Origin of the sequence: Streptococcus sp. 27098_8_22, assembly GCF_041432415.1 — a bacterium.
In the GTDB taxonomy this organism is placed as follows: domain Bacteria; phylum Bacillota; class Bacilli; order Lactobacillales; family Streptococcaceae; genus Streptococcus; species Streptococcus pseudopneumoniae_M.
On sequence record NZ_JAPVZP010000001.1, the window covers coordinates 230,685 to 346,027 of the forward strand.

The following is a 115,343-nucleotide window of genomic DNA, read 5'->3' on the forward strand; positions in this document are numbered from 1 at the left end:
ATCCTATATAAAAAGAAAAGAATTTCTAAAGAAAAAGCCCAGTGTTAGGAGCTTTAATATCTCATAACACTAGACTTCTTTTCAATCTTAATAATACTCACCCTGACGGTAGTCCCATGAGTTAAAGGTATCTGACAAATGCATCATGATTTTATCAATGTCAAGTCCTTTGCGGATTACAACTGGAGCTGGTGAAGTTGAACGTGCTCCTCCTTGTTCTGGGATGAGTTTGCCGTCTTTATCGACCATAGACACCATCACACCTTGCTCGTAGCGCGTTTCAATCGTTTTGTCAGGTTGGATGGATGCCACATAGTCGTCTGCTTCGATGACAAGGTCTACTGCTCCTTCGATACGTGCTCCGATCCCTTCTACCTTACCACGGTTTCCTTTTCCAGATGGGTTAGCTGATGAGGCATAGACCATTTTACCTTCTTCCCAAAGTTTAGCAGCCAACTGTTCACCAGCTTTACCAAACTTGATGACAAAACAGCTAGTACCACGAACGTCTGTCATGAGTTCTTCACGACCATCACCGTATGCTTTCAATTTCTCAAAGGCTTCTGGTTTCCATGGAAGGATACAACCTAGAAGAATGTCTTCGTCCCAATGTTTTTGATAGAAGGCTTCAATTTCTGGATTGAGTTGTGCTAAAGCACGAAGCTCATCCATGCTACCACAAAGTACAACACCTGGTTTGTTACGGTTACGCTCTTTTGCTTCAAACTTGCGTTCAAGTCCTGCCTTATCGCTAGTCATGATGATATAACCGACTTTTGTAGGGCAAACGATACATCCGCCCTCTCCTTTTAAAATGTCATAGCCTTCTTGTGAAAGTGTTCCGTTCCATTGAATGTGTTTTGTCATAATTCTATAGTTCCTTTTCTAATTTTTTCTATTCCTGCCAGTAGGCTGGGCGTTGTTTTTCATAAGCAGCAATCAAATCTTCATACTGCAAAGTAATACCGATATCATCCAAACCATTTAAAAGCTTGTGTTTCCATTCACTATCGATTTCAAAAGTGAATTCTCCAATTGGTGAGATGATTTTTTGTTGTTCCAAGTCAACCGTCACTTGGTCAGTGGGTTGGAGCTGGGCGAGTTTTTCTCTAACTTCCCTAGGTTGAACGATTGGTAACATGCCATTATTGAGTTCATTATTGTAATGAATATCTCCAAAAGATCCTGCAATCACAACCTTAAAGCCATAGTCTGCTAGTGCCCAAGCTGCGTGCTCTCTAGAAGAGCCAGCCCCAAAGTTATCTCCTGTGATGAGAATACTCGCCTTGCGATATTCAGGTCGGTTAAAGACAAAGTCTGGATCCTCAGTGTACTTATCGTCCAGATAACGCCAAGCATACATGAGATATTTACCAAAACCTTTCTTGTCAATCAATTTCAGAAACTGCTTGGGTAGAATTTGGTCGGTATCAATATTATCATTCATAAGAGGAACGGTCGTTCCCGTATAAACTGTAAATTTCTCCATATCCTCTCCTTACTGGGCTTCTGGCATTTGTCGAACATCTACGAAGCGCCCTGCAATAGCTGCTGCTGCTGCCATGGCTGGACTACAGAGATGGGTCTTAGCGCCAAATCCTTGTCTATCTTCAAAGTTGCGGTTACTGGTTGAGGCACAGTGCACGCCATCAGGGACCTTGTCAGGATTCATTCCTAGGCACATGGAGCAACCTGGGTCTCTCCACTCAAAACCAGCATCTTGGAAAACCTTATCCAAGCCCAACTTTTCAGCAGCTCGCTTGACTGGTCGAGAACCAGGTACCACAATAGCTGTTAAGTTAGGGGCAATCTTCTTCCCTTCGACAAATCGAGCAGCCAGTTGCAAGTCACTGAGCCGAGCATTGGTACATGAACCTATAAAGATATAGCCTAATTCAATATCTGCTGGCTTTTGACCAGGCTCCAAATCCATGTAATTGTAGGCTCGTTCATCATTCATATCCTTAATTTCTGGGAAACTACTGTCAAAACCAACCCCCATAGCAGGATTGGTTCCCCAAGTCACCATAGGAGCCAATTCAGAGACATCTATTCGGATAACCTTGTCATAAACGGCATCGTCGTCGCTAACAAGCCTTTTCCAATCAGCTACTGCTGCATCAAAATCCTTGGGAACACACTCTCGACCCTTTAAATAGTCATAAGTGGTCTGATCTGGATTCATGATTCCCATCTTGGAGCCAAACTCGATGGACATATTGCAGATAGTCATTCTCTCTTCCATGGTCAGTGCATCAATCGCTTGCCCACGATATTCAACCACATAGCCAACACCACAAGCAACGCCATACTTGGCAATCAAGGCGAGAATGTAATCCTTAGAATAAACTCCTTTTTGAGGAACACCAGTAAATTCTACCAACATTTTCTTGGGTTTAACTTGCCAAATGGTTTGAGTAGCAAAGACATGTTCGACCTCACTGGTTCCAATACCGAAGGCAATCGCTCCAAAAGCTCCGTGAGTTGCAGTATGGCTATCACCACAGACGATAAATTTTCCTGGTTGTGTTCTTCCTGTTTCTGGACCAACCATATGAACGATACCTTGCTTTTCTGAACCGTGGGCTGCATGTTCGATTTCAAACTCTTCAACATTTTTAGCTAACTTATCAATCTGTGCTTTGGAGATTACATCTAGAATATCATATATATTGACCGTCGGGACATTGTGGTCGAAGGTACCAAATGTTAAATCCGGTCGTCTCAATCTACGTCCTGCATCTCGCAATCCTTGAAAAGCTTGAGGACTGGTCACCTCGTGAATATAGTGCTGATCTACATACATGAGTTGAGGCTGTCCTTCTTCTCCTGTAATCACATGGAGGTCCCATAATTTATCAAAAATCGATTTTCCTGCCATCAATTACCTCCAAATAAAATATAAGGCTACTAGCGTGGTCACCATTCCTAGAAACCAAACTATTTTAAAATACCATTTTCTAGTCTTGTGATGAAAAACGATTCCTGCCAACCAAGCACCAAAGCCACCACATAAGAATGCAAATGATAATAAATATTTTTCAGGTATTCGCCAAGCATCTCTTCTTGCCTTAAATTTGTCAATGCCATATATCAAGAAAATGATGAGATTCCAAATCAGGAGGGCAAAAGTAATTCCTTCGTTTAGTTTCATAGTCTTGCGATAATGGCTTCCGTCATTTCCTTGGTCGAAGCCTGTCCTCCTATATCTCTCGTTAAAATTCCGGCACCTAAAGTTGCTTCAACAGCATCTTCGATACGCTCTGCATCCTCATATCGTCCAAAACTATCACGCAACATCATAGCAACTGATAAAATCATGGAAATAGGATTGGCAATACCTTGCCCAGCAATATCAGGTGCCGAACCGTGAATAGGTTCATAGAGACTCGGACCATCTTCAGAGTGGCTGGCTGATGGCATAACCCCGAGTGTACCTGATAGAACACTTGATTCATCCGAGAGAATATCTCCGAAAAGATTTTCTGTCACGATGACATCAAACTTAGCAGGATTGGTAATCATGAGCATGGCAGCTGAGTCCACTAGCTGGTGTTCCAAGGTCACATCTGGGAAATCCTGTGCGACATCCTCAGCCACTTTTCTCCAGAGTTTTGATGTTGCCAACACATTCTGCTTATCGATACTAGTAAGTATTTTTCTCCGACTTCTTGCGATTTCAAAAGCCTTACGAATAATCCGCTCTACTTCCTCATAACTATAATCATTGATATCACGCGCTTCTCGGTCTTCAAGGATATGATCACCAAAGTAAATCCCACCTGTCAACTCACGTACTACAACAAAGTCAACACCAGCAATTCGTTCCGGTTTGAGAGGCGATAAGTGCTTGAGACTCTCAAATATTTTAACCGGACGAATATTAGCATAGAGATTGAGTTCCTTTCGGAGAGCCAAAAGTCCTTGTTCGGGTCGAACTGGAACATCATCATATTGAGGACTACCGATTGCAGCAAGTAAAATAGCATCCGCTTCTCTAGAAGCCTTGAGCGTTTCTTCTGGCAAGGGATGTCCTGTAGCATCAATTCCTGCACCGCCAAAAGGTTGTCTGACTATCTCAATGTCAAAGTCTGTTTTTATAGCTATAGATGCTAGAACTTCTAAACCAGCTTCCATGATTTCTGGTCCAATCCCATCACCTGCTAGGGCAACAATTTTCTTTGTCATGGTATTCTCCTTTAAAGACTAGGCATGTCGCGATAGGAAACATTTGGACCTATCTCTCCGGTATTCTCTTTTTGAACAAAAGTATTGGCATTGATGTAGGCAATAGCTGAAGCCTTCAGCACATCGAAATCAAGTCCAGATGCGTTAAAGATTGTTTCAGTTTCTTTATTTTCAACAGTAACCAACACCCGTGCCTGAGCATCGATGCCATCCGTTACAGCATCAATGGTGTAGGATACCAAGCGAACAGATTGATTAAAGAATTTGTCGATAGCGTTAAAGATAGCCTCAACAGAACCTTGTCCTGTAGCTGTAAAGTCGACCTTCTCACCATCCATATTTGCTAGACTAACAAGTGCTTCAATTGTGTTATCTGTATGGGTTTGAAGTTGCAAGTCATCAAAGTGGAAGCCTTCTGGATTTTCGATCATGGTTCCGGCTACCAGAGCTCGAATATCAGCATCAGTGATTTCGTGCTTCTTATCTGCCAAGGCCTTGAACTTAGCAAAAAGTGATTTGATGTCTTCGTCTGTAAAATCTAGGGCTAAGTCTCTCAGTTTTTCTACAAAGGCATGACGACCAGACAATTTACCGAGCGGAAGACTATTGCTCTTGACACCAACCAATTCAGGTGTGATGATTTCATAAGTAAGAGGATTTTTAAGAACGCCATCTTGGTGAATACCTGATTCATGTGAGAAGGCATTTCCACCGACAACTGCCTTATTTTTGGGAACTGGAATCCCTGAGAAGCGAGAGACCATTTCGGACGTATTAATCGTTTCGTTTAGGACAATACTCGTCTCTGCTTGGTAATAATCTTGGCGAATATTGAGAGCTACTGCTATTTCTTCTAAAGCAGCATTTCCAGCTCGTTCTCCAATACCGTTAATGGTTCCTTCTACACGTCCTGCACCATTCTTTACAGCAGCAAGGCTATTTGCTACCGCCATTCCAAGGTCATCATGGCAGTGAGGCGAATAGATAATCTGACGGTCGGTTTTAACATTGTCAATCAGATACTTGAAGATATTCCCATATTCCTCTGGTGTGGTAAAACCAACCGTGTCAGGAATATTGATATAGGTTGCACCTGCGTCAACCGCTGTTTGAACGACTTGTAAGAGGAAATCCAGCTCAGTTCTAGTCGCATCTTCAGGAGAGAATTCTACCACTTCAAATTTACTCCGTGCATAGGAAACATGCTCTTTAATAGCTTCCAAAATTTCCTCTTTGCTTTTATTCAACTTAAATTCGCGATGGATAGGACTAGTAGCGATAAAAACATGGATTTGTGGATACTTAGCATCCTTAAGTGCTTCATAACAAGCGTCAATATCTGATTTAACAGAGCGAGCTAAACCAGTCACCGCTGTTTTCTTCAAGACTTTTGCAATTTCCTGAACTGCAGTAAATGAGTCAGGACTAGCTGCTGGAAAACCAGCTTCGATGGCTGATATCCCCCATTTCTCCAGTTGTCTAGCTATAGCAACCTTTTCCTTTATTGAAAAATTGACACCTGGCGTCTGCTCACCATCTCGGAGACTGGTATCTAAAAACTCAACTACACGCATGAGAATTCTCCCTTCACATTTTCGATATAGAAAAAACATCTCGCTCGGAGTTCCAAGCGAGATGTTGATTTACTCCCGCTTGGTAAGCCAAACAGGACTAATGCTTTTGCACTAGTCCAAGTACCTCAACAACAAAGCAAATTGATTAAACTTAGCTGTTTTCATGTTTGACTTTCTCCTTTGTTTGATGTCTTGTTTTGTATTCTAGCATAGGAAAAATCACTTGTCAAGAAAAAATCCAATATTTTCTGAAAATTTCTTCAATAAAGAATATTTTGCCGATTGAAAGTATTTGAAAAATCAAACATACAATTTCATTTTTTTGAAGTCAAAAACCAACTTCTCTCAAATAATTCAAGCACCTTTTCGTCAGTTAGAGTGTCATCTAGTGGAAGACTTATCCAATAGCGTTTATTCATATGAAAGGCAGGGTAAATGCCTTTTTCTAGTAATAAATCAGCTACTTGATCATGTTTAATATTAACGACTTCTACGTGTCCTTCTCTGCCCTTTTCAAGCTTATCCCAAGAGATTCTCATCAAAACAGCATACCACTTTTGATTGCCCTCATGGCGCAGAACAGCTGTATCAGGGGATTTCTCCCATAGATATTCCAATTGATTTCCATACTTTTCTTGAACGAGTGCCATGATTCTCTTGGTCTGAGGACAGATAAAATCCTGCACATCAAAACAAGACTTTCGGATTTCATGAAGAACTTCTAAACAAGCCTCTCGAACAGTTCCAACAAAAGTACCTCTCATACTTTCCATGTGAACTTGAGGATAAAGATCGCCAGTTTCTTGGTCATAAACTTGAAAACTTAAGTCTCCATCCACAACTATAACTCTCATGAGAAAGTCACCTTGTAAAATGGGTGTGCTATAAGTCCATGCACCTCTCTCTTTAACCAACCCATACTCTTTAGCCTTTTTACTATTAAACTGATAAGCTTTAAAAATTTCAAACATAAGCGAAAACTGCTACCAAAAGCTAGCAGTTCCTTTCTATTTTTTAAAAGACGACCTTAGTTCCATGTAATTGTGTCACACCCAGTTGGTCAATAAAGGTTTGACGATTGTCCATGTCAATCCCTCCACCAGGTAAAATTTCAATTTTTCCTGCAGCGTGTTCTAGAATTCTATGATAGTGAGCAAAACGTTTCTCTAGAGAATCGCCAGATACACCAGCTCGAGTCAAGATACGTGTAACTCCAGCTTGGCTGAGCCAATCAATAGCTTCCAACTGATCCTGGTCGCTCAATTCATCAAATGCCATATGGAAAACAATTTCCATACCTTTAGATGCAGCAATCAACTTTTTAAGATTGGCCTTGTCCAACTTCTTATCAGCTGTTAAGGCACCGAAGACGACACCTTGGCTACCTGCCTGAGCAGTTAGACGAATATCCTCGAGCATAATAGCAATCTCGAGATCATTGTAGACAAAATCACCACCACGTGGTCGAATCATAGTCATAATGGTCGTATCGTAGTCGGCAGCCAGTTCCACAGCTGCCTTGGTCACTCCGTAGCTCGGTGTTGTTCCACCAACTGCTAGATTATCACATAGCTCGATACGGCGAGCTCCTGCCTGCATAGCTTTTTCAAGCAAGGTTACATTTTCAGCACAAAATTCGTAAATCATTTGATTCTCCTTGAAGATTACTTTAAATTTATTATATCATATTATTTCGAATATGTTTTTATTTTTATCAAGGAAAATCATTACTTATTAAAGCTATTCTTTATCAGGAATCACCTTGAAAAGATAGTAGGTGATAAAGATGGTTAAACATCCCAAACCAATTTTGACTGGTAAAAGAGGCGCAAAATAAATGGAAATTCCCATCAAGATATAGATCGATACGATAATCTTTTTCTTCCGTTCACGCGCAATAGACTTGGTCTCACGAAAGTCCGCTACGTAAGTCTGATAAAGCTTGGTATGATAAAGCCAATCTTCAAAACGCTTAGAACTTCTGGAAAAACAAGCAATAGACAACAAAAGAAAAGGAGTCGTTGGCAACAAGGGCAAGACAACTCCAACAATAGCCAGAGCTAATGACAGAAATCCAATAATCAGATAAACAATACGCATAACTTCTCCTAGTTATAAATAATCAACTATTAGTTTCCCACAAAGTAAGGAATTTTGTCAAGCCTTTACTAAAAAGAGCCTGAAATTGGTAACTTCTCAAAGTAACTTCCACTTGCCTGACCAAAGTGGAAATTAGTCTAAAACGGATTTTTATGGTGGAATTAAGTGTGAGACGTTTGTGGTAGAAATGAGGCCTACTATGACCAAACATAAACACCTTACCCTTTCAGACCGTAATGATATCCAATTAGGTTTAGAGCGCGGTGAAACCTTCAAAGCTATTGGGCAATTTATACTAAAAGACCCAACTACTGTTTCTAAAGAAGTCAAACGAAACAGACAAGTTAGAGAATCTACATGCGATAACCTTCCTTGCCCTCTACTCGATAAGGCTCCCTTTGTCTGTAATGGATGCCCTAAAAGAAGACAAAATTGTGGCTATCAGAAAATCTTCTACCTCGCTAAACAAGCTCAAAAACAGTACGAACAAACTCTTGTAGAAGCTCGTGAAGGAACTCCTCTCAATTCCAAGACCTTCTGGGACATGGACAAAGTCATTTCTGATGGTGTTAAAAAGGGACAACACATCTATCATATCCTCAAAATTCACAATCTTGATGTTAGCTCCTCAACCGTCTATCGACATATCCGAAAAGGATATCTATCTATCGCTCCTATTGACCTAGTCAGAGCCGTTAAATTTAAAGAAAGACGAAAAAGTAATCTACCTTCCATCCCTAAAGAAGATAAAAAAGACCGTTCCTATGAGGATTTTCAAAACTATTTAGTCCTTAACCAACTAAACTCTTGGCTGGAAATGGATACAGTTATGGGCAGAATGGGAGGTAAAGTCCTACTCACCTTCAATCTATCTTTCTGTAATTTTATCTTCGCTAGGATTCTGGAAAATAAAACTGCCCTTGAGGTTACCAAACACCTCTATGATATTAAGAATACCCTTCACGAAGCTGACAAAGATTTCTTCCAACTCTTTCCTGTCATTCTGACCGATAATGGTGGAGAGTTTGCCAGGGTTGATGACATCGAAATGGATGTTCGAGGAGAGAGTAAGCTCTTCTTTTGTGACCCTAATCGCTCTGACCAGAAAGGGAGAATTGAGAAAAATCACACGATGATTCGCGACATTCTACCTAAGGGAACTTCCTTTGACAACTTAACTCAAGAGGACATCAATCTCGTCTGTTCTCATGTCAACAACGTCAAACGTGCTGCTTTAAATGGAAAGTCAGCCTATGAAATCTTTGCTTTTACTTACGGAGAAGAGATTCCTAAGCTTCTGGGCATTTCTAAAATACCTGCAGAAGACGTCTGTCAGTCGTCTAAATTACTCCAACATAAGTTCTAAAAATTAACCTTCAACCCCATTCAAACGTCTCACACTAACTTCCACCATAGCGGAACTTAATCTGAAACGCTTTCAGATGAGAGGATTTTGTGCGCTCTTTTTTTCGATTCCTTTCGGCTACAAAAGCGATGAAATCAAGCATTAGTAAAACCAGTGGAACTTACCCTGACACGGTTTTCCACTGGTTTTTAGGATTTTTATCAGATTAACTTCCACTTTTATTGGCGATGGAAGTTAGTTTGGGAATTTAGCAGAGCCTGAAATTTACTTTCAGGACTCATTTTTTTATTTGATTTTTTCTTCTTCGTAATCACCATTGCTACAAACGATCTGCTTACCGCCACCACGGACTTTTTTCTCCATGAGGAAGTTTCCACATTTTGGACAATTTCGGCCAACAGGCTTGTCCCAAGAAGTAAATTCACATTCTGGATAGCGATTGCAACCATAGAAGATACGATTACGCTTGGTTTTTCGTTCAATAATTTGACCTTGATGACAGCTTGGACACTCAACACCAATCTCTTTCACGATAGCCTGTGTATGACGGCAATCTGGGAAATTGCTACAAGCATAAAACTTACCAAAACGACCAAGTTTAATGACCATCGGACTGCCACACTCTTCACAATCAAATCCTGCTGGCTCATCCTTGATTTGGATTTTTTCCATTTCCTCTTCGGCTTTGGCAACCTCCTTAGAGAAGGGTTTGTAAAATTCATCAATGACTCGTTGCCACTGCTCTTTTCCAACTTCGACATCATCCAGTTTACCTTCCATTTCTGCTGTAAAGGTTACATTGACGATATCAGGGAAATATTCAACGATGAGCTTGTTAACAATTTCTCCCAACTCTGTCGGTTCAAAACGCTTGGCTGCCAAACGCACATAATAGCGCTTTTGAATAGTTTCAATGGTAGGTGCATAAGTTGATGGACGTCCAACACCATTTTCTTCCAAGGTCTTAATCAGTGTTGCTTCCGAATATCGGGCTGGTGGTTGAGTGAAGTGTTGCTCAGGCTTACTATTGACCTGCTTGACGACATCACCAACTGCCATATCCGGCAACATCTTATTCTTATCTGAATCATTGTAAATAGCCAAGTAACCATCAAATTTAACCTGACTACCATTCGCTGCAAATTGAACTCCATTTTGAGAAAGCTTCACAGCCATGGTATCAAAGATAGCACCCGTCATCTGACTCGCTACAAAGCGATTCCAGATAAGTGTATAAAGCTTAAGTTGGTCTTTATCTAAGTATTTAGCGATCTTTTCAGGTGTATTAAAGACACTTGATGGGCGAATAGCCTCATGGGCATCCTGAGCACCAGTCGCATTCTTTACCTTGCTGCCATGCTTAGAATACTTACTGCCAAAACGTTCGTTAATGTAGTTTGCAGCTTCATTTTGAGCAACTGGACTGATACGAGTCGAGTCTGTACGCATATAGGTGATCAAACCTTGGACGCCCGTACCGATATTAATCCCTTCATAGAGTTGCTGGGCAACCATCATAGTCTTTCGAGTACGGAAATTGATTTTATTAGCTGCATCCATCTGCATAGTTGAGGTAGTATAAGGGAGTGGAGCGTTACGCTTGCGTTCTTTTTTATCTACCTGATCAACTGTAAAGTCTTTGCTGGATAGATGAGACAAGACTTCTTTGACCTCTTCATTGCTTGTCAATTTCATCTTCTTGCCATTCATTCCATAGAAGGATGCTTGGAATTGCTTAGTCCCCTTTTTAAAGACTCCATCAATAGTCCAATATTCTTCTGGTTGAAATGCATTAATCTCATTTTCACGGTCAATGATTAACTTGAGCGCAACAGACTGAACACGGCCAGCTGACAAGCCCTTTTTGACCTTCTTCCAAAGAATTGGTGAAATGGAATAACCTACCAAACGGTCCAAAACACGACGAGCTTGTTGGGCATCCACCAAATCCATGTCAATCTTACGAGGCTCTTTAAAAGCATTTTTTACCGCATCCTTGGTAATCTCGTTGAAAACAACACGGTTAGCATCATTTTCATCTAGATTGAGAATATGAGCCAAATGCCAAGAAATTGCTTCTCCTTCGCGGTCCGGGTCACTTGCGAGAAAGACTTTATTGGCTTTTTTAGCTTCTTTTTTCAAGTCATTGATCAGAGGACCTTTCCCACGAATATTGATATATTGGGGTTCATAATTATTTTCTACATCGACTGACATACTGGATTTTTTCAAATCACGAATATGACCAACACTGGCTAAAACCTTATAATTTCTACCTAGGTATTTTTCAATCGTTTTAGCCTTTGCAGGCGACTCCACAATTACTAGATTTTTTTTAACTGTTGATTTTTTCTTCTTTGTTGCCGTAGCCACAGTATCACACCTTTTCAAAGTAATAAACTTTATAAAGTGTAAACCATTTTTAAAAACCTGTCAAGACTTAACTCCTATATATAGAAGAAAAGTTTAACCGATAAAACCTTGCTAGTTCTTAAAATTCAAATTCTGCTAGCACATCCTGACCACTTGAAACAAGTTTTGCGCCTTCCTGAACCAAGTGATGACAACCATCTGAACGACCATCTAAAATGCTACCTGGAATAGCAAAGACATCTCTTCCTTCTTCCATAGCTCGCTCACAGGTAATCAAACTACCAGATCTCATCTTTGCCTCAGCAACGATGACACCTATACATAGGCCAGCAATGATTCGATTTCTTGCTGGAAAGTGATATTTCAAAGGTTCTTCACCCGGTCCATATTCACTCAGTAGCAAATGATATTCACCGATGTAGTCCTGCAATCGTTTATTGGAACGTGGATAGTAAACATCCAAGCCAGTCCCAATGACTGCAATGGTTTTTCCACCACCTTGAAGAATAGACATATGAGCTGCAGTATCAATCCCTCTAGCAAGCCCACTCACAATCACCAGCTCATTCTCCAGTTCTTCAATAACCTTACGGACTGATTTTGTCCCTGTTTGACTACAAGAGCGACTGCCCACAACTGCAATCTTAGGTAACTTTAAGAGATTTAAATCGCCCTTATAAAATAACAATACTGGAGCATCATAGATTTCACTGAGAGCAAAGGGATAGACATCGTCTAGGATGGAAAAAGAGGGAAATTTTTCAAAGTCACTTCTTAATCTCTCCATACTTTCGAAGGTGAGTTTATGGTAACGTTCCATAAAAACCACTGGATTTCGACACTCTGATGCTTCTGCTATCGTTTCTAGGGTTAATTCTTGATCATAGATTTCTCCATATTGAAGAACCTTTAACACTTGTTGATTACTTAGACCTGCTTGTTTCAACTTATAAATCTCAAAATTATCAATCTTAATCTTCATGATAGACTCCTTGTTTTTCTCTCTATCTATTTATTCGTAAAAAAGAAAAAAACTTCCCAACAAATTGACTTGTTTAGAAAGTTTCTATTATTAATAATGAAAATTTTAGTAATCAGGACGAAGAACTCCGGTGACAGTTGCCTTGGTTGCTTCGTAATCCCCATCAATAACAACCTTGATAATGCGTTTAGCATCCTCTTCAGGCGCAGGAACCAAAGGTAGACGAGTAGGCCCAGCTTCGAATCCCATATAGTTGAGTACTGCCTTAACAGGTGCCGGACTCGGGTAAGAGAATAGAGCATTAACTTTAGGAATAAATTTACGTTGAATAGCTGCCGCTTTCTTCATATCACTTTCTTCGATTGCAGTGAACATTTCATGCATCTCATCCCCATTTGTGTGGGAAGCAACAGATATAACTCCGTCTGCACCAAGGTTCATAGCATGGAAGGCATCTCCATCCTCACCAGTGTATACCAAGAATTCTTCTGGCTTATGCTCAATCAAATAAGCCATATTGGCAAGGCTTGTACATTCCTTAACACCAATGATATTCGGATGTTCCGCCAAACGAAGTAAGGTATCTGGAGTCATTTCTACAACTACACGACCTGGAATGTTATAGATTATAATAGGCAAATCAGATGCGTCTGCAATAGCTTTAAAGTGTTGGTACATACCTTCTTGGGATGGTTTATTGTAGTAAGGAACAATCGCAAGACCAGCCGCAAAACCGCCAAACTCTGCTACCTCTTTGACGAACTCAATAGAGTCTCGTGTATCATTGGTACCAACACCAGCGATTAAAGGAACACGGCCATTGACAACCTTTTGAACAGCCGCAAACAACTGCAACTCCTCATCGTGAGTTAGAGTCGGACTCTCAGCAGTTGTTCCTGCTAGGAGAATTCCGTCTGTATGATGTGCTAATAAATGTTCAATCAACTTTGGAATGGCATCGAAATTGATTGACCCATCTTCATGAAAAGGAGTAATAAAGGCCGTGATAATTTTACAATCTTTTAAATCTTGATAAGACATACAAAACACCTCTCTATTTTAAAGAAGGAGTTCAAATGAACTCCTACACATTATTTCAATTCAAATTTTAATTCAGTTGTTGGGCGTACTAGACCACGTTCGTGAAGTGTTTCTGCGATTTGAACTGAGTTCCAAGCAGCACCTTTTAGAAGATTGTCTGAAACTACCCACATATGAATACCTTTTTCTGCATCCAAGTCTTTACGGATACGTCCAACAAATGTATCACGTGAACCAACAGCATTTACTGCTTGAGGATAGATTTGGTGAGCAACGTCGTCTTCAAGGACAGCACCTGGGAAGGCAGCAATCGCAGCTTTCACTTCGTCAATTGGTGCCACTTCTTTAGTTTCAATGTAGACTGACTCAGAGTGAGCTGACAAGACTGGAATCCGCACACATGTTGCTGATACGGCAATGCTATCGTCTTCCATGATTTTCTTGGTTTCATTGGTCATCTTCATTTCTTCGTAAGTGTAGTCATTATCAGTGAAAACATCAATTTGTGGAAGAGCATTGAAGGCAATTGGATAGTGTTTCTTATCGCCACCTGAAGGCAAGATTTCCGCATGCACATCACGTGGATTAACACCGTCATTCAAGACTTCACGAAGCTCACGTTGGGTTTCAAGAATTGCTCCCATACCAGCACCTGAAACTGCTTGATAAGTTGATACGATGATACGGTCCAAGCCCCATTTTTGACGGACTGGCTCAAGAGCCACCATCATTTGAATTGTTGAACAGTTAGGACAAGAGATGATTCCGTTGTGAGCATCAAGGGCGTGAGCATTCACTTCAGGAACAACCAATGGTACATCTGGATTTTGACGGAAGTAAGAAGTGTTATCTACGATGACTGCTCCTGCTTTTACAGCATAAGGTGCGTATTTTGCAGAAGTTGATCCACCAGCTGAGAAGAGAGCTATATCAACCCCTTCAAAAGCATCTTCTGTTGTTTCCTCGATGGTCACATCTTGACCTTTGAATTGTAAGACCTTTCCTGCAGAACGTGCAGACGCAAGGTAACGAATCTTATCGATCGGAAGAGTTGATTCTTCCAACATTTTGATCATTTGAGCACCAACTGCACCCGTAGCGCCGACAACAGCAACTGTGTATCCCATAACAAACCTCTTTCGGAATTTTCTAAAAATTTCTATAATAGAAACATTATACTACTTTTTACCAAAATTGAAAAGTATTTTTCCTATCTATTTTCTGAAATTGACAAGAAAAGGCGGTGGGACAGAAATCGATAGACAAAGTCTCGATTTCGTAGTCCCAGCCCCGCGAGGATGATTAGGAGCTTTTTGGAGTCTAAAAGACGAACAAAAAGTTCAATCAGCTACCGCGTCAAAGTTTGATTGCTAATAAAAAATGAGGTCAGGCTCTTTTGTCCCAACCTCTTCTACTATTCATAAAATTGTTTATAGGGTTTATTAAAGGCTTCTAAGATATCTGATGGAGTTTCTGCATAAGATTTTATCTCTGTCAAATTCCCTTTAACAATAATTCTCTCAACTGCATTAGCATCTTCACAGGTTACCAAGGTAATCTCTTTAATCCCATCACGATCGTCAATTACATCTACGCGATCAGGAGTTACAATTTTAACTTCTTCAATCTCGTATGTATAGACTTTTTCTTTATCAGTGAGATAAATTTTCATCCCTTTCTCAGCACGAGCAAGAGGAGAGAATAATTTCTTGTCTGCATTTTCACCTGCAAAGATACGGTGACTTGCTAGAGAATAATTTCCTTCCCCCATTACCTGATTGGCTTTCATTGTCCCAGCACCATAAAAAAGGTTAACATTATCGAGTCCCTTAAATATTGGTAGATTCATTTCAAGCTCGGGAATAGCAATCCCTCCAATTACCGGAAGTTGCTGGGAATTCCACTGAGCTGATAAGACAGCCTCCGAGGAAAGTGATTTTACAGAGTCAAAATCGAAATTTCCTTCTGTTTCTTTGTTCTCTTTAATCTCTTCCTTGGTCACCTGACTGACCTGATACTTATTAGTGTTCCAAATCATGAACATATCACGAATATTGGCATTGAAGATTAAAGCGATGGATAACAAGATTAGAAATCCTGCCAATATGTTAATCAGTAGATTCTTACGTTTATTTTTTTTACTTTGATTCTTTTTTTGAGACATTATGCTTCACTTTCTGTTTCCTGTTCTGCCCCAACTTCTTCTTTTTCTGCTGCTGCAACACTTGTAAAAGTCACAATCTTAGCATCTTGATCTAGACGCATCACTTTTACTCCCATAGTTGAACGCCCCGTTTGTGAAATATTGTCTACATTTGTTCGAATCATGACACCTGTGTCAGTGATAATCATCAAGTCTTCGTCACCGTTTACTGTTAAGAGACCAGCCAGAGGACCATTTTTTTCAGTAATATTGGCTGTTTTCATTCCCTTACCGGCACGACCTTTTGTTGGGTATTCAGTCGCAACTGTGCGCTTACCGTATCCTTTCTCAGTAATGATAAGGACTTCATCTTGATCAGTAATCACTCTCGCTCCAACTACAGCATCACCTTCACGAAGTTTTACCCCTTTAACACCAGTGGCAATACGACTCATACTACGAACTGAAGACTGATTGAAACGAACTGCATAACCTAATCTGGTTCCGATGATGATATCTGTGTCTTTTTCAGTTAGTAAGACATTAATCAACTCATCCTCATCTTTCAGATTTAAGGCTTTGAGACCATTTTGACGAATGTTTGCAAATTCTTTAACGCTGGTTCTCTTAACAATACCAGCACGAGTCGTAAAGAAGAGGTAAGCATCGTCACTACGTTCTGACTCAACATTGATAATGGTTTGAATGCTTTCATCTTCGTCTAGTTTCAAAAGATTGACAACTGGCAAACCTTTTGCTGTACGACCGTATTCTGGAATTTCATATCCCTTAAGACGATAAACACGTCCTTTATTAGTAAAGAATAGCAAATGATCGTGAGTGCTGGTTGAAACCAATTCACGCACAAAGTCATCGTCCTTAACTCCAGTTCCTTGAACGCCTCGTCCACCACGTTTTTGAGCTGTAAATTCGTCTTGGTCCAAACGTTTGATATAACCTTTATTTGATAGAGTGATGAGAACATCAGACTCTTCAATCAAGTCTTCATCTTCAAGCGTCAAGACTTCACCAACCATCAACTCAGTACGACGTGGATCGCCAAACTTACGTTTGACCTCATCCAATTCTTCCTTGATGATTTGCGCTACGCGTTCTGGTTTTGCAAGAATGTCTGCCAAGTCAGCAATCAAGGCAATGAGTTCATCATATTCCGACTGAATCTTGTCACGTTCCAAACCTGTCAAACGACGTAGACGCATATCGAGAATTGCTTGACTTTGACGTTCAGATAACTTAAACTTGCTCATCAATTCAGCTTGGGCTTCTGCATCCGTTTCACTGGCACGAATGATACGAATGACTTCGTCAATGTGGTCCAGAGCAATCAACAAACCCTCTAAGATGTGCGCACGCGCTTCAGCTTTCTCTTTATCAAACTGAGTACGACGAGTCACCACTTCTTTTTGGTGCTCAATATAAGCATCCAAGATTTGACGAAGAGAGAGAATCTTTGGAACACCATTCTGGATAGCCAGCATGTTAAATCCAAAGCTAGTTTGCATTTGAGTCATCTTGAACAAGTTGTTCAAGATAACATTGGCAGAGGCATCACGCTTCACTTCGATAACAAAGCGAACACCCTCACGGTTAGATTCGTCACGAACAGCTGTGATTCCTTCAATACGTTTTTCTTGAACTAAACGCACAATATGCTCATGGACTTTAGTCTTATTAACCATGTATGGAAATTCTGTTACAACGATACGTTCTCGACCAGTTTTTGTTTCCTCGATTTCTGTGCGGGAACGAAGAACAATGGAGCCTTTTCCTGTTTCATAGGCCTTATGAATCCCTGATTTCCCCATAACAAGGGCACCAGTTGGGAAGTCAGGCCCAGGGAGTACTTCCATTAATTCTTTGGTTGTAACTTCTGGATTATCCATAACCAACTTCACTGCATCAATGGTTTCACCCAAGTTATGTGGCGGAATATTGGTCGCCATACCAACGGCAATCCCTGTAGCACCATTGACCAAAAGATTTGGGAAACGAGCTGGTAGAACAACAGGTTCACGTTCATTGGCATCATAGTTATCTACAAAATCAACGGTGTTTTTATTGATATCACGAAGCATCTCAAGTGCAATCTTGCTCATGCGCGCTTCAGTATAACGCTGAGCTGCAGCACCATCACCATCCATGGAACCAAAATTCCCATGCCCATCTACAAGCATGTAACGGTAACTCCACCATTGAGCCATACGAACCATAGCTTCGTAGATAGATGAGTCACCGTGCGGATGGTATTTACCCATGACATCCCCTGTAATACGAGCAGATTTCTTATGAGGTTTATCTGGTGTCACACCCAATTCGTTCATACCGTATAGAATACGACGATGAACTGGTTTCAAACCATCTCGAACATCAGGAAGGGCCCGCGATACGATAACACTCATGGCGTAGTCAATAAAGCTGGTCTTCATCTCCTTTGTCAGATTGACATTCACTAAATTTTTATCTTGCATTAACAAATGCCTCATTTCACTATTAGTAACTAGTTATATTATACCATAGTTTGTCACTTATTTCAGTGTTACAATACGACTAAAACGTTTACATAGCCAAGTGGATGTTATATCCGTGACAAAGCTATTAAAAAGTGATACAATGAAACTAAACGGGGGAAGCCCTTAAAAAATAAAGGAGATGTTTAGACAAATGACAGTTACTAAACAACACAAAAAAGTTATCCTTGTCGGTGACGGTGCCGTAGGATCATCATACGCTTTTGCTCTTGTTAACCAAGGAATTGCCCAAGAACTTGGTATCATTGAAATTCCTCAATTACACGAAAAAGCTGTTGGTGACGCTCTTGACCTTAGCCACGCCCTTGCTTTCACTTCACCTAAAAAAATCTATGCAGCTGAATACGCTGACTGTGCGGACGCTGACCTTGTAGTTATCACTGCTGGTGCTCCTCAAAAACCAGGTGAAACTCGTCTTGATCTTGTTGGTAAAAACCTTGCAATCAACAAATCAATCGTAACACAAGTTGTTGAATCAGGATTTGACGGTATCTTCCTTGTAGCTGCTAACCCAGTTGACATTTTGACATACTCTACATGGAAATTCTCAGGATTCCCTAAAGAACGTGTTATCGGTTCAGGTACTTCTCTTGACTCAGCTCGTTTCCGTCAAGCCCTTGCTGAAAAATTGGATGTAGACGCTCGTTCAGTTCACGCCTACATCATGGGTGAACACGGTGACTCAGAATTTGCCGTTTGGTCACACGCTAACATTGCTGGTGTTAACCTTGAAGAATTCCTTAAGGACACTCAAAACGTTCAAGAAACTGAATTGATCGAATTGTTCGAAGGTGTTCGTGACGCTGCTTACACAATCATCAACAAAAAAGGTGCAACATACTACGGTATCGCCGTTGCTCTTGCTCGTATCACAAAAGCAATCCTTGATGATGAAAATGCAGTACTTCCACTTTCTGTATTCCAAGAAGGCCAATACGGAATCAAAGACGTCTTCATCGGTCAACCAGCTGTTGTTGGAGCACACGGTATTGTACGTCCAGTGAACATCCCATTGAACGATGCTGAAACTCAAAAAATGCAAGCTTCAGCAAAAGAATTGCAAGCTATTATTGATGAAGCTTGGAAAAACCCTGAATTCCAAGCAGCTTCAAAAAACTAATTTATGTTAGAAAAAATGTCTAGACGATTTGTCTAGACATTTTTATATTTCATTACTTTATTTCATTTGAGCAAAAGCTGCTTCTGCATCTGCGTTACTAATCGCACCTAATTGAATCTTAGCAATTTTACCCTGTGAATCAATTAGATACTCTGTAGGGATGCTTCGAATTTGATAATCTTGAAAAACAGCTCCTTTTGTATCATATAAAACAGGGATGTCTTTATAACCTTGTTCTTCAAACCACTTTGGAAATTGGTCTATCGTTTTTTCACCTTGAAGCCCTGGCGCAATGACAGATAAAATTTCGAAATCACGATCTTCCTTAGCAGCAAGCTCCATCAATTCTGGCATACTCTTCTTACATGGTCCACACCAAGATGCCCAAAATTTAAGATAAACTTTTTTACCTTTAAAATCAGATAATTTCACTTCTTTTCCATCCATCGATTGAAGCGTAAAGTCCGGTGCTTCTGCTCCTACAGCCACTTGCTTCACAGTTGCTTGCTGCTGTGTTTGAGTCGTTTGATTTTCCTGACTTGATTTTTTTTCTTCTTTGCCACAAGCAATCAGAAGAAAGAGAGATAAGAAACTAAGTCCAAAATAGATAATTTTTTTCATAGATAACTCCTTTTATCCTAACATTCCAGATAAGATATTTAATTGTCCCAACATTAATAAAATTCCCATGAGAATGATCAATAAACCACCAATTTTCTTCAATAAAAGTATGTGGGATTTGATTCTACTAAAATAAGGCATGACAAGACCTGATGCCAAGGCTAGAACTAAAAATGGAAGCGCCATTCCGAGAGTGTAAATGAGGGTGAATAAGGCTCCCTGAAGAGCTCCATTTCCTCCTGAGGCAGCCAGTGCTAAAACAGAACTTAAAACTGGGCCTATACATGGAGTCCAGCCAAAGCTGAAGCTGATACCCAGTAAAAAGGCCGACAAATATTTGCTAGACTGTTTTTGCTTAAATGTTACTGTTTTTTGTACCTCTAATTTTTGTAAGTGAAGAATTTCCATCTGATGCAAACCCAGTATAATAATCATGATTCCCATGACATAACGGAACCAGTCAGCATAAAGTAAATTCCCAAGGAATCCTGCTCCAAATCCAAGAATAAAGAAGATGAGAGAGATCCCCGCAATGAAACAGAGTGTCCGAATCAATCCTGACCAGGCAACATCTTTACCCAAAAAACGAAATGTCCTTGACTCCTCTTGATCATCTAGCAGAACACCTGCGTAGACTGGTAACAAGGGAAAGATACAGGGAGAAAAGAATGACAAGACTCCAGCTATAAAGACAGAAATAAAAAATAAAATACTTTCCAATTAAGAACCTTCTTTCATATAGTTATCTTTTATTTTACTATAAAAGAAAACGTTTGTAAGAAATCCGCTACGCAAATTTATTTTCAACTTGAAAGAATCAAAAAAGGAGCTCAGCTCCTTTTTTGATTAATAAGTTCCCTCTTCACCTTGACTTGTCAAGATTACAGGCCCATCTTTAGTAATAACAAACTGATGCTCGTACTGACATGATAGTCCACCATCGATTGTTTTATGTGCCCAGCCTGTTTTCATATCTGTATCGATTTCCCAATCACCTGTATTGATCATAGGTTCGATTGTCAAAACCATGCCTTCACGAAGGCGGAGACCGCGACCTGCGATACCATAGTTAGGAACCATTGGTTCTTCATGCATAGTTGGACCAACACCGTGTCCTACAAGATCACGAACAACGCCGTAACCACGACTTTCAGCATATTCCTGAATAGCAGCTCCAATATCTCCAATACGGTTTCCTACAACAGCTTTTTCAATACCAATGTACATAGCTTCCTTGGTCACGTCCATTAAGTTTTTAACTTCTTCTGACGGTTTACCAACAGCGTATGCCCAACAAGAATCTGCCAAGCCGCCCGTAAAGTTTTGAGTATATTTTTTCATCTGCTCAACGTTGTTAAAGTTGAGTTTAGAAACATTGAGGTCAGACTTAGCGATTGGCCCACCAAGAACCATATCAACCTTCAGCAAATCGCCTTCCTTCAAAATATAGTGGCGTGGAAAAGCATGGGCTACTTCGTCATTGAGTGAACAGCAAGTGGCATAAGGATAATCCATCATTGCCCCATCAACACCGATTTGTAGTGGAAGGAAATTTTCTTCTTTACAACGACGACGCACATATTCTTCTACTTCCCACATATCTACACCTGGTTTGATGATGTCACGCAAACCGATGTGAATACTGGCAAGAAAATCGCCAGCTTTATCCATTGCTTCGATTTCTCTAGCTGATTTTAATGTAATCATGTTTTCTCCTAGTTTTAATTAATTTTTACAGTAACATTTGCTTTTGATACGATTTGATGATTGATATAAATGTCATAGTCAATAATAGCTGATCTTCTTGTATGATGAATAATTCTAGCCTGAATCCGCAAGGTATCATCAATCTGAACAGCTTGTAAGAAATAAATCAACATTTGTTCAATGATAAGGTTACGTCCGCTATTCACAACCAGATCTTGCGTCATATGGGTCAATATTTCCGAAAGAACTCCATTTGCAAGGACTCCATTTTTTTCCAACATAAATGGTTCAACCGTAATGACAACTTCGTCATGGTGGTAAGATAACTTCTGACCAACCTGTTCTGAAAATGTTGGTAAAGCTGAAACTTGAGAGCGACTCATCTTTTCCATGACATCCCGTCTAGTAATGACACCAAGTAAGGTTTGATTGCTTCTCACAACAGGTACCATTTCAAAGTCTTCAGCAATCATTCTCTGGCTAACGTTAGCGATATTCGTCGCTAAACCAGTCATATAGACTGTCCTTGTCATGACCTTATCTATCGTTGTACCAGGTGATTTATCTCCAGCATCACGCATAGTAACTACACCAACAACAACCTGATGCTGATTGATGACAGGGAAACGGCTCGTTCTATTCTTACGAACCAAGTCTAAATAATCTTTGACAGTATCCGTTTCCTGTAGAAAACCATATTCATGACTGGTACGATAGATTTTTTCAACCGTTAAAATATCTGTTTTAATCTGAACATTAGACAAAGCTCTATTGATCATAGTCGCAATTGTAAATGTATCATGTTTACTGCGCAATACTGGAATATTTTTTTTATTAGCATGGTTCAAAACATCTTCATGAACTTCAAATCCACCTGTTACCAAGACAGCATTTTCATTTTCAAGTGCTAATAACTGAATACGTGTTCGATCTCCTACGATAAGTAAGCCGCCATCATGAAGATAAGAAAGAATATTCTTTTCAGTCATCGCTCCAATGGAGAATTTACTAAATTCTCTATCCAATCCAGTTTGACCAGCTAAAACTTCCGAGCCTGTGACTTCTGCAATTTCTGCGAACGTTAATCTCTCAATAGCTACTTTTTTTGACTTTACACGTACTGTTCCACTTCGAGGACGTGTTTCAACAAGTCCCCTATTTTCAGCTTCTTTGATAGCTCGATATGCCGTACCATCACTTACTCCCAGCCGATTTGAAATACTACGAACACTGACACGCTTCCCAACTGGTAATTCTTCCAAGTAGGCTAATATTTCTTGGTGTTTACTCATTTAGATTTCCTTTTGTATAACGGAATTCTAGATAATCCCGCATCTTTCGGGTATAACGATCGCTACCTTTAAAACGACGATAAAGAACAAAATTTGATTTCTCTGCTACTTTCTGACTAGCAACATTTTCTAGATGTGTCACAATCGAAAGTTGCTTCAATGCAAACTCGTTCATGGATAAATCTCGTAATTTGGTAACTGCTTCAGTCATATAACCCTGAGACCAATAGTTTTTCTTTAAAAAATAGCCAATTTCTGCTTCTTTCTTAATTTCATCAAGCTTTTCAAACTTGATAGCTCCAATCATTCTTTGCTCTTTTTTATCACAAATAGCCCAAATCCCCAAAGGTGATTTCATAAAATAATTGGCAAGAGCATACTGACTTTCTTCAATACTTGCTTGTGTAGGAAAGATAAATTGAAGATTTTCAGGATCTGATGCAAGTTGATGAAAATCATCTACATCTGTAAAAAAGAAGGGACGGAAATATAAACGTTCCGTCTCATAGAAAGAAAATTTTGCTAATTTAGTCCAGATATTCATTGCAATCCTCAAATTGCTAATCTTCGATTAGCTCAATATCTGCTCCAAGATTACGCAATTTTTCGATAATATTCGAGTAGCCTCGAAGGATGAATTCAACATTGGTAATCTCTGTTTTTCCTTCAGCCATCAAGCCAGCAATAACTAAGGCAGCTCCAGCACGTAGGTCTGTTGCCTTAACTTTTGCACCCTGCAAAGGATTTCCACCCTTATAAAGTATGTGGTCGTTTGTTGTTGAAATATCTGCATTCATTTTGGCTAATTCAAAAACATGGTTGACACGTTTTTCATAGATTGTATCAATCAATGTGCCACGACCTTCTGCTTTTAATAGCAATGGAGTAATAGGCTGTTGAAGATCTGTTGCGAAACCTGGATAAGGAGCTGTCTTAATATTAACAGCCTTTAGATTTGTTTGCTCTTCGACGAAAATACTGTCTTCAGAAACAGTCATGTGAACGCCCATTTCTTCAAGTTTAGCAATAAATCCTTCTAAATGCTCATAAAGTACATTATTAATTCGAATCCCATGACCTACTGCAGCTGCCATCGAAATATATGTGCCTGCTTCGATACGGTCAGGGATGACTTGGTGGCGTGTCCCGTGCAAGCTATCCACACCATCAATTATAATCATATCTGTACCTGCTCCACGAATGTGAGCTCCCATATTGTTTAATAATGTAGCCACATCAATGATTTCAGGTTCGCGAGCAGCATTTTCAATAACTGTTCGACCTTTAGCTTTTACTGCTGCTAGCATCGTATTGATTGTTGCACCAACACTAACAGTATCCATATAGATATGCGCACCATGTAGACTTGATCCTTGGGTTGAGAGATTCATATTATCTCCCTCGTAGGTTGTCTTAGCTCCCATAGCTTCAAATGCTTTTAAGTGCAAATCAATCGGACGTGGTCCTAGGTCACACCCTCCAGGCAAACCTACAGTTGCTTCACCAAAACGTCCTAAAAGACTACCATAGAAATAATAAGACGCACGCAAGCTATTAATTTTACCATAAGGCATTGGTTTATTTTGAACACCACGAGGATCAATCTCAAGAACATCTTCATAACGCTTGACACTAGCTCCCATGATTTCCATAATCTCAATAAGACTAGCTACATCAGAGATGTCCGGAACGCAATCCAAAATCACAACATCATCTGATAAAATAATGGCAGGAATCAAGGCAACGACACTATTCTTAGCGCCACTAATCGTAATTTCACCTTTCAATGGTCTCCCACCGTTAATGACAATTTTTTTCATTTTATACTCTTTCACTATTTATTAAGAAGGTCTCACCCTATATTATACCATATTTCTTACTAATAGCCAATCCTATAAAAAAATTAGGCCCAGAACTATCTTGATATTAAAGACGATAACTGTGGTTATAGCAGTTAGAATTATCATACTTATCAAAGCTAGTAACAATCTTCCTAGCCTGTAATTTTAAGGCTTGCAACAAAAATTTTTACTGTACATTTTTTGTTTGCGATTGGGTAAAGAAAGACAGGCTTAATTGGTATATACAATAGTATTCAACTTTTATAAAATAAGAAATTAAACCGATGATATTGTACAAAAATTTTACATAAAAAATCATTCTGGGTATCAGCGTGGGTATCAAAACAAAAAAATAGGCTCCCCGAAAACTCGGAAAGCCTTATTTAATGCTACTTCTAGCTTCCTCGCCTTTACATTTCAAGGCTCGGGATAAAAAGGTTCACTGGACCTTTTTATTTTGCGATTGGGTAAACAGAAACTTGTTTTTTATCGCGACCTTTACGTTCAAAGCGTACTACGCCTTCAACTTTAGCGAACAAAGTATCGTCTCCACCACGTCCAACGTTTACACCTGGATAGATGTGTGTACCACGTTGACGGTAAAGGATTGATCCACCTGTTACAGTTTGTCCGTCAGCTGCTTTAGCTCCAAGACGTTTAGCTTGTGAATCGCGTCCGTTTGATGTAGAACCTCCACCTTTTTTGTGGGCGAAAAGTTGCAAGTTGTTAAGAGTCATTTTTAACATAATGTTTTCCTCCGTGTTAGTTTTCTGTGATAACTCTGGTTTGGACGAACTCAGAAGAGTCCTCCGATAAGGTTGCCATACCTAAGAAAAATGATTCAAAGAATAATTGTGTCATTTCTCTCTGGTGAGAAGGAAGATCTCTGGGAATTTCAACCATAAGATAGCCACCTTCATCTTCGTTTAATTTTAAGATTGGTTCATAGCCTGCAAATTTCTCAATGGAATTGATAAAGTTAATGGCAAGCGTAGAAACCGATGCACACACGACATCAAAGCCGTATTCGCCACTCTCGGCGTGTCCAGTAATTTCCGCACTCCTCAGCTCGCCATCTTCGGCTCTCTCAAAGACTGCTTGTATCATGTGTTCTCCTTAAAATTAAGCGTTGATTGCGTTGATGACAACTTTTGTATATGGTTGACGGTGACCTTGTTTACGGTGGCTACCTTTTTTAGGTTTGTACTTGTAAGTAACAACTTTCTTTTGTTTTCCTTGTTTTTCAACAGTTCCAACTACAGTAGCTCCAGCAACAAGTGGAGTTCCGACAACAGTGTTTTCACCACCAACAAGAACAACTTCGTTAAAAGTAACTTCTTGACCAGCTTCAACGTTCAATTTTTCTACGTAGACTGCTTGACCAACTTCAACTTTAACTTGTTTTCCGCCAGTTTTGATAATTGCGTATGTGCTCATTATGCACCTCCTATGATTTTTTGGGGTTCCCCCCGTATTTTTGTGAAGACTCGCCTAGCATCGTGGGACGAACCACTTACACTTGAAAATCAAGCAACGATGTTCGTGCGGTTGCACAGGATTGTGCATAGTCAACTCTTCAAGTATAGCATGATTCCTAATTTTTGACAAGTATTAATCATCGAATTTAAACTTTTTCTCCAACATTTTTCCTCCAAGATGCAAAAAGCATACTTAGATAAAAAATACTCATCATGATTGGAATCCCTAAAATTGTTTTTTCTTTATAAGAAATACTCAGATAAGCTGATACAATAACTCCGAGAACGAAGCTAGATAGTAGACTGACAAAGATAAGACCTTCTCGTAAAAAAGGAGTATGTTTTGTGCGAACATATTCCCCAAACGCTAACATGGTTCGTTTGATATTACCAGTCATAAAAGCATTGTTATATGCGATTCCTGAAACTTCTCCAAATGCTGTTGTTACAAGTCCCATACAAAAGGCTAATGGTGGTACTATGTATATATTATCAACCGTCAAGGGAACAAATCCTATAATCAAAGATAAAATTGCTAGTGGAATAAGGGATAGAATTGGTTTTCTTACAAACCGTAACTTTTCTTTATAGACTGTCAAGAGGAAAACACCTACCATAAAGGAAATCAAGGTCATTACCTTGGCACTGGCATCTGAAACATTGTCTTGAATGAGACCAACGGAAAGGAAAACGACATTACCCGTTTGACCTGCAACTAGAGTATTCCCACGTATGATAAAGGTATAGGCATCTACATAGCCCGCACAAAAAGTCAAAAAAAGCGCCAATCTTTTTGAATGACGAGAAATTTTTCTCATAGGTAATAATCTCATACTACACTCCTATTTTTTCTGAATCTATTGTACCATTTTTTGATGAAAATTCGAAGTGTCAAATAAAAGAATTGTCTCCCTTTGGCTAGTTTAGTCTATCTGTGATATAATGAAAGCAGTTATTACTTGTAAAAAAGGAGATTTCATGCTTAAACTTGGTATTATCGGTACTGGTGCGATCAGTCACTACTTTATAGAAGCTGCTCATGCTAGTCAGGAATTCCAGTTGGTCGCTGTTTATTCAAGAAAGCTTACGACTGCCCAGCAATTTGCTAGTTCCTATACAGATGTTAGTCTATTTGATAATTTAGAGGATTTCTTCCAGTCTGAATTTGATGTTGTCTACATCGCAAGTCCCAATTCTCTGCATTATAGTCAGTCTAAAAAGGCCTTATCTGCTGGTAAACATGTTATCCTTGAAAAACCGGCTGTGACTCAACCCCAAGAATGGCAAGAGTTAATTCAAATAGCTCAGGAGAATCATCGTTTTATCTTTGAAGCAGCCCGTAACTATCATGAGGAATCCTTCACAACTATTAAAAACTTTTTAGTAGATAAGGAGGTTTTAGGTGCAGACCTCAACTTTGCCAAGTATTCTTCTAAGATGCCAGACCTTCTTTCTGGAAACACTCCAAATGTTTTCTCAGACCGTTTTGCTGGTGGGGCTCTCATGGACTTAGGTATTTACCCAATCTATGCTGCGGTTCGCTTATTTGGAAAAGCACTCGATGCGACCTATCAAGCTCAACAACTTGACAACACTATTGATTTAAACGGAGATGGTATCTTATCTTATCCCGGTTATCAAGTCCATATCAAGGCTGGTAAAAATATTACTTCTAATCTGCCTTGCGAAATATATACAACAGATGGAACACTGACGCTCAACACTATCGAACACGTTCGATCAGCTATTTTCACTGATCATCAAGGTAATGAAACACATCTACCTATTCAGCAAGCACCTCACACCATGACTGAGGAGGTCGCTGCTTTTGCTAACATGATCAAGCAGCCAAACCTAGAACTTTACCAAGCTTGGTTGGATGATGCAACACACGTCCATAAGCTACTCTACACCATGCGCCAGACTGCTGGCATTAGATTTGAGGCAGAAAAATGAAAACCAAACTACCTAAAGAATGGCAAGAGCTAACCGAACAACTCGGCTTTCAAGAATTCACACCCATTCAAACTCAGCTTTTTGATCCGATTTTAGACGGCCAAACCCTCCTTGGAGTCAGTCCAACAGGAACTGGTAAGACCCTTGCTTATCTCCTACCAAGTCTTCTTCGTCTCCAAAAGAAAAAAGCACAGCAACTCTTGATCTTGGCACCTAATACCGAACTTGCTGGACAAATTTTTGAGGTAACCAAAACGTGGGGGGAAGCTATTGGCTTGACTGCTCAGCTCTTTCTGTCAGGTTCGAGTCAGAAACGCCAAATTGAACGACTAAAAAAAGGACCAGAAATTTTGATCGGAACTCCCGGTCGTATCTTCGAACTGATCAAATTGAAAAAAATCAAGATGATGAATGTGGAGACTATCATTCTTGATGAGTTTGACCAGTTGCTAGATGATTCTCAAATCCACTTTGTAGAAAAGATTACCCACTACGCACCTCGCGACCACCAACTCATTTACATGAGTGCGACTACCAAATTTGATCAAGATAAGATTGCGCCTAACACGCGCACCATCGACCTCTCTGATCAAAAGTTGGATAACATTCAACACTTCTACATGCAAGTAGACCAACGTCATCGAGTAGATATGCTTAGAAAACTGGCAAATGTCGAAGACTTCCGCGGACTGGTATTCTTCAATAGCTTGTCAGACCTTGGAAGTGCTGAGGAAAAATTGCAGTATCGTGATGTTTTAGCTGTTTCACTAGCTAGCGATGTCAACGTCAAATTTAGAAAAGTTATCTTAGAAAAATTCAAAGATAATCAGCTAACACTACTTCTTGCGACAGACCTTCTAGCTCGTGGTATCGACATTGATAGCCTGGAATGTGTGCTCAACTTTGACGTCCCTAGAGATATTGAAACCTATACTCACCGTGCTGGACGTACAGGTCGTATGGGCAAAGAGGGCTATGTTATCACACTTGTAACTCATCCCGAAGAAATCAAAAAACTAAAGAAATTTGCAAGTGTACGTGAAATTGTTTTGAAAAATCAAGAACTCTATATCAAATAAGGTTGGCAATTGCCAACCTTTTTCTTACCCCCAGGTAATTTCTAAGCGATAGTTTGCAAATGGATTTCCTTCTTTGTTTTGTAGTTGATAGGCTAGTTCAATCTTTTGTTGTTCAACTTGATAATGGCTTGTTTGGATGATAAACTCCTGTATCCCCATTGGTGTAGGAATATAGGCTAAACTATCAGAATCCTTGAGAAAACGCATGATGGTCTTAGGATTGGAAAATCGAGACATCACTAACTCTGTATCATTAAACTTGAGTACCACTTTTTCCTTCTCTTCATTGTAAAAAAGGAGATAGGAAAAATCACCTTTCTCACGTAACTCAACGTCATAAAGTTGGTCGATCACTTCCAATTGTTCATCAAATTGGATGGTATTTCTCATTCGAATCTTCACTTCAAGTCCTCTTTCTTCACTCTTATCCTACTATTTTACCAAAAACTGTAGCTTTTTGCTATAATGGTTTTATGAATGAAAAAGTATTTCGTGACCCTGTTCACAATTATATCCACGTTAACAATCAAGTCATTTACGACTTAATCAATACCAAAGAATTTCAACGGCTTCGTCGTATCAAGCAGCTCGGAACATCCAGTTATACCTTTCATGGTGGAGAACATAGTCGTTTCTCTCACTGTCTAGGTGTTTACGAGATTGCACGTCGAATCACCGAGATTTTTGAGGAAAAGTATCCTAAAGAATGGGATTCCTCGGAGTCCCTCCTAACCATGACTGCAGCCCTCCTTCATGACTTAGGACATGGTGCCTACTCGCATACCTTTGAAAATCTCTTTGATACCGATCATGAGGCGATTACGCAGGAAATTATCCAAAGCCCCGAAACAGAGATTCACCAGGTTCTTTTACAAGTAGCTCCAGACTTCCCTGAAAAGGTAGCTAGTGTTATAGACCATACTTATCCAAATAAGCAGGTGGTTCAATTGATTTCGAGTCAAATCGATGCAGACCGCATGGACTATCTCTTACGTGACTCCTATTTTACAGGGGCTTCTTATGGGGAATTTGACCTAACACGTATCTTACGAGTTATTCGCCCTATCGAAAACGGAATTGCTTTTCAACGAAACGGGATGCATGCCATCGAAGACTATGTTCTTAGTCGCTATCAAATGTATATGCAGGTATATTTCCATCCAGCAACACGTGCTATGGAAGTACTTCTGCAGAATCTTTTGAAACGTGCTAAAGAACTTTATCCAGGAAACAAGGACTTCTTTACACTTACATCCCCACATCTACTGCCATTTTTCGAAAAAAATGTTAGCTTAGCTGACTATCTATCTTTGGATGACGGAGTTATGAATACCTATTTCCAACTCTGGATGACCAGTTCTGACAAGATTTTAGCTGACCTGTCACAACGCTTTGTCAATCGCAAGGTCTTTAAATCAATCACCTTTTCACAAGAAGATCAAGAACAGCTTGCATCTATGAGAAAAATGGTAGAAGATATCGGCTTTGAGCCCGAATATTACACAGCTATTCATAAGAACTTTGACCTTCCTTATGATATCTATCGCCCTGAATCTGAAAACCCACGAACTCAGATTGAGATTATACAAAAAAATGGAGAACTAGCAGAACTCTCTAGCCTTTCTCCTATCGTTCAATCCCTTGCTGGCAGTCGCCACGGAGATAATCGTTTCTACTTCCCAAAAGAAATGTTGGATCAAAACAGCATCTTTGCAAGCATCACTCAGCAATTTTTACACTTGATTGAAAACGATCATTTTAAACCAAATAAAAACTAAAAGAGGAACTATATGAGTATTAAACTAATCGCCGTCGATATCGATGGAACCCTTGTCAACAGTCAAAAGGAAATCACTCCAGAAGTCTTTTCTGCCATCCAAGATGCCAAACAAGCTGGTGTTAAAGTTATGATTGCAACTGGCCGTCCCATTGCAGGTGTTGCCAAACTTTTAGACGAATTGAACTTAAGAGATGAGGGTGACTATGTTGTGACCTTCAATGGTGCCCTTGTTCAAGAAACCGCTACAGGTCATGAAATTATCAGCGAATCCTTGACTTACGAAGATTATCTAGATATGGAATTCCTCAGTCGTAAGCTCGGTGTCCATATGCATGCTATTACCAAGGATGGCATCTACACAGCCAATCGCAATATCGGAAAATACACTGTTCACGAATCAACCCTCGTCAGCATGCCCATCTTCTATCGTACACCTGAAGAAATGGCTGATAAGGAAATCGTCAAGTGTATGTTTATCGATGAACCGGAAATTCTCGATGCTGCGATTGAAAAGATTCCAGCAGAATTTTACGACCGCTACTCTATCAACAAATCTGCTCCTTTCTACCTCGAACTTCTCAAAAAGGGTGTAGACAAGGGTTCAGCTATCACTCACTTAGCTGAGAAACTCGGTTTGAACAAGGATGAAACTATGGCTATCGGTGACGAGGAAAATGACCGTGCCATGCTTGAAGTTGTTGGTAACCCCGTTGTTATGGAAAACGGAAATCCAGAACTCAAAAAAATCGCCAAATACATCACTAAATCTAATGACGAATCAGGCGTTGCTCATGCCATTCGTACTTGGGTGTTGTAGAAGAAATGGATACATTAAAATCGCTCAGCAGAGCGGTTTTTGATGTCTGATTACTGTCAAGATTGCAGAGAATAAAGCTAGTTGCAGCCACTACTCCAACACTAATTAAGGATTTAGTATTGACTTTATTTAACATCTTTGACCTTCTTTCTATAAAAACTAAGTCAAGCATACCAGATAAAGCTTGGAGCTTTTATCACAATAAAAAGACTCCGAAGAGTCTTCGCATTACTTATGCAATTCTTTATTACTCAATGTATGAAAAATCCCCCACAGAAGAATATTTACAATGATAAACAGCAATATTTCCACTAAATTAAAGTCTATCAAATTCCGTGACCGCATTGCCACCATAGCTTGGGAGTAGGGATAGATTAAAGATAATTTATCAGATACAAAAATCATCATGAATCCTACGAAAGTACCAATAGAACCAATTCCCACAGATTTACTAAAAACACGAGTTTTAGCTGTCACAAAAAACTGTACTGCCATCATACTAATTGTTCCAAAAATCCCCAATAAATCCCACTTAAGGTAGGTGAACAAATTAGAAATTTCTAAATGAATTAGGTGAGCACTGACATAAAAAATACCAAACAAGAACAACTGTAAAACAGCAATAAACAAGATAATTACTATTTCTTTTGCCAACAATAATTTCCCAAGACTGACATTATTAGCTCTGAGAAATTCAATATTTTTCCTATCAAACTCTTTTCCTAACATCATGGCTACATAAATGCTGACCAAAATCGGAAAGAAAAGCTGGCTATAATAGAAGGTCAATTGTCCCCATAAAACAGGCACTTTTTCACTTTCTGCAACCATAGAATAAGCTGCACCTAAGTAAATACCAAGACCAATCAGGCTACAAAAAGCTAAGAAGAAAATACCAATCATCAACATGGAAAATTTTTGGGTTTTCCGCCATTCTACTGATAGATAAGACATCATAGCTTGCCTCCTTTCTTTTCAACTAGATAGAGAGATAAGAAGAGATAGATTAGGGCTATTGGCAAATATGTAAAGAGTTTAAATCCTAGGTTTGTCGCCAAAACATAACTCACTTGACTGGCGACTTTCTGGTAATCCACCAGAGACAGATATGCTATACCACCAAATGGGAAAATCAGCTGTAGAAAAGCTGTTGCATGACCAAATCCAACTCCAAGAAATCCTCCGAAAATCCCTAATGCCATTATCAATGCCTGCTTTTTCAGTAAAAACTGCAAAGTCAAAAACAGACAGGTTAAGACAAAAGATGCTAGCAAGAAAATGACGATTTGCCAGAGGATTAGGCTAACAGGCATTTCTAGACCAGAAAAGTTTGCAATCAACTGGACTACTACTCCCTCCAAAATAGCGAGAAAGGTCAAAACGAACATAGTCAGGCCAAGCTTACTCAGAAAGATATGCCGTACATTTTCACCATTTGCCAAAAGCAGTTTGAAAGTGTTGCCCTCCTTCTCGTTCTTGACAATCCGGGATACAAAGAGAGCAATCACGATAGGGAGAATCAAGCCATTTACTTCTTTTATCATATAGAAAATTAGGTTAATCTGGTGCATGTCTGGATTACTTAGGTAGCGTTTAGCGGCTGCAATTGCCCAAGCAAAACCGACTCCCATAACTAGTATGCTAATGAGGAAGGATTTGGTTCGTTTTGCCTTGAGCAATTCAATAGACAAATTATTCAACATAAGACTCACTCCTTGGTTAAGTTGAGGAAGATAGATTCCAAGGTTTCTTGTTCTTGCTTCACTTCATAAATTGGAACTTTCTCGACTATTAAATCTCGTAACAAACTAGAAATCTCCTGATCGGCAAGGTTAGTCAGCTTGAGTTTATCCTCTTGTATCTCTAAGATCTTGCACGGATAACCAAATAACACTTGGCTAATGGGTTCACGTCGACCTCTAAAATCCCCACGCACTTCCAACCATTTATTGGACTGAATTTTACGAATTTCTCCCTCGTAAACCAGTTGACCATGATTGATAATCCCCACACGGTCAGCGATATGCTCTACTTCAGAAAGGATATGGGTAGAGATGAAGACAGTAATGCCCTGTTCTTTTGCCAACTTGATAATCAGTTCCCGAATTTCATGAATCCCTGCTGGGTCTAGCCCGTTTGTTGGCTCATCCAGTATCAACAAACGCGGTTTCTTGACTAAGGCAAAGGCTAAAGCCAAGCGCTGTTTCATACCCAGAGAATAATCTTTAACCAATTTTTTCTTGTTTTTAGGTTGATCTAACCCCACAATTTTCAAGCTTTCCTGAATGTTTTTCTTATCAAATCCAAGGATTTTTTGAAAGACCAAGAGATTTTCATAGCCTGTCAAATTAGGATAATAAGATGGTTCTTCAATCATAGAGCCAATCTGATTAAGATACTGCTTGTCCGTACCTATAGATTGACCGAACACTTCAATCTCCCCATCTGTACGAGAAATCAAAGACAAAATCATCTTCATGGTGGTTGTTTTCCCAGCTCCATTTGGACCTAGAAAACCATAAATCTCACCTTGTTGAACTGATAAGGAACTAAGGTTAACTACCTGAGTGTCCTTAAATACCTTTTGTAAGTTTTTTATCTGTAAAACATTACTAACCATTATGAACTTCCTCCTTTAAACCAAATAATTTTTTATAATTTTGATTTCTATAAATCAAATTATCATGAGTATCTTTGATAACATCTCTACTACTCTTATCAACAAAAATGATAGAATCAACATAATTCACAATATCTAATTGGTGAGTCACTATTACCATTGTTTTGTCTGAATAAAATGGATTTGGATTACTCCACCACCAGCACCAAGAACGTTATCAAGTTCTTCAAGAGTTAATTCTTGAAGAGAATTCATTACTTCAATCTCAACGAGATTCATTTTTTGTTTAGCCATTTGGCAATACCTCACTGATTAAAATTTATTTGAGAAGTATCTCTATCTAGGTTATGTCTTTATTATAGACATGCTAGATTAATTTTAAACTAAGCTAACCTTAATTTTACATTAAGATTAAAGTATCTTGCTTTTTTCACTCTTTTAAATGGTATAATATAGATAAGCGAGGTAAGATTATGAATTTCGAACAACAGCTCCTGAATAAGCACATCCTTATCATTGATGACGATAAAATTTTAAACTCTTCCATAAGAGATATTCTCACTGCCTACGGATTTTCCAATCTAACATCAGCCTATGATATAGAATCTAGTTTGGACATGATTGAAACAGATCAGTTCGACCTTTTCCTTTTGGACATTATGCTCCCCGATGGTGATGGCTACACATTAGCAAAACATATCCGAAAAAAAGGCGATACACCTATCCTCTTTCTGACTGCCAGAAATAATCCTGAAGATGAGATAGCTGGTTTCAATGCTGGTGGTGATGATTATATCATGAAACCCTTCATTCCAAAAAATCTTATCTATCGTATTATGGCTCTGCTCCGTAGAAGTTATAAATCAGAACAGGAAACAATACAGATTGGACAGACTTTGGTGAGTTTTCGGAATGCAACAGTACAAAAAAATGGAGCAGAAATTTCTATTACGCCAATTGAAATTCAGATTTTGAAAAAACTTTACGATAATAAAAATTACATCGTTTCAACCGAATCTCTCTGTGATACGATTTGGGGAGTGGATAGCTTTGGTTATGAAAACTCTTTGACTGTACATATTCGGAAAATTCGAGAAAAAATAGAAGAAAATCCTTCAAAACCTCAATATTTAAAGACAGCTAAAGGGCTAGGATATAAATTGTTATCATGATTATGAATCAAACCAAAATTTTAAGGTATTCACTAAAGAAATTTATCTTTTCTTCCATCATTATCTTTATTACCAATATTATTCTAATTGCCAGTTTTGTTTTCTACATTAGTAAAAAGCAAACTGCTACTGAGACTGTGAAAATAATTTCTGAACACATTACCATCACAAATAATAACGTCCACATACCTGAAAATGATATTTCTAGTCTAAAAGAACAAAAGTTATGGCTCATGGTATTGGATAAGCAGACTGGAAAACAAGTGTACGAACAGTATAAACCTACAGAAGTTCCTTCGCAATTTGACTACGGGGACATTTTACAGTTTTCTCGCTATTATCTTTCAGATTATCCTGTTTTTAGTCAGATAAAAGGTGGATACATCATTGTTGTTGGTTTTCCAAAAGATAAAATTGCTCGTTATAGTTTTAATTACTTAGATATAGATAGTCTCCGCCTGTTTCCACTAATAGCATTTGGAGTATTGCTTTTCAACTGCCTTTATTTCGCTTTTCTTTACTACTATGGCGTGACGCATATCAATCGTAAAATTGTGCCTCTTGTAACTGCTATTCAGAATCTCCCATATGGTTTAAAAAATCCAATAAATTCTATATCAGAACTAGAATATCTTACAACTGCAATTAATCAAACCGATACTCTACTCAAAGAGAATGAAGTCTTTAAAGAGCAATGGATTTCAGGTATTGCACACGATATCAAAACACCTCTTTCTGTCATCATTTCTAACGCGTCCTTGTTAAATGATTCTGAACTAGATACACAGTTTAAAAAACATATTCGTCCAATATTGACGGAATCCTATTACATCCAAAATGTTTTAAATGACTTAAATATAGTAGCTCGCCTTTCATCCGGTCATCTTCAATTAAATCAGACTGAAACAAAAATTATCCCCTTCTTCAAAGACATTCTCATCCATATTTTAAATCAAGAAATCTGGAATGAATTTGAATTTGAATTTGATTACGATTATTCACTTGTTAATCAATCTATCATGATTGAGCAGTTTTTAATCACAAGAGTTATCCATAATATCATCTACAACTCTGTTTTACATAACGAAAAGGGTTGCACAATAAGAATCCACTTATACAAAAAAGATACAAATGTAATTGTCGAAATCAAAGATAATGGACAGGGAGCTTCACCAGAAAAAATTGCTGAACTTAATGAATTATCTTTTAAAAACATTGATATTTCTAAAATTAGAACGACTGGAATTGGGCTAAAAATTTCAAAACAAATTGTTGATTTGCATCAGGGTTCTATTTCGTTTGCTAGTATCCAAAATGAATTCTTTGAAAGTATCATTTCACTTCCGATTTTCAACATTACCAATTAGATAAAAAAATGGAGAAGAAACATTAGAGTCTTCTCCATTTTATTCTCTAGCCATTGACAAAATATAATTTTTGGTCAAAATTTGGTCAAAAAAATTAAAAATGCTAAATTATTTTTAAAAATGAACTTGAGAAAATTGCCTTCAAATAAACATTTTGAATTTTCTTTGTCTTTCTTTACATTACTAAAAATGCCCCCTGCAGGAATCGAACCTGCAACTACTCCTTAGGAGGGAGTTGTTATATCCATTGAACTAAGGGAGCTAGAGAAAAACTCTGCCGAATGAGCAGAGTTTTTTGGTCGAATTAACGACGGATTTCTTTGATACGAGCTGCTTTACCTTGAAGAGCACGCAAGTAGTACAATTTCGCACGACGTACTTTACCGTAACGAACAACTTCGATCTTTTCAACACGTGGAGTGTGGATTGGGAAGATACGTTCAACGCCTACACCATTAGAGATTTTACGAACTGTGTAGTTTTCTGAGATGCCAGCACCTTTACGTGCAATAACAACACCTTCAAAGATCTGAACACGTTCACGGTTACCTTCGACAACTTTCGCGTGTACACGAACAGTGTCACCAGGACGGAATGATGGGATATCAGTACGAAGTTGACCTTCAGTCAAGCTTTGGATTAATGGATTCATTTTATTCTCCTATCTTTGTCAATCATGAGGAAGCTTCCTCAGCGGATAAACTGTATTTTTGTGCGTCCATTACACACAAGATACAGTTTACCAAATTTCTAAAAAAAAGTAAAGAAATTTATAGCAAAAGTTTGTGTCTATTCTTTTGAGGTAGTAAAAAAATACATCAAAAACGGAAATATCAAAACAAGGCTAAACAATTTTACTTGCTCAGCCTTGACATCTACTAAAATTTCTGATAGTATTAATCTTACTGATAAACAAGCACCAATTGTTTATCTTTATGAGAGGTACGTTGCTGCGTGCCTCTTTTTAGTTATAAGAATATTATACACTATTTCTTCCTGTAAGTCAAGAGTTTAAACCGTTTTGAAGCATACTATCTATTTATTTTTTTCCCTACAAAACGTTGTTTATCTCTCTGCTTTCGCCCCTTCCAAGAAGCATTTACAATCGTTCCTAAACTCCTTGGAGCTTGATTAATCTTTTTTCGTACTTTTGCACTGCTCATTCCTTCTGAGTGGTATTTTTCATATTCATTTCTCCAATTACCAAAAAATAAATCTCGGAGTTCTTGATTGTAAGACAGCAAAATAAGATGGGACATCGCATCGGCATGGTTTAATGACCAATACATCCCTCTATTTTTCATCCGATAACTTATTTTGCGATGCTGACTTTCCATGATTCCTAAACTTGCTGTATCTAGATTCCTCTGTTCAGGTGGCTGCGTATATTTAAAATTTCCAAGAATTCTATTCTTAAAAACCGTAAAGGTATCAATCTTTTTTTCGTTCCGATTAAGCAGGACTAATGATTCTAGAGTATCAATAGCTGTTTTCAATTTCTGCTTGCAATGGCTATCTATAGCTTTCATAAATTGATCTAGTAGCTCTTCTGAATACGGCTTGACCAACTTTTTTATTTCTTTGTTTAGATGGTATCTATCCCAAAAATGTTGATGATGCTTAATTCCTAGATCATTTGATATCTCTTTAAATAAATGTGGAGTATATCCATGACCCATATCTGAATTTGTCACAAGTAGAGTATCTGATGTAATTTTAAAGTGATTATAAATATAATCTACTACTTTTTTCCTTGCTATTCGATTATTGGATGACACAATTTCCACCTTATTTTTTAAAATTTTCCTCTTTCCGTACTCCTCCGTTCCAGTATGGATGACAAAATGAGATAATTCTTTATTCTGTTGTTCTTTTTCACGTCCACTGACCTTTATCCAGACACCGTCCCCTTCAAGATAAATAACAGGAGCCTCAATTTTTTTGACAGGTACTTCATCGCTATAGAAACGATAATTTTCTTTTTCATTTAACAATTGACTTGCTAGTTTAATCGCTTTTAACACCGTGTCTTTAGTAATATAAACCTGGTACATCAGTTCAATAACTTCCACTACTTTCCGATACGGTAACATTGTAGCTAGTTTAGTGATTTGATACAGCAGTTCTTTGGAATAGGTAATACGTTTCTCCAAACCTAACTTCTCATCTACTGGAATCCTACATTTCCCATTCTTATACCAGCGCCTTCTTGAAAAAGTTACCTGGCCAAACGTAAAAGTAACGGTTCTCTCAGCATAGTTTACAAATTTGTAGCCTCTAGCTCTCATTGTGGGAGCAATATAGTTGTCATAGTCTCTTACAAATTTATGAAATCCTTGTAGATTTTTCTCTTTAAATTTCTCTACAAATTCTCTTTCATCAATAATTTTTGTATCCAAATTAAAAACACTCCCAACTAAAATCATAATAAAAAAGTATAAAGATTTTAGTTCAAGAGTTCAAATGTTTTTTGTCAGCAAAGATAAAAACCTTCCCTATAAGGAAAGGTTTTTTGATTAAAATTATAATTACAATTATATTTATATTTATAGTGATAGGTTTTCAATCAGTTTATCAAGGTAATCTGATGCAGACTTTGCACCAGCTGCTTTAGCAATCTTATCCAATTTTTTCCGATTGCTTGGTTTCAAAGTAAACTGAAATTGTTTCTTACGTTCAAAACTTTCAAAGCTGGCTACATCTGAAATCTGCTCAGGTTGATGGGTTGCTTCGATAATCTGCGAAATCTCTTTTTCTTTTGGTGTGAATGCCATGACAATCTCCTTCTAATTATATTTATAATTGTATTTGTGTTTATAAATATAATTATATTGTATCATAAATTTTTGAAAAAGTCTGCTCCAGCTCAGTAAAAAACTTTTTGTGTTTTTGATAAAGCTCAGGATTCTCCTTCATATCTGCAATAGAGACCTTATCAATCGTAGAATGATTGAATAGCTCTTTTGCTGGTACAATTCCTAGAAGGTTATCTGTTCCCTTTTCTTTAGCTTCAAGCCCCAGAGCTTCCAGTAACTCTCTTGATGACCCATAGTTTGGTCGGATCATATTTGCTAAGAAATATAACTCAGCAGTAATGTATGATTCTCTTGTACGATAGTCAATTACATCCTTCCTGAATGCTTCTAACCGAGTTGATAAATTGAATTTGGCATTATAACCAAACTCTGAAGGAGTCAAGGGACTAATAATAGCGTGACTGACCGCTACAGCATTTTTAGTAGCTGTCGCAAAGTCTGGTCTACAATCAATCAAGATATAGTCAAACTGATCCAACTTCTTCTTTTCGTAGTTATCCTCTAGCCAAAGATAAAGTAGCATATTTTTCTTATCGCTGTTCTCCAGATCTCGTTCCACCGTGTCAAGCTGAACTGAACCTGGAATTAGACTGATATTTTTCTTGACTTGCTTAATATCCACATCGCCACCTTTAAAAGCATTAGCAATCGTATTCTTGCTCTCATAAATATTATAGCACTGGGTTAAATTGCACTGATGGTCAAGATCAATCAAAAGAACCTTATGCCCTTTCTTAGCCAGCCATTCCCCATAATTAAATGTTAAAGTTGTTTTCCCAACACCGCCCTTAATAGCGGCAAATGTGATAATCTTCATTCTATTTCTCCATTCCATCCATAGTAGCAATGGCTACACATTGTTTCTTCTTCATCTATCCACCAACAAGCTCCTTTGTCAGAAGTATAGCAAGCATTGTTCCAAGTGCAACCGCAAATTTTGCAATGAGATTTTTCTGCCATCTACCTATCTCCTTGTTATTTTCTATACTTCTATTATACCATTATAATTATATTTGTCAATATGTTTATAATTATATTTATAATTATTTTTTTACAATGAAGTTTCTCTATCCTTACGTTGCTCCACATTTTTCTCAATGTCTTGATGTAACTTATAATCTTTTGTAATTGCTTCTACTCGTTGATACAAAGCCTGACGCTCAAAAGTCGCCTCCTTAACAAGTTTATCAATCTCAGCTTTGCGAGTGCTAGGATCTACTCTCAAGTCTTTCAGAATAGAAACAGCTAGTTTCACTTCCTGAGGATCGCTTGATTCCAATGCAAGAAATGCAGACTGAATTTTATTAAGTTCACCCAAGCGTTGATCTAATTTATCAAGCAAGTTATCTACTTCTTCTAGTTCTTCTTCAAAACGATTTAACAATTCATCAAATTGTTGTCCTTCTGTCACTCCATGAGCAGATAGATAATTATATTCACGAACAAGCTGATCCAAACTGGAGATTTTCGGATTTTTCCGGACAATCATTTCTCCGTTATCATACGACAACTGAGAAGCGACTGTTTCTCCCTTCATGTACCGATTCTTATCAGCGTGTTCAGGATTAACAAAATAGTAGAAGTCATTTTTTCTGATAAAAATTTCATAAGAGCCATCTTCTGCTTTTTCAATCTGATGAGCTGGAATAAGAATGGTTCCCTTATTTCTAATCCCAAATTCCATTTCAAGATAGATTCCATTTTTTGTTTCTTCCATAACCTGCCATTCTTCAACTGTGATTCTCATTTCAAAATCATCTTCTCGTTCTGCTACCATTTTTTCATATTCGGATTTAATTTCATCGACAGAAAAAGTCACCTCGTTAGCAACCACTCTCTCAGAAATTTTCTCTAAAGAATAATTTCCTTTTTTGGACAGTGTACGATCCCTAACATTTCTTGTTTGTTCCTGATCAGATAAACGATATTTTATTTCCTTTCCTGAAGTATCAACTACAAGATTTAATGCTTGAGCCTTCGATTTGAAATCTTCTAATGAGGTTGAATGTTTTAAAAGGAAATCTAAACGAGATTTAATCTCATAGCGAAAAGAATTTTTTTTGCGATAGGCATGATAAGTTTTTCGATTAGTCCATAATCTCTCTTTGAGAATTTTAGCTCCAGCTAAATCCGAATACTTATCTGAAATATTCTCTAAACTTTTTTTCGTTCCTTTCTGCCAGCGAAATTTATTTAAGGTTACAGAATTAGTAGAATTGAAAATGATGTGGTTATGAATGTGCCCCTTATCCATGTGTGTTGCAATGACAAATTCATGTTGACCACCAGTCAATTCTAAAATTGTTTTACGACCAATCTCATGAATTTCTTGTGGAGTCAAGTCATCTTCAGGCGAAAATGATTGGATGATATGATGAGCCAAAACTCGATTCGGATTTTGAATATCCGATAATTCCTTTGTTCCTGCTCGTTGAGCCGCATTCTTTTTGGTCAAAAGAAATTCTTCTGTCGCTGTGTTGGCATCTGTAATTCCATAAGTAGATACAAGTTGCTTGACTACTCGGCCATCTTTAACCACTGCTGGAAATTCAAGCTGTTCATCTTGTCCTAAGAAACTCGTTTTAGATGGATTCTCGATATAGCGTAAAGCATTATTTAAACTTTTTGTATCAGTCAGCTCGACCGTCTTTGCTTCATCCTCAATATATTTTGTAGAGCGACCCAAAGAAGCCACTCCTTTTATCTGCAGGACTTTTGTTACAACCATCTGTCTTGTTCCTTTGTTTGATTTTCTTGTTTTTGAATAAATTGATTGACTATATCTTTCAAATCTTTTTGCAACTCAAGAATTTGACTCAGCTCCTTTAAACTAACCTGGTCATCTTCATTGACCTTTTTTGCAATCTGATTGACATTAACACCTATTCGATGAATGGCTTGATGCAATTCTTTTAATTCATCAAATTTTAAAATTTTGACTTCACCCATAATCAACATAATTCGGGCAAAAGAATTAAAGTTTGCCATTCCAGATTCTGAAACCTTGGTCGAAATGAACCGAGCTTCCTCCTCCGTCAAGCGGATTTTTTTCTGAATCATTCGTTTTCGTTTTTCTCCATTTTTCAAAAATCATCACCTCTGTTCTGCTATTTCTTGATTGAGGGGCTCAGCCCCTTTTCTTCTGGCAAGCATAGCACTTGGGTACCCAAATGCTGTTTTCAAAAAGGTCAAAAATAGTCAGGGTGCAACACCTGACCATTCTTGACTTTTTAAATTTTTGGGGAAATCCCCAATCCCCTAATCCCTGCAAGCAGGAATTTTTTTATTTCGAGGAGAAAAGTTTGATTAAACTTTTAAAGTTTCTAACAGAAAGTCCACCCCATCAAGCAACTTCATTTTTAATATTTCATCTCTAAGTTGCTCAAATCTTTCGTCACTCATTTCCTCTATTTCTTTCAGTGCAACTGGATACATTTCTGCTTCTTCTACTTCATAGCTTGTTTTAATTCGCATATCCCTACGAAGAATATAAAGACATTCTTTACGTGAAATATGCTGGTTAACTTCATTCACTTTTGGCGAATCTGTAACCTCATCCTCAAAAAATATCTCCATCAAAATATCAAAAGTTTCTTGTTTTAGATTTTCAATCATCTTCTGTTTCTCCTTTTTTGTTTTTCTTTCTGCGGGTTATCGCCTCCATTATTGAGGGCTGCTCAGGGACTTTTTTTCTTCCACCTGCTTTACAGCCTCCCCCTTTTGACTACCTAACTGCTCAGATTTTTCTTTTGCTTGTTGAAGTTTATCTGCAAATTTATCTTTCTTTACGCTTTTATTTTTTACCAGTTCTAACTTTACATCCATCCGATCAATCAAACTTTTTGCTTCTTTCTGAACAATCTGCAGTTGTTCTACCATATCTTCAAAGCCATTTTTATCCTTCGCCCAGATAGCTAAATATCCAAAACTGTAACTACTAGTATCAAAACCAAAATGATTAGCTACGACATAGGCTACACTTTCAGCTTGTAATTCTTGCTTACGATATTGGTCGTCCCCATATTGTGCATTAGTTCCTCTGTGTAAATCTGAATGAGCCATTTCATGAAAAATTGTTTTTAGAATATGTTCTTGCCCCTTTAATCCTTTTGAAATGACTATTCGATTTTCATTTGGAGAGTAATAACCATTTGCGCCCTCTCTTTTAATTTCTTCAAAACTGATAGAAACCTGATTATCCATCGAAACTGCTTTAGCTGCTCGATATAAATCTTCATAATCTTTGACAGAACCAGTCAATTCATTAATTGCTTTTGGCAATTCTTTTCCTTCTGTTTGAGAAACATCAAAGACATTCCCTAACTTAAATCGAGTAACTGTGACTTCCTTCTCTTCCATCTCATTCTCAGATGGAGAAAAACTCAACTCATTTTGATTAGCAGAGATTTTAGTTTTCACTTGATACGGAACCCAAATTTTTAGAGCCTTAGAACCCTTTTTAACCGTTCTTTCAAAATCCGTTTTCCATTTATTAAAACTTGCAACTTGGGAAACATTAGGATTCTGCATCTTCAGAAAATGGATATTGTTAAGTGAGTAGTTGTGAAACTTACTCATCGTATCCAAGAAAGATTTAAATTGTTCTGAATCCAAATAGTTCTTCATTCCCTCTTTCAAGTGTTCAGCTAAAGCTTTTGTATCTTTATTTGCGACCAGCTGGGAAATGGTTTGTTCTGAACTTTTAGTAGCAACTGCTTCGGTAATAATAGCTCCTGCAGCCACTTCAGCATCTGTCCTTCTTTCTCTATCTTCCTGCTTTTTATGAAGGTTAGAAGCAGCATTGTATGGATCTGTTCCTTGCAACATCTCATCAGAATTGGAAATACCATCACCATCCAAATCACGATCCCTCTCATCTTTTCGGTTATACTGATAAATTTTTTCGTATGGATTATCTAGTGTCTCCTGCAAATTCTTGACTTGTGTTTTTTCAAATTTATCTCGAATGTTTTCGATGGTTTGTTCAACTTTTTCTGATAAATCTTTAATTTCTTTTTGCCATTTTTCTACAAGAGCTACTTGTTCCATTGGAGAATCCTTAACCCCCAACTTCTCAAACCAAGCAGATAGATTTTCGACCTCAACACTATCCATTCCATCAAAAGAAATAAATCCTAGACGACTATCATGACTGCTATCCAAAAAACCAATTGGACTATTTTCTAACGCTCCGTAAGGTACTTGAGATAAAAGTTGATCTGCATAAGGAGTATCTTCCAAAGCGTAACTATACTGAGAAATGTCTAACTCACTTGCTAATCTCTCCAGATGATACTGATTGAATAATGCCCCATCTATCTTCATCAACTCTGGATGCTCTCGCATTTCTCGTGTACCAAGTCTTTCTTTGTGAGCGATCGGGTTAATCTCATCCCCAATATCGTAACGAATACCATCCTGAATCAGTTCACCATCAGGGCTGTACAAGGCAAATTGAACCTTTGTAAAAGGGGTATAGGAAGCACCTTCTACCTGGTTCATTCGATCACTTACACTCGCATGATGTTTGTCGTAATAGATATTATTCTGCTTATATAACTCTTTTGCAAAATCTTGATAAGATATCAGCTCTGTTTCTTTAAAGGGCAACTTAGGCCCATCTGGGCGCTCCTCAGCCCATTGAAGGCGAATCGTATAGTTATTCTTGTCACTCTCATTAGTCTGGAGTTCCTCAAACAAGCCATTCTTCATAATGGATTGCAATTCTTTGCCCCCATCCTTGATGTAGTCCTCGTTGATCGATAGCTGTTTAATGTGGCCATTACGTTCACGGAATACAGCAAGAATAGGCGTTTTATCTACAGTCTCCAGTTCTTTGACTAGTTTTGCTCTGGATTGAAATACTGATACTGGTATATAATTTTCTTCTTCCAGCTCTTTAAACAGTAAAATAATATCTTTATCATCAGATTTTATAAGGCTGTCAAAGCGCCCATTATAACGTCTAAGATTAGTTAAATCATCAAAATAGAAAGATGTACTTTCTGTTGCGACTGAAAGATCTGACAAGACGTTGATTTTGTCAAAGGCTGCATCATTATTTGCCAAAAGAATATTATCAAAGTGCCCGTTTCCCTCTGCAAAATCACGTAAAGTTTTTTCAGGTGTCTGCCCTGGTGCAAGTGGCTTAATCCCTGTTAAGTGCATGAAGTGTTTCTCTTCAAAATTCACTTGTACAGTCTTATCAGGGGTGACATAATAAATCTTAGAGTTAGCCAATTCATCCAAATAATACTGCGCTGCATTCTGAATAGTTTGACTACGAATTGGACGATTTAATTTAGCTAATTCATTCGAGGAAATAGAATGATAATGCCCATCATTACTTGACTGAAACTCTTCATTTATGCTAAAATATAATAAATGAGAGGATGACGTAGGACGACTGGTAACAGAGCGTTCAAAGGTACCAACTTCTGGTACGGGTGTGGGACTGCCTTCAGCCTTGGGCTGTAAAGACCCCTGACTACCATTGGTCCTCTCATTTTTTTGATCTTCTGAATTCATATTTTGCTCCTGAGAACCCTCAGGAGCTTTTTCTGTGCTCTGATTTTCTTCCAGCGTTTCATAAGCATCTCCACCAGGATTGGAAGGCTTTTTAAAAATTACCGTTTTATCTCCATCAATGACCATCTGTTTTTTAGGTTCCACTGAAAAGCTAATATTATGCCAGTTCTTCTTCAGCCATTCCGCATCTTCTGAAGATAAATTGCTAGTATCTATGTTCAATTCAGAACTCTGATCATCTTCTAGAACTACTTCATCTTGCTTTTTTTGTTTGGACAGTAACTTGTTTACCACCTCTTTTTCCTCCTCCGTTTTAGGGAGATATTGAGATGATTGTTCAAATTTTCCTTCTTCTGTCATTTCTAGAGCTACAAAACGTAGCCCTTTTACAAAGTATATATTTGGATGTTTAGCCCATTGTTTGACCTCTCCAGAATCAATTATAGCTTGTGTTTCCGGTTGAATAAGTACTCTATCAGTTTGTTGAGGATTGTTTACTAAATCTTCTTCATGCTCACTGCTATTCTCATGAAATTTCGACATACTATTTTTTCTCCCTCTCTCTTGATTAATAATTGTTTGATATTCTTGACGGACTTCTTCCCTTGTCAATTGTCTATCTGACACAAAGGCTTTTACATCATCTGCAGTTAGCTCTTGCGCTTTTGCAAGAGCTATTTCCTTCTCAAAAAAGCCCTGGTAATACCAGGACTTTTCATCTGCTATATAAACGTGCGCCAGATTCTTAGGAGCTTCGTTATCTCTCTTCAGGAAATCATTCCAATCTTCCTTTTCCTGATTAAGCTGAACGATAGGCGGAATCGCAATCTGGACTGGAATCCCCTTCTCCTGCAATCGAGTGATAAAATTCTGTCCTGCAGCATCATTATCTACAGCCAAGGTAATCACATCTTGATGCCGACCATCTTTGAAATAATCCGTTGTGTTGACGACAGTTTCCAGAGCTTTTCCAGTATTCTGATCTATTTGATAGGATTTACCGTTCATCTCTGCATATAATTCCATAAAACGTCGGCTAATGATGCCTTCTTTGACACCATCCATAGCTACTAAGCGGACATCCTGAAGCGTATACTTATGAAGCTCATAGTAGCTCATGAGATCGATTGGAGCTTCCGCAAATACCAAACGTTTAGGGGTGCCAATATCAATTGAAAATCCTAGTTGTCCATCTGAATTTCTCATAATTTGTTTTAAGCGTCCACGTTCTGGATAATGCACTCGATTCTCTACGATTCCCTGGAGACTAGCGCCAGCTAAAAAGCCCGTGTTGTCTTTATATTTAAAGACAATCACAGGCTCGAAATAGTCTCCTTTTTTTCGAGTTGCCTCCGCCATACTCTCCTGGCTAATAAAGAAATTAATCGTATCATCTGAAAGGCCTCTCTGTGCCTTTAAATAGGTTCTAGAGGCGCTGAAGTCCTGATTCTCGTATCTTTCCAAATTATAGTGAAATGGCTCTTTTGGAGCCATCTGATCTCCTGAATTAACTTGTTTAAATTCTCCAGTTTCCAAAAAATGCATCGCTTCTTTGTAAGAAACTCCTTTTATGGATTGAACTAACTGAATGACATCTCCAAATTCAGTTCTTGAATTCCAGTGAAATTCATTTTTTCTTGCATCGATTACAAATGAATCGTGCTCTGTCCAGGTATAACTATAGCTTCCTGTACGCTTTAACTCTATGCCTAGTTGCTCTGCAACAGAAATAATAGATAATCTTTTGGCTTCTTCTTTACTTAATGCCATCTGTTACCTCCCTACAATGAAAATTCTGGCCCTTCTTTTTCTGCTACTATATCTTGTCTCTGTTCTTTCTCAAGTTCTTCGGCTTCTACAAAACGATTTAAATCAGGAAAATGGAGTTGAGCTTGTTTTAGCTTATCATGAACTAACAAGTTCTCATCGATATGATAGACTGCTTCCTGATGGCCATTAAATCCTTTCTCTAGATCAATATCATCAAAGCGGATAACAGCCAACTCTGTCAAACTTCCCTTATACCAAGCTCCAATCTCGCTTTCAAGATAAAACTGAACGGATTCTCTATCTTCCGTCTTTGTATCCCGTAAATAAGCTAGTTCCCAGCTTTCACCTTGAGAATATCCAGTGACTTCTTGAACGATTAACTCCTGATTATTCGTGCCTAAAATCTGGTTAATATCTCCTAAACGTGGTACTAGAATTTCCTGTGCTAGTGAGATGGCTTCTGTACGATAATCGAAAAATTCATATTCTTCCCTATCTTCGACATAGTTCCTAACGAAATCTGAATAATGAGGGAAATGTTCCTGGAAACTAGGTGAAATCATCCCATAGATATAGGCTTGTCTTAGTGTTTCAAACCGAGCTATTTGGTAATATGAAGGATCTAGCCTAGCTTCTTGATTCAACATTTCCTTGATATTTTCTGGAAGTTGAATTGGCTCTGAATCTGGCCAAGTTTTCTTTGAATAGTTGATTACTTCTTCGTAGAGAATCATATCAATCTCTGGATTCTCCATTTCAAGCAAAGTATCTACAATTTGAGCATATTCTGAAAGATTGGAACGATAATCAGTAATCAAGCCATCTTTACGAACCTCCCACTCCTCAACCTGAGCATTTTCTGGAGTTCGTAGTAACAATACCTCCTCAGCTTCCAGATCAACTCCAATGACCTGATCGCCATTGGGTAGCTGATCCATCTCCAATTCCTGAATCTTAGCATCTAATTTATCATTAGCCTGAAGCAAGTCTTGCTTCAAGTGAAATAATTCTTCTGCATTGGCCTTTAATTCCTCAAAGTAATCTCTGGAGATCTTCACTGGTCGAACCAATAAATCTTTCTCTCGTTGCTCTCGAGGATATGAAAATAAATAGGGAGCAACTTTTTTGAAATCTTGATAATTCATCCATTTTATGGATTCTGTAACAATCATATTTTGGACATCAACGACATCTGTATGAGGTGTAATCCAACCAGCTAAAGCCAATTCTCTTACTGCTTCTGATAGGGGGTAAGAAGGGATATGTTCTAAAATCCCCTCAAAATAACCAATCCCTCGTGCGGTCTCCTCCTCAATTTCACGCTTCATTCGTTTAAATTGTTTTTGTGGTAATGTATTCATTCTATTTCCTTTCCTTTCTTTCCATTATCTGGACCGTAAAAGGAGCCTACGATACCTGCGGAACGAAAAGCCGATTCCAATGCCGATCTAGCCAGCTCAGAAGCCGCAATTGTTCTCACTTTCACTTCTCATAGCTCTTCTTCCTTCTCCTTAATTAATTTATTCATCCGCTGATTCTCTTTAACAAGCTCATCTCGTTGTTGCTTCAGTTTTGCCAATTCCATTTGATTCTCCTTCATCAAAAAAACTCTAAACGGCTACTACCTGCTTAGAGTTTTTTGATGATATTTTTATATCTTTTTCAAACAAAAACAAGCCATCTTTGACTTGTTTTTTCTTAATATTTCAACTAGTCACTGCTGTAAGTATTGCAGAACCTCCAAAAATAACAATTATCGCCATTCTTAAAATGGGATTATTTATATCCTTAAAGATTAAGAACATAAACAAAACTAAAATAAGAATAAATAGGACTAATGTAGCCATTGAATAACCACTAACCCTAGAAAATACCTGAACATGATACCACAACAACAGACCAGCAATAACAGTCAGAATTAAAGCAAATGCTAATAACCACCATGCTTTCCCATCGTCTTTAAACATAACTGTAACTGGATTTGTTATATTCTTTACTGAAGCATTAAATGTACCCAATTCATGTAAATAGTACATTGTACCTACAACATAAAAAAACTGAGCGATTAAGTTTAATAATATTTCTTCAAAAATGGTATCCAAGTATTCTCTCATATTACTATAATAACCCTCTTTCTTTCATAAGAACTTCCACAAAATAAAATTTCTTTTTCTTATCAGAAACTCTAAACAAATAAAATACAATGAAAAATAAAACAATGACGAATAAAGCCACACTTAAAATAAACAAGCCATTTACCAGAACATAAGATTCATTACTTAGTCCATAGGCCTTAGTAACTTTATCAACAAAATCTACAAAGACCTTATACAAGCCCCCCAAAAAAGCAAGAAACAATACTAAAATCAAAGAATTAGCTATTGTCCCCTTCCTTTCAGAAATAGATTTTAACTCACTATACTCTACCTTCAATTCTTCATCAGAAAAAGAATTAACTTTATTTCTATACGCTTCACTTAGTCCACTACGATTTTTAAGAACAGTCCTTAAAAAAAATTGTTTTATCTTATCACTGTTATTACTGTTATTACTCATTGCTATTCTCCTGTCTATATTATAACACAAAAAACAATCATTCCTTCTTCCCCAACTTGTTTTTGTCTTTTTATGTACTATTTTAGCGTACTATCTTACTCCTAACTTTACCACAAAATACTAAGGCACATTGTGCTCTCTAGTTCTTAGTTTCTATATACCCAAGTTCATCTGTAGAAAAACCAACAATTTTATAGAAGCCTATGGCTCCAAAAATTTCTAATAAATGAGCTTCCGCTACCCTTTTAGCTGTATTAAAATCATGAAAAAAAACCTGCATGAGCAAAATTTTCATGCCAGGTTATTTTTTCGCCTTCCTGATGCAGCCACACATACTGATCCCAATTTATAGCAATTAAAACGCAATAAGAGTCATAAAATTCCATTAGATTTCCTTTCTTTCCTAACTCACTTTGAGAGGAACTTCCTCGACTTCCTTAATCCCAATATGAATAACATTTTCTTCCCCAACCTGGTCTTTCCACTCATCAATATCGCTTAGATATCGCTTGTAACGATACCAGTTATCATCGTTCGGGCCATTACTTAAGAGGTAGGCTCTTGGATGCGTGTCCAGGTTAAATTTTTGATCTCGAAAGACATTTTGTTTGGATAGGAAGAGTAGGGCTTCTGTTGTTCCAATCGTGGCAACCTCATGCGGTGTCAACAATTCCCGACCAATTTTGGAATTCTGCTTGGAACTACTGCCATTTCTTCCCCTACTCTCGCTATAGTTCTGATCATTCAAAGTCTGCTTACCAGATCGCTCAGATAAAGCTCTCAAAGTATCCGGATCATTTGTTCCCAGATAAAGAATGGCCCCACAGTTATTGATAATCGTTTTCGTGTTCTCTTTACCGTATAATACTTCAATCTGACTTTGAGATTGAACCATCATTTTAATAGAGATTTCTCGAGACCGAATAACAGAGATAATCGGTGGCAGATTAGGAATCTTGCCAATCTGTCCAAACTCATCCGCCTCTATCTGAACATGCAGTAAATCCTTTTTAGACTTTGTTGGATGCTCACCTAGCAAAATTGCATCTGCAGTTTTTATTAGCACATCAAAAATGGTACTAAAAAGAAGGGCAGATAAGAACTGGTAAGCTGGATCCACTTCTGGAATATGAATAAAAACTGCTGTTTTCTCAATATTCCATTTTTCAATCTCTAGTGTATCCTTTTCAATAATCTTTCTTAGTTGCTCATGATCAAACACTGAGAAAGTAGTCGCAAAAATGGCATAAACAGAAGCTCGTGTCTGACCATCAAAGTTTTTATTAAACAAGCTCCACTGCCTACAAGCATAATTCCCCGGCAATCTCCGCTCCAAATCTTCAAACATTAATTCAACTGGACTTTCCGCCTCTGGATGATTCCGTCTCAATTCCCGAATCATATCCGTGACTTGACCTAGATTTGGCATATAATGATCAAGCTGGCTGTCAAAATAAAGATATCCAATAAGAGAACGCATCAAAAGCTTATTGGCCGCCGGCCAGAAAGGATCGCTTTCATGACCATTTCTATTCAGAGATTCCGTGATCGCCTCTGACACTCGGTCTATATCCATTTCATTATGAACATATCTAAAAACGTTGAAACCATCGGAATTCAGAAAGGTAATCAGATCAAAAATCTTCATCTTATAGCCTTTTTCTACAAGTGACTTCCCTGTTTCATGAATTAGAATCCCTTTGGTATCTGTGGTTACAAAGCTAGAGTTCCCTTGTAATAAATTTGGCTTTACAAAACTCCGTGTCTTCCAGTCCCCCGTACCTCCATATACCAAGACATTTTTATTAATTTGATTTTCAAAGCTCAAACGGTTATTAAATAGTCCCATCTGGCTATTTTGAGTGAAAATCATATTCTTTTCAGGTTCTTCATCTCGGAATCTCATCAACTCTTCTTTAGTTGCAAAGCGAGCTGATCCATGTTCCTCCCCATACCTGTACGTACCTGTATCTGTTACTCTCAAATACAGCAGAAAAGCAATCATAAACCCACTCATACCAAACAATAAAGAATTTTGTGTAAATTGAAAATCAAACCAAGATTTATCGCTCAGATGGTCGCTCATCCAGTTAAACTTTTCAAGACCGAATACATCCGTTACTGAGTCTGTATCAGGTGCCATCAGCCATAGTTTAAAGAGCCAATGAAAGAGGTAGAATAGACCAATTCCTAACAACAAATACGGTCTAAGTTTCCGTTTCTTCTTTTCTGTAATCACTTCATTTTCCCTCCAATCTGTGGTTCGATATTTTCCGGAAGAACAAACTCCTTCGTATGAATGTTTACCTGGAGGGAATTGATTTTCTCTTGTTCCACAGCTTTGAAATGTTGCAATTTCTCCTCAAAAGAAGTTGTTTTCCCATTTTTAAGGTTTCGCTCATTGAATCCTTTAGGATCTCTTGTAATGCCTTCTAGGACATCCTTAAAGGCTTGTTCAACAACACCTTTATCTTTTGCATTAAAAGCAAGAGTTGTCTTTCCATCTGGATGAGTATAAAAAGAAAAGCCAATCCCGTATTGGCCTAGTTCTTTTCGAACTGCCTCGAGATTGACTTCATTATGTAGTAGTTGCTGGACTTCTTTAGCATCTGCTGTAGCCATGAATTTATTCCAGTCTGTATCACCAGTAAAGACTACATTCTCCCCTCTGGCTTGATAAATTTCAACTACTTTAGAGCTCACCAAGAAGAGTCCTTTTAAGATTACCTCTCCTGTCACAAGAGTTGCCCGTCCTAATTGGGCTACCACTTGTTCTTGTTCCATTTTAGCTCACCTCTTCAATTTTGAAATAAAGATCTTTCAATTGAGTAGCTTGAGAGTCTTTCGCAACAATCAGTTGTTTCAACTCATCGATCCTATTTTGGCACTGATCAATTTCCTCATTGGCTTCCTTGATAAAATCTTCGTTGGATTTGATTTTATTTTTAATAGATTGCTTATAAGTAACCGTCTGAGCCTCAAAGCTATCAATAACCTCTGAAGGCAAATTTACTGTAGTCGCATGAGAAAGAGAGAAAGAAGATTCAGCCTTTTGATCAGGAATCGTTTTATTCTCTTTCTGAGTAAATGTAGCAACAACTGGTGCTACGTCTTCTGTAGCTGCATCCTGTGTATTTTCATCTTCTGAAAGTTCTACTCGTTCTTCCTCATTTTCATCTAATCTACTGAAATGATCTGTAGTCCATTCACTAGAAGAATAGGTAATTTTATCTTCCAAAGGCACTTCCTCTCTAACCTCATCTTTAGGCTTCTGAGAAACTAGCTCAGCAATTCTTTGACGAGCCATATTCGCCTCTTTTTTGACCGTTAGATCTTCTAGTTCAGGAACTGGTTCTGGTTGGAATTCGGGTTGGGGTTGAGGCTCTGATGTTCCTGGTGAGGAGTTCTTTTCTTTATGTTTTGCTAAAAAATGTAGAAAACCTCTTTTTTTCTTCCCACCACTCGTACCAAAATTTTCCAGCAACTGATCAATAATTCCAACAAAAGGTATTTCAAGACTTTCTTCTTGTAGGATTTCACCTTCAGAATTGAGAGAATAAAGTCGATAGATTCCATTTATTTTATTACTCTTCATTCGCTCATTGATGATTTCTAGCCTTGATAACAACTCATCTCGATACTCAAATGTTTCCTCTTGATTAGTCAGTTGATTGATAATTTTATACATGGTTCACTCCTTGGTTACTTGATTGTGCTGGAAAAATGAGTTCCTTCATTTCCTGATAGGATAAGCCACTTTCTTCTGAAAGGGCAACAAAAAGCTGTGCTTCCAAATCCTTTTCTTGACCTATGCACTTCTTGATTTTTTTATCTGCTTCTTCTTTTTGTCGTTGTGCTTTTTCCTTCTCTCTCCTGATTTTCTCAAGCTTACCTTCAAGTTGTTCTATTTTTTTATTCATTCAATTCTCCTTATTGGTTACTACTGGTTGCGGTTGTTTGTTCAGAGGATGTAGGTGTTGTGGTTGATGAAGAGGAAACTGGAGTCGAACTTGAACTGCTAGTGTCTGAATAAGTGCCTATACTTTGCCCTTTTGCTTCAGTCAAGACAATAGGCTCAATTTTATTGACCAATAGTTTACCTGATTGTTCTACATAGGTCAATCGAATGGTAGCCTTAGTGATACCAGTAAGCCCCTTAGAATCTCGATTATCTTTTTCTGCTAAGGTTGTGCTAGAATATTGAATCTGAGCCAACGCAACTTTATGTGTTTTATCAATGTAGATAGAGCCTGATTCATAAGATTGGTCAACCACATATCCCTTATAGGTCTGGTTAACTGGCTTTTGTTCTTCTTGAATGGTTTCCTGATACATAGAATCAGTCATAAAAGGCTTATAGCGTGGACGATTCTCTTCTAAATCCTTTTTGGTATAGTAAGCAATTAGAAAGTCTTCGACTTGCTGTTCAGTAAGAGATAGTTGTTCCTGTTGTTTCTCTTCTGGTTTCTGTTTTGCCTCTTCCTGAACTTGACTATTCTGTCTCAAATTCTGTTGTACTTGAGCAATAGAATAGCCCAGGATAATACATAAAACGGCAGCGACTCCGATAAGGAGTCCCTTTACCATTTTGATTAACTTTTGATTATACATTCTTTTCCTTTCTTATTTAGGGGTAACAAAATAGATGCCTGATTGTGGTGTCAATGTTCGCCAAGTCGTTAGGTATAAACCAGTAAAGTTCATTTCTGACACTAAGAAGCTACCATCGCTATTGACATACTCACAGAATCCAACGTGGCCATAGATTGGTGATGCTCCAGCTACACCATTCATGAATACAACTGCAGAACCTGGTTTAGGAGTCGCTGAAATTTCATATCCTTGAGCTTGACCCCGATCAACCCATTGATTGGCATTTCCTAAATACGGATAAATTCCTATGCCAATCTGAGCAAAACGGTTATAAACATACCAAGTACAATTTCCTAGTGCATAGGCATTACCTGGATAACCTTGACCCTCTAGAATTGCTTGATCGGTAGGGAGTCCATACGGAAGTTTGTCTTTATACTCTGCTGGAACTTGTTCGCTCGAAACTCCTGTCGAACCTCCTCCTTTATTTTTTAAGAAATTTAGCCATTGACGAGCTGCAGTTTGTCGCTCTAGAAGCTTATTACCTGGTACTCCCAACCAAGAATTCAAGAAGTCCTCCGCAAGAGCTTCTACAGAACCTGTTGAGGTTACAATTCTTTTAAAAGCTTCTCGTCTAAGTGGATCATCTGCTTCTAATAGGAATTTAGTTTGAATTTCCGCAGACCAAATATCTCCATTCATATCTTTTGCAAAATTCCACAATGCAAGAGCACGGGGGCCAGTAAATTGACCAATCCCAATCCCGATATAGTGTAAACCATTGACCAGGTATCCTCCTTTATTTAAACGTAGATTCGGATACATAGCCTGGAAAGCATCCCAGTTACCAACTAGATTTTCTGCAGTTGGCTCTTTAGCAACTTTATCAAACTGATTATTGGTTAGAAAGTCTGTCTCATAACGTTTAAAAGTGATGGAACTCTCAATATCAAATCCACCCAAAACGGCTGCAATCCCTTCATCGGTTGCCTCCGGTATATTCTTTTTAATCGCATCTGCAAAAGCTCTCGCACGTTTTCCTTTCTCTCCAGATGTTTCAATACTGCTCACAACAGACGTTGCTTGTGTGTACTCTACACGCTGGAAGTAAAAGCCGACATTGACATAAGTCCAACTCTTCTCAACATTACCATCTTTATCTTTCTTATTTGAACGATCAGGTTCTAGTTTTTGATAATAGACCGTTTGATTTCCTTCAGATGCGACCTTTCCAATGATATCTCCAGATTTAACATGATCTCCTGTTTTGTAACGAATCGTATCTACGTTCTTATACAGAAACTTGGAATTCTCATCACTGATTTCTAGATCATTACCATTTACTTCGACTTTCCCATCTAAAACAGCTAATAGAGTTTGTCCACCTGTGGCCTGCAAAACAGAACCATTAAAAATTTCCTTCGTAGTTTTATAACCAAAGCGCTCAATAATCTGCAGGGGAGCTTCTGATTCAGGTTGATCTTCTGTATAAAATGGATTATCTAGCTCTTGTAGCAACATATATTTTCCGCTATCTCGAGCAATTTCTAAGAGTTCTTTATACTCTTCTAACTCATCCTCACTCAACTTGTAAAGGTCATTTTTAGTATAAAGATCTTCCATTGTTTTAAGATTATCTTTATCCCCATTCAAATTCTTCCATAAGGTATCTAAGTATAGTTTCCCACGAGTATTTTGCGAAAAATACTTGTTCCCGTCTATACGAAGTTTATCTGAAATATCATCATACTTATAATTCAAGTACAAAAGCGGTTCATCAATTTTTGTCCAATAATCTACCTTATCATTCGATTTTTCACGATCCAATTTTGAAAGATACAACCAGGTATCATTCATATCAAACTCATCTTGACGGGTAATTCCTGAACTACCAATACCAAGTATTGCCAGAAACAAAAGCAGACCAAAAGCAATCAGATAAGCCTTAAAGCCAAACGGATTTTTGATAATAGCTTTAATCGGTTTAGATCCAAAACGATAGACCTTTCTAGCCTTCTTAGCAGCCTTCCCTGTCTTAGATGCAGCTAAGCGTTTTCTATAAGCCTGTATCTGTCGAGATAACTTCCCTTCCCAAGAAAATTCTCTTGGGGTTCGAGTGAAGCCTCTCCCTTTAGCCTTATTGTAGAATCTATTTCCTAGACCATAGCTTGATTTAACTACTCCTTGGCCAAGCTTACCGCTATACTTCCCAATCGTTTTAATACGTTTTCCTTGAATCTGAATATCCTGATACCGATATTTAGCTCGTGCTATATCTGATAGTGTATCATCCTGATGCGCAACAGAGCTAGCCTGTTGACTGGTTGATCGTTCTAGAGCCTGTTTAGTAGCACGAAGAAACTTCTTCTTGCGTGAACCACCATTAGCCTCTTGAGCGACTTTAAAAGTTCTTTTAGAAGTTTTTTTCTCCAGTTTCGCCTTATCTAATTCCTGCTTAAGGAAGGCTTGTTTTTTATTGTTCTTATCTAATTTCTGCTTAAGGTAGGCCTGCTTTTTAATTTCTTCTGGACGAAGTGCCTTTCCTTCTTTTCCAAGATTTCTTCCTTGTTTCTGGATATTCTTATACTCTTTTTGGATTTTCTTGACCTTGTTCTTAGAAGCTCGAAATTGGCTACGACTCTTCTTTACCAACTGACGTTTTGAGTGAGTCTGAGATTGTAGCTTCGTAAGTTGTTTTGCGCTATCTTGTTGAACCGTTCGGTAATTCTTACGAACTTTTTCTAACTTTCGATCTAACCTATGACCGATTGTTTTTGGTCTGCCTTTCTCCTGATCCATAGTGAGACTCCTAAGCGTCTGTTGCGACTAAGTTATACAACTTAGTATTCTTTGGTATTGGATTCTCAAATGGCACTACAACTGGCCCTGCTACTATTAAGCCGGTACCTTTAGCTTTTGGTCGAGCCAAGTAGCGAATCTGTTTGTCAGTCAGATTGACAATCTCCTTTAAGATAGCCAAATCCTGGGGCTTTTGTTTGAGCAAAATCATGAACTCGCTATTTGAAAGCAACTTCCGACCTTCTTCAACAGCAGCCAGCGTTTCTACGTTCTGGGTAATTCCTGTTGGAATCGCACCGTATTTCCGAATCCGTGAATACAATGTAGTAAAGAAATCCGCTTGTGCCTTGTTTTTAAATAAAATCTGCATCTCATCAAAGTAAACCCAAGTAGTACATTTTCCTTGATTTTCTACAATTTGATTCCAGATATAATCCTGAATAACCATCAAAGCGAATGGCTTCAATTTGTGAGACAACTTCTTCAAATTAAAGATAACAAAGCGATGATTGAGATCCACGTTGGTACTGTGAGCAAAAATATCTTGGGAACCAGTTGTATAGGTTTCCACTGCCAAAGCTAAATCTTGAGCTTCTGGCTCTGGTTGTTCCTTCAATACCTGATGCCACTCTTTTAACGTTGGAGTGAAATCCTCTGTCAAATATCGCTCATAAGTCACACCTGTTACCCGGTCAATAATCCCAATCTGTGCATCTGTCACCTCAGATAGAATCGATTCAAACAATCCCATCAATAAGTTTGCCTTATCTCCAATCGGATCGTCATCCTCATCGTCCAAACGATCTAGATCCGGTAGATCTAAGAGATTGATATGTGTTTTAGATCCAATCGAAATATCCACCATCTGAGCACCGAAAGCACGGCCAATATCAGAATATTCATCTTCGGGATCCACAATGATTACTCGATCTTCTGGATATTTCAGCAAAGTCGGAATGACTTCACCACCCTTAATCGTAGTAGATTTACCAGAACCAGAGGAACCAAGCACAACACCTGAACCCGTATTCAGATCACGTTTTCGATCCAGTGTAATGATATTGTTTGATAACTGATTTTGACCATAGTAGCGAGCAAGTGAGCTGTCAGACTTCAAATCCACGTTAGTAAAAGGAACTTGCGTAGCAATATTAGCTGTTGTCATCTTTCTCATGAAATTCTTCTTCACATTTACGAAGCACTCACCGATAGGTAGAATCGTATTTAAAGCCTCTTCCTGGTAATAATAGAGGTCTTCAAATTCTACCCCTAGCTTCCGTCCAGCACGCTTAATCTTCTGCTCATTACGTTGTAGTTCCTCCTGGCTATCTGCCTTAAAATACACTGCAATCAAACCAGAAAAGATTTTCTGATCATACTCAGTAATCTCATCTCGCCACTTCTTGGTAGCTTCTGAGATTTCTTGGTCACGACCAGCAACCACTGCATCATCAAAAATACCAGATTGAGCAGCCTTACGTTTAGAACGTAGCTTCCCAATTTCAGCATCTGTTTCTGCATCGTCAATCTTCTCTAAGATTTCAACATTCTCATAGGGTTCTGCATGGATAGTAATGGCTAGTTCAAATCCCAGTGTCGTTAAATCACGAATGAGACGATCAGACATCCAGTTAGGATATCGGTGGGCATAGAGTACCTTGGCCCAACTATCATCAATAATCATACGTTTTTCTTGAAACTCAATTCGGTTCGGAGCGATAAATGATTTCGTTGATAATCCAGATAGAGCAATTTCTCGATAATCAAAATTGACATACGGGTTTCCTCGTAATAGTTCTGAGAAGACCTTCAGACGATCCAGACCATTCATTTCCTTAAATGTAATATCAGCTTCCTGAAATTGTGTTCCCAGGGAAACTCCAATATCTTGTAGTAACAACTGCGCCTGTTTTCGATCATCAGCGTTCGTTGAAATGGTCACATACTTATGTACCTCGAAGTTGTTAGCGTGTGTCGTAAATCGCTCCTTAATCATCTCATTTAGCTCTTCACGATAGTCATCGTAGCCATCGTTTGTTTCTTCAAACAAGATATTCTGTAAGGAGTTATCCGATACTCTACGGTTAATTACTAAGAGTTGATAGTTACTGCCCTCATCCAGTGAATTAAGAGCATCCATCGTTGTATCGATGATGCTCTCTTTTTCATCTTGTTGAGCAGTTGAGTAAGAAGCATCCCCCAGCATAAAGCTACGAGAATACTTCTCACGTGCAATGTGCATTAATCCATCTTCATGGAGCAGCGTATAATTGATTGTATTTTGTGTCGTTGGCTTCATCTGACGACGCAAGCGCTCAATTCTTTTCTTTTCTGCGTTTTCTAGTTTTTCTCTTTTGCTTTTGAATAAACTCATCTTTCGTATAAATTCCTACCTTTCCAAACTCTGTCTCATAGCTTCTTTGTTGAATTCGGAAAAAGAAATTGATTTTTTCTTTAATCCGCATTCGCTTAGTCATACCCGTACCGTACATTGCCCCAGGAACTACAAATATAGCATCCCAAAGATAAATGTACCAATCAGGTAAACCAAAGAAATATATCGTAATTGTCCCTGAAACAGCTATTAGCAAACATACGTAGAGAACAATCATTCTAGTAGTTAAGCCAAATAGAATAGGCTTGTCCTCAGTTTCAAATTCTCTTAAAAATTCTGATCCAATTTTTTTCAATTATTTTCCTTTCATATAAAATAAGATCGATCAATTCTAATTATTCTAGACATGGATTACACTCCTAAAAGTTGCTTAGCTTTTCGACTAGATCCAACCATTACAAAAATGTAGATAACCCCCTTAGCAATTGAAGCAAAGGCTGTTCCCCATGAATCACTGGAACCAGTCGTAACCTTTAGGATATCTGCTGCAACAATCGAATCATATACAACAGAAACAATAATTAGGATGACACCAATAAGGGCAGAGGCCGCAAAGTATTTCAAAAAATTAATCGTAACAGATCGTAACGAGTCCATCATAAAGAACGCTACTAACAATGGAGCTATAGCTTTAAGCATATACAAATCCAAGTAACGTAGGAAAACAATAATCCCTAGAATAACGTTAGAAACTTTACCGACAACAAAGCCAACAAATTCAATAATCTGTTTTTCAAACCAACCTTTTCCACCGGAAATATTTGAATCAATGGTTGTTTTAACAGTAGGTGCTACATGTGCAATTACCTTTACAACAATATTAAGCAATTCAAGAATGGCATCACAAATTTGAGATGAAGCAGAGATCATGATTAAGGCAAATAAATATTTCATTAAAGCCTCTAACCAAATCTTCTGTGTTAATGCACCTCCCCTCGACTTAACCATTTGTGACCATGATGCCATTTCAAACCAGAAAAAAAGACCTAAAAGGATATACCCAATAGGTCTGACTGCATCAGCCATCATATTTACAGCTTGATTTGTAGCAGAGCTATAACTAGAAAGAGAGCTTGTTAGCTCTCTAATATCTAAATTCATAGGCTACTCCTAAAATTTTAGTTGAGATAGTGCTGCAACGACTGCTGCAGCAATTCCTGCAGAAGCCACGGCCAAAAATGCACCATTAATCATAGAATCAGAACCATCATCTTGTCTTTGCTTATCTTTATTCTTCCTTCCTTGAATATAGTCAACTGAACCATTCCAGATCCAAATAAGACCTGTAATTGTTCCAACTACGCCTAGACCAGTAATAATTTTTGTAATGATTTCCATTTTGTTTTACCTCTTTTAATTTCATTTTTTTATAACAAAAGGCACTGCAGAGATTTCTACAGTGCCAAACACAATACTATTTTTATAATTCTTCAAATTCTTCACGATAAATCGTCCGAACAGTAGCTACTAGAATACTAAGACCAATAATAACCGGAACTTCAATATTCGGATGTGGGAAAAATAACTCTCCTCCTTTTGGTGCATCAACTACTTGACCAGCAGTAATAAGTGAATCATGGGGCATTCCTAATATATGCGGTTTATACCATCCAAAAATACTATCAATTATGTTTTCGCTTGGGAAATTGAATAGATGATGAATGATTGCCATTCCCCCAATCAATACGATTGTTATACATATTTTAGCTATAACCCACAGAATAAACATACCAATAGTGGATTTCACAACATTAATACACCAAAGAACGATATAAAAGGGAGCTGTAAAAATCCTAATGATAGCTACCCATAACCAGGAAAAATCATTCCCAAATTTCATAATCCTACTCCTCCACGATTTACTGTTATTATACCATAAAAATAGCTTATTTCAAAGGTTCCTAGAGTATTCTAAACCTCTTTTTTCTTGCGCTTGCTGTAGAGCAAGCCTGTAGCAACACTTCCCATTGCTAGAGCAGCTAATAGTAAATCTGCAGAATCCTTCTCACCTGTTGAAGGCAAGCTTCGTTCTGGCTGACTTACTGGTTGTTGCGGATGTTCTTCAGGAGTTTTTGGCTCTGGTTTTGGTTCCGGTTTTGGCTCTGGCTTTGGTTCTTCATTTTTCGGTTGTTCTGGTTTTGGTTCTTCTGGAGTATGAGTCACAACCGTATTGGAAACAACTTCCACACCATTAACCGTATGATAGTAAATATTTTCTACTGTTCCTGACTGAATACGTGTCATTTGTAGATATACTTCTGCTTGAAACTCTGATGTCTCTAAAATTGACTTCAAGAAAGTATCATCAAAGCTAATATCTACTTTACCTTTAGCCTTGTCTACTAATTGACTTGTGAACTTAGTTAATTCATCACCAGCTTTGAATTTTTGACCGTCACTTGTTTCAAAATCTACAGCCGCAAACACTTGATAGACACTCTGATAATCATCATGTGTTTCATCGTAGTCATCGCTAAATTTATACTCAAATAGCTGTTCTGAGCGATCTTTTGGCACTAGCGAACCAACTAATTTGTAATTAAATGTTTGATTCAGTTTTACCTCTTTTCCATCCAAGCTTTCTTTGCTTAGATGGTCGATCACTACATCTTTTTTCGGTTCAATCTTTGGAACATTATTGACTACTGTTTCAGTTACATAGGCCATACCAAAATCAATTTGGTAGGCTGTGTTCTCATACTTACCACCTGTTTGACCCAATTCCTTCTTAACAGTCATTGGATTAGTAATCGTCAGAACTTCTCCAGTTTGAACGTAGGTCTTGTAGAATTCCTCTGGATTCTCTGCCTCAAATACTTGAATCGCTCCTTTCGGAGTGAAATTGCTAGACTTCAAGGCTTCTTGTACACCTGATGGAGCTTTTTCTAGACTTTCATAAAGAGCCATTTTCAAACCTTTAACCACTTGACCTTTAGAATCAGTCACTTGAACACCATCTTGATTGATCGTAACAGCTTCTTCTGGATAATCATCAACAATGTAGAAGCCTTTACCAATACGATCTTTATCTACTTCAATGCCCTTGTATTGGCTATAATCTGCAGTTACCTTGTAGTAGTTTACAGATCCTGCCAAGACTTGTTTCCCATCGATGTCAACACCTGCTTTGTTCAGATTCTTTTTGGTTGGTTTAACAGTAGGAACATTATTTACAACTGTATCAGTTTGATATCCGTTACCGAAATCAACTTGGTAAGCCGTATTCTCGAATGATTTTCCTGAATTTCGCAATTCTTCCTTAGTTACCATTGGATCAATAATTGTAACAGATTTTCCTGCTTTGATATATTGGTTAAAATAGGCTTCTGGATCATCCACTAAAAATACTTGGAAAGCTCCCTTAGGCTTAATTTCAGAACTATCTAGAAAGGCTTTAACCTTATCATTATCAACAGATTCAATAGAATCGTACTGATAAACTGAAATTCCAGAAACTTCTTTTCCTTCGCTATCAATATAACGAATATCTGATTGATTGATAGTCACTGCCTCTTCTGGATAATCATCAATTGCACCAAAGCCTTTTAGAATAGCATTTGGATCTGCCTTTATTCCCTTATACTGATCATAATCCAAGGTTATATGATAGTAATTTGTTGAACCAGCTAGAACTGTTTTTCCATCAATAATAACACCATCCTTATTATGATTGTGTTTGAGAGGCTTGATTAAGTTGTTATTTGGATTGTCAGGATCATTCGGTTTACCTGGTGTTGTTACCTTAACAATATTTGAATAAGACTCAAACTCATTGTTTAAGTTCAAATGGAAGTTATTCTTATAGGTTGCACCATCATTTGTTACTGTGCCATAAACCTTAAGAACTGGAGTTTTATAGGCTTTACTTAAATCAGTATTTACTTTCACTAAACCTTCAGCTTTAAGTGAACCTTTCAACTGATGCTTATCATTATCATAGGTTACAGTAAAGTCTTGGTTTTGATCTACAGTTTTTGCTAAATCAAGTAGATACCCTTGAGGTAAGTTGTCCGTTAACTCATAGATTGTAGTTTCTTTTCTGTTTGCCGCTAGAGGTTTAGTTTCTAACTCCCAAACAACTTCTGATAACTTAGGTACTGAAGAATTATTTACATTTGCACCTGCAGAGTTCTTAACTAACTTTTCTACGGTAGGGGTAGTTCTCAAGCGTGTGTAAGTAACTTCAATTTCTCTTGGTGCTACTTCATTTGGAACGTTTTTCAACTCTGGTTTAGGAGGTTCACTCGGAGTAGGAACGTGAGGTGTATCTGGTTCTTCTTTTGGTGAAGCTACTAAAGGTTTCTCCGTAGGAGGTGTCAATGGAGTCTTATCCTTTTCCTTATATTCAAGTTTGTTTGGTATTAATTTTGTAAACTTACTTGGTTCAAGGGGTGGTTTTGGCTCCTCTAGTTGATTAATGACAGAGCGACCACCCCAAAGTTGGAAGGCATAACCTGATTGAAAAATAGTCAAATCAGAATCAGCACCTTTACCGTGGTCTCTGTTCCAATTATTCCAATAAGTTCTATAAGCAGCAGACTCTGATGGAGAATATGGTCTTAATTCCCTATTTCCATTAGCTAAATAAGTTAAATGATGAGTAGTACCATAACCTACACTTAAAATAGAACCCGCTGGAATATCATTATAATCATCTACATCAACATAATAAGGATCACCTTTTCTCCAACGATGTAGACCACTTTCATCGTCTGAACTGAAAACTCCATCGCTTTTAATACCTTGCCAGTATTGTTGTCCTCGAATATTTTTCTCTTGAACATAAGAACCATAAGGATTTACTACAACACCGGTACTACCATCCCCATAAGTATGACGAACTGCTTGTAGGTAATCCAAGTCAGAATAAATAGAGATATCACCTAGGTTTAAAACTTGTCCTGTGTTTTCATCATAATACTGAATATCCCAATCATTATTCAAATAGTTATAAGGATTAAAGTTGACTGATACTACTTGATTATCACCATAAACTTTATTCCACCAAATGTTTAAACGAGTATAGACATCATTACTACCATCTATTCTATGCTCTGGTACAGGTGTTGAACAAGAAATGAAACGTGCAGAGATTGTTTTACCTGACTTGGTTAGACCAACGTTATGGATTGTGAAAGTTGACCCTGCTTGGATACCGGTAATAACCCCACCACCATAAGTACCTTTAGAATCAGAATGCCCATAAAAATCTCGACCTTCATATCTATCATGTTGTAGGTTTCTATCTAAGGTTAAATAAGTTGATTTATTTGCACCCATAGCACCATCTACAACTTCCAGATTCGGAATACTAGAGTCAAATACCGCAGTCAACTTAGAGTAATAATCTAAAGAACCACGTTTTGACTCATCAAATTCACCATAAATCGTAACCCCGTTTGCGCTACCTTGAACACGTTGAGTTCTAATCTCAGCTAACTTACGATTGTACTCAGCTAAGTCTTTTTTATACTGGTCTAACTGCTCATTATACTTCGTTAAATCTGCATCAGCCTTGCCTTTTTCAATAGTCCACTTGTTTAAAGCTTCTTCGTAAGCTTTCTTGGCATCTGCGTTTTCCTTATCAATAGCAGCGTCTTTCTTAGCTTTTTCTTCTACTGCTTTTTCATAAGTAGACTTAGCAAGAGCGTTTTCTTGTTTGATACGCTCATTCTCTTTTGCTACACGCTCTCTCTCAGCTTTTAAACGCTCATTCTTTTCTTGATTTTCTTTATCAATCTGAGCGTTTTTAGTAGTAGCATCTGCTAAGTCTTTATCATACTGAGCTTTAGCTTTGTCATAAGAGTCTTGCTTTTCCTTGTTCTCAGTAGTAATCGTTTTAATCTCTTCTTTACGAGTTTCTACTTCCTTTTTGTACTTCTCAGACTCGTCTACAATAGTAGTTGCTTGCTTGTCGTAACTAGACTCAATCTCAGCAGTTTTCTTAGCTAACTCATCAGAATTAGTCACCAAACCACCGTTAACTTCAGTTTCTTTTACAATTAAACCTGCTTCTTTTGCAGCAGATACCGCAGACTCTACTTTTTCTCGGTTAACAGTAACTTCAACAGAACCTATTGATTTTTCTGAACTACCTTGGTCTTTTGTAGAATCCACCGTTGGGGAGCCTTGTAAACTTTTTGCATTTGTAGCAGGATTTGGATTTACTCGTTCATCTGCTCTAACTGGACTAGTCATCAAACCTAAGGCAGCTAGACCAAGAATTACTCCACACGTTCCCCAACGTCTTGTTTTTCGGATTGATCCGAATGCTCTTGTCTCATTATTAAATTTCATTTATTCTCCTTTTTTATTATCCATTCAATACATCCTTTACAGCACTAGTTTTAGGAAGTTTTTTAGGCTCTTCCTTCTTTGATTCAGCAGCTTTTTCTTCCGTTTTCTTTGGTTCAACCGGTTTCTCTTTTTCCTTATAAACAAACTTAAGTGTCTGTTTATCTGAAGAAACCTCCCCTTCCAATTCTTCCGGAACTGCCTTCAAAACATAAGTTGTATCTTTAACTGTAATTTCTGTTTCAACATCACGATCAAATTTCCAGTCTTTACCTACAAGCTCTCCAGCTTTAGAAATAACTTCAGAATTCTTGATTTCCTCACCCTTTTCGTTTACAAAGATAGCTTTAACTTCCTCGCCCTTTTCATGTGCCAAGTAAGTCAGCAAAAGGTCATTTTCAGCAAATTTCCCTTTCTCTTCGCCTTCTTTAAGGGTAATTTCAAATCCATCAACAGTCGGAGCTTTGATATCATAATCATCCCCAGAGAATCCCTTAGCTACAAGAATATCCTGATCAATCTGCTCATTCGTTAAAGCATTCAGAACCTTGACTGCTAAAGAATAAACCATTTTATCTGCTGGTTTCTTTTCATACAGATAATGTAGTTTAACAGTATCCTTAGTAACTTTTCCAGAAGATTCTTTAGGCTCTCCAGTCAATACATAGGTTTCACCATCAACAGTCAATTCCTTCTTAACTTCAGTTGCCTTCCATTCACTACCAATCTCCTTACCAGATTCGACAATTGTGATATCGCCTTGACCAGGAATTTCTTTTCCATCCGCTGTTCGGAAATCAGCAGTAACAGCTCCACCTTCGTTTTTGATAGAATCAGATTTCTTAGCCACTTCTTTTCCATCTAGTGACACTGTACCTGTTGCAGTTCCTTCTCCAGTAAAGCTATAAACGATTGAGTAATCACCATCAGGTAGTTTTTCTGAAAAATCAACCTTCCCATCTTTGACCGGTAATTCTTTATTGACTTTACCACCTTTTAACAAAGCCTTAGTGATTTTTATTCCATCTCCACCGATGGCAACTTGAGCTGTTTGGTCTGCGCCCTTAGAGGTTTGTACTTTAACAGTAGCAGTTTCCATAAACTGTTTAACCACTTCAGCATCTACAACTGACTTGTCTTTACCAGTCATATCGTAGATATTGGGATGACCCAATTCTTTCATTTGCTCAATCGAACGCATAGAGTTAGTGTCGTTGTCTGTAACCTGATTACGATTGACAACTGACATAAAGGTCCTAGCCCGTTTCTTCGCCCACTCAGCGAATGATTTATCCATTTCTTCTGGTTTACCTTTATCCATCCAACCGTCAGTGTATTGGATAACTGAGATTGTATCAGAAGATTTAGTGATTTTTTCAACAATCTCTTCAAATGGAACAACAACATCTACAGACTCATCTAGGTAGCGGTGTGAACCTAGAGCATTTGCTAAAGCAGCAAAATAAGCACCATACTCGTGAATTTCAGAATCTTTTTCTGTTGGAGCCTTAATCTTCAACAGATTATCAATGATTTCAAGCGCTTCTTGCTTCGTCAAGAGAGTTGAAGATATGCCCACAGTGTCTTTAATTTCTTTTTTTGTGCTCGCATGATATGAACTCTGTCCGTAATTATCCGCATAAAGTTGAATAATGTGACGACTTTGAGGGTTTTTATTTTCTTCAATAATCTTCTTACTTAGGAGTAAGGAATCCTTTACTTTACCTGCATTAGAAGAAGAATAGTCATAAACATGATCCGTAATAAGAGGATCAATTTCATTTATTGTACTCGTATTTGTAGGAGCTCTTGTCTTAAACAGAAGCTCATTAGATCCTGCTTTATCTTCACCAGTTACTACTGTATTTTCAGTAGTTTTTAGTTCTGGAGAAAAATCAGGTTGTTTAGGATCAACTGGTTCTGGATTAGGATTTTTAACCTTAGGCGCATCTTTCTTGACCTTTTCGATTTCAATTTTTGTCTTTTCCAAATCCTTGAATTTGTCGGATTTATTCTTGTTAACCTGTTTTTCGTCAATCCCAGAGGATTCTGCATCCTTCTGCTCTGTTTTTTCAGTCACAGCTGAGTTAACTGAAGAATCACTTTTAGATTCATCAGCTTGAGCTATTGCCGAACCGACAATCCCAACCGCAACAAGTCCAAGTGCTACAGAACATAGACGTTTCCCATATTTTCTATAGCTAAATGTTTTTTTCATATTATCGCCTTTCTAAATGTTCATTGGATTATTTTCTATCGGATATATTTGATGGATCTCTTGCTCTAAAATATACAATTATCATTTTTCCTCCAACCAAAAAGTCACCAAGAAACCTTGATGACTTTAATAAGTTTAATTTTCCTTAGATTCTCGTTTGATTTTCAACAGACTTAAAAGTGAAACAGTTACCATTCCCAAGAACCAAAGACTAGATGCTTTTTCTCCCGTCTTAGGTAATTCGTATGTTGCAGCGGGTGCTTGATAAACTGGATCTTTGACTTTGGCCACTGCCACTTGTTCGTGCACATACTTCGCAGTCTTTCCATTTTGAACCACTGGAGTAGAATGAGTTCCATCTTGTTCAATGCTTACTTTTTGAACAGCCAACTCTTTTTGATGCTCAATTTCTTGTTGTGCTTCCAGATAATCACGATAAGCCGACAACAACTCTTTATGAGCCTCTAATACCTTTCTTTGTTCTGCTTTTGCAGCTTCTAGTTTTACTAGTGCTAACTCAAGAACGGATTTCTTTTCTTTCAAAACTTCTTGAGCAGATTCAAGATTCAGTTTTGCCTTTTCTAAGAGTTGTGGGGCATTTTGCAAAACTTCCACTCGCTCTTTTGATGCTTTCAAGGCTTCAGTTGATTCTGAAAGTAAAGCTTGACGACTGAGGACAAGTTCTTTAATTCGAGTAAGTTCACCTTGTTTAGCAAACAATGCCTCTTTCTCAGCAGTCAAAGCTTCATTCAGTGATTCCCATTCAGTTTGTTTTTCAGCTAGTTTATCTTTAGCTAACGCAAGTGCTTCACGTTTGTTTTGTACGTCTGCATTCAACTGTTCCAAAGCCTCTTGCGCTTGTTTGTTTTCTAAACTAGCTTTTTCAAGGTTTCCTTCCGCCTGCTTTAACTTATCTTCTGCTTCAGGAGTTTTTAAAGCAATATTCTGAATATCATTACGATTAGTCACTGCATTTTGCGCAGTAACTTCTGCTTGAGTATATTCTGTCTGTGCTTGTTCTTTTCTAGCTTGTGCATCCTTACGATTCGTTTCCGCAGTATCATAAGTATCCTGAGCCTGTGCCACAGAATTTCTAGCTACTTGAATTCTTTCCTGAAGACTAGCTAGATTGTTCTTAGTATCAATTTTAACATTTTGATGGAAACCATTTTTCAGCAAATCAATTGTTTTAGAATCTGTTCCAACATAGTGCATCGCAACTAAACCAAGATCTGTCTTTCGGGTTGCTACACCGATATACTGTAGCGTGACTGACTTACGATCAAGTCCTGCAAAGTTTAAAGCATGGCCCCAATCAGCGTGCTTATCATAAAACAGCATCATAACCATGTTGTTGTATGCCTGTTGTTTCAGATCAGCTAATGTGACTACATCATCTGCATTTTGAAAGCCAATATTTTCAGCAAGCAGACCTTGATTCCCCTGATTCAAACCAACTTCTTTCGCAACAGTATTCAAAGCATCTAGGTCATGCCCATACTGATTAGTTGATAGCTGAGTTGCTTTCTGTGCCACTTTCTGCATATCTCGATTCACTAAAACTGGAATATCATCTGTTCCCATCAATTGACGGAAATCATTAATCAATTGTGCATTGAAAATGGCAAGTTCATCTTGAATTTCAGCAGATAAATGGTTGACATCAGCAATCACAGTCTTTTTATCTGCTTCACTCTGCTTAAATGGAGAAGTTGGATTACCGTAATAAGTCTCACCACCATCTGGCGAGCTAAATCCAGCAGCAGTCATACCTCTCTTGGCAATTTCTTGTAACTTATTTGAATTTTCTTCAGTGGGATTATTGAAGTAAGTTTTTAAAGCTTCTACATAGCCAGCAGGATAAGTGATAGAGGTCGTTGTCAAACTATCCAGGATACTTTGAGCTTTAGATAGATTCTCTTTAGCTACTTGATACTGATTTTCAGCGTTAGTAGCTTGAGTGGTTGCTTGATCTAGTTCCTGCGCTTCCACCAACCTAGTTGCTTCTGTACTCGTTACCTCTTCTTCTGCCTGTTTCAACTTAGAAGCACGTTGTTCATCTGCTTTTTTAGCAAGTTTCAACTCTTGTCGAGCTTGTGATTCAGCTTTTTCGCTCATTTCCAAGTTTCGCTCAGCAGCTTCAGCATTAGCAACAATACCCGCAACTCCAGTTCCGTCTAAAATAGCTTGTTTTTCAGCTACAATTTGTTCTGCATCTGTAACTTCTTTTGTTTTGTCAGCAAGCTTTCTCGTAGCTTCTTTGACATTTGCTTCCTGATCAGTAACATTCTTTTCAGCTAGCTTTTGTTGCTTTTCAGCAGAAGACAGTTCTTTTTGAGCCTTCTTCTCAGCAATTTCTTTTGCAGAGACATCTTCTTTTGCATCCTGGATATTTTTAGGAGTAGCTTCCTTGACTACTTTCTCCGCTTGAGTAACAGTTTCTGTAGCTTCATCAATTGCTTTCTCAGCATTGTTCACCTCATTTTGAGCTGTGTTTACAATCTCCTCATGTTTTTTTACAACTGTGTTTGCCTGATCCACATTTGCTTTGGAGATAGCAACATCAGTTTCTGTAACTGTTTTTTTAGTTGCTGTCTTCTGTTGGCTCCCTGAAATTGGCTCTGTAGGTTTTAATTCTTCTGCGGAAGCTTGAGTCGTTGCTCCAACAGCCGCCGTTGCGATTGCGCCAGCTAATAAAACTTTCTTAACTTCATTCATCATTTCCATTTGATTTCTCCTTTTTGATATTACTTAAAACAATGCTTATTTGAATAGTCTTTTAGTTCTCGTGAGATTTTATCAGACAATTTATTTGGAATAAAAGTCATATATACTAGAATCCCAGAGGCTAAAAGAATAACTGTAAATATTATCTGTATAATACTCATTTCTTCACCTTTTCATAACATCACCTATCTGCTTTCAGCAACAAAGAAACAATTCCTTGCTCCCCAAAACAGATAGATGAGGACTCTATCTGTTAAATTTTACCGCTAGGTCGGTGATAACCTTTACCGGTTAGCTGTAAGATAGTTTTATTACCTTGCTTAATTCGTCTGGCAACTAAAATATCTCCACGTTTAATGGTGCGTATATCTCTATAGATTTTAGAGTATTCTGCAATCATTTCAACGGTTTGAAGTTTTCCTGCCACATATCCTTTTTGGGGAATAAGACCATGCTTACTAGTTAATTTCATTTCTTCACCACTTGCAAGCCGTGCGGTTGCATCACCTTGCAAACCTAGTCGTCTTAAGTCAGTGAGTGTAACCTCACTAGTTGATTTTATTTGATTCATATTGTCCTCCTTTTTGAATCAAAGGCTGATTTACAGCCATGCCGAGTTGATGCCGTACATCTCTACTGTGTTTTTTACGCACGATTTATAGTTTAGAAATCGCAAACTCTTTCGTCTTACGGGACAAGTCAACCGTGACTTTACATAATGCAGTCAGCACTAGATATACTTTCTAGATACACACCGCCCCTGTTCTTCTTTTTATGCCTAGACTGCGCTAATCGGGACAGTGGGATATTCAATTTTCAAAGGTCAAAAGTAGTTTTATGACTTGCTCAGGTCAAATATTTTAGAAATATGGGGCTATCTTAATTCCAGTCTTCACCTACTAAAGAATCGTAATCTTCTCCACAACACGGACAGAATCCGCATTCCTCAGCAGAATCGAACTCTGTATCACACATTGGACAATCTACTAGCATGGTAATCTCCTATCCTTATTTTTTCCGATAGGTTATCTTCTTCACCCATCTAGGGTTGATAGAAAACGGTGGAGTCACTGATGTAAAATTCATACTCGCTCCTGTTCCAAATGAACTTGATACCAATTTTTCTAGTTCCTCCAGATTGAAAGTGATAGAAATACTTTCTACCGTTTTATCAAAATACTCTACAATCATTTCAACTTCTTGAACTGGTTGGGAAGGTGTAGCTTTCATAGCTTGCCCTCTGTAAATTCTCTCTTGGCTATTAAACAATCCCATAAAGTCAACTCTCTTTCTTTTAGCAATTTGTTGTAATTCTTCTTAACTTGATATATTTCATTTTCAATTATTTCCCATACATTTCCTAGCATTACTATTATAAATTGCAAGTAAACCATTATAAACGTATTCAGCAATCACTTCTGATGAACGGGCAAATCGCATATTTTCTAAAGCATATCTATAACGTTCTTCAAATGGCATCATGATATAAGTCGCCATCGTATCTGAGTAATTTTCTTCTAACAGCTGAGAATAAACTAAATCATAGATATAATCCTTATCATACCTGCTAGCTTTATCAACTTTTCTAGAAAGACTGTCTTGTTTATTATTTTGGGAATTTTTAGGGAATCTCTCCTCGTCCTCCTCAGAAATAACTAATTCAGTGTCATTACTATTAGTCTCACTATATTCAGTATCGTTAGTGGCTAAATCTGACACCAGCCCCGTATAAATCTGACACCCCCCTGGTGTTTTTTTGACACCCCCCTGGTCTAAATCTGACACCCCCCTAGTGTCAGATTTGAAATCACCTGATTTATCAACCATTCTAGCAACTGTGTCATCTTGCAAGAGACCAAGGTAAATTCGATTAGCTAGATTTCCTGATTTACTTGTAGATTGTTGAACCTCATGAATTAATCCATACTCTGTGAGTTGCTTCTTAATTCTTAATAGGGTAGATTTCGAGCAACTTAGTATCTTCATCAAATTAGAGTTGGAATAAACCAGATAAATATTTCCATTCTCATCAATCCAATTATTCTTGAAAGAAAGATCTAGTCTATCTTTAAGCATGGCATAAGCGACTTTTGCATCTAACCTCATATCCTCATAAATAGGATTTTCAAACAAAACCTTTGGTAAGGCATAAAAGCGATCAGATGTCTGATAATGGCTAGCACTAATAAACTGAATTTGTTTCATAAATTACACCTCTTTCAGTCTAAAGTCACCATTCATGGTAAATCCTATCAACCCAAAGGCCTCAAGTTCTCCTATACTTGCTATTATTTCTTTTCGTGTTGAACCTGTTTCCTTCATCAAAAACTGGATTATAATCTCTCTTGAAATTCTCTCCTTACTTTTTTGTCTCATAATTTTTCCTCCCAAAATACAAAAAAGAACTAACGGATTTTCCGTTAGTTCAATATTTTCTATTTATCTCAAAACACTAGACACTTACATAGCAAAATTCCTAAAAAAATTGCTACTAAACCACCTAAGTAGGTTAAGAGAAAATATCTGTAAAAGATCTTCTTATCAGTTAAGAGTTTTTGGAGTTCATCATTCAAGGTTGAAAAAGTGGTTAGACCTCCACAGAAGCCTGTAGCAAGGATAGCATAGAGCTCTTTATCTTCTACATAATTGTAAAATAAACCAATTAAAAAACAACCTAAAAGATTTGCTAGAAGTGTTCCTAATGGTAAAACTCTCTCTTGATTGAGGGTAGAAAGGAAATAACGAACAAGCGCTCCAACGCCACAAGCAAGTGCTAAATACATGATTACCATTTCTTCCTCCCTAAACAATAAGCCAATAAAAGCCCTCCACCAATGCTCAGAACTAGATAAATTATCAGACTTGGATAAGAACCTGTATCCAGCAATTTTACGGCATCTAACACGAGGCTAGAAAAAGTGGTCAAACCGCCACAAAAGCCAGTACCAAGTGCTAAAATCAGACCCTTACTGCTCCCCTTATAAACCAAATAACCTTTGACTAGATAGACTAAACAGAAAATTCCTAGATAGTTGACGACTAGTGTTCCCCATGGAAAAGCTGGACTGGTTGGCAACCATTTGGAAATCAAATAACGGACAAGACCTCCTAGCATGGCAGCTAGAAAGATTCCTAGTGGGTAAAATTGTTCTTTTTTCATTTGATGTTTTTATCCTGATAATCGCGCGAACGTTTGAGAATGTCTGAAAAAGTCGCGACAATTGTCTCTTCGTATTTTTTATTGCTGACACGACTTCTGACTTTTTCAAAGATAGCTTCTTCTCTTTTAGTGTCCAAAATCGGTTTTCCTGAAGCCTTTTTATAAGCAACTACGCCTTCCACAAGATGCATTCTTTCTTCCAAGAGCTTCACGATTTGATCATCAATTTGATCGATTTCTTGTCTAATAATATCTAAATCCATAGAGTCTCCTTTTATATTTGAATGATTTTAGCAAAAATCTTCTAGATGGAATGGTACATTTTTAGGAACAACAAACAAAAACTGCACTGACAACTTTCATCAGTGCAACTTCATGCTTATCCTACTTTAGCAGCCAATTCTTCTGCAAATTGTTCCAAGCGTTCGATATCTTCTTCTTCTGCAGAGAGATCCACTTTGACGCACTCTGAGCCCTTTTCAGCTCCTGTTGCCACAAATACACGATCAAAGTCATCAACAGCTTTACAGAACTCATCGTAGAAAGTATCGCCTGATCCTACCACACCGTAGATCTTGCCACTCAAATTAAGATCTGCTAGGTCTTCGTAGAAGTCCATCATCTCATCTGGTAACTCTCCATCACCATAAGTGTAGGTTGCAACGATTGCGATATCTGCTTCAAGAAAGTCAGATGCGTCAACAGTTGTACACTCATCAACATCTACCTCTAAGCCCAACTCACGCAATTTATCTGCTACAATATCTGCAATTTCTTCGGTATTACCGGTCATACTGGCAAATACAATTTTTGCTAATGCCATATCGTCCTCCTCAATTTATCTTCCTCCATTATATCACATCTTTTTCATTTTAAAAATAAAAACTCTTGTGCTACAATGAAATAAGAAAGAATTGAGGTTACTTATGGAAATTTGCCATCAAATTTTAGAAAAAATTAAAGCATACGATACCATTGTCATTCACCGTCACATGAAACCCGATCCTGATGCCTTAGGAAGTCAGGTTGGACTCAAAGCACTTCTGGAACATCATTTCCCAGAGAAAAATATCAAGGTAGTTGGTTATGATGAACCAACACTAACATGGCTTGCAAAGATGGATCAGGTTGCAGATAGTGACTACCACGGTGCTCTTGCAATTATCTGTGATACAGCCAATACTGCTCGTATCGATGATAAACGTTATATCAATGCTGAAACCATTATTAAAATTGACCACCATCCAAATGATGAAGTATACGGAGATCTTGTTTGGGTAGATACCAACTCGAGCAGTGCCAGTGAGATGATTGCTCTCTTTGCTGAAGCAACTAATCTTGAATTATCTGACTATGCAGCTAAAATGCTATGCGCTGGAATTATTGGCGACACAGGCCGTTTCCTTTATCCATCAACTTCTGCACGTACTCTTCGAATTGCTAGTAAACTAAGAGAACATAACTTTGACTATGCTGAATTAACACGTAAAATGGACACTATGAGCTTTAAAATTGCTAAACTTCAAGGTTATGTCTATGATCACCTAGAAGTTGATGAAAATGGTGTCGCACGTGTCTTACTGACTCAAGAAATTCTAAAAACATATCAAGTAACAGATGCAGAAACAGCAGCCATTGTTGGAGCTCCAGGCCGTATCGATACAGTTAATCTTTGGGGAATCTTTGTCGAACAAGCAGATGGCCACTACCGCGTACGTCTTCGCAGTAAATTCGTTCCAATCAATGGTGTTGCAAAGGAACATGATGGTGGAGGTCACCCACTTGCAAGTGGTGCTAACTCCTATAGCCTAGAGGAAAATGAAGTCATCTACCAAAAATTAAAAAACTTACTGAAAAAATAGATAAAAAGCTTGCCAAACTTATCAGAATCTGATAGACTAGTATGGTAACAATCTATGGCTCGCAAAGAGACCATGGCAGAAAGGAAATATTGCAAAATGAAAAAAGATATCCATCCAGAATATCGCCCAGTTGTCTTCATGGACACAACTACTGGTTACCAATTCCTTAGCGGTTCAACAAAACGCTCTAACGAAACTGTTGAGTTCGAAGGCGAAACTTACCCATTGATCCGTGTGGAAATTTCATCAGACTCACACCCATTCTACACTGGACGTCAAAAGTTCACTCAAGCAGATGGACGCGTGGATCGTTTCAACAAAAAATACGGTCTCAAATAATCAACCGCATTTATTGCTTAAAAACGTTGATACAAAGCCTTTTCCAAGAAATTGGAATTGGCTTTTTTTTGTTTTTAGTACCGTTTTTGGTACCGTCTTGGAAAACTAACCTTTTGCACTATCCAGGTAATCTACAAATTTTTTGATAGCTTTCTCCTCTCCTGCTATTGTAGAATGGCTATAAGTGTCCAAGGTCATCTGACTACTTGCATGCCCTAACCTTTTAGCTGCATTAACAGGATCAACACCCGTTTCAATCATCAAGGTAGCATGAGTATGCCTGAAGCCATGAGGAGTTATCTTCTTCAAGCCATGTTTTCTGATGATGCGCTTTAGAACACTATTGATATAGTCCTGATATAAAGGTTCTATCTTTCCGTCTCGGTCAACAAACGTAAAAATATAATCGCTATCAATCAATGGGGTAACTGACAGTTGCCCCTTTTCTCTTCTGCTCTTTTGTTTCCACTCTTTCAAAATCGATACTGTCTCAGTATCTAAAGGGATTTGCCGTATGGAAAACCTGTTTTTGGTGCTTTTCTCAACTGCTTTCCCCTTGATTCTACCTAGATTTTTGCTGATAGAAAGTAATTGATTATCAAAATCAATATCAGACCACCTCAAAGAATACAGTTCCCCTTTCCTTAAGCCACTATAGGCCAACAAACGAAATAAAGCATAGTTTTTATAAGACTCTTCTACCCTAATAATAGCTAAAAACTCATGCAACTCCTCAACGCTAAAGAAGTTATCTGACTTCTTCCGCTCTATTTTTGGGAGTATCGTTTGCTTCATTGGGTTGTCTGTAATCAATTTCATTTTCAAAGCAAAATCAAACACTTGACTAGTATAGGATTTGACCTGTTTGATATTTCTAAAAGTTTGCCCTTTTTCGGTAATAAAGTCCTGGCATTGCCAAGGAGTAATTTTGGAAATTTTCATCTTTCCAAGAACTGGCAAGATATGAATTCTAAACAAATCATCTGTACGGACGCTTGTCGTCCTCTCTACTGTGTTTTGATAAGTTTTGAACCATTCATCAAAAACTTCACCAAAACTTTTCTCAGAAGCTCTCAGAAACCCTGAGAGGTCTCCTGACACTGTTTTGTGGTAAATCATAGCTTCATACTGTCTAGCATCTCTAAGACTCTTAAAACCGCTTTTAAAGAAGTCTTGACGTTTACCATCAATCACTCTGTAGATTCTGACCTTATAAAGATAACCTGATTTAGACTTTTTAGCCTTATATTTAATAATAGACATTCTAATTTCTCCTTTATTTTTTAAGGTTTCGGGGCTTATAAAATAAAGAAATCATGATTGTCTGTTATTTCTTACTCTTCTTGCAATCTCTTGTATTCGTCAGAATTTATCCATGCCTCCCAGACATAATGATAAGGAGAGTCTTCTGCACTTGATTTGTTAATCATGAAAGGAATAAGGCCTTGTTTTTCATCAGCTATAAATTCCTTAATAGCTTTAACCAAAACAGGGTTGAAGCCTTTTTTGCTTGCTAGAAAATCAATGTAGTCGGATAGTGCCTCTGACTGATTGAGTTCTCTAAGTATAATGGCAAGTTCATCACCAAATGGAGTCCATTTAGTGATTTTATTTTCTATACTTGTACCTTTTGTCAAAACTTTATAGAAATCCTTAATCATTTCTTTAGGTGCGCCTGGATCTTTTAGTACAGGATTGTCATCAAGGCCTAGCAAGTAAGGAATAGACACTCCGAAGTATTCTGATAGAATTTGCGCATTTTTAGCATTCGGACTTCTACTTCCTTGGTTGTAATTTCCAAGAGTAGAGTATCCTATACCAGTTGCCTCACTTATTTCTTTAAGAGATAATTTACTGTTTTTAACAAGTGTTTGAAAGTTTGTCAAATAATCATCCTCCTTTTAAGCATATTATAACACAAATTACACAAAAGAGAAAAAACTCTTGACATTAAACACAAAAGGGATTATAATTTAATCCAAGATACACATTTGTGTATTAGATTCGGGGTTTATAAAATTAAGAAAGGGGTCAGAATATGACAGAAAACTTTACTATCAACCTCCCAAAAGCAACAGAAAAGAAGTTGCTTGCCCGTTACGATACCATGCTTCAGAGAGCTATCGAAAAAGCCTTTGAAGATCAGGAACTGTATAAGCCTATGCTACGAATGTCAGGTCTATGTCGATGGCTTGATGTATCAACTACTACCGTTATCAAATGGCAACGTGAAGGCATGCCCCACATGGTCATTGACGGAGTGACCTTGTACGATAAACACAAAGTCTCTAAATGGCTACAACAATATGAAAGATAGGAAATACTATGACTTACTTTTTTGAAGATAATTGTTACTATATCCCTAAAATCCTCTTTCAAGACGCTTATTACCAAGATTTGAGTATCGATGCTATAGTAGTTTATACAATCCTGAAAGATAAACAAAAGGAGGTTACAAGTAAAGGATGGATCGACTCTGAAGGCAATATTTATCTGGCCTATCGTTTGTCTGAAATGCAAAAGATGTTCGGTGTAGGAAAAAAGAAAATGATTAATATCCTACGTATGTTGGAGGAGCACAATCTGATTGAACGAGAAAGAGAAGGTGTATTCTACGGATACAGCTTGCCTTATCGGATGTATATCAACGAAATATGAGGTGATGAAAATGATAAAAATATTCTTTGGCAATGATCCTGGTATTCGAGCACAGTTAACCCAGCAGCTAACTTCCTACTCTATTAATTTTCAAAGTTATGAAGAGGAACAACTTACTGAACAAGTCTTTCTGGAAATGTTGAAACAGACAAGTGATTTCTTTGATTTGCTAAATCCTAATCTAGTACACTACAAACTGGATAATCGACTTAGCCTCAAGCAATTTATTCATCGAATTTTATCTGATAAGAATAAATATTTAAGACTACCAATTGCAATTGTAAATGACCGAGTTTACTCTGGAGTATCAGTAGAAGATGTTCGCATATTTATCCCTAAAGAACGTAGAAAAATTGAAAGACAGCATCTCTTCAAAAAATTTGAGGAATTAGAGGCAGGGGCCCTCTTCTGGAGAAACTTTGACTCATTTAGAAAACAGTCAGAATTACGTTGGTTTGAACTGTATGATTTATTATTTGCTGATGAATCTGACGATTTAGGAGAAATCAAAAAAGCTAAAGACCGATTCTTTGCATACAAGAATAACAAACAAATTCCTCCTGAAGATATCATCGAAAAAATCCAAAAAATATTTTTGATTGAAAGAGTGGACCTTTTTCAAAAATCTATTTCAGATTTACAAAATTTCTAGTCCAAAAATAGTTATGAAAACGACTATGAAAATATTTTGAAAATGAGATTTTGAGACTAAATTTTTGAGCCTCCTCAAAATTTATAACGCGTGCGCTTCTAACAGCACGCTATGTTCCCATTTCGTGGGATTTTACTACACCCATTTTTTGGCAAGTTTGACCGTAGCAAAATGAAAATGGTCCGACGAAGTCGGCTTGGGGTTGCTCCCCCAAGAATGTCATTTTACGGAGGTCTTTACGCAGACAAAAAAGAGGCGCCGATAGGCGACCTCTAAAAGAAAGGAGGTTTATTTGGATTTAAAAGTTAGTTTAGATAATATTACTATAACTGCTGAAATACGCCACAGTAGTTTCAATAATTTTAAAAAATTAGTTAGCAACCATATTGCAATCATCACTCAAAAAGCTATGACAGATATGTTTCAAGCCTATACCAAGTCTGGGGGGCAAGTTATCCTCCATTTAGAGTATGATAAACTAAAAGGACAAGCTCGAAATGCTCGCCCTTTCCGAATGGAGTTTAATCCTAACAAACTCCGAACAGTTGATACTGAAATTCTTAATACGATTATACCATATCTCGAAGATATTTCAATCACTCGAGCTGACTTAGCTTTTGATTTTTTTAATCTTGATTGTAGTGAATTCATTTTAGAAAAGAAGGGACGACCTACTGCAACAAAAGAATGGAGAGATAAAAATGGTAAGCTTGAAACAAAATATCTAGGAGCTTCAAGGTCAGAAAAACAAATTCGACTATACGATAAAAAAGTTGAACAACTGACGAACGGAAGTGAAGATGAACGACAAAACGCACAACAATATGAACATTGGTGGAGATTAGAATTTCAGTTACGAAGTCGCTCCGTTGAAAATATTTTTGAGGTTATTGACACTATTATATTCAAACCGTTTTATTTTGAAACTCTAGGAATTGAAACACAACTCTATCTATTAGCTTTAACACGTGATAAAGGAATCTGGAATAAAGTTAGCAAAAACACTAGAAGTAAATACAAGAAAATTTTGGAAACTCATCAAACTTCCGATACTGATTATTTGCAATTGATGAAAAATCTGTTACATAAAGAACGACCCAAACTAGAAAAACAACTTGCTTTTTATGGGGGTCGTTAGGCATTCTTCGGAATGCCTTTCGCTCTTCGGAGCGAAACAAAAAGAGAAGTTTGTGGCTCGAACTTCTCTTTTCATCGGACTGTTTCGACAGTCCGATTGCTCTCTTTCGAGAGAGCAAAACCGTCGGAGACCGCACACTTTTCCGGAGGTAAAGTATAGTGCGTTATACTTTGCTTGGAAGTAGTGCCGTCCTCAGTAAAGAAAACCGCATAAAGGCTTGCTTATGTGTGGCAATTTTTAGCCACACGCTCGGCGACCCTTTGAGCCGAGAAAGGACGAATTATGAGTTACGTTGTAGCCAGAATGACGAAGTACAAATCAGGTAATTTAGGTGGAGCTTACAGACACAACGAACGTATTTTTAAGCAACACAGTAACAAGGATATCGATATCGAACGCTCACATTTAAATTATGAATTGACAGATAGAGATCGCTCTATGTCGTACGAAAAGCAAATCAAAAACTATATAGACGAGAACAAAATTTCTAAACGAGCTATTCGAAAAGATGCCGTTCTCTGCGATGAATGGATTATAACATCTGATAAAGATTTTTTTGCTAAACTTACTTCCGAGGAGACAAGAAGATTTTTTGAAACTTCTAAAAATTATTTCGCTGAAAACTATGATTTAGAAAATATTGCCTATGCTAGTGTTCACCTAGACGAAAACACACCCCACATGCATATGGGAATTGTACCAATGAAGCAAGGAAAGTTATCATCCAAATCAATTTTTAATCGTGAGGAGTTGAAAAAAATCCAAGATGAACTCCCAAAGTATTTATCTCAACATGGTTTTCATCTTCAACGAGGAGAACTTGATAGTACAAAAAAACATTTATCAACACAGGAATACAAGGACAAGCAAGAGGTTCTTCAAAAAATCGAAAAACAAATTGACGAAAAATTCGATAAAACAATAGAATTTAACACCCAACTAAACCAAATGAATAAAGATTTGAAAAATAAAGTTGAAGATATAAAAATAGTTGACGAGGAAATAAAAAACAAACTCGAAGAACTTAAATTCATAAACGAAGAAAAAAATGAAATGCTATCAAACCTAGATCATGAGCTAAGTGAAAAACAAGATACACTATCACATCTTGAAAAAGAAATTAATATCAAAAAAGAAGATCTAGATATCGTAGATAGCATCATAGGTAGTAAAAGTGAAACAATTGATAGTATGAACCAAGATATAAAGACAAAACAAGGTACTATCAACGAACTTACCAAGCAACTTCGAGAGTACCTTCAAAAATATCAAAACTTCGACGGACTGAACATCAGTCAGCTTGAAAGTGGAACGATAGGTAAAAAAACTCTCGATGGCAAAATTAAACTCTCCCCTGAAACACTTAATAATCTAATAAAATCTGTAATCCAACACTTCTACGAGAACCGCCAACTGTCACAAACTATCCAGCAACAAAATAAGGAATTAAATCTACTGAGAAATGTAGCAAGTAATAAAAATGAGATATTAGACGAACTTCGAGAAACTAAAAATCAAAAACGAATTTTAGAAATTGAAAACAATAGCTTGAAAAATAAAATTTCACAACTTCGTGACCGTCTAAATATAGCCAGCAGAAAGCTTGGGGTATGGAGAAATCAGGCTAAAAACTACATGAAACAAAAGGAATTCCAAAACCTTACAAAACAACTTAATGCTTTCAAACCTATTAAACTTGTTGGTGCTGTCAAAGTCATCAAAAAAATCTACGAACAAACTCTAGAACGCTGAACAACCTCTTTATGCCGAGAAAACTTTTGACAGCAAGCTATGACGAATTAGACTAGTTGGGTCGTGTCGGCAGACTGGAAAGTTGCCGACCGATTACAACAGGAATAAAAAGTCATAGGTTACTTGTTGTCAAAAGGAAATTGGAATAAAACAATCAAGTATAAGCCAATTGTTCCAACCACCTAAGGTAATATAAATTATTGTTGACATTCTTTATTATTTATCCTAAACTATAACTAAGGATAGGATAACGTAGGACGACTGGTAACAGATCGTTCAAAGGTGCCATTTTCTGGTACTGGTATGGGACTGCCTTCAGCCTTGTGCTGTAAAGACCCCTGACTACCATCGGTCCTGTTCGTTTCACTCTTGGATTATATTCAAGAGTTTTTTCTTTGCAAAAAAAAATCTCAAATACCTGAGACATCTTTCTTTATTTTATAAGCTCCGAAACCTTAATTTTTGGTACCTTTTTGGTACCGTCTTGGTTTAATAATACGCTATATATATAATATTTTACAGCTACTTTCCCTTTAGAAACGTTGATTTAATAAGGATTTAAATATTACAGAGTATGCCTTTGTAAAATACGGTCTCAAATAATCATAAAAAGAACAGTTCTGGCTGTTCTTTCAGAACGAAGACAAACGTCATTTTTGGCGTTTGTCTTTTTCTCTTTTCAAAAATAGTTTATCTCATCACCTACTAATCTATCCCAAAATCTGAATTTGAGAAAAATATAGCCGATTGAAACAAAAATAGTATATAACGTGGTTTAATCTTCTTATGGCATATTCAATAGATTTTCGTAAAAAAGTTCTCGCTTATTGTGAGCGAACAGGTAGTATAACAGATGCATCACACGTTTTCCAAATCTCACGTAATACCATTTATGGCTGGTTAAAACTAAAAGAGAAAACAGGAGAGCTAAACCATCAAGTAAAAGGAACAAAACCAAGAAAAGTTGATAGAGATAGACTTAAAACCTATCTTGCTGATAATCCAGATGCTTATTTGACTGAAATAGCTTCTGAATTTGACTGTCATCCAACTACCATTCACTATGCTCTTAAAGCTATGGGGTTCACTCGAAAAAAAAGAACCACACCTACTATGAACAAGACCCAGAAAAAATAGCTTTATTTCTTAAACATTTTAATATTTTAAAGCACTTAGCACCTGTTTATATTGATGAAACAGGATTCGATACTTATTTTTATCGAGAATATGATCGCTCTTTAAAAGGTCAGCTAATAAAAGGTAAAGTATCTGGAAGAAGATATCAGAGGATTTCTTTGGTTGCAGGGCTAACAAATGGTGAGTTAATCGCTCCAATGACTTACGAAGAGACGATGATAAGCGAATTTTTTGAAGCTTGGTTTCAGAAGTTTCTCTTACCAACATTAAACACACCATCAGTTATTATTATGGATAATGCAAGATTCCAGAGAATGGGTAAGCTATAGCTCTTATGTGAAGAATTTGGGCATAAACTTTTACCTCTTCCTCCCTACTCACCTGAGTACAATCCTATTGAGAAAACATGGGCTCATATCAAAAAGCACCTCAAAAAGGTATTACCAAGTTGCAATACTTTTTTCGAGTCTCTGTCGTCTTATTCTTGTTTCAATTAACTATATTTTTGAAAAGAGAAAAAGACAAACGCCAAAAATGACGTTTGTCTTCGTTCTGAAGAAGGCTTTTGCCTTCTTTTTTATATATCAGTTAAAGGTGTCGCAGTATCTGGCGAAGTATCATAAACTTGGAAGTCTACTCCTACTCCCAGATCTGCCTGGGCCAGCTGATTGACCATAGTCATATGAGCGAGTTCTTTGATATTATTCTCCTTAGACAAATGGCCTAAGTAAATCTTTTTGGTGCGGTTTCCAAGTGTGCGAATCATTGCATCTGCACCATCCTCGTTTGAGAGGTGACCAAGATCAGATAGGATCCGTTGTTTGAGTCGCCATGCGTAGGACCCTGCTCGCAGGATTTCCACATCATGATTTGACTCGATCAGATAGCCATCTGCATTCTCGACAATACCAGCCATACGGTCACTAACATAGCCTGTATCCGTCAGCATGACAAAGCTCTTATCGTCCTTCATAAAACGATAAAACTGGGGAGCGACTGCATCATGACTCACACCGAAGCTCTCGATATCGATGTCGCCAAAGGTTTTGGTTTTTCCCATCTCGAAAATATGCTTTTGCAACGTGTCAACCTTACCGAGATACTTACTATTTTCCATAGCCTGCCAAGTTTTCTCATTGGCATAAAGATCCATGCCGTACTTACGAGCAAGGACGCCCACACCGTGGATATGATCTGAATGCTCATGGGTTATTAAGATAGCATCCAAATCCTCTGGTTTACGATTGATTTCACTCAAGAGGCTTGTAATTTTTTTGCCTGAGAGTCCCGCATCTACTAAAATTTTCTTTTTTGGTGTTTCTAAGTAAAATGAATTTCCACTGGAACCCGATGCTAAAATACTGTATTTAAAACCGATATCACTCATTCTAGTCTTCTAGTTCATCCTCCCAAATCTCTTCTTTCACGGCATCCTTATCGTATGGAAGTACGATGGTAAAAGTAGAGCCCTTGCCATATTCACTCTTGGCCCAAATAAAGCCCTTATGTTGCTTGATGATTTCCTTGGCGATAGCCAATCCCAATCCTGTTCCACCTTGGGCACGACTTCTTGCTCTGTCTACTCGATAGAAACGGTCAAAAATCTTCGGCAAATCTTGCTTTGGAATTCCTAAACCTTGGTCAGAGATAGACAAAATCATCTGATCATCTGTAGTTTTCATGCTTACAGTGATTTTTCCACCATCTGGTGAATATTTGATGGCGTTATTTAGGATATTATCTATCACCTGAGTCATCTTATCTGTATCAATCTCAATCCACACGGAGTTAATCGGATAATCTCTCACCAACTCGTATTTCTTCTCATCGTCCTGACTTCTCATCTTATCAAAACGATTGAGAATAAAAGTGATAAAGGCAGTAAAGTTAATCAACTCAACATCCAAGTGACTGGTCTCATTGTCAATCCGTGAGAGGTGCAAGAGGTCCGTCACCATCCGCATCATACGGTTGGTTTCATCCAGAGAAACCTTGATAAAATCAGGGGCAACTGGTTCTGTCAGGGCTCCTTCGTCCAAGGCCTCAAGATAAGATTTTACACTTGTCAAAGGTGTACGCAACTCATGACTAACGTTCGAAACGAAAAGCCTTCTCTCACGTTCTTCCTTCTCTTGTTCAGTCGTATCATGTAGGACTGCTACTATACCAGAGATAAAACCAGACTCTCTACGAATCAAGGCAAAACGCACGCGCAAGCTGATATACTCGCCATTCACATTTTGGGAATAAATCATCAATTCAGGACTTTGGGTAATGAGATCTCTCAGCTCATACTCTTCTTCAATTTTGAGTAACTCCAAGATATTTTGATTAAGAGCATCATCCCTTTCAACTCCAAGTTGTCTCTTAGCCATGTCATTAATCATGATAATCTGACCACGACGATTGGTCGCAAGTACCCCGTCTGTCATGTAGGACAAGATACTATGCAACCTTTTACTCTCTTGTTCCAGATTTTCCTGAGTCAAACGGATTACTTCTGACAAATCATTAAGATTGTTGGTGATATTTGTAATCTCTGAACTTCCCTGCATATCCAAAACCTGAGAATAATCACCAGCAATCAAATCCTTAACCTTCTGGTTTAATTGTCTAAGGCGAATATTATCGCGACGGCTCTCAATAAGAAGAAAAGTCACCAGCATAATAAAGCCAATTAGGATGAGGATAAAGATAAAGTCACTCGTCAAGATTGTTTGTTTAATTACTTCAATCATTATTTCTCATGTAATATCCCACTCCACGACGAGTTAGGATGTATTCAGGTCTACTTGGTGTATCTTCAATCTTCTCACGCAAGCGTCTAATGGTTACGTCTACTGTACGGACATCCCCAAAGTAGTCATAACCCCAAACAGTTTCAAGGAGGTGCTCACGGGTGATCACTTGACCAATATGTGACGCTAAATGATGTAAGAGTTCGAATTCGCGGTGGGTTAGATCTAACTCTTCACCATATTTCTTAGCCACGTAGGCATCTGGTAAAATCTCCAAATCGCCAATCTGCAGACTTTGTAATTTCGTTTCAGGTTCTTGGTTATCGACTGAAACAAGATCTGTACGACGGAGAAGAGCTTTAACACGGGCCTGTAGTTCACGATTTGAAAATGGCTTGGTTACATAGTCATCCGCCCCAAGCTCAAGCCCGATAACCTTATCAAATTCACTATCCTTTGCTGAAAGCATGATAATGGGAACACTACTTGTCTTACGAATAGTTTTTGCGACCTCAAGTCCATCAATCTCTGGAAGCATCAAATCCAAGATAATAATATCTGGTTGCTCAGCTTCAAATTGTTCAAGAGCTTCACGACCATTAAAAGCAGTTACAACTTCATAACCTTCCTTGGTCATATTAAATTTTATAATATCTGAGATGGGTTTTTCATCATCTACAATTAGTATTTTTTTCATTTAGTCACCTTTTTCCTTATCTCATTATACCAAAAAAATGTAAAGAAGACACGAAAGACCGATACTAGCAGCTTCTTTTCAAGTAGGCTTGCCAGATCTTTTGCTGAGGTTTGGCTATGGGATAATTGCTAAATTCTTCTGGACTTAACCAAAGAACTTCTCTATCAACATATTCCTGTGTCTTAGTAACTTGTCCTGCAATTATCTGGATATGCCATTTACGATGGCTAAAAACATGCTTGACCTCTTCAAAACGTAGATCTTGCCAATCAACTTCAAGGTCATAGTCCTGTTCAAAACTCTCCTGTGGAGATGGTCCCAGTTCTAGAATTGGCTCCGCTACTTGACTAAAAAGGTCCAGGTCCTGAGTCTGGTCTGAGAATTCATCAACTTCAATCAAGGGAAAATGCCAAAATCCAGCCAAGAGTTTTTCACTCTCATTCTTCTCTAATAGAAACTGACCCTGACTATTTTGCACTACAAGAGCCTTTAGAAAAATAGGGATTGGCTTTTTCTTTGGAGCCTTAATGGGATAGCGATCCATGGTCCCATGTTGGTAAGCAGCACTGAACTCCTTAACAGGACTCTGCTCCGGTCTTGGATTAACAGGAGCCTCAATATCTGAACCTAAATCCATCAAAGCCTGATTGAAATCACCTGGACGATCAGGATCTATCAGAACTTCCATCATCGCTTGAAATATTTTTCGATTGCTAGGATTTCCAATATCATGATTGACTTCAAATAAACGTGCCAAAACGCGCATGATATTGCCGTCTACTGCAGGCTGCGGAAGGTTAAAGGCAATACTAGAAATTGCACCAGCTGTATAAGGACCAATCCCTTTTAAGCTTGAAATACCTTCATAAGTTGACGGAAACTTGCCTTCAAATTCACTCATAATCTGTTGAGCGGCTGTTTGCATATTGCGGACACGAGAATAATAGCCAAGTCCTTCCCAAGCTTTTAATAAGCGTTCCTCAGCTGCATTTGCTAAGCTTTCAACAGTCGGAAACCAGTCCAAAAAACGTTCATAATAGGGAATGACGGTATCAACTCGAGTCTGCTGCAACATGATTTCAGATACCCAGATATGATAAGGATTCTTGCTTCGTCTCCAGGGTAAATCACGCTTGTTTTCGTCATACCAGGCTAATAGTTTTTGACGGAAAGAAAGAATCTTGTTCTCTTCCCACATGGTCACACCATATTTCTCCAAATCTAACATATTTCTAGTATAGCATAACCTTTTAGGATACTCAAAAAATCAAGATAGGGCTTGTTAAAACACTCTCTTAAACTCTGTTAGATTAATAGCAATTTAACCTTTCCAAACCTGCTTATTCTATCATTTTCCCTTCTTTTTTGATATAATAAATTTAATGATTCTTCAAAGGAGGCATCTATGCGTTTTAATCAATTCAGTTACCATCCTGTAAGCCAGCTAGAAGCTTTACAGGAATTATCCAGTCTTGGATTCAAGATCGACCCTGCGCTTTCAACTAAAGAACAGTTTGAAGTCTTTGTCAGAACTTGTTTTTTTAATTATAAAAATACCGACTATCCCCTCTCAACTTTAGCGGTTGATAAAGAAACTGATCTACTCACTTTCTTCAATTCTGATCGTGAATTAACTTCAGAAATTTTCTATACTGTAGCCTTTCAGTTGCTAGGATTCAATTACTTAGTTGACTTTGAAGATGGTCTAGCTTTTCATCAAGAAACGGCATTCCCTATTGTATACGGAGATTTGATTGACAATCTCTATCAACTCCTTAACACGCGCACTAAAAAGGGAAATACCTTGATTGATCAGCTAGTTAGTGATGGTCTTATCCCTGAGGACAATGATTACCACTACTTCAATGGAAAGAGTTTGGCTACTTTCTCAACTAATAATGTTATTCGTGAAGTTGTTTATGTAGAAACTCGTATTGATTCTGATAATGATGGTCTACCTGATTTAGTCAAGGTTAGCATCATCCGTCCATCTTACCACGGCAAAATTCCAGTTGTTATGACGGCAAGTCCATACCATCAAGGAACCAATGATAAAGCAAGCGATAAAGCTCTTTACAAAATGGAAGCTGAGCTAGAAGTCAAGGAACCAGGTGAAATTTCTCTAGTAAATCCAACATTAGACTTGGTTGAGCCAGTTGGCCAAGCAGACCTCGTTTCAGAAGCTGAAGAAAAACTGACTCATATCAATAGCAGCTACACACTTAACGACTACTTCCTTCCAAGAGGATTTGCAAATATCTACGTATCTGGTCTTGGTACAAAGGATTCTCAAGGTCAGATGACTAATGGTGACTACCGACAAGTTGAAGCCTATAAAAATGTCATTGATTGGCTCAATGGCAGTTGTCGTGCCTTTACAGACCATAGTCGTGAACGTCAAGTCAAGGCTGACTGGTCCAACGGTAAGGTAGCAACTACTGGTCTTTCTTATCTAGGAACAATGTCTAATGGTCTTGCTACTACAGGAGTTGATGGTTTAGAGGTCATCATTGCTGAAGCCGGTATCTCATCATGGTACAACTATTACCGAGAAAATGGTCTGGTAACAAGCCCTGGTGGCTATCCAGGGGAGGACTTCGATTCATTAGATGAATTAACTTATTCTCGTAATCTCTTAGCTGGTGACTATATTCGTGGAAACGAGGCTCATAAAGATTCTATAGAAGAACTGAAGAAAAATCTAGACCGTAAAACTGGGGATTATAACCAATTTTGGCATGATAGAAACTACCTTCTTAATGCTGAAAAAGTTAAGGCTGAAGTTGTCTTTACCCACGGTTCACAAGACTGGAATGTAAAACCACTTCATGTCTATCAAATGTTCAATGCTCTTCCAAGCAATATTAAGAAACATCTCTTTTACCATAACGGCGCCCATGTTTATATGAACAACTGGCAGTCTATTGATTTCCGTGAATCCATGAATGCTCTTTTGACGCAAAAATTATTGGACCAAGAAACTGATTACCAACTTCCAAGAGTCGTTTGGCAAGACAATACTGCTCCTCAAACCTGGCTGTCACTTGAAGATTTTGGAAATCAAACTGACCATAAAACTTTCTCTTTAGGTACTGAAGAAGATGTTATTGAAAATCATTACCAAGATTCTGACTTCGAACGATTTGGAAAGACTTACCCAACCTTTAACAATGAACTTTATCAAGGTAAGGTGAATCAGATTACCATTGATCTTCCAGTGACTGAAGATCTTCATATCAATGGTCGTGTTAAACTAAACCTTCGTCTCAAGTCAAGTATCAATAAAGGTCTTCTCTCTGCTCAACTTCTCGAACTTGGTCAAAAGAAATACCTTCAACCTTATCCTGGAGTCTTGGCTGCTCGTACTATTGATAATGGTCGTTACCATATGCTGGAAAACCTTTGCGAGCTACCATTTAGCCCAAATGCCCAACGTGTTATCACCAAAGGCTACCTCAACCTCCAAAATCGTCATGATTTATTAAAAATTGAAGAAGTTAAACCAGATGAATGGATGGAATTCCAATTTGAACTCCAACCAACAATTTACAAACTAAGAAAAAACGATACAATCCGACTCGTTCTTTATACTACTGACTTTGAAATTACCGTCCGTGACAATACTGATTATCAATTAACAGTAGACCTTGCGAAATCTAGTCTTGAAATCCCAGATCAAAAATAGTTAGTAAACCAGAAAACCCGTGATAAAAATATCACGGGTTTATTTTATGATTTGTTGTTTTCAGCTTGCTTTTTAGTCCTTGCTAGTCTCAAAGCACGATTTGGATTGAGGCGATTAAACAGTTCTTCTAACTTCTTCTCATTCCAGACGTCTGCTGCAGAAACAAAATTTCCATCAGCATCTCGGAAAGATATCGGTTTATCTCCCATCGCTATCTCCTAGTCTACAAATTCAAACTCAAACTTACCGATACGAACCAAATCTCCATCCTTGGCACCACGAGCACGAAGAGCTTCATCAACTCCCATACCACGCAACTGACGAGCAAATTTCATAACAGACTCATCGCGGTCAAAGTTAGTCATGTTAAAAAGTTTGATGAGTTTTTCACCTGAAAGTACCCATGTTGCATCATCATCACGACTAATTTCAAATGGTTTTTCTTCTTCATCAAAGCCATAATAAACTTCTTCTTCCATTTCTGACTCATCATAAAGAAGGAATTCTGGGGTCTTATCAAGAAGTTCAGCCGTTGCGTCTAATAAAGGTGCTAAACCTTGTTTTGTCAAACCTGATATTGGAAAGATGGCTGGTAATTCCTCGAACTCATCAAAGTTAGCCGCCAATTTTTTCTTGAATTCTTCAAGGTTTTCTTTACTTTCTGGCATATCCATCTTATTAGCAACAATAATTTGTGGACGCTCCATCAGACGAAGGTTGTAAGATTCTAACTCTTTGTTAATAGCTAGATAATCTTCGTAAGGATCACGTCCTTCACTAGCTGACATATCGATGATGTGAAGGATAACGCGAGTACGCTCAATATGGCGAAGGAATTGAGTTCCCAAGCCCACACCTTGACTTGCTCCTTCAATCAAACCGGGAAGGTCTGCCACTGCAAAGGACTCACCTGATTGGGTACGGACCATACCAAGATTTGGAACGATTGTTGTAAAGTGGTAGGCACCAATTTTAGGTTTTGCAGAGGTAATTACGCTGAGCAGAGTTGATTTACCAACTGAAGGGAAGCCAACCAAACCAACATCCGCAAGGATTTTAAGTTCTAACTGTAACTCACGTTCCTGACCAGGTTCTCCATTTTCTGAGATTTCAGGTGCAGGATTTTTGGGTGTTGCAAAACGGATGTTTCCACGGCCACCTCGACCACCGTGAGCAACGATAAACTCTTGGCCGTGCTCAATCAAGTCAGTGATAATTTTTCCAGTTTCTGCATCACGCACAGTTGTACCTTGAGGTACTCGGACAATCAAGTCTTCTGCACCGCGTCCGTGCATTCCTTTGGTCATCCCTTTTTCACCCGATTGGGCTTTGAAATGACGATTGTAACGGAAGTCCATCAGGGTACGTAAACCTTCATCTACAACAAAGACAACGTTCCCTCCACGACCTCCATCACCTCCCCATGGACCGCCATTAGGGACGTATTTTTCACGGCGAAAGGCAACCATCCCATCGCCACCATTTCCAGCCTTGACCTTGATCTTGGCTGTATCTAAAAACATACTCATATTCTTTTCTCACTCTAAAAAGGGCTGGGAAATCCCAGTCACCAACTATTACTTGCTAGAAAATCTAGCATTTTAAAATCTGCTAAATACACCGATGGCTGTAGCAAAGATACCTGCTAAAGTTACAAATAACATGATTAATACGACAAACATCGTTAGTTTTTCAAAGAAAGTTTTTTTACGTTTTCCATTATCACCAAATGCCATTTTTTCTCCTTTACTATAATACTCTAATCTTAATATTCATCAGATACAGGAGCGATTGCCCACAAAATTAAGTAAGCAATAAGTCCAGCACCATAACAGAAAGCTAGAACTCCCCAAATCACACGTACAATTGTAGGGTCAATATCAAAATAATTAGCTAAACCAGCGCATACACCACCGATTTTTTGATCTCTACCACTTCTCATAAATTTCTTTTTCATTTTTTTATTTCCTTTCTTTTATTCGATTAATCGTTCAAATATTTTCTTAAATGACTCAACTGTTTTCTAGAAGCTTTCAACATACGTCTTGACCCCTTGACCGGCATAGACACTGCTTGTTGTGGTATATAAAATACTGTCTTTAAAATACGTTTCGTAACAGGTTCATCTGCAGTCAATTTTTTTTCAAAATTATTTGAAATAATAACATCTAGATAGAATTCATGCACTCTCTTAGCAAAATTCTCAGCTGAAATTTCATACAATTTTTCAGCCAAAAGTTTTTCATCCATCTTTGGAGTTGCAATTAAAGCTTCTAAAATAGCCCCTGCTAAATCTCTCTCTTCATAATAAAGAGTTCCAAACATTTTATGATTGACGAGGTTATCAAGATAGGGATTTCCATGAGCTATTACCGGAGTCTTACTTGCAAGACTTTCAAGATAGGTCAAGCCTTGCGTCTCACTAGTTGAAGCTGAAATAAAGAAGTCGGCAGCCTTATAGTAAAGTGCGGTCTCACTTGGAGCAATCATCCCTGTAAAAATAACAGAATCTTGAATCTGTAAATCTGATGCTTGCTCTTTGAGATTTTCCAGATAAGGACCATCTCCAGCTACGACTAATTTAACATTTTGCTCTTCTTTTAGAACATCTGGAAGTGCTGCCAGAACAGCTTGAATGTTCTTCTCGTAAGAAACACGTGAAAGGCTAAGAAGCATCTTTTCATCTTTCTTAATGCCTAATTTATCATGTAAGTCTACGATATGTTCTGGTCCAATCTCAGGTCGTTCAAACTTGGCTAGCTCAATCCCTGTAGGAATAACTCGTTTTTCTACTTTGACCTTATAATCTGATAGAAGGTCTCGCACAATTTCACTTGGACAAATCACTCCATCAACATCATGAAGGAAGCCTCTCACAAGGTACTTAACCATACCTGGACGAATCAACATCCCCTTAGCGATATAGTGGACATAATCTTCGTACTGGGTATGATAGGTATGAATGACTGGAATTTTCAATTCACGCGCTATCCAAATCCCTAATAAACCAAGAGAAAACTCAGTCTGCGTATGAATAATATCCAGCTTGTATTGCTTGGCAATCTCAAGAGCTTTTGTAAATCCACGATAGGCGAAACGTCGATCCTTAAAGGCAAAGAAAGGAACACTAGGGATACGGATAATCTGCCAGTCTTCATAACGATTAACATCCTTGTCTGTTGTTGTAAAGATAAAGACGGCATGTCCTTGCTTTTCAAGTTCTGTTTTTAAGGTTCGAATACTGGTCGCAACACCCGAGACCTGCGGGAAATAAGTATCTGTAAATAAACCAATTCGCATATACTACCTCATTTTTTTCCTAAAGCTGCTTGCTCCCGATAGAATTTTAGCCAGATTTCAAGAAGATGCTCTTCTGAATATTCTCTTGAAATGGCCTTAGCCTTTTCTTTCAATGCTTTCAACGCTTCTGGATGCTCTCGATATTCCAAGATAGCTTCTTTCATCTCTTCTACATCACTTGTTGGTCTGTAATTTCCTTCAAGAATGACCTTGTAAAGATCTAGATCACGAAGCATAATGGGTGCTTCACAACTCGCAGCTTCTAGAATAGTCATTGGAAAGAGCTCGTTATAACTTGGAAGCAAGAAAAGATCAGCCAAGGCATAGAGTTCTCTCATCCGTTCTGGATCAACAATCCCTGGGAAAATTAGATTTTCAGGAGGATTATCCATAATCTTTTTATAGCGTTCATAACCATCGGTTATTCCCCCAAAAGAGAAGCCACCAGCCCAAATAAAAGTGATATCCGGTAATTCCTCAGCTAAAGTGATAAAGTCATCTATTCCTTTACGCTTCTGAACCTGACCTGCACCAACGACTACAAACTGATTCTCATCAATTCCCATATCTTTACGAAGTTGTTCAACTTGCTCTATAGGAAGTGAATGCCATTTTTCTTTGTTGACAAAGTTAGGAATATAGGTCACTTTCTCACGTGGAATTCCAGCAGCCACTAAATCCTCAATGAAGGTAGGATTGACCACAACCAGATGCTCCATACGGTCATAAAAAGAAAATACATAGCGTTTGACAATCCCCTTTAAGAAGAATGGAATCTTCAAACTACCTTCCAAGGTATCAGGTAAGAAGTGAACATAGCCAATCTTACGTCCAGAACGTTTTTTCTGAAAAGTCGAGAGATAATAAGGAAAATCAATCGTATGAAAATGAGTAACATCCGCTTCGATTGGAAGATTTTCTGTTACGATCAGTTGGTCTTTCGCATCTCGTTTTAAAAGCTGTACCAGTTCACGGTAAGCACCAGACACACCTTGGCCCGCCACTTTTTCACTTGAACTTAGCATATTGATGCGCAATTTCTCTTTTTCCATAGTAACCATTATACCATTTTCTTCAAATAAAATCAGCAAATAAAAAGAGAGATAGCATAAAAGCTGGGAATTTCCTGGCGTCTACACTATTTCTCTTTTTATCATTTACTTACTTGATGCCTAAAGCGATACGAGCGTAACGGCTCATTTTCTCAACTGTCCAAGCTGGATACCAAACTAATTTGACTTCAACATTAGTAACCTCTGGAACGTCCGTCATAGCATCATAGATTTGGTCGGTTAAAAGATCCGCCAAGGGACAACCCATGGTTGTTAAGGTCATATCAATTTCAGTCTCACCTGTATCGCCATCAAAACGAATCTCGTAAATCAAGCCTAGATTGACAATATCAATCCCCAATTCAGGGTCAATCACTTCTTCTAGTGCTGTCAAAATACGTGTTTTGATATTTTCAATCTGTTCTTCTGTGTAAGCCATCTTCACTCTCCCTTAACTTAATCTTCAATGAAATCACGAAGTGGTTTGCTTCGACTTGGCTGGCGAAGTTTTCTCAAAGCTTTGGCCTCAATCTGACGGATACGTTCACGCGTTACGTTAAAGACTTTACCAACATCCTCCAAGGTACGCATTTTCCCATCATCAAGACCAAAGCGGAGACGCAAGACATTCTCTTCACGGTCAGTCAATGTATCTAACACTTCATCCAACTGCTCACGTAAAACGATACGAGTTGTATAGTCCACTGGATTTTCAATCACTTCATCCTCGATAAAATCACCAAGGTGGCTGTCATCCTCTTCACCAATTGGTGTTTCAAGAGAAACCGGCTCTTGGGCAATCTTGAGGATTTCACGAACCTTGTCAGGTGTCATATCCATGCGTTCAGCGATTTGTTCAGGAGTTGGATCTTGTCCCAATTCTTGAAGAAGATTACGTTGTTCACGAACAAGCTTGTTAATTGTTTCCACCATGTGAACTGGGATACGGATGGTACGAGCTTGGTCAGCAATGGCACGAGTAATAGCCTGACGAATCCACCAAGTCGCATAGGTTGAGAATTTGAACCCTTTAGAGTAGTCAAATTTATCAACGGCCTTCATCAAGCCCATGTTTCCTTCTTGGATCAAGTCAAGGAACTGCATTCCACGTCCAACATAACGTTTAGCGATAGATACTACCAAACGAAGGTTAGCTTCTGCAAGGCGTTGTTTAGCTTCGATATCACCTGCTTCAACAGCAAGGGCCAACTCTTTTTCCTCTTCATTTGTAAGCAGAGGCACAACCCCGATTTCTTTCAAATACATACGGACAGGATCATTGACCTTAGCAGAGGTTGAACCAATCAAATCTTCATCAGTCAACTCTGGTTCTTCCTCAGTGCTCAAAACACGCGCACTTGGATTTCCTTCGTTGTCCGTAATTGAGATACCAGCATCTTGAATACGTTGCAAAAGATTCTCAATACCTTCCACATCTAAAGTGAAGGGAATTACGAGGGCGTTATTGATTTCATCATCAGTTGCTGTACCAGTTTTTTTATGATTGCGAATAAATTCCGCTACTTGGACGTCAAAGGTTGTTACTTCTTTTTGTTTTGTTGCCATTCTTACTCCATTCTTCTTTTTTGGGCAATTAAGCGTTCTAGCTCTTCTAATGCGGTGTCTGTATCACCGACATGGCTAGCTTCCTGAACTTTCTTTTTAATTTGCAGATTTTCCTGATTCAAAAGAGCTCTTTTTCGAGACTCTTCCACTTCGACTAACTCGTGAGTGGACATCTCAGGTGGCAAATCTAAGGCTAGGACTTGATACCACGCACGCTCCACTTCTCTGGTCTGATGAGCCAAATCCTCAGATGAGATACTTCCATTATCAATCAAGAGTCCATACAAGGTCTGAAACTCTGGAGTTTCAAAGATAAAATCCTCTCTTAAGCGATAGTCATTAAGCACCAAGGGATGTTCCATCATTCGGTAGAGAATATGAGCCTCCGCTCTCATCACTGCTGTCAGTTGCTTGGTGACAGACATAGTGATAGGACTAGGACTCGGACTATAGGTCTCCTTGACCTTCTCCTTTCTCTGTCTAACACGACTTTCATTGACAATATGTTCGACTTGCTGATAGTCAAAAGATGGCAAGTGATCCGTCAAAATGTGAATGTAGGAATTCTGAGCTGTGATAGAGGGTTCCTTGGCGATTAAGGGAGCAATTTTCTCTATAAATTCAATCTGAGCTTGTAGATTTTCACTATTTTCAGGTCTGAAATGATGAATGTAAAACTCAACAGGACTGATGCGTGTATTGGTTAATAGATAAGCCAAGTCTTGAGGAGAGTTTTTCTGCAAATATTCATCTGGATCCATTGCGTCAGGAATCTGGACGACTTGGACAGGTAAATCTTTAAGCTCATCCAAGGCTTTCGCTGTGGCAGCTTGCCCAGCCTTATCTCCGTCATAGGTGACGATAACCTTTTTAGTAAAGCGTTTCAGATGCTCCACATGTTCACTCGTAAGTGCGGTACCCATAGAAGCAACTGCATTTTCAATACCAGCACGATAAGCCGCAATGACATCCATAAATCCTTCCATCAGGTAGATTTCAGGAGCCTTGCCCGATCCTTTTTTTACCCTCTCCAAATGATATAATTCGTAACTCTTGTTAAAAATTGCCGTCGCTCGACTATTTTTATACTTTCCAGTTTGAGAATCGGCCTCCTGCCATACTCGACCAGAAAAGGCAATCACCTTTCCTTGATCATTTGAGAGCGGGAACATAATGCGATTATGAAAGGTATCAAAAAATTGATTACTCTCAGATAGATAAAACAAACCTGAATCCAGCAAGTCCTTCTCACTATAATCATCTGCTAAACGCTGATATAGATAAGAGCGTTCTGCTGGAGCCAAACCAATCATAAAATGCTTGAGAACATCATCTGTTAAGCCACGTTTATAGAGGTAGTCCCTAGCCTTCTCACCCATCTTAGTTGTCATGAGGATGGCATGATAAAACCGAGCAGCCTTGTCATGCATATCGTAGAGATTTTGATGCGGCGACCTAGGCTGTACAGAACCTTGAACAGGCGCTGCCATCTGAATCCCAAGTCTCTCAGCTAATATCCTCACCGCATCCGCAAAGGTTACCTGCTGATACTCCTCGATAAACTTAAAAACATCTCCAGAACGACCACATCCAAAACAGTGGTAAAACTGCTTATCCTCGACCACGTTAAAGGAAGGAGTCTTTTCACCATGAAAAGGACAGAGCCCTAAAAAGTTCCGTCCAGATTTTTGTAAGGAAATCACTTCTCCTATGATTTCGACAATATTGGTATTGTTTTTGATCTCTTCGATGAGTCTCTTGTCAACCATAGACAATACCTCCATTTTATCACAGTTTACTCTAACTAGTATAGCTTATTTCTGAAAAAAAGTAAACCATTTCATACACTTTACATGATACTATTTCATAAGTTTCCAGCTATCATGAAAAACTGAATCTTCTGAGTAAATCATTCTAATATTTGAAAGAAAAATAAAAGAAATAAAATCCTATTTCACTTGATCTTCGAGGTTATTTTTTAATATTCTGCTAATATACTGACCATCTTTTCTACTGATACAAGCCGTTGCAAAAGTCATTGGTGCTATATAAACTTCTCCTCTATAGGATGGATCAGTCAATACAGGCATAGAATAATAGGCGTTCTTTTTATTTTTAAGGTCAATAAACCATTTACCTCCTAGGTGTTTGCGAAAGGTTTCACCGATATAAACGGTCAAATAATCCAACATCTTTCGGTCTGCTATCAAATCATGGTGGTCTTCGTAGTGAGCCAAGATCCAAGCCTCCAAATCATCCAAGGACTGCATACTATAGTCTAAATGAAGGCCTTGTTCCTCAGCAAACTCCCTAGTAAAATAGTCCATCTTAAATCCAATTTGAAAAATCCATTCTTGAAAATCTTCTTGTGTGTAAGCCATGTTTTTATCTCCTTACTTTTATCAAAGTTTAAGATTCTTATACTGATTATACTCCAAAGTAAAACTGACGAATAGGAAAAAACAGTAATATTTAAAATTCACCAAAAAACTTAGAAGCAAAAGCCTACTTCTAAGTTTTTAAGGATACTTGATTTAAAAATTTTCTACTCAAAAAGTTGATAGTAATCTGAAATCTTCATTTTAGCTTTTTCATCCTTGTTTAAATCTTGAATGATTCGTCCTTCTTTCATAACAATGAGGCGATTTCCATACTTGAGAGCATCTTCCATATGGTGGGTAATCATCAGAGCAGTCAGATGGTCCTTACTGACAAAGTCATCTGTCAATTCCATCAAGGCTACACTTGTTTTAGGGTCAAGGGCTGCCGTATGTTCATCCAACAAAAGGAGTTCTGGACGCTTCAAGGTCGCCATCAAGAGGCTCAAGGCCTGCCTTTGTCCACCTGACAAAAATTCAATCGGAGTATCCAAGTGCTTCTCTAGGCCATTTCCAACCTTCTCAATAGTCGCTTGAAATTCTTCCTTGTAAGCTGAGAGTCTTCTTGGAAAGAGTCCACGTTTTTCTCCACGGAACTTGGCAATCAAAAGATTTTCCGCAACCGTCATACGTGGAGCAGTTCCCATCTTGGGATCTTGGAAGACACGAGAAAGGTATTTGGCACGCTTTTCTGGGCTAAAATGAGTCACATCCTCACCCATGATGCGAATACTCCCGCTAGTCAAGGGCAGAGTTCCTGCAATGCTATTAAAGAGAGTTGACTTGCCTGCACCATTTCCACCCAAAATTGTGATGAAGTCATGTTCATAAATATCAAGTGAAACATCGTTTAGGATAATCTTTTCTTCGTCAAAGCCATTTGTCACAATTTTTGTGGCATTTCTTAATTCTACAATCGCTGTCATTTGCTTAACTTGACTCCTTTCAAGTATTTATCCTTAAGGGTTGGAATAACTAGACAAGTTGCTAGGATAAGAGCACTGTATAGACGGAGGTAACTAGTATTAAAGCCAAGAGCAATGACTCCCCATACCAAGAATTGGTAACTAATAGAGCCAACAACAATAGTAACCAAGCGTTCTGCTAATGTGAGGCTCTTAAAGAGTACTTCACCGATAATCAAGCTGGCAAGACCAACAACAATTACACCGATACCACGAGAGACATCTGCGTAGCCTTCTTGTTGAGCAATAAGGGCGCCAGCAAGGGCGATAACACCATTTGACAAGACCAAGCCCATAAGCTCCATCCGTCCTGTATTGATACCAAAACTACGAGCCATGTCTGGATTATCCCCTGTAGCGATATAAGCTTGTCCAAGTTTGGTATCTAGGAAGAAAAGCATGAGAAGGATAACCAAAGTCACAAAGATTAAACCTGTCAGTAATTGATTAACCTCTGATGAAAATGGAAGAACATCTTGGATTTGCTTGGTGTTTAAAAGTCCAAGGTTAGCCCGTCCCATAATCATGAGCATGATAGAATGACAGGAAGTCATGACTAAAATTCCTGATAGAAGAGTTGGAATTTTCCCTTTGGTATACAATAGTCCAGCTGCTAAACCAGCAAGACAACCGGCTCCTATGGCTGCTAAAGTAGCAAGAAAAGGATTGACTCCTTGTGTAATCAGAGTCACTGCTACCGCTCCTCCCAAGGGGAAGGAACCTTCAGTTGTCATATCTGGAAAGTTCAGGATTCGAAAGGTCATAAAGATTCCCAAGCCCAGGATAGCCCAGACCAATCCCTGTGAAATAATAGATATTAGCATGTTTGTTTCGTTTCCTTTATTTTAAAAATTGGAGGAGATGTCTCCAACTCCTCCTACATTCTTATTCAATTACTTGACCAGCTTCTTTGAGAACTGATTCAGGAATAGTAATTCCTAGTTCTTGAGCAACTTTCTTGTTGATAACTGATTTACCAGTTGAGAAGACATTAACTGGTGTATCTGCAGGTTTTTCACCCTTCAAGACTTTGGCAATCATCTTACCGGTAGCAACACCAAGATCGTGTTGGTCCACAACGACTGATGCCAAACCACCTGCTTCTACCATGGCAGTCGCACTTGGGTAGATTGGTTTTTTAGCTGTTTGGTTGCTTGATACTACAGTTGAGAACGCAGATGCGATTGTGTTGTCAATTGGAACCCAGATTGCATCTACTTTACCAGTCATAACATTAACTGTTGAAGCAATTTCGTTAGTTGATGGAACTGCGAATGTTTCTACTTTCAAACCAGCTTTTTCTGCGTAAGCTTTGAACTCTTCGACTTGTGATTTTGAGTTATCTTCGCTACTTGAGTAAAGAGCCCCAACTGTCTTGACATCAGGAGTCAATGTCTTGATCAATTCAACCTGTTGTTGAGCAGGGTTATGGTCAGATACCCCTGTGATGTTTCCACCTGGTTTTTCCAAGTTTTGTACAAGGTTAGCTCCAACTGGGTCTGTAATAGCTGCCATGATAACAGGAAGGTCTTTTGTTGCACTTGCAAGACCTTGAGCTGCTGGTGTAGCAATACCGACAACGACATCATTTCCATTTGCCACCAATTGTTTACTCATTGTCGCAACCTTACTTTGGTCACCTTCTGAGTTCATAAAGTCGATTTTAACTTGGTCACCTTTATAGCCTTCTTCAGCAAGTCCATCTTGGATACCTTGGTAAATCAAGTCGAGCGATGGGTGGCTTACAAACTGAAGAACACCAACCTTAGCAGTTTTATTTGCTGTCTCAGTTTTAGTTTCTTGCTTCGTTAAGCTAGAATATACCAAGCTTCCACCAACTACAAGTGCTAATGCTACGATAATACCGAGTAGACGTTTGTTTTTCATAATTTTCTCCTTATTTCTTCTTAACTTATTATTTTTTTATTCAATCACTTATTCAAGCGTCGCCATCGTTTGAATTCCATTATTTATCCTCCTCATAGAAAAAGTCCTCACACAAAAAACTTGTGTGAGGACGTCGATACGCGGTGCCACCTCAATTATAGGGAATATCCCTATCTCTCAATCTCGCTTCACGAGTTGCACTATAAGGTGTGCGTACCGAATTCTTATGATTTCAAATTCTTTATAACATTCAGCCCAATTTTCATCACTTTCATCTATCCGTTTCCACCAACCACAGACTCTCTAAAAAATTTCAATGATTACTTTCTGAATGGTTAAATTATATCATTTTACTAAAACTTGTCAAGGGTTTTCATAAAATATTTTAAATATTAACAAAAATTTCTACGGTTTTTATAAAAACTAACTTGTATCAACCTGAATTACGTAATCCTGTAGCAATTCCGTTGATAGTTGTATGGATTAATCTTTCTTCATCTGAAGATAGCTCACCACGACGTTGGCGCTTAATCAATTCCAACTGGATATAGTTAAGGATATTGAAATAAGGCATGCGATAGTTGAGACTGTCTTTCAAGTAAGTATTTTCTGCCAAGAGCTCCTCATGGCCCTCAATAGCCAAGATAACATCCTTAGTCAACTGCCATTCATCTAAAATGGTATAGTAGATTGCTTGGACTTCTTCACTTTCACAAAGTCTAGCGTATTCAAAGGCAATGTTCATATTTGATTTTGACAAGACCATATCGACGTTGGATAGGAGTGATTGGAAGAATGGCCAATTTTGATACATATCACGAAGGAATTCGATATTTTTAGGATCTTGGTCGATAAATTCCTTAAAGCTTGAACCAACTCCATACCAACCTGGGAACATAACACGACTTTGTGACCATGAGAATACCCAAGGAATAGCACGTAAACCACCGATTTCAGTGATCGTTTTACGAGCTGCTGGACGAGAACCAATATTGAAACTTGAGATAGCCTTGATTGGACTCGATTCAAAGAAATAATCATAGAAATGGTCATTTCCAAATACAAGTTCACGATAAATATCGTAGCTACGTTCTACTACTTGGTCCATGATAGCTTCATAGCGATTTGACGTATTGGTATCACTCTTCTTCTTAGTAATCATACGGTTGATAGCCGCTGAAACCAACATTTCAAGGTTATAGTAGGCTGCATCCTTGTTTCCGTATTTGTTTCCGATAACTTCTCCTTGCTCAGTCAAACGGATACGATCCTTGATTGACTTGAGTGGTTGAGAAGCAATGGCATCATAAGTAGGGCCACCACCACGGCCAACGGTACCACCACGACCATGGAAGAAGGTTACTTTGACTCCAAATTCATCACCAATAGCTGTCAATTGTTGTTGGGCCTTATAAAGTTTCCAACAAGATGATAGATAACCACCATCCTTGTTACTATCAGAGTAGCCGAGCATGATTTCTTGGTAATTGTTTTTAGAAGCAATCCATTTCTTAGCAAGTGGTAGAGAGAAATACTTTCTCATAGTTTCTTCAGAATGATCCAAGTCTTCAATCGTCTCAAAGAGTGGAACAATCTGAACACGCGCTTTTTCAGCATCCACCAGTCCAACTTCTTTTAGCATGATTGCCAACTCAAGCATATCTGACACGCTGGTTGCATGAGAGATAATCGTTTGACGAATGACATCTTCTCCTAAACGATCTTTTAATTCACGAGCAGTTTGGAAAATAGCCAATTCTTTTTCAAGCAGTTCAGACTTCTCAGCATGAGTTGCAGACAAGATTCGAGGATCTTCTAACAATTCATGTAAAAGTAAGTCACACTTTTCATCTTCTGACAAATCACTATAGTGGTCATTGATTCCAGCAGATGCCAACAATTCTGCTACACAGGCTTCATGAACGCTTGAGTCTTGACGCATATCAATAGAAGCCAAGAAGAAACCAAAGACTTCCACAGCTTCTAGAAGCTCGGCGAACTCACCAGTAAGCAAAGCCTCGGCCTTATTTTCAAGCAATGAATCTTTAATAATAGCGAGGTCTTGTTTAAATTCTTCGACTGTTTCATAGTAAGGAGGACGATCCTCAGCCAGCTCTTGAATTGCTCCTGAAAGACGATTACCAATGTAATCTGTAATCACTCCTTGCTGATGGCTATTAGAACCGAGCAAATGTTCAACAGGATGACGTTCATCAGATGTCGAACCAACGATTGACCATTCTTTCAAATTCAAAAGAGTTTGAATCAATTTGGACTGAATCAAGTGAAAGGCACGACGATAAGGTTCTTTTTCACGGAAGACAGATGTATCACTAGATTGTGCGGCCATTTCTTCAACAGCCTTGCTTGTTTTGGATAGATTAGTAGAAAGAGAGAAAGTACGATAGAGACTTGAAATCTTGCTGATATAGTAGTTGAAGATGACTTCGCTTTGAATGGTTGCTGAACGCAAGAGAGTTTCAGCAGTTACAAATGGATTTCCATCTCGGTCTCCACCAATCCACATTCCCATAGTAATAGGTTTGGCTTGTTTAAGATCAATTCCTTGCTCTTTTGCTAGACGTTTGTACTCTAGCATCAAGTTAGGGACAGCCTGTAGGAAGGAACTATTGTAGTACTCCATGACATTGGTGATTTCGTTGGTTACTTTTAGTTTCTTCTCACGAATCATATCTGTCTGCATGATGATTTCAATATAGCGACGAAGATCATTATGCCATTTTTCCTTGTTAATGAGCCCCATTCTCACATCACGATATTTACGCAAAAGGGTATGGATGTGAGTGGTCAAATCCAACATACTCTTACGTTGAACCTGAGTTGGATGGGCTGTCAAAACTGGCACCACGTTCAAGTGTTCAAGAATCTCAGCAGCGTTTTCTTTTTCAGCCACCATTTTGATCGTTGTTGACAATTTACCGAGATAGTCTTGATCGACATTATTTAGGTGGTTAATCTCATAAGCCAAGTCTACGTCTTCGGAAATGTTAATTAAGAGTGGTAAGATAGAAAAATATCTAGAAATGTAGACCATCTCATCATTTGAAAGACCTGTTACTACTTTATCTAGCCCTTGATAGTCAAGTTTTGAAGAAAGTTCCTTCAAGTGCATGATCTTATCAAAGGTTTCAGCAGGAAGCATATTTTTCGTGATATCTTCCAGCATATCCGTCAAGATTTGAACTTCCTCTTGTACGACCGTTTTGTTACTATAATTTTCTAACTTTTGAAGAGACATTTTTTTCTCCTTGTTATCTATGTCTTAAAGCTGTGCTTCGTATTCACTAAAAAGTCGCGCACGCTTCTCACTGGCATCAATATTTAATACAAATGCTATGGCTACAGAAAGAACCAAGAGACTATTCCCCCCTTGCGAAAGGAAAGGGAAGGTTACTCCTGTTGAAGGAATCAAGCCTGATATACCTCCAATATTAACAAATACCTGTATCATGATCATGCCCCCAATACCGATTGCTACCATTGAGTTGAAAGGATCCCTTGCGCGAATACCTACCAAAATGATACGGAGAATTAAGAAGAATAGGAGAGCGAGAATAAGACTTGCTCCTACAAATCCAAACTCTTCGATGACAATCGAAAAGACAAAGTCTGTATGGGCTTCTGGTAGATAACCACGTTTTTCAATAGAATTTCCTAATCCCAGACCAAACCATCCTCCATTAACCATGGCATAGTAGGAATTGGCCAACTGGTGTCCAGCTCCAGCCAGGTCATTAAAGGGGTTGAAAAAAGCACTGAACCGCTTGGCAACATAACCAAATACAGGAATTTTAGAGAATTTCTCAACACCGATTATCCGAATGGCTGTTAAGGAAATCATAGAGACACCAGCAAGTAAGCCCAGAATAGTTGTGAACCATCGATAAGCTATTCCACTAATGGTATACATGAGCAAGGATACTAAAATCAAGATAGTAGCATTTCCTAGGTCTGGGAAAATCGCCAAACTACCAATCATAACCAGTAGAACAAAACGCCAATCATTAAAGGCTCTTGGCAACCACTGATTAAGGGTTAAAACTTGGAAATCGTAAACAGCTATCTCATCCTGTTGTTTTGAAAAACGCTGTGCTAGATACCAGACAATGATAATTTTTAAATACTCTGCTGGTTGAATCGTTATTGGACCAACCTTGATCCAGCCATAGGCCCCATTGACAGGAATCCCAATTAAACGCGCTAGAGCAAGCAGTATCAGCTCAACAAACATGACGATGAAGATTAATCGCTCATTTCGCAGAAATCCTAATTTCAATTTATAAATCAAGGCAATTAAAAACAAACTGGCTATCCAGAAAATTCCTTGATTTCGAACCAGTTGCAGGGTGCTTTTTCCCTCTTGGATAAGAGTTGCACTAGTTGTCGAATAAACTACTATCAATCCTAGAACGGATAACAGTAAATAAGGAATCAAAATGGAATAATTCAGCAGGTGCCTTTTACTTATTTTCATATGTCACCTATCTATCGGAAAAATTATCTTATTTTCCCATATTATTTCTAGTTTTATAAGCTATTATACCATTTTTTAGCCTAGAAAAAAACTCTTACAGTATAAACATTCGAATTTTACCCAAGACAGGCTCATGATTAAAAATTCTTGAGTGACATCTTTACTCAATCTACAAATAGTTGAAAGTTACTTGAATTCGTTAAATTTTAATGTTCTTATTTCAGAAAATCAAAAACTACCTCCCAGACAAAGGAAGGTAGTTCATTACTATCTTAGTTTGAGGCGCTACTACTGCTGTCAGAAGTTGTTTCGCCTTTGATATATTGTGTAAAGATATTTTGGAAGGCTTGATCTTTAACTTTAATATTGGCATCCTGTAATTCTTTACTAATGACACCTTGAACAAAGGTTGCATCATTTTGTTTTTGAGTCAAAATGATTGTTTTAAGTTTTTCTTTGTAGTCATCCAAGTTTGAAGATTTTTCTGACTTCTTAGTTAGTTTCACAATGTAGAAACTACTTGTATAAGCTTGAGTTCCTGGAGCAGTGATAACATCTGAAATTCCGTTAACATCAAGCGCAAAAGCAGCTTTCTTAACTACGTCTGGTAATTCTGTTGATGCAGAGTCAAAAGTAATTTCTCCACCATTTTCTTTTGTCTTTTCATCTGTGGAATTGTCTTTTGCAAGTTGTGCAAAGTCAGCTCCAGATTCTTTTGCTTTGGCAAGAACTTCCTTAGCCTTATCTTCACTGTCAAGTTTAATAATTTGAGCCGTTACTTCTGGAGTATACTCTTCAAATGCTTTTTTATAGTTTTCATCTGTTAATTCAGCTTCAGCGGCTTTCTTAACAGCATACTCAACTAATTTACTTGTACGAATTTGAGCTTTACGGCTTTCTGCAGTCATACCTGAACGGGCGAGAATCGTTTGATAGCTATCACCATATTTCTTTTGTTCTTCTGCAACGGCATCCTCTACTTCTTTATCGCTAACTTCTGAACCATATTGTTTTTCAAAAACTTTTTGAATGGTCATATTCAGCAAGACTTGTTGAGCAGTCGCATTGTTTTTAACTTCTTCAAAGAATTGATGCTCAGTAATAACATCGCCCTTCATGCTAATCAAGTCAGTTCCTTCAGAACTGTTTGAACAAGCAGCCAAAGTGGCTACTGACAACAATGTGATGGCTCCTGCCATTAGTTTTTTCTTCATGTTTACTCCTTTTGTTCACTAAATAAAGGTTTACCTTATCTATTTTACCAAATTGTCTTAAAAATATCTGAAATCAATCAATATCAGGCAGTTCTACTTCTGCTTGATTTTTTCTCAGCATGAGAATCCCGTCCCCAAGAGGAACCAAAGTAGCGGTTAATCCTGGATTGTCTAAAGTCGCATCAAAGAGTCGTTGCAAGCCTCGATAGATGGTTCGTTGGCCTCGACGTACTTCCATGATATCCTTGGCAACATCCCCACCCTGGAATATATCATCCAAGACTATCACTCCTCCAACTTCCAAACGTTTAAGGATTTCTGGTAGAAAAATGATGTACTTGGATTTAGCAGAATCCATAAATACAAAGTCGTAGGACTCTGTTAAGGTCGAAAGGACATCCACAGCATCGCCTTCTAAAAGGGTAATCTGCTTGCGACTATCAAAGCGAGCAAAATTCTCCTTGGCAAAACCAATCATCTCAGGATTACGGTCAATAGTGGTGATTTTTGACTTGGGTGAATGTTCTGCCATCAAAAGTGCTGAAAATCCAATCGCCGTACCAATCTCTAAAATATTTTTTGGTTGAATAGTTTCCATAAGGAAACGAAAGTAAGCGACGGTTTCATGAGGAATGATAGGAATATTCTCCTTGCGAGCAAAGTTTTCTAGTTCTTTTAGGGAACCTGTCACCTGCTTTTGTCTGTGGCGCATGAACTCGACAATCTCATGCTTGACAACAGGACGTCGCATGTTATGATTGGCATTTTTACTATAAGACTTTACCATTTGCCTTATGCCAATCCTAATTTTTCAACAAGGGCTTCAAACTCATCCAAACGGCGTTCAAAGACTGCAAAGGCATCGTTGAGGTAATCTTCTTTTTCCATATCAACACCAGCTTTTCGCATGATATTTAGAGGATAGTCTGACTTCCCAGCCTTGAGGTAATCAATATAACGGTCACAATCATCTTGACTACCGTGAACAATCTTTTCAGCCAAGGCCGAAGCTGCTGCAAAGCCTGTTGAATATTGATATACATAGTAATTATAGTAGAAATGAGGGATACGAGCCCACTCGTACTGAATTTGAGGATTGTCTTCCTTGCTCAAACCATAATATTCTTGGTTCAAGTCAGCATAGAGATTGCTTAGGAACTCACTTGTCAAGACTTCACCATTTTGGTCAGCTTGATGAATAGCATGTTCAAATTCAGCAAATTGAGTTTGGCGGAAGACTGTTCCACGGAAACCATCTAGGAAGTTGTTGAGAATTGCAAAGCGTGTTGCATCGTCTTGAACTTCTTGCAATAATTTTTCTGTCAGAATGTTTTCATTAGTAGTTGAAGCAATTTCTGCCAAGAAGATTGAGTAATCTCCGTATACATAAGGTTGTGTTTCACGCGTATAGCTAGAATGCATACTGTGCCCTGTCTCATGTACAAGAGTAAAGAGATTATCCAGGTTATCTTGCCAGTTAAGAAGCATGAAGGCGTTGGTATCATAAGAACCACCAGAATATGCACCTGAACGCTTGCCTTGATTTTCATACACATCAATCCAGCGTTCTCTGAAGGCACGTTTAACTCGGCTCAAGTAATCCTCACCAAGAACTGCCAAAGCATCTTCTGCTTTCTTCAAGGCTTCTTCATAAGTAAAGTTGTATTCCACTGAAGACAATGGTGTATAGACATCGTACATTTTGAGGTCTGGAATACCAAGGATTTTTGATCGAAGAGCCAGATAACGATGCAATAATGGTAAGTGCTTACGAACAGCAGATACTAGATTGTCATAAACACTTTCTGGCACAAAGTTTGCCGCAAGAGCAGCTTCACGCGCACTCTTGTAATTACGAACCTTAGCACGATAGTTTTGCACTTTAACATTGGTCTGCAAGGTTTTAGCGTAAGTGTGCTGGTATTGCTCATAGGTAGAGTAAAGGGCTTCATAAGCTTCACGACGAACCTCACGATTCTTAGATTCTACCAAGCGCATATAAACGCCGTGTGATAATTGAACTTCATTTCCATCTTCATCTTGAACAAATGGAAAGACGATATCTGCATTATCTAAGATAGCGAAGGTTTCACTAGCTGCCCCGAAAATTTCACCAGCACCTGCAAGCAACTCTTCTTCACGTTGTGAAAGGACATGTTCCTTATTTTGCAAGAGTTTATCAAAGAAGTGTTTATAAGGCTGAAGTTTTGGTTCTTCTGCTAAAAAGTTTTGATACTGCTCTTCTGTTATAGCCATAAATTCTGGCTCATAGAAAGAGAACACCTGGTCGAGTTGACTATAAAGAGTCATTGCTTTTGCATAGTATTCTTGATATTTAGCAACTCGTGTATCTTGGTCGTTTTTCATATGAGCATAGACATAGAGTTTTTCAAGACGACGACTCAAGTCCAGATAACGCTCTGTAATTTCAAGAAGGCTTTCTGGACTGTCCAAGAGATGACCCTCAAGACTAGCTGCTTGTTTTGTATCTTCCGTTAAAAGGGCGAGTTCTTCTTCCCATTTTTGGTCTGTTTCAAAGATCGTTGATAGATCCCATGTATCTTTTTCATTGATTTCATTTCGTTGTAATACCATAAGTTTCCTCCATCCTTTCTATTTTACCATATTTTTCGAGAAATAATGCTGATAAAAGGCAGGTGGATAGAGCTTTTGTTGCTGATTATGTGGATTCAGTTCATAATAAGCCTGAAAGTTGCGGTAATAATCATATAGATTTTGACTTATCTGACAAAAATGACCATGTTCTATCGGCCTTACTTGGGGATACCAGTCCTGAGTCTTCCAATTTAATAGGTTTTCTCCTCTCAAGTAAGCTTGGGCTTGTTGTTTCATCCAATAGGGGTTTTGATAATAGAGCTGTTTTTGAATGTAATGACAAATATCTATGTCTTGCTCAACTGAAAAAATGGTAAGATTTTGTTGATGATAAGGAGTCCGTAATATTTCTAGAAGATTTCCTTTGTCATAAGAAAATTCCTTGACCTGATAATGGAGTTTCCCTTTCAAATCTTGGTGAAGGAGGTACTTAAGTCTTAAAACTTGTTTTTTATGGTCTAACTCCCAAATATGAAAGCCCATATTATTACTGAAGTAAAGAAAATCTCTCTGAAGTTTAGTTAGTCGCTCTTTTAGCCAGAGCTTTTCTCCCAGTAGCCAAAGAACTTGAATTCCCAAACTTCGATAACCATTGCTTCTCTCCCGTAAAAGTTCACAAGAAATGGGACTGCACTGAATTTCTAGAGCTAGTTGTTTATTGATAAAGATATCTGCAATTTGCTTCAGTTCAGGTATCAGGCATTCCATCTCTACCTTAGCATTCATCTTAGCCCAATAAAAAAGACTTTTTTTATTTTCTAGGTGTTCTGGTCCTTCATTTTCATGAAAAAAATCACATTTTTTGAGACTTTCATGAGCGAAATGTGCACGCACGTTTTTTCCTTTTCTCAAGCGGACACTCGTTCCACAAGCCGGACAATAATAAACTTGCTTCTTTACTTCATCCTCTAAAGCGCTGATTAAATCCCCATTTTCATCTCTAGCTAAAAACATAAAACCTCCTTTTCTACTTTATTCGAAAAGGATAAGAAAAAGGCTGAGAAAACCAGCCTTTCCATTATATTTTTAGAATAATCCTTTAATCCAGCTCATATTTTATGCTTTTTGATATATTTTTGTAACATGGGAATCAGATTTGAAATTTGATCTTGTTTAATCACCAACACACCGTACTCTTGACAACGATGGTTATATACGGGATTGATTTTTCCAGAGCAAACAATTAATTTCAAACAAGTTTCACCAGCAAAATGATTGGCATATACCTCTAGTTCATTAATAGCTTCTACAGACAAGTCTGTCATTTTACAAGATATAAAAATAATGGATTGACCTTTACGGAGGACAACATCAATTTCATTTTGTACATTATCAACTTCAGGGAAAATACCATTCCAGTCAATTTCTGCCCCTATCATACATTCATCAAAATACTCAGACTCTATCGCTAAAAGATAGAGATATAATTCTAAAATATGACCTTTTGTGCGACAGAGCAATTGTGCCTCAGAGCTAGAAAAAGTGTAACGAATATGTTCGGAACTTTCCTCATCAATATGAATCAAGTTAGCTTCTGTTAATAGAGGAATCATTGATTCTGGATAAAAGTACCTTTTCCCGTTACTTTCCAAAACTTTTACTGTTTCAGCATGAAAATCAACTGTTTTAGCTAATGCAAAGAATTGAGTAATCTGATACCATTGCTCTGGGTTTAAAATTGCATAGTTGGCTAATTTTTTGATGGTAATCATTTGTTTCGGACTATATTTAGGTTGTTTCGATTTGATGAGTTTACCACCCCGTAAGGCCATCAACTGTTCAATGGTCAGACCAGGAATTACTAACTCTTCCTTTTCCACCTTCCCCATCTTCCATTTAAATTGTTTTCCTTGCTCAATATCTATTGCAATAATCGGTAATTGCTTTTCCAAACCATACTGATAAAGGAAAATAGCTAATATCGAATCTCCTCCAAAAACATCTAAAGTCACTGAATCATAATTAGTCAAGAAAAGATTCAAATCATCCGTAATCTTATCTAGACTTATTTGCCGAAAATGCACTTGTTTTACATGGGAAACTTGATTCAGCAAAAAATGCTTCAAGGACAACCTTTCTTCTTCTGTAATTTTTTTCAGGGAGAGAAATAGAACCTCGTCACAATCACAGATAAAAGTCTGATAAACATTTTTCTCGATTGTGTGATGATCAAAAAGTTCGACTAAAAGACTTGGCATGTCGCTACCTCCCTATTAAAGACTTATTAGTAGTATGGAAAATTTAAAATTTCTTATTGTAAACTTCATAGAAATACGGGTTAAGAGATTGTCTTTAGCATTTTCTACACATCTAGTATAGCATAATTCAGTTGATTGGCCCTCAAGTCTTTATATAAAAAAAGAATAGAAATTGATAGCTTTTCTATTCGTTTTAAGATTTTATTTTATCTTTTTAGCCAACATGGTCGCAAAGCGTAGTTGAATACGATTGCCATTCTCATCACGACGGTGCAAATGACCAGGATTTTCATTATACTTAACCAATTCCCAGTCCTGGTAGTAATCTGCTAATTCCCCCTCTTTAAAGGTAAAGAGAAAATTAACTGAACATGGATAATCTTCCGTATCCATAGCACAAACAATCAAATTGTAGCCACCGATAGAGGTTTGTTCCTGCATGTTTCGGATAATAGCAGGAATACGTTCTGCTTGTAAAAACATGAGCACAACCGTTGATACGATAAAATCGTAAGTTTGGCCTATGCTAGCTGAATTGATATCGTAGAGACCAACAGGCATCTCTAAATCTTCTTGCTCCACAATGCTTTGCAAGATTTCAAGAGATAGCTCATTTTGGTCCACTGCTGTGACATCAAATCCATGTTGAGCGAGAAAGAGTGCATTTCTTCCTTGACCACAACCCAAATCTAGTGCCTTACACGGTTTTACCGTCTGCATAGCTTCTAAGACTTCCGAATGAACTGGATTAGTATTGTATTTCTTAGGGAAATAATCCTCAGGTTTACAATAAAATTCCAGGTACCATTCTACATCATCTGTAGCAGCTTCTACACGGTGCCAGGCTTGAGGCTGAGCCATGGGATTATCAGCACCTGCTTCAAAGAGATGTTCAGCTAAAACTTCCCCGTCTTCAGTCAACTCAATAAACTTAAGAGTCCCTTTTAATAAGGTAATCTTGCCCCAGGATCCGACCTTAGTATTGTGTTTTCTTTGAACAGCTTCTGGCATAGTGTCTTTATTCCAGACAGGCATGCGTTTGTAGGCAACTAGTTTTTCCATATTCTTCACTCTTTCTATCGATGGTTAACAGCTTTCATAACACGCGCAATATCACGATCTTGCTCACGACGTTTGATAGACTCCCGTTTATCGTAATCGTGTTTCCCTTTTGCAAGTCCTAAGAGTAGCTTGGCGTAGCCATCTTTGATGTAGACTTTAAGTGGAACCAGAGTCATTCCGGTCCCTTTGGTTTCTTGCTCCAACTTTTGGATTTGTTTTTTATGAAGGAGAAGTTTACGACGACGTTCTGGCTCCTGGTTCCAGATGTTGCCTTCCTCATAAGGAGCGATATGGACATTACTAAGCCAAACTTCCCCATTCTTAACCTGGGCAAACCCATCTTTCAGATTGATGCGGGCTGCTCGAACACTCTTGATTTCTGTTCCTGTCAGGACCATTCCTGCTTCTAGCGTATCAACGATTGTATAGTCGTGGTGCGCCTTTTTATTTTGCGCGACGACCTTTCCCTCGCCCTTTGCCATGCTTAGCTCCTTTCTTTGCTACTTCCTTATAAAAAGGTTTCTTGCTCTTTTTCTTTTTATCTTTTGGAGAATGCTTGCGCTTATCACTTGAGCGACTAGCTTTTCTCTTGTCTTCTTTCTTATCTGAACGACGACTTCTATCCTTACGACCAGACTGTTTCAAACCTTTCTCAATGACATCAAATTCGCTTGGAATAAAGGAGAAATCAATCTCACCAGTCATCTTATCTGCTCTTTCAACGCGAATGCGAATCTGCTGTCCCACACGGAAAGTAATTCCTGATTTCTCCCCACGAAGGGTTAAATCACGTTCGTTAAAATGATAGAATTCAGGTAAATTAGTAATGTGTATCAAACCTTCGACTGTATTTGGCAATTCAACAAAAAGACCAAATTTAACAATACTTGAAACAACTGCATCGTACTCTTCACCAACATACTCTTCCAT

At 38.0% G+C, this 115,343-nt stretch carries 110 protein-coding genes, 1 tRNA gene, 2 pseudogenes and 2 other annotated features (1 of these 115 only partly in view); of the genes and pseudogenes, 17 read left to right on the plus strand and 96 right to left on the minus strand.

Annotated elements, in window-relative coordinates; genetic code table 11:
• Window positions 1-87 precede the first annotated feature (87 nt).
• The 9 genes from O3633_RS01175 to O3633_RS01215 form a co-directional block, all read right to left on the minus strand.
• Window positions 88-867, minus strand: a complete 780-nt coding sequence (locus O3633_RS01175) for an L-threonylcarbamoyladenylate synthase (RefSeq protein ID WP_371620099.1) — start codon at window positions 865-867, stop codon at window positions 88-90.
• 28 nt (window positions 868-895) lie between these two features.
• A complete protein-coding gene (gene leuD / locus O3633_RS01180; RefSeq protein ID WP_371620100.1) occupies window positions 896-1,489 on the minus strand; it encodes a 3-isopropylmalate dehydratase small subunit in 594 nt (197 codons plus the stop codon).
• A 9-nt stretch (window positions 1,490-1,498) separates the two neighbouring features.
• The gene (leuC, locus tag O3633_RS01185) at window positions 1,499-2,881 is read right to left on the minus strand and encodes a 3-isopropylmalate dehydratase large subunit (RefSeq protein WP_371620101.1); all 1,383 of its coding nucleotides are present in this window, start codon (window positions 2,879-2,881) and stop codon (window positions 1,499-1,501) included.
• 3 nt (window positions 2,882-2,884) lie between these two features.
• On the minus strand, window positions 2,885-3,154 hold the full coding sequence (locus tag O3633_RS01190) for a DUF1294 domain-containing protein (protein WP_000772899.1): 270 nt from the start codon (window positions 3,152-3,154) through the stop codon (window positions 2,885-2,887).
• Entirely contained in the window at window positions 3,151-4,188 is a 1,038-nt protein-coding gene (gene leuB / locus O3633_RS01195) for a 3-isopropylmalate dehydrogenase (protein ID WP_371620102.1), read from the minus strand. Before leuB ends, O3633_RS01190 begins: the two co-directional genes overlap by 4 nt.
• An 11-nt stretch (window positions 4,189-4,199) precedes the next feature.
• A complete protein-coding gene (locus O3633_RS01200) occupies window positions 4,200-5,762 on the minus strand; it encodes a 2-isopropylmalate synthase (protein ID WP_371620103.1) in 1,563 nt (520 codons plus the stop codon).
• A gap of 314 nt (window positions 5,763-6,076) precedes the next feature.
• On the minus strand, window positions 6,077-6,733 hold the full coding sequence (locus tag O3633_RS01205) for an MmcQ/YjbR family DNA-binding protein (RefSeq protein WP_371620104.1): 657 nt from the start codon (window positions 6,731-6,733) through the stop codon (window positions 6,077-6,079).
• Between the two features lie 43 nt (window positions 6,734-6,776).
• Complete coding sequence (locus tag O3633_RS01210) at window positions 6,777-7,409, minus strand: copper homeostasis protein CutC (protein ID WP_371620105.1); 633 nt, start codon at window positions 7,407-7,409, stop codon at window positions 6,777-6,779.
• Window positions 7,410-7,502: 93 nt separating this feature from the next.
• The gene (locus O3633_RS01215; protein WP_001223807.1) at window positions 7,503-7,862 is read right to left on the minus strand and encodes a YbaN family protein; all 360 of its coding nucleotides are present in this window, start codon (window positions 7,860-7,862) and stop codon (window positions 7,503-7,505) included.
• Between the two features lie 199 nt (window positions 7,863-8,061).
• Between O3633_RS01215 and O3633_RS01220 the strand changes: the two genes are divergently transcribed.
• Window positions 8,062-9,228, plus strand: coding sequence for an IS30 family transposase (locus tag O3633_RS01220; RefSeq protein ID WP_371620106.1), 1,167 nt, complete (start codon window positions 8,062-8,064; stop codon window positions 9,226-9,228).
• A 285-nt stretch (window positions 9,229-9,513) separates the two neighbouring features.
• Here the strand turns inward: O3633_RS01220 and topA are convergent, their stop codons facing one another.
• The 6 genes from topA to gyrA all read right to left on the minus strand — a co-directional run bounded on the left by topA (window position 9,514) and on the right by gyrA (window position 18,256).
• On the minus strand, window positions 9,514-11,601 hold the full coding sequence (topA, locus tag O3633_RS01225) for a type I DNA topoisomerase (RefSeq protein ID WP_371620107.1): 2,088 nt from the start codon (window positions 11,599-11,601) through the stop codon (window positions 9,514-9,516).
• A gap of 118 nt (window positions 11,602-11,719) precedes the next feature.
• Window positions 11,720-12,577, minus strand: a complete 858-nt coding sequence (gene dprA, locus O3633_RS01230) for a DNA-processing protein DprA (RefSeq protein WP_371620399.1) — start codon at window positions 12,575-12,577, stop codon at window positions 11,720-11,722.
• A gap of 111 nt (window positions 12,578-12,688) precedes the next feature.
• On the minus strand, window positions 12,689-13,624 hold the full coding sequence (gene dapA / locus O3633_RS01235; RefSeq protein WP_000121596.1) for a 4-hydroxy-tetrahydrodipicolinate synthase: 936 nt from the start codon (window positions 13,622-13,624) through the stop codon (window positions 12,689-12,691).
• Between the two features lie 50 nt (window positions 13,625-13,674).
• Window positions 13,675-14,751, minus strand: a complete 1,077-nt coding sequence (locus tag O3633_RS01240; protein WP_371620108.1) for an aspartate-semialdehyde dehydrogenase — start codon at window positions 14,749-14,751, stop codon at window positions 13,675-13,677.
• A gap of 287 nt (window positions 14,752-15,038) precedes the next feature.
• A complete protein-coding gene (locus O3633_RS01245) occupies window positions 15,039-15,788 on the minus strand; it encodes a class A sortase (RefSeq protein ID WP_371620109.1) in 750 nt (249 codons plus the stop codon).
• Window positions 15,788-18,256 (minus strand): DNA gyrase subunit A, encoded by a 2,469-nt coding sequence (gyrA, locus tag O3633_RS01250; protein WP_371620110.1) that lies wholly within the window; start codon window positions 18,254-18,256, stop codon window positions 15,788-15,790. The genes O3633_RS01245 and gyrA overlap by 1 nt, the downstream gene beginning before the upstream one ends.
• 193 nt (window positions 18,257-18,449) lie before the next feature.
• Between gyrA and O3633_RS01255 the strand changes: the two genes are divergently transcribed.
• Complete coding sequence (locus tag O3633_RS01255; protein WP_049529431.1) at window positions 18,450-19,436, plus strand: L-lactate dehydrogenase; 987 nt, start codon at window positions 18,450-18,452, stop codon at window positions 19,434-19,436.
• 57 nt (window positions 19,437-19,493) lie between these two features.
• Here O3633_RS01255 and sdbB read toward each other — a convergent pair whose 3' ends face one another.
• From sdbB to O3633_RS01305, 10 genes are all read right to left on the minus strand, one after another.
• A complete protein-coding gene (gene sdbB, locus O3633_RS01260) occupies window positions 19,494-20,057 on the minus strand; it encodes a thiol-disulfide oxidoreductase-associated lipoprotein SdbB (RefSeq protein WP_049549427.1) in 564 nt (187 codons plus the stop codon).
• A gap of 12 nt (window positions 20,058-20,069) precedes the next feature.
• A complete protein-coding gene (gene ccdA2, locus O3633_RS01265) occupies window positions 20,070-20,777 on the minus strand; it encodes a thiol-disulfide oxidoreductase-associated membrane protein CcdA2 (RefSeq protein WP_371620111.1) in 708 nt (235 codons plus the stop codon).
• 126 nt (window positions 20,778-20,903) lie between these two features.
• Window positions 20,904-21,764 carry a methionyl aminopeptidase gene (locus O3633_RS01270; protein WP_049525847.1) on the minus strand — a complete coding sequence of 287 codons (861 nt, stop codon included), beginning with the start codon at window positions 21,762-21,764 and terminating at the stop codon, window positions 20,904-20,906.
• 14 nt (window positions 21,765-21,778) lie between these two features.
• Window positions 21,779-23,056: a CBS-HotDog domain-containing transcription factor SpxR gene (gene spxR / locus O3633_RS01275; protein ID WP_371620112.1), complete on the minus strand. Its 1,278-nt coding sequence runs from the start codon at window positions 23,054-23,056 to the stop codon at window positions 21,779-21,781.
• Window positions 23,049-23,600, minus strand: a complete 552-nt coding sequence (locus O3633_RS01280) for a GNAT family N-acetyltransferase (RefSeq protein WP_371620113.1) — start codon at window positions 23,598-23,600, stop codon at window positions 23,049-23,051. Before O3633_RS01280 ends, spxR begins: the two co-directional genes overlap by 8 nt.
• Window positions 23,601-23,616: 16 nt before the next feature.
• Window positions 23,617-24,876, minus strand: coding sequence for a UDP-N-acetylglucosamine 1-carboxyvinyltransferase (gene murA / locus O3633_RS01285; RefSeq protein ID WP_371620114.1), 1,260 nt, complete (start codon window positions 24,874-24,876; stop codon window positions 23,617-23,619).
• Between the two features lie 473 nt (window positions 24,877-25,349).
• Window positions 25,350-25,643, minus strand: coding sequence for a 50S ribosomal protein L27 (rpmA, locus tag O3633_RS01290; protein ID WP_000916509.1), 294 nt, complete (start codon window positions 25,641-25,643; stop codon window positions 25,350-25,352).
• Window positions 25,644-25,659: 16 nt separating this feature from the next.
• A complete protein-coding gene (locus tag O3633_RS01295) occupies window positions 25,660-26,004 on the minus strand; it encodes a ribosomal-processing cysteine protease Prp (protein ID WP_049503223.1) in 345 nt (114 codons plus the stop codon).
• A 15-nt stretch (window positions 26,005-26,019) separates the two neighbouring features.
• Window positions 26,020-26,334, minus strand: coding sequence for a 50S ribosomal protein L21 (gene rplU / locus O3633_RS01300; RefSeq protein WP_000109141.1), 315 nt, complete (start codon window positions 26,332-26,334; stop codon window positions 26,020-26,022).
• Between the two features lie 36 nt (window positions 26,335-26,370).
• Window positions 26,371-26,457 (minus strand) — a sequence feature (ribosomal protein L21 leader region).
• A gap of 64 nt (window positions 26,458-26,521) precedes the next feature.
• On the minus strand, window positions 26,522-27,208 hold the full coding sequence (locus O3633_RS01305; protein ID WP_371620115.1) for a YoaK family protein: 687 nt from the start codon (window positions 27,206-27,208) through the stop codon (window positions 26,522-26,524).
• Between the two features lie 145 nt (window positions 27,209-27,353).
• Between O3633_RS01305 and O3633_RS01310 the strand changes: the two genes are divergently transcribed.
• Window positions 27,354-28,331, plus strand: a complete 978-nt coding sequence (locus O3633_RS01310) for a Gfo/Idh/MocA family protein (RefSeq protein ID WP_371620116.1) — start codon at window positions 27,354-27,356, stop codon at window positions 28,329-28,331.
• Window positions 28,328-29,410, plus strand: a complete 1,083-nt coding sequence (locus tag O3633_RS01315) for a DEAD/DEAH box helicase (protein ID WP_371620117.1) — start codon at window positions 28,328-28,330, stop codon at window positions 29,408-29,410. Before O3633_RS01310 ends, O3633_RS01315 begins: the two co-directional genes overlap by 4 nt.
• Before the next feature lie 24 nt (window positions 29,411-29,434).
• On the opposite strand, the gene O3633_RS01320 is transcribed toward O3633_RS01315, so the two are convergent.
• The gene (locus tag O3633_RS01320; RefSeq protein WP_371620118.1) at window positions 29,435-29,812 is read right to left on the minus strand and encodes a YwiB family protein; all 378 of its coding nucleotides are present in this window, start codon (window positions 29,810-29,812) and stop codon (window positions 29,435-29,437) included.
• 71 nt (window positions 29,813-29,883) lie between these two features.
• Between O3633_RS01320 and O3633_RS01325 the strand changes: the two genes are divergently transcribed.
• Together O3633_RS01325 and yidA are read left to right on the plus strand one after the other, a co-directional pair.
• Window positions 29,884-31,188 (plus strand): HD domain-containing protein, encoded by a 1,305-nt coding sequence (locus O3633_RS01325; RefSeq protein ID WP_371620119.1) that lies wholly within the window; start codon window positions 29,884-29,886, stop codon window positions 31,186-31,188.
• 12 nt (window positions 31,189-31,200) lie between these two features.
• Complete coding sequence (yidA, locus tag O3633_RS01330) at window positions 31,201-32,007, plus strand: sugar-phosphatase (protein ID WP_371620120.1); 807 nt, start codon at window positions 31,201-31,203, stop codon at window positions 32,005-32,007.
• A 67-nt stretch (window positions 32,008-32,074) separates the two neighbouring features.
• Here yidA and O3633_RS01335 read toward each other — a convergent pair.
• From O3633_RS01335 to O3633_RS01355, 5 genes and pseudogenes are all read right to left on the minus strand, one after another.
• Window positions 32,075-32,143, minus strand: a pseudogene (locus tag O3633_RS01335) (peptidylprolyl isomerase); the annotation flags it as partial.
• A gap of 92 nt (window positions 32,144-32,235) precedes the next feature.
• A complete protein-coding gene (locus O3633_RS01340; RefSeq protein ID WP_006149384.1) occupies window positions 32,236-32,964 on the minus strand; it encodes an ABC transporter permease in 729 nt (242 codons plus the stop codon).
• Window positions 32,961-33,710 carry an ABC transporter permease gene (locus O3633_RS01345; RefSeq protein WP_371620121.1) on the minus strand — a complete coding sequence of 250 codons (750 nt, stop codon included), beginning with the start codon at window positions 33,708-33,710 and terminating at the stop codon, window positions 32,961-32,963. The genes O3633_RS01340 and O3633_RS01345 overlap by 4 nt, the downstream gene beginning before the upstream one ends.
• Before the next feature lie 5 nt (window positions 33,711-33,715).
• Complete coding sequence (locus O3633_RS01350) at window positions 33,716-34,627, minus strand: ABC transporter ATP-binding protein (protein ID WP_371620122.1); 912 nt, start codon at window positions 34,625-34,627, stop codon at window positions 33,716-33,718.
• A 153-nt stretch (window positions 34,628-34,780) separates the two neighbouring features.
• Window positions 34,781-34,921, minus strand: coding sequence for a type A2 lanthipeptide (locus tag O3633_RS01355; RefSeq protein WP_060955829.1), 141 nt, complete (start codon window positions 34,919-34,921; stop codon window positions 34,781-34,783).
• Between the two features lie 179 nt (window positions 34,922-35,100).
• Here O3633_RS01355 and O3633_RS01360 point away from each other — a divergent pair, with 179 nt between their 5' ends.
• Window positions 35,101-35,799, plus strand: a complete 699-nt coding sequence (locus O3633_RS01360; protein ID WP_371620123.1) for a response regulator transcription factor — start codon at window positions 35,101-35,103, stop codon at window positions 35,797-35,799.
• Window positions 35,796-37,166 carry a sensor histidine kinase gene (locus O3633_RS01365; RefSeq protein ID WP_006149378.1) on the plus strand — a complete coding sequence of 457 codons (1,371 nt, stop codon included), beginning with the start codon at window positions 35,796-35,798 and terminating at the stop codon, window positions 37,164-37,166. The genes O3633_RS01360 and O3633_RS01365 overlap by 4 nt, the downstream gene beginning before the upstream one ends.
• A 190-nt stretch (window positions 37,167-37,356) precedes the next feature.
• On the opposite strand, the gene O3633_RS01370 is transcribed toward O3633_RS01365, so the two are convergent.
• From O3633_RS01370 to O3633_RS01545, 36 genes are all read right to left on the minus strand, one after another.
• Window positions 37,357-37,428, minus strand: a tRNA-Arg gene (locus O3633_RS01370).
• 42 nt (window positions 37,429-37,470) lie between these two features.
• Window positions 37,471-37,818, minus strand: a complete 348-nt coding sequence (rplS, locus tag O3633_RS01375) for a 50S ribosomal protein L19 (RefSeq protein WP_001068670.1) — start codon at window positions 37,816-37,818, stop codon at window positions 37,471-37,473.
• Between the two features lie 379 nt (window positions 37,819-38,197).
• The gene (locus O3633_RS01380) at window positions 38,198-39,565 is read right to left on the minus strand and encodes an ISLre2 family transposase (RefSeq protein WP_371620124.1); all 1,368 of its coding nucleotides are present in this window, start codon (window positions 39,563-39,565) and stop codon (window positions 38,198-38,200) included.
• Window positions 39,566-39,712: 147 nt separating this feature from the next.
• On the minus strand, window positions 39,713-39,940 hold the full coding sequence (locus O3633_RS01385; RefSeq protein ID WP_084911290.1) for a hypothetical protein: 228 nt from the start codon (window positions 39,938-39,940) through the stop codon (window positions 39,713-39,715).
• Between the two features lie 52 nt (window positions 39,941-39,992).
• On the minus strand, window positions 39,993-40,799 hold the full coding sequence (locus O3633_RS01390) for a ParA family protein (protein WP_371620125.1): 807 nt from the start codon (window positions 40,797-40,799) through the stop codon (window positions 39,993-39,995).
• The gene (locus O3633_RS01395; protein WP_061587149.1) at window positions 40,796-40,942 is read right to left on the minus strand and encodes a hypothetical protein; all 147 of its coding nucleotides are present in this window, start codon (window positions 40,940-40,942) and stop codon (window positions 40,796-40,798) included. The genes O3633_RS01390 and O3633_RS01395 overlap by 4 nt, the downstream gene beginning before the upstream one ends.
• Window positions 40,943-41,033: 91 nt before the next feature.
• Entirely contained in the window at window positions 41,034-42,710 is a 1,677-nt protein-coding gene (locus O3633_RS01400) for a helical hairpin domain-containing protein (RefSeq protein ID WP_371620126.1), read from the minus strand.
• Window positions 42,701-43,042, minus strand: a complete 342-nt coding sequence (locus tag O3633_RS01405; RefSeq protein ID WP_524539358.1) for a plasmid mobilization protein — start codon at window positions 43,040-43,042, stop codon at window positions 42,701-42,703. Before O3633_RS01405 ends, O3633_RS01400 begins: the two co-directional genes overlap by 10 nt.
• Before the next feature lie 246 nt (window positions 43,043-43,288).
• On the minus strand, window positions 43,289-43,597 hold the full coding sequence (locus O3633_RS01410; RefSeq protein ID WP_371620128.1) for a hypothetical protein: 309 nt from the start codon (window positions 43,595-43,597) through the stop codon (window positions 43,289-43,291).
• Window positions 43,598-43,645: 48 nt separating this feature from the next.
• Window positions 43,646-48,280: a PBECR4 domain-containing protein gene (locus tag O3633_RS01415; protein ID WP_371620129.1), complete on the minus strand. Its 4,635-nt coding sequence runs from the start codon at window positions 48,278-48,280 to the stop codon at window positions 43,646-43,648.
• Between the two features lie 11 nt (window positions 48,281-48,291).
• Window positions 48,292-49,641 carry a hypothetical protein gene (locus O3633_RS01420; protein ID WP_371620130.1) on the minus strand — a complete coding sequence of 450 codons (1,350 nt, stop codon included), beginning with the start codon at window positions 49,639-49,641 and terminating at the stop codon, window positions 48,292-48,294.
• A 345-nt stretch (window positions 49,642-49,986) separates the two neighbouring features.
• Window positions 49,987-50,394: a hypothetical protein gene (locus tag O3633_RS01425; protein ID WP_371620131.1), complete on the minus strand. Its 408-nt coding sequence runs from the start codon at window positions 50,392-50,394 to the stop codon at window positions 49,987-49,989.
• 4 nt (window positions 50,395-50,398) lie between these two features.
• The gene (locus O3633_RS01430) at window positions 50,399-50,836 is read right to left on the minus strand and encodes a hypothetical protein (protein ID WP_371620132.1); all 438 of its coding nucleotides are present in this window, start codon (window positions 50,834-50,836) and stop codon (window positions 50,399-50,401) included.
• A 139-nt stretch (window positions 50,837-50,975) separates the two neighbouring features.
• Window positions 50,976-51,131: a hypothetical protein gene (locus O3633_RS01435; protein WP_371620133.1), complete on the minus strand. Its 156-nt coding sequence runs from the start codon at window positions 51,129-51,131 to the stop codon at window positions 50,976-50,978.
• A 108-nt stretch (window positions 51,132-51,239) separates the two neighbouring features.
• Window positions 51,240-53,075, minus strand: coding sequence for a VirD4-like conjugal transfer protein, CD1115 family (locus tag O3633_RS01440; protein WP_371620134.1), 1,836 nt, complete (start codon window positions 53,073-53,075; stop codon window positions 51,240-51,242).
• Window positions 53,072-53,620: a DUF3801 domain-containing protein gene (locus tag O3633_RS01445; RefSeq protein ID WP_371620135.1), complete on the minus strand. Its 549-nt coding sequence runs from the start codon at window positions 53,618-53,620 to the stop codon at window positions 53,072-53,074. Before O3633_RS01445 ends, O3633_RS01440 begins: the two co-directional genes overlap by 4 nt.
• Before the next feature lies 1 nt (window position 53,621).
• The gene (locus O3633_RS01450) at window positions 53,622-54,524 is read right to left on the minus strand and encodes a hypothetical protein (RefSeq protein ID WP_371620136.1); all 903 of its coding nucleotides are present in this window, start codon (window positions 54,522-54,524) and stop codon (window positions 53,622-53,624) included.
• Window positions 54,517-54,756, minus strand: coding sequence for a hypothetical protein (locus tag O3633_RS01455; RefSeq protein WP_371560906.1), 240 nt, complete (start codon window positions 54,754-54,756; stop codon window positions 54,517-54,519). The genes O3633_RS01450 and O3633_RS01455 overlap by 8 nt, the downstream gene beginning before the upstream one ends.
• Before the next feature lie 10 nt (window positions 54,757-54,766).
• Window positions 54,767-55,447, minus strand: a complete 681-nt coding sequence (locus tag O3633_RS01460; protein WP_371620137.1) for a hypothetical protein — start codon at window positions 55,445-55,447, stop codon at window positions 54,767-54,769.
• Window positions 55,448-55,459: 12 nt separating this feature from the next.
• The gene (locus tag O3633_RS01465) at window positions 55,460-58,228 is read right to left on the minus strand and encodes a phage tail tip lysozyme (protein WP_371620138.1); all 2,769 of its coding nucleotides are present in this window, start codon (window positions 58,226-58,228) and stop codon (window positions 55,460-55,462) included.
• Between the two features lie 10 nt (window positions 58,229-58,238).
• Window positions 58,239-60,602, minus strand: a complete 2,364-nt coding sequence (locus O3633_RS01470; RefSeq protein WP_371620139.1) for a VirB4-like conjugal transfer ATPase, CD1110 family — start codon at window positions 60,600-60,602, stop codon at window positions 58,239-58,241.
• On the minus strand, window positions 60,544-60,918 hold the full coding sequence (locus tag O3633_RS01475; RefSeq protein ID WP_371620140.1) for a hypothetical protein: 375 nt from the start codon (window positions 60,916-60,918) through the stop codon (window positions 60,544-60,546). Before O3633_RS01475 ends, O3633_RS01470 begins: the two co-directional genes overlap by 59 nt.
• A 56-nt stretch (window positions 60,919-60,974) precedes the next feature.
• Window positions 60,975-61,724: a TrbL/VirB6 family protein gene (locus tag O3633_RS01480; RefSeq protein WP_371620141.1), complete on the minus strand. Its 750-nt coding sequence runs from the start codon at window positions 61,722-61,724 to the stop codon at window positions 60,975-60,977.
• Window positions 61,725-61,733: 9 nt separating this feature from the next.
• Complete coding sequence (locus tag O3633_RS01485; RefSeq protein ID WP_371620142.1) at window positions 61,734-61,961, minus strand: hypothetical protein; 228 nt, start codon at window positions 61,959-61,961, stop codon at window positions 61,734-61,736.
• A gap of 82 nt (window positions 61,962-62,043) precedes the next feature.
• Window positions 62,044-62,463: a hypothetical protein gene (locus O3633_RS01490; RefSeq protein ID WP_371620143.1), complete on the minus strand. Its 420-nt coding sequence runs from the start codon at window positions 62,461-62,463 to the stop codon at window positions 62,044-62,046.
• 71 nt (window positions 62,464-62,534) lie between these two features.
• Window positions 62,535-66,920 carry an SspB-related isopeptide-forming adhesin gene (locus O3633_RS01495; protein WP_371620144.1) on the minus strand — a complete coding sequence of 1,462 codons (4,386 nt, stop codon included), beginning with the start codon at window positions 66,918-66,920 and terminating at the stop codon, window positions 62,535-62,537.
• 16 nt (window positions 66,921-66,936) lie between these two features.
• Window positions 66,937-69,135 (minus strand): MucBP domain-containing protein, encoded by a 2,199-nt coding sequence (locus O3633_RS01500; RefSeq protein ID WP_371620145.1) that lies wholly within the window; start codon window positions 69,133-69,135, stop codon window positions 66,937-66,939.
• A 135-nt stretch (window positions 69,136-69,270) separates the two neighbouring features.
• Window positions 69,271-71,862, minus strand: coding sequence for an SEC10/PgrA surface exclusion domain-containing protein (locus O3633_RS01505; protein ID WP_371620146.1), 2,592 nt, complete (start codon window positions 71,860-71,862; stop codon window positions 69,271-69,273).
• 253 nt (window positions 71,863-72,115) lie between these two features.
• A complete protein-coding gene (locus tag O3633_RS01510; RefSeq protein ID WP_371620147.1) occupies window positions 72,116-72,433 on the minus strand; it encodes a hypothetical protein in 318 nt (105 codons plus the stop codon).
• 437 nt (window positions 72,434-72,870) lie between these two features.
• Window positions 72,871-73,137 carry a thiopurine S-methyltransferase gene (locus tag O3633_RS01515; RefSeq protein ID WP_371620148.1) on the minus strand — a complete coding sequence of 89 codons (267 nt, stop codon included), beginning with the start codon at window positions 73,135-73,137 and terminating at the stop codon, window positions 72,871-72,873.
• A 63-nt stretch (window positions 73,138-73,200) separates the two neighbouring features.
• Entirely contained in the window at window positions 73,201-74,067 is an 867-nt protein-coding gene (locus O3633_RS01520) for a replication initiator protein A (RefSeq protein ID WP_371620149.1), read from the minus strand.
• A gap of 3 nt (window positions 74,068-74,070) precedes the next feature.
• Window positions 74,071-74,238, minus strand: coding sequence for a hypothetical protein (locus O3633_RS01525; RefSeq protein ID WP_371620150.1), 168 nt, complete (start codon window positions 74,236-74,238; stop codon window positions 74,071-74,073).
• A gap of 68 nt (window positions 74,239-74,306) precedes the next feature.
• Window positions 74,307-74,654 (minus strand): fluoride efflux transporter CrcB, encoded by a 348-nt coding sequence (gene crcB / locus O3633_RS01530; RefSeq protein ID WP_371620151.1) that lies wholly within the window; start codon window positions 74,652-74,654, stop codon window positions 74,307-74,309.
• On the minus strand, window positions 74,648-75,022 hold the full coding sequence (crcB, locus tag O3633_RS01535) for a fluoride efflux transporter CrcB (protein ID WP_000712088.1): 375 nt from the start codon (window positions 75,020-75,022) through the stop codon (window positions 74,648-74,650). Before crcB (O3633_RS01535) ends, crcB (O3633_RS01530) begins: the two co-directional genes overlap by 7 nt.
• Window positions 75,019-75,285 (minus strand): chorismate mutase, encoded by a 267-nt coding sequence (locus tag O3633_RS01540; protein ID WP_049549300.1) that lies wholly within the window; start codon window positions 75,283-75,285, stop codon window positions 75,019-75,021. Before O3633_RS01540 ends, crcB (O3633_RS01535) begins: the two co-directional genes overlap by 4 nt.
• Before the next feature lie 116 nt (window positions 75,286-75,401).
• Complete coding sequence (locus tag O3633_RS01545; protein WP_001162134.1) at window positions 75,402-75,845, minus strand: flavodoxin; 444 nt, start codon at window positions 75,843-75,845, stop codon at window positions 75,402-75,404.
• A gap of 103 nt (window positions 75,846-75,948) precedes the next feature.
• On the opposite strand from O3633_RS01545, the gene O3633_RS01550 reads away from it, so the two are divergent.
• Window positions 75,949-76,884 (plus strand): DHH family phosphoesterase, encoded by a 936-nt coding sequence (locus O3633_RS01550; RefSeq protein WP_371620152.1) that lies wholly within the window; start codon window positions 75,949-75,951, stop codon window positions 76,882-76,884.
• 96 nt (window positions 76,885-76,980) lie between these two features.
• Window positions 76,981-77,223 (plus strand): type B 50S ribosomal protein L31, encoded by a 243-nt coding sequence (locus tag O3633_RS01555; RefSeq protein WP_000710764.1) that lies wholly within the window; start codon window positions 76,981-76,983, stop codon window positions 77,221-77,223.
• A 105-nt stretch (window positions 77,224-77,328) separates the two neighbouring features.
• Here the strand turns inward: O3633_RS01555 and O3633_RS01560 are convergent, their stop codons facing one another.
• Both O3633_RS01560 and O3633_RS01565 read right to left on the minus strand, forming a co-directional pair.
• The gene (locus O3633_RS01560; RefSeq protein ID WP_371620153.1) at window positions 77,329-78,486 is read right to left on the minus strand and encodes a tyrosine-type recombinase/integrase; all 1,158 of its coding nucleotides are present in this window, start codon (window positions 78,484-78,486) and stop codon (window positions 77,329-77,331) included.
• Window positions 78,487-78,557: 71 nt separating this feature from the next.
• The gene (locus O3633_RS01565) at window positions 78,558-79,109 is read right to left on the minus strand and encodes a helix-turn-helix domain-containing protein (protein WP_371620154.1); all 552 of its coding nucleotides are present in this window, start codon (window positions 79,107-79,109) and stop codon (window positions 78,558-78,560) included.
• Between the two features lie 152 nt (window positions 79,110-79,261).
• On the opposite strand from O3633_RS01565, the gene O3633_RS01570 reads away from it, so the two are divergent.
• The 6 genes and pseudogenes from O3633_RS01570 to O3633_RS01595 all read left to right on the plus strand — a co-directional run bounded on the left by O3633_RS01570 (window position 79,262) and on the right by O3633_RS01595 (window position 85,057).
• Entirely contained in the window at window positions 79,262-79,540 is a 279-nt protein-coding gene (locus O3633_RS01570; RefSeq protein ID WP_371620155.1) for a DNA-binding protein, read from the plus strand.
• Window positions 79,541-79,548: 8 nt separating this feature from the next.
• Window positions 79,549-79,881, plus strand: coding sequence for a replication initiator protein A (locus O3633_RS01575; RefSeq protein ID WP_371620156.1), 333 nt, complete (start codon window positions 79,549-79,551; stop codon window positions 79,879-79,881).
• A gap of 10 nt (window positions 79,882-79,891) precedes the next feature.
• On the plus strand, window positions 79,892-80,533 hold the full coding sequence (locus tag O3633_RS01580; RefSeq protein ID WP_371620400.1) for a thioredoxin domain-containing protein: 642 nt from the start codon (window positions 79,892-79,894) through the stop codon (window positions 80,531-80,533).
• A gap of 292 nt (window positions 80,534-80,825) precedes the next feature.
• Entirely contained in the window at window positions 80,826-81,671 is an 846-nt protein-coding gene (locus tag O3633_RS01585; RefSeq protein WP_261050028.1) for a replication initiation factor domain-containing protein, read from the plus strand.
• A gap of 282 nt (window positions 81,672-81,953) precedes the next feature.
• Window positions 81,954-83,423, plus strand: a complete 1,470-nt coding sequence (mobV, locus tag O3633_RS01590; protein WP_371620157.1) for a MobV family relaxase — start codon at window positions 81,954-81,956, stop codon at window positions 83,421-83,423.
• Between the two features lie 786 nt (window positions 83,424-84,209).
• A pseudogene (locus O3633_RS01595) lies at window positions 84,210-85,057 on the plus strand (IS630 family transposase).
• Window positions 85,058-85,137: 80 nt separating this feature from the next.
• On the opposite strand, the gene walJ reads toward O3633_RS01595, so the two are convergent.
• The 4 genes from walJ to mutY all read right to left on the minus strand — a co-directional run bounded on the left by walJ (window position 85,138) and on the right by mutY (window position 89,223).
• Complete coding sequence (walJ, locus tag O3633_RS01600) at window positions 85,138-85,947, minus strand: exodeoxyribonuclease WalJ (protein WP_371620158.1); 810 nt, start codon at window positions 85,945-85,947, stop codon at window positions 85,138-85,140.
• A 1-nt stretch (window position 85,948) separates the two neighbouring features.
• A complete protein-coding gene (gene vicK, locus O3633_RS01605; protein WP_371620159.1) occupies window positions 85,949-87,298 on the minus strand; it encodes a cell wall metabolism sensor histidine kinase VicK in 1,350 nt (449 codons plus the stop codon).
• Entirely contained in the window at window positions 87,291-87,995 is a 705-nt protein-coding gene (gene vicR, locus O3633_RS01610; RefSeq protein ID WP_049530433.1) for a cell wall metabolism response regulator VicR, read from the minus strand. Before vicR ends, vicK begins: the two co-directional genes overlap by 8 nt.
• 64 nt (window positions 87,996-88,059) lie before the next feature.
• Window positions 88,060-89,223 (minus strand): A/G-specific adenine glycosylase, encoded by a 1,164-nt coding sequence (gene mutY, locus O3633_RS01615; RefSeq protein ID WP_371620160.1) that lies wholly within the window; start codon window positions 89,221-89,223, stop codon window positions 88,060-88,062.
• 177 nt (window positions 89,224-89,400) lie between these two features.
• Here mutY and O3633_RS01620 point away from each other — a divergent pair, with 177 nt between their 5' ends.
• Complete coding sequence (locus tag O3633_RS01620; RefSeq protein WP_371620161.1) at window positions 89,401-91,680, plus strand: Xaa-Pro dipeptidyl-peptidase; 2,280 nt, start codon at window positions 89,401-89,403, stop codon at window positions 91,678-91,680.
• A 44-nt stretch (window positions 91,681-91,724) separates the two neighbouring features.
• Here the strand turns inward: O3633_RS01620 and O3633_RS01625 are convergent, their stop codons facing one another.
• The 23 genes from O3633_RS01625 to rnr form a co-directional block, all read right to left on the minus strand.
• Window positions 91,725-91,889 carry a hypothetical protein gene (locus O3633_RS01625; protein WP_049502767.1) on the minus strand — a complete coding sequence of 55 codons (165 nt, stop codon included), beginning with the start codon at window positions 91,887-91,889 and terminating at the stop codon, window positions 91,725-91,727.
• Window positions 91,890-91,898: 9 nt separating this feature from the next.
• A complete protein-coding gene (obgE, locus tag O3633_RS01630) occupies window positions 91,899-93,209 on the minus strand; it encodes a GTPase ObgE (RefSeq protein WP_371620162.1) in 1,311 nt (436 codons plus the stop codon).
• A gap of 72 nt (window positions 93,210-93,281) precedes the next feature.
• The gene (locus O3633_RS01635) at window positions 93,282-93,416 is read right to left on the minus strand and encodes a DUF4044 domain-containing protein (RefSeq protein WP_000863850.1); all 135 of its coding nucleotides are present in this window, start codon (window positions 93,414-93,416) and stop codon (window positions 93,282-93,284) included.
• A gap of 29 nt (window positions 93,417-93,445) precedes the next feature.
• Window positions 93,446-93,637 (minus strand): PspC domain-containing protein, encoded by a 192-nt coding sequence (locus O3633_RS01640; RefSeq protein WP_052689745.1) that lies wholly within the window; start codon window positions 93,635-93,637, stop codon window positions 93,446-93,448.
• A 26-nt stretch (window positions 93,638-93,663) separates the two neighbouring features.
• Window positions 93,664-94,980, minus strand: coding sequence for a glycosyltransferase family 4 protein (locus tag O3633_RS01645; RefSeq protein ID WP_371620163.1), 1,317 nt, complete (start codon window positions 94,978-94,980; stop codon window positions 93,664-93,666).
• A gap of 8 nt (window positions 94,981-94,988) precedes the next feature.
• Complete coding sequence (locus tag O3633_RS01650; RefSeq protein WP_463260716.1) at window positions 94,989-96,032, minus strand: glycosyltransferase family 4 protein; 1,044 nt, start codon at window positions 96,030-96,032, stop codon at window positions 94,989-94,991.
• 109 nt (window positions 96,033-96,141) lie between these two features.
• A complete protein-coding gene (locus O3633_RS01655; protein WP_000331926.1) occupies window positions 96,142-96,471 on the minus strand; it encodes a metal-sulfur cluster assembly factor in 330 nt (109 codons plus the stop codon).
• 17 nt (window positions 96,472-96,488) lie between these two features.
• Window positions 96,489-97,598, minus strand: a complete 1,110-nt coding sequence (rpoD, locus tag O3633_RS01660; RefSeq protein ID WP_000201894.1) for an RNA polymerase sigma factor RpoD — start codon at window positions 97,596-97,598, stop codon at window positions 96,489-96,491.
• Window positions 97,599-97,600: 2 nt separating this feature from the next.
• A complete protein-coding gene (gene dnaG / locus O3633_RS01665; protein ID WP_371620165.1) occupies window positions 97,601-99,367 on the minus strand; it encodes a DNA primase in 1,767 nt (588 codons plus the stop codon).
• A gap of 180 nt (window positions 99,368-99,547) precedes the next feature.
• The gene (locus O3633_RS01670; protein ID WP_371620166.1) at window positions 99,548-99,979 is read right to left on the minus strand and encodes a hypothetical protein; all 432 of its coding nucleotides are present in this window, start codon (window positions 99,977-99,979) and stop codon (window positions 99,548-99,550) included.
• A 164-nt stretch (window positions 99,980-100,143) separates the two neighbouring features.
• On the minus strand, window positions 100,144-100,902 hold the full coding sequence (locus tag O3633_RS01675) for an ABC transporter ATP-binding protein (RefSeq protein ID WP_049530442.1): 759 nt from the start codon (window positions 100,900-100,902) through the stop codon (window positions 100,144-100,146).
• Window positions 100,899-101,765 carry an ABC transporter permease gene (locus O3633_RS01680; RefSeq protein ID WP_075231637.1) on the minus strand — a complete coding sequence of 289 codons (867 nt, stop codon included), beginning with the start codon at window positions 101,763-101,765 and terminating at the stop codon, window positions 100,899-100,901. Before O3633_RS01680 ends, O3633_RS01675 begins: the two co-directional genes overlap by 4 nt.
• A gap of 61 nt (window positions 101,766-101,826) precedes the next feature.
• Window positions 101,827-102,828: a tryptophan ABC transporter substrate-binding protein gene (gene trpX, locus O3633_RS01685; RefSeq protein ID WP_371620167.1), complete on the minus strand. Its 1,002-nt coding sequence runs from the start codon at window positions 102,826-102,828 to the stop codon at window positions 101,827-101,829.
• Between the two features lie 123 nt (window positions 102,829-102,951).
• Window positions 102,952-103,167: a binding site (T-box leader), on the minus strand.
• A 94-nt stretch (window positions 103,168-103,261) separates the two neighbouring features.
• Window positions 103,262-106,087, minus strand: coding sequence for a phosphoenolpyruvate carboxylase (gene ppc, locus O3633_RS01690; protein WP_371620168.1), 2,826 nt, complete (start codon window positions 106,085-106,087; stop codon window positions 103,262-103,264).
• Window positions 106,088-106,111: 24 nt separating this feature from the next.
• Window positions 106,112-107,323, minus strand: a complete 1,212-nt coding sequence (gene ftsW / locus O3633_RS01695; protein ID WP_371620169.1) for a cell division peptidoglycan polymerase FtsW — start codon at window positions 107,321-107,323, stop codon at window positions 106,112-106,114.
• Between the two features lie 272 nt (window positions 107,324-107,595).
• The gene (gene prsA / locus O3633_RS01700; RefSeq protein WP_075226892.1) at window positions 107,596-108,537 is read right to left on the minus strand and encodes a peptidylprolyl isomerase PrsA; all 942 of its coding nucleotides are present in this window, start codon (window positions 108,535-108,537) and stop codon (window positions 107,596-107,598) included.
• Window positions 108,538-108,610: 73 nt separating this feature from the next.
• Complete coding sequence (locus tag O3633_RS01705) at window positions 108,611-109,324, minus strand: O-methyltransferase (protein WP_371620170.1); 714 nt, start codon at window positions 109,322-109,324, stop codon at window positions 108,611-108,613.
• A 5-nt stretch (window positions 109,325-109,329) separates the two neighbouring features.
• A complete protein-coding gene (pepF, locus tag O3633_RS01710; protein WP_371620171.1) occupies window positions 109,330-111,132 on the minus strand; it encodes an oligoendopeptidase F in 1,803 nt (600 codons plus the stop codon).
• Window positions 111,133-111,150: 18 nt separating this feature from the next.
• Complete coding sequence (locus O3633_RS01715) at window positions 111,151-112,107, minus strand: competence protein CoiA (RefSeq protein WP_371620172.1); 957 nt, start codon at window positions 112,105-112,107, stop codon at window positions 111,151-111,153.
• A 95-nt stretch (window positions 112,108-112,202) separates the two neighbouring features.
• Entirely contained in the window at window positions 112,203-113,351 is a 1,149-nt protein-coding gene (locus tag O3633_RS01720; protein ID WP_371620173.1) for a PDDEXK family nuclease, read from the minus strand.
• Window positions 113,352-113,552: 201 nt separating this feature from the next.
• Window positions 113,553-114,413, minus strand: a complete 861-nt coding sequence (tehB, locus tag O3633_RS01725; protein WP_371620174.1) for an SAM-dependent methyltransferase TehB — start codon at window positions 114,411-114,413, stop codon at window positions 113,553-113,555.
• Between the two features lie 14 nt (window positions 114,414-114,427).
• Window positions 114,428-114,895: an SsrA-binding protein SmpB gene (smpB, locus tag O3633_RS01730; protein WP_001051741.1), complete on the minus strand. Its 468-nt coding sequence runs from the start codon at window positions 114,893-114,895 to the stop codon at window positions 114,428-114,430.
• Window positions 114,858-115,343, minus strand: the end of a protein-coding gene (gene rnr / locus O3633_RS01735) for a ribonuclease R (RefSeq protein ID WP_371620175.1). It continues 1,857 nt past the right edge of the window; only the last 486 of its 2,343 coding nucleotides appear in the window; its start codon lies beyond the right edge, outside the window — the gene reads right to left on this strand; the stop codon is at window positions 114,858-114,860. The genes smpB and rnr overlap by 38 nt, the downstream gene beginning before the upstream one ends.

Bases quoted from the DNA above. Each gene is read 5' to 3' on its own strand.
- vicK (WP_371620159.1), bottom strand. From the start codon at position 87,298: ATGATTGAAGTAATTAAACAAACAATCTTGACGAGTGACTTTATCTTT.
- O3633_RS01650 (WP_463260716.1), bottom strand. From the start codon at position 96,032: ATGGAAAAAGAGAAATTGCGCATCAATATGCTAAGTTCAAGTGAAAAA.
- O3633_RS01705 (WP_371620170.1), bottom strand. From the start codon at position 109,324: ATGGTAAAGTCTTATAGTAAAAATGCCAATCATAACATGCGACGTCCT.
- O3633_RS01460 (WP_371620137.1), bottom strand. From the start codon at position 55,447: ATGTATAATCAAAAGTTAATCAAAATGGTAAAGGGACTCCTTATCGGA.
- O3633_RS01345 (WP_371620121.1), bottom strand. From the start codon at position 33,710: ATGTTGAATAATTTGTCTATTGAATTGCTCAAGGCAAAACGAACCAAA.
- yidA (WP_371620120.1), top strand. From the start codon at position 31,201: ATGAGTATTAAACTAATCGCCGTCGATATCGATGGAACCCTTGTCAAC.
- O3633_RS01620 (WP_371620161.1), top strand. From the start codon at position 89,401: ATGCGTTTTAATCAATTCAGTTACCATCCTGTAAGCCAGCTAGAAGCT.
- dapA (WP_000121596.1), bottom strand. From the start codon at position 13,624: ATGTCTTATCAAGATTTAAAAGATTGTAAAATTATCACGGCCTTTATT.
- pepF (WP_371620171.1), bottom strand. From the start codon at position 111,132: ATGGTATTACAACGAAATGAAATCAATGAAAAAGATACATGGGATCTA.
- O3633_RS01270 (WP_049525847.1), bottom strand. From the start codon at position 21,764: ATGATTACATTAAAATCAGCTAGAGAAATCGAAGCAATGGATAAAGCT.
- O3633_RS01205 (WP_371620104.1), bottom strand. From the start codon at position 6,733: ATGTTTGAAATTTTTAAAGCTTATCAGTTTAATAGTAAAAAGGCTAAA.
- O3633_RS01350 (WP_371620122.1), bottom strand. From the start codon at position 34,627: ATGGTTAGTAATGTTTTACAGATAAAAAACTTACAAAAGGTATTTAAG.
- O3633_RS01655 (WP_000331926.1), bottom strand. From the start codon at position 96,471: ATGGCTTACACAGAAGAACAGATTGAAAATATCAAAACACGTATTTTG.
- smpB (WP_001051741.1), bottom strand. From the start codon at position 114,895: ATGGCAAAGGGCGAGGGAAAGGTCGTCGCGCAAAATAAAAAGGCGCAC.
- O3633_RS01555 (WP_000710764.1), top strand. From the start codon at position 76,981: ATGAAAAAAGATATCCATCCAGAATATCGCCCAGTTGTCTTCATGGAC.
- O3633_RS01500 (WP_371620145.1), bottom strand. From the start codon at position 69,135: ATGAAAAAAACATTTAGCTATAGAAAATATGGGAAACGTCTATGTTCT.
- O3633_RS01355 (WP_060955829.1), bottom strand. From the start codon at position 34,921: ATGGCTAAACAAAAAATGAATCTCGTTGAGATTGAAGTAATGAATTCT.
- O3633_RS01520 (WP_371620149.1), bottom strand. From the start codon at position 74,067: ATGAAACAAATTCAGTTTATTAGTGCTAGCCATTATCAGACATCTGAT.
- prsA (WP_075226892.1), bottom strand. From the start codon at position 108,537: ATGAAGAAAAAACTAATGGCAGGAGCCATCACATTGTTGTCAGTAGCC.
- rpoD (WP_000201894.1), bottom strand. From the start codon at position 97,598: ATGGCAACAAAACAAAAAGAAGTAACAACCTTTGACGTCCAAGTAGCG.
- O3633_RS01395 (WP_061587149.1), bottom strand. From the start codon at position 40,942: ATGGCAGAAAAATCTCATTGCAAAATTTGCGGTTGCACTTGGAACAAT.
- O3633_RS01325 (WP_371620119.1), top strand. From the start codon at position 29,884: ATGAATGAAAAAGTATTTCGTGACCCTGTTCACAATTATATCCACGTT.
- O3633_RS01450 (WP_371620136.1), bottom strand. From the start codon at position 54,524: ATGTATAAAATTATCAATCAACTGACTAATCAAGAGGAAACATTTGAG.
- O3633_RS01340 (WP_006149384.1), bottom strand. From the start codon at position 32,964: ATGATGTCTTATCTATCAGTAGAATGGCGGAAAACCCAAAAATTTTCC.
- spxR (WP_371620112.1), bottom strand. From the start codon at position 23,056: ATGAGTAAACACCAAGAAATATTAGCCTACTTGGAAGAATTACCAGTT.
- leuD (WP_371620100.1), bottom strand. From the start codon at position 1,489: ATGGAGAAATTTACAGTTTATACGGGAACGACCGTTCCTCTTATGAAT.
- mobV (WP_371620157.1), top strand. From the start codon at position 81,954: ATGAGTTACGTTGTAGCCAGAATGACGAAGTACAAATCAGGTAATTTA.
- O3633_RS01485 (WP_371620142.1), bottom strand. From the start codon at position 61,961: ATGGAAATCATTACAAAAATTATTACTGGTCTAGGCGTAGTTGGAACA.
- O3633_RS01715 (WP_371620172.1), bottom strand. From the start codon at position 112,107: ATGTTTTTAGCTAGAGATGAAAATGGGGATTTAATCAGCGCTTTAGAG.
- crcB (WP_000712088.1), bottom strand. From the start codon at position 75,022: ATGAAAAAAGAACAATTTTACCCACTAGGAATCTTTCTAGCTGCCATG.
- rplS (WP_001068670.1), bottom strand. From the start codon at position 37,818: ATGAATCCATTAATCCAAAGCTTGACTGAAGGTCAACTTCGTACTGAT.
- O3633_RS01465 (WP_371620138.1), bottom strand. From the start codon at position 58,228: ATGGATCAGGAGAAAGGCAGACCAAAAACAATCGGTCATAGGTTAGAT.
- O3633_RS01575 (WP_371620156.1), top strand. From the start codon at position 79,549: ATGACTTACTTTTTTGAAGATAATTGTTACTATATCCCTAAAATCCTC.
- O3633_RS01635 (WP_000863850.1), bottom strand. From the start codon at position 93,416: ATGGCATTTGGTGATAATGGAAAACGTAAAAAAACTTTCTTTGAAAAA.
- ppc (WP_371620168.1), bottom strand. From the start codon at position 106,087: ATGTCTCTTCAAAAGTTAGAAAATTATAGTAACAAAACGGTCGTACAA.
- rpmA (WP_000916509.1), bottom strand. From the start codon at position 25,643: ATGTTAAAAATGACTCTTAACAACTTGCAACTTTTCGCCCACAAAAAA.
- O3633_RS01310 (WP_371620116.1), top strand. From the start codon at position 27,354: ATGCTTAAACTTGGTATTATCGGTACTGGTGCGATCAGTCACTACTTT.
- trpX (WP_371620167.1), bottom strand. From the start codon at position 102,828: ATGAAAAACAAACGTCTACTCGGTATTATCGTAGCATTAGCACTTGTA.
- O3633_RS01435 (WP_371620133.1), bottom strand. From the start codon at position 51,131: ATGAAAATTTTGCTCATGCAGGTTTTTTTTCATGATTTTAATACAGCT.
- sdbB (WP_049549427.1), bottom strand. From the start codon at position 20,057: ATGAAAAAAATTATCTATTTTGGACTTAGTTTCTTATCTCTCTTTCTT.
- vicR (WP_049530433.1), bottom strand. From the start codon at position 87,995: ATGAAAAAAATACTAATTGTAGATGATGAAAAACCCATCTCAGATATT.
- tehB (WP_371620174.1), bottom strand. From the start codon at position 114,413: ATGGAAAAACTAGTTGCCTACAAACGCATGCCTGTCTGGAATAAAGAC.
- O3633_RS01455 (WP_371560906.1), bottom strand. From the start codon at position 54,756: ATGAATAAAAAAATAGAACAACTTGAAGGTAAGCTTGAGAAAATCAGG.
- O3633_RS01480 (WP_371620141.1), bottom strand. From the start codon at position 61,724: ATGAATTTAGATATTAGAGAGCTAACAAGCTCTCTTTCTAGTTATAGC.
- dnaG (WP_371620165.1), bottom strand. From the start codon at position 99,367: ATGGTTGACAAGAGACTCATCGAAGAGATCAAAAACAATACCAATATT.
- O3633_RS01240 (WP_371620108.1), bottom strand. From the start codon at position 14,751: ATGGGATACACAGTTGCTGTTGTCGGCGCTACGGGTGCAGTTGGTGCT.
- O3633_RS01510 (WP_371620147.1), bottom strand. From the start codon at position 72,433: ATGAATCAAATAAAATCAACTAGTGAGGTTACACTCACTGACTTAAGA.
- O3633_RS01175 (WP_371620099.1), bottom strand. From the start codon at position 867: ATGACAAAACACATTCAATGGAACGGAACACTTTCACAAGAAGGCTAT.
- O3633_RS01680 (WP_075231637.1), bottom strand. From the start codon at position 101,765: ATGCTAATATCTATTATTTCACAGGGATTGGTCTGGGCTATCCTGGGC.
- O3633_RS01245 (WP_371620109.1), bottom strand. From the start codon at position 15,788: ATGTCTCAAAAAAAGAATCAAAGTAAAAAAAATAAACGTAAGAATCTA.
- O3633_RS01210 (WP_371620105.1), bottom strand. From the start codon at position 7,409: ATGATTTACGAATTTTGTGCTGAAAATGTAACCTTGCTTGAAAAAGCT.
- O3633_RS01360 (WP_371620123.1), top strand. From the start codon at position 35,101: ATGAATTTCGAACAACAGCTCCTGAATAAGCACATCCTTATCATTGAT.
- O3633_RS01410 (WP_371620128.1), bottom strand. From the start codon at position 43,597: ATGATTGAAAATCTAAAACAAGAAACTTTTGATATTTTGATGGAGATA.
- O3633_RS01720 (WP_371620173.1), bottom strand. From the start codon at position 113,351: ATGCCAAGTCTTTTAGTCGAACTTTTTGATCATCACACAATCGAGAAA.
- O3633_RS01580 (WP_371620400.1), top strand. From the start codon at position 79,892: ATGATAAAAATATTCTTTGGCAATGATCCTGGTATTCGAGCACAGTTA.
- rplU (WP_000109141.1), bottom strand. From the start codon at position 26,334: ATGAGCACATACGCAATTATCAAAACTGGCGGAAAACAAGTTAAAGTT.
- O3633_RS01220 (WP_371620106.1), top strand. From the start codon at position 8,062: ATGACCAAACATAAACACCTTACCCTTTCAGACCGTAATGATATCCAA.
- O3633_RS01425 (WP_371620131.1), bottom strand. From the start codon at position 50,394: ATGAGAGAATACTTGGATACCATTTTTGAAGAAATATTATTAAACTTA.
- mutY (WP_371620160.1), bottom strand. From the start codon at position 89,223: ATGTTAGATTTGGAGAAATATGGTGTGACCATGTGGGAAGAGAACAAG.
- crcB (WP_371620151.1), bottom strand. From the start codon at position 74,654: ATGGTAATCATGTATTTAGCACTTGCTTGTGGCGTTGGAGCGCTTGTT.
- gyrA (WP_371620110.1), bottom strand. From the start codon at position 18,256: ATGCAAGATAAAAATTTAGTGAATGTCAATCTGACAAAGGAGATGAAG.
- O3633_RS01420 (WP_371620130.1), bottom strand. From the start codon at position 49,641: ATGAATACATTACCACAAAAACAATTTAAACGAATGAAGCGTGAAATT.
- O3633_RS01670 (WP_371620166.1), bottom strand. From the start codon at position 99,979: ATGGCTTACACACAAGAAGATTTTCAAGAATGGATTTTTCAAATTGGA.
- O3633_RS01675 (WP_049530442.1), bottom strand. From the start codon at position 100,902: ATGACAGCGATTGTAGAATTAAGAAATGCCACAAAAATTGTGACAAAT.
- O3633_RS01505 (WP_371620146.1), bottom strand. From the start codon at position 71,862: ATGGAAATGATGAATGAAGTTAAGAAAGTTTTATTAGCTGGCGCAATC.
- O3633_RS01295 (WP_049503223.1), bottom strand. From the start codon at position 26,004: ATGATACAAGCAGTCTTTGAGAGAGCCGAAGATGGCGAGCTGAGGAGT.
- O3633_RS01470 (WP_371620139.1), bottom strand. From the start codon at position 60,602: ATGAGTTTATTCAAAAGCAAAAGAGAAAAACTAGAAAACGCAGAAAAG.
- O3633_RS01305 (WP_371620115.1), bottom strand. From the start codon at position 27,208: ATGAGATTATTACCTATGAGAAAAATTTCTCGTCATTCAAAAAGATTG.
- O3633_RS01640 (WP_052689745.1), bottom strand. From the start codon at position 93,637: ATGAAAAAGAAATTTATGAGAAGTGGTAGAGATCAAAAAATCGGTGGT.
- O3633_RS01645 (WP_371620163.1), bottom strand. From the start codon at position 94,980: ATGCGAATTGGTTTATTTACAGATACTTATTTCCCGCAGGTCTCGGGT.
- O3633_RS01415 (WP_371620129.1), bottom strand. From the start codon at position 48,280: ATGGCATTAAGTAAAGAAGAAGCCAAAAGATTATCTATTATTTCTGTT.
- O3633_RS01495 (WP_371620144.1), bottom strand. From the start codon at position 66,920: ATGAAATTTAATAATGAGACAAGAGCATTCGGATCAATCCGAAAAACA.
- O3633_RS01525 (WP_371620150.1), bottom strand. From the start codon at position 74,238: ATGAGACAAAAAAGTAAGGAGAGAATTTCAAGAGAGATTATAATCCAG.
- O3633_RS01550 (WP_371620152.1), top strand. From the start codon at position 75,949: ATGGAAATTTGCCATCAAATTTTAGAAAAAATTAAAGCATACGATACC.
- O3633_RS01570 (WP_371620155.1), top strand. From the start codon at position 79,262: ATGACAGAAAACTTTACTATCAACCTCCCAAAAGCAACAGAAAAGAAG.
- O3633_RS01445 (WP_371620135.1), bottom strand. From the start codon at position 53,620: ATGGAACAAGAACAAGTGGTAGCCCAATTAGGACGGGCAACTCTTGTG.
- O3633_RS01200 (WP_371620103.1), bottom strand. From the start codon at position 5,762: ATGCGTGTAGTTGAGTTTTTAGATACCAGTCTCCGAGATGGTGAGCAG.
- leuC (WP_371620101.1), bottom strand. From the start codon at position 2,881: ATGGCAGGAAAATCGATTTTTGATAAATTATGGGACCTCCATGTGATT.
- O3633_RS01280 (WP_371620113.1), bottom strand. From the start codon at position 23,600: ATGAATATCTGGACTAAATTAGCAAAATTTTCTTTCTATGAGACGGAA.
- O3633_RS01400 (WP_371620126.1), bottom strand. From the start codon at position 42,710: ATGGTTGTAACAAAAGTCCTGCAGATAAAAGGAGTGGCTTCTTTGGGT.
- O3633_RS01390 (WP_371620125.1), bottom strand. From the start codon at position 40,799: ATGAAGATTATCACATTTGCCGCTATTAAGGGCGGTGTTGGGAAAACA.
- O3633_RS01215 (WP_001223807.1), bottom strand. From the start codon at position 7,862: ATGCGTATTGTTTATCTGATTATTGGATTTCTGTCATTAGCTCTGGCT.
- O3633_RS01385 (WP_084911290.1), bottom strand. From the start codon at position 39,940: ATGGCATTCACACCAAAAGAAAAAGAGATTTCGCAGATTATCGAAGCA.
- obgE (WP_371620162.1), bottom strand. From the start codon at position 93,209: ATGAGTATGTTTTTAGATACAGCCAAGATCAAGGTCAAGGCTGGAAAT.
- O3633_RS01190 (WP_000772899.1), bottom strand. From the start codon at position 3,154: ATGAAACTAAACGAAGGAATTACTTTTGCCCTCCTGATTTGGAATCTC.
- O3633_RS01515 (WP_371620148.1), bottom strand. From the start codon at position 73,137: ATGGGATTGTTTAATAGCCAAGAGAGAATTTACAGAGGGCAAGCTATG.
- leuB (WP_371620102.1), bottom strand. From the start codon at position 4,188: ATGACAAAGAAAATTGTTGCCCTAGCAGGTGATGGGATTGGACCAGAA.
- O3633_RS01490 (WP_371620143.1), bottom strand. From the start codon at position 62,463: ATGAAATTTGGGAATGATTTTTCCTGGTTATGGGTAGCTATCATTAGG.
- ftsW (WP_371620169.1), bottom strand. From the start codon at position 107,323: ATGAAAATAAGTAAAAGGCACCTGCTGAATTATTCCATTTTGATTCCT.
- O3633_RS01365 (WP_006149378.1), top strand. From the start codon at position 35,796: ATGATTATGAATCAAACCAAAATTTTAAGGTATTCACTAAAGAAATTT.
- O3633_RS01255 (WP_049529431.1), top strand. From the start codon at position 18,450: ATGACAGTTACTAAACAACACAAAAAAGTTATCCTTGTCGGTGACGGT.
- O3633_RS01540 (WP_049549300.1), bottom strand. From the start codon at position 75,285: ATGGATTTAGATATTATTAGACAAGAAATCGATCAAATTGATGATCAA.
- O3633_RS01560 (WP_371620153.1), bottom strand. From the start codon at position 78,486: ATGTCTATTATTAAATATAAGGCTAAAAAGTCTAAATCAGGTTATCTT.
- walJ (WP_371620158.1), bottom strand. From the start codon at position 85,947: ATGAGTGATATCGGTTTTAAATACAGTATTTTAGCATCGGGTTCCAGT.
- O3633_RS01315 (WP_371620117.1), top strand. From the start codon at position 28,328: ATGAAAACCAAACTACCTAAAGAATGGCAAGAGCTAACCGAACAACTC.
- O3633_RS01545 (WP_001162134.1), bottom strand. From the start codon at position 75,845: ATGGCATTAGCAAAAATTGTATTTGCCAGTATGACCGGTAATACCGAA.
- O3633_RS01625 (WP_049502767.1), bottom strand. From the start codon at position 91,889: ATGGGAGATAAACCGATATCTTTCCGAGATGCTGATGGAAATTTTGTT.
- O3633_RS01430 (WP_371620132.1), bottom strand. From the start codon at position 50,836: ATGAGTAATAACAGTAATAACAGTGATAAGATAAAACAATTTTTTTTA.
- O3633_RS01405 (WP_524539358.1), bottom strand. From the start codon at position 43,042: ATGATTCAGAAAAAAATCCGCTTGACGGAGGAGGAAGCTCGGTTCATT.
- murA (WP_371620114.1), bottom strand. From the start codon at position 24,876: ATGAAAAAAATTGTCATTAACGGTGGGAGACCATTGAAAGGTGAAATT.